The following is a 104,455-nucleotide window of genomic DNA, read 5'->3' as shown; positions in this document are numbered from 1 at the left end:
CGGCATCTCCCAGATGCACGTCAGCCGCCTGCTCACCAAGGCCCTCACCAAGCTGCGCACCCAGCTCGACACCGCGCACTGAAACCCCTCCGGCCCGCCGCCCCCCACCTGACGGGGGCGGCGCCGTCATGTCCACGGCCTTCGATCGCGGGCGCCACGAATATGGGTGGCCCGGCGCGCGGATCTCCTGTCATCATCGGCGCGCTCAGGCGAGAAGAGGAGACGATCATGCGCGCAGCTTCCACGTTCCGGACCCTTGACCGTCCTACCGTGGAGTCGCGCGTTGGCATTGTTGAACCTCGGAGTCGTCGCACACGTTGACGCCGGAAAGACCAGCCTGACCGAGCGCCTGCTGTTCGAGGCGGGTGTCGTCGCCGAACCCGGCCGCGTCGACGCCGGCACCACCCGGACCGACGCGATGGAGCTGGAGCGCCGGCGCGGCATCACCATCCGGGCGGCGGTCACCTCCTTCGCGATCGGCGACCTGACCGTCAACCTGCTCGACACCCCGGGCCATCCCGACTTCATCGCGGAGGTCGAGCGGTCCCTCGCCGTGCTCGACGCCGCGGTACTCGTGGTCTCCGGCGTCGAGGGGGTGCAGCCGCAGACCGTCGTGATCTGGCGGGCGCTGCGCCGCATCGGGGTACCGACCGTGCTGTTCCTCAACAAGGTGGACCGGTCCGGGGCGGACGTGGGCCGGGTCCTGGCGCAGGCGCGTCACCGGCTCGGCCCGCACCTGGTCCTGCTCACCGAAGTGACCGGCGAGGGCCGGCGCGAGGCGCGGGTGCGGCCACTGGACTGGGGCACGGAGTCCGTCGTCGAGGCGGTCGCCGAGGTCGACGACGGCGTCCTGGCCGGGTGGCTCGCGGGTGAACCGGTGCGCCGCGGCGATGTCCGGCGGGCGGTCCGGCGCGGCGTACGCCGCGGCACGCTCACCCCGGTCGTCTGCGGCTCGGCGCTGACCGGCACCGGGATACCGCAGTTGTGCCGGGTCCTGGTCGACGTGCTGCCCCGCGCGGGACGCGACGGCGGGCCGGTGGCGGGGACCGTCTTCGCCGTCGACCGCGACGAGCACGGCCGGCGCGCCTGGGTCCGGCTGTGGTCGGGTGAGCTGCGGGTCCGCGACCGGGTCAGCTTCGGCACGGGCCGGCCGGAGCGGATCACGCAGGTCGCGGTCAGCGAGCCCGGCGGCGTCCTGGTACGCCCGGCGGCGCGTGCCGGGCAGATCGCCGCGCTCCGGGGGACGTCGGCGCGGATCGGCCAGAACGTCGGGGCGCCGCCCGAGCGGCGCTCGCACCGCTTCCCGCCCGCCACCGTGCAGGCGCTCGTCGAGCCCGTGGACCCGGCGCAGCGTACCGCGTTGTTCGCCGGCCTCGCCGAGCTCGCCGACGAGGACCCGCTGATCGACCTGCGCCTCGACGAGCGGGCGGGCGAGGCGGTGCTCAGCCTCCACGGCGAGGTACAGAAGGAGGTCCTCGGCGCGCTGCTGGCGGACCGGTACGGCGTCGAGGCACGCTTCAGCGGCACCACCGTCGCCTGCATCGAACGGGTCACCGGTGCCGGCGCGGCGCGGGACCGGATCGCCGAGCGCGGCAACCCGTACCTCGCCGGGCTCGGGCTGCGCGTCGACGCCGCACCCGTCGGGCACGGCATCGACTTCTCACCCGGCATCGAACGGGGCCGGCTTCCGGCGGCCTTCGTCGCCGCGACCGAGGAGGGTGTCCACGCGGGCCTGCGCCAGGGCCTGTCCGGCTGGCCGGTCACCGACTGCCGGGTGACCATGACGTCCTCGCAGTACTACCCGCGGCAGAGCAAACCGCACCAGAAGTTCGACAAGTCCATCTCCAGCGTCGCGGCGGACTTCCGCAACCTCGCCCCGGTCGTGGTGGCCGCGGCCCTCCGCCGCGCCGGCACCCGGGTCTGCCAGCCCGTGGACCGGTTCGAGCTGGACCTGCCGGGTGCCGCGCACGCTGCGGTGACCTCGCTGCTCGGCCGCCTGGGCGCACGGGTCCTCGACACCGCCACCGCCGGCGGGTACGCACGCCTCACCGGGCACCTCCCGTCCGCCCGGGTGGCGCGGCTCGCCGCGGCGCTACCCGACCTGACCGGCGGCGAGGGCATCCTGGTGACCCGCTTCGACCACCACGCCGCGGTCGACGCCCAGCGGCCGCCCCTCCAGCGGCGCCGCGGACCGGACCCCGCCGACCGGAAGGAGTGGTTCCGCGCCGTACCGCGCTGAGCGCTTCACGCCTGCGGAAACGGCCGGTTGGCCGGTCAGGGTTGCGGCGAGTTGATGTTGACCATCCAGTCGACGCCGAACCGGTCCTTGCACATGCCGAACTCGTCGCCCCACGCCTGCTTCTCCAGCGGCATGGTCACCGTGCCGCCGCCGGACAGCTTCTCCCAGTAGCCGCGCAGGTCGTCGGCGTCGTCGCCGCTGAGGCTGACCGAGATGCTGCTGCCGGCCACGTGCGGCATGCCCGGCGGCACGTCGGCGCCCATCAGGGTGAACCCGTTCGGCGCCTCCAGCATGGCGTGCATGATCTTGTCCGCCGCGGCCGGGTCGGGCGCGCCGAAGTCGCCGAAGGTGCTGATGCGCAGCTCGCCGCCGAAGACGTCGCGGTAGAACTCCATCGCGGCGCGGGCGGTGCCGTCGGGGAACGAGATGTACGGGTTGAGGCGACTAGTCATGGCCGAGGCTCCTTTGCCGTGGCAGGCGAACCGTGCTGCACGAGCACCATAGCCCTGGCCGGGCCCGGAGCGCCCTCGATCGCGCCGAGCCTGTGGACAACCACCCGTGACGGGTGCGCCGTCCGTCAGCGCGGCGGCGTCCACTCGGCGGCGAGCAGGCCGAAGAGCAGGTCGTCGGTCCACTCGTTCTTGATCCAGGTGTGCTGGCGCCGGAGGCCCTCGCGGGTGAAGCCGACGCGCTCCAGCAGCCGCGCCGACGCGGTGTTGCGGGCGTCGCACTCCGCCGACACCCGGCGCAGCCCCCGCACGGTGAAGAGGTGGCCGAGGACGCCGCGGACCGCCTCCGAGGCGTAACCGCGGCCCTGCCAGCGCGGGTCGAGGGTGTAGCCGATCTCGGCCTGCATCAGGTTGTCGGCCAGGTTGACGCCGACGTCGCCGATCAGCGCCGCCTCACCCGGCAGCTCCACCGCGTACTGGAACCAGCCCGGCTGGCCCGGATCGGCCGCGACCATCGTCTGGACCGCGTAGCGGGCCTTGTCGAGCGAGTAGGGCGAGCGCCACGACTGATAGCGGGCGACCTCGGGATCGGAGCGGTACCCGGCGAGCGCCGGCACGTCCTCGATCCGGAACCGGCGCAGCACCAGCCGCTCGGTGGTGAGCAGCACCCACCGATCCTAGTCTCCGGCCGGCTCCAGATCGGCGACGATGACCGTCACGTTGTCCGGCGCGCCCGCCTCCAGGGTGCGCGCGATCAGCTCCGCCGCGCAGACCTGCCGATCCGGGTACGCCCGCAGCGTCGTCGCGATGACCTCGTCCTCGACGTAGTCGCTGAGCCCGTCGCTGCACAGCAGGAACCGGTCGCCGACCCGCACCGGCACCATCCGCCCGGCCGGCCGGAACGGCCCGCCCTGCACCGCCTGGGTGACCAGCGCGCGCTGCGGGTGCCGCCGGGCGTCGTCCGGCGTCAGCACCCCCTGGTCCACCAGCGCCTGCACGTAGGTGTCGTCGCGGGTGATCTGCGTCAGGGCTCCCTCGCGCATCAGGTAGCACCGGGAGTCACCGACGTTGAGGGCCGCGACCCGGTCGCCGGCCAGCAGCAACGCCGTCACCGTGGTACCCATGCCGTCGCGGGCGTCGTCGTCCGCGACCGCGGCCTCGATCCGCTCGTTCGCCGTGCCGAGCGCGGCGATCAGGTCCTGCAGGGGCTCCCCCGTGTCGGGCATGTCGTCGACGACGGCGACCGACTTCACCAGGATGTCGCTGGCGAGTTCGCCGGCGGGCAGGCCGCCCATGCCGTCCGCCACGACCAGCAGCCGCTCCCCCACGAAGACCGCGTCCTCGTTGTTCGACCGGACCAGCCCCTGATCGGAGGCGGCGACCGCGCGTAGCACCAAGCTCATGCTCCCAGACTGCCAAAGGGCGGAGAGCATGTCTGTAGTACGTACTACGTAGTGTTGGGTGGTGATGCCGGTACCGATGGTGGGCCGGGCGGCCGAGCTCGACGAGTTGCGGCACGCCTGGGAACGCGTGCGCGGCGGCGGCCGGTGTGTGCCCGCCGTCCTCACCGGGTTGCCCGGGACCGGCAAGAGCACCCTGGCCGCGGCGGCGGTGCAGGTCGCGGCCCCCGAGGTGGTGCTCGCCGGCTCGGCGCGGCTGCACTCCCCCGCGCCGTACGACTGGCTCGCGGCGGTGCTGGCCGCCCACGCGCCACGCCCCGATCTGCCGGTGCCGCCGGACGCGCTGGCGTGGCTCGCCCAGGACCCGGATGTCCCCCGGGAGCGGTACGCGCCCGACGCGCTGCTGCGGCTGGCGGTGACCGCCGTCCGCGCGCTGATCGGCGGTCGGCCGGCCGTCCTGCTGGTCGAGGACCTGCACGCGCTGGACCCGGCGAGCCTGAGCCTGATCACCGAGCTGGCCGGGGCGGACCTGCCCGCCCTGCTCGTGGTGACCTCCCGGCCGCCGGACGCCGCGGCCGAACCGGCGCTGGCGGTGCGGGCCCTGGAGCGGCTGGCCGGCGCCCCCGGGGCCGTGCGCCGGCACCTCGGCCCGCTCACCGCCGCGCATGTCGCCCAGATCCTCGGCCACGCGTACGGCGGCGACCGGCCGGCGCGCGATCTCTGCGAGGCGGTGTGGCGCCGCACGGGCGGCAATCCGTACCGGCTGACCGAGCTGCTGGCCGTGGCGGGCGGCCCGGCCGAGCTCGCCGAGCAGCTCCGCGAGCCGGTGGAGTTGACGGCGCGCGAGCGCGAGGTGCTGGGCTGCCTGGCCGAGGGCATGAGCAACAAGCAGATCGCCGGTGCGCTCGGCATCTCGGTGCGGACGGTCACCGTGCACGTCTCCAACCTGCTGCGCAAGACCGGCGCGGCGTCGCGGACGGAGGCGGCGCTCTGGGCCGTGCAGCGCGACGCCGGCGCCCGGACCGGGTGATCATCCCGCCGGGCCTCGCGGGGCGCCGCGACAACCGTCGTACCCCTCGGTCACAATCGACCGCGTGACGACAGCCATCCATCAGCGCATCGCCCAGGAGCTCGGGGTCCGCGAGGGCCAGGTCGCCGCGGCCGTCGAGCTGCTCGACGGCGGCGCCACCGTGCCGTTCATCGCCCGGTACCGCAAGGAGGTCACCGGCACGCTCGACGACCAGCAGCTGCGCGTGCTGGAGGAGCGGCTCGGCTACCTGCGCGAGCTCGAGGAGCGGCGCGCGGCCGTGCTCGACTCGATCCGGTCGCAGGGCAAGCTCGACGACGCGCTCGAGGCCCAGATCATGGGGGCCGAGTCCAAGGCCCGGCTCGAAGACATCTACCTGCCGTTCAAGCCCAAGCGCCGCACCCGCGCCCAGATCGCCCGCGAGGCGGGCCTCGAGCCGCTGGCCGACCTGCTGCTCGGCGACCCCGCGCGCGACCCGCGCGCCGAGGCCGAGGGCTACGTGGATGCGGACAAGGGCGTCGCCGACCCGGCCGCCGCCCTGGACGGCGCCCGGGCGATCCTCGTCGAGCGCTTCGCCGAGGACGCCGACCTCATCGGCGCGCTGCGCGAGCGGATGTGGACCCGGGGCCGGCTGGTGGCGAAGGTCCGCGAGGGCAAGGAGACCGAGGGCGCGAAGTTCGCCGACTACTTCGACTTCGCCGAGCCGTACACGAAGCTGCCCTCGCACCGGATCCTCGCCATGTTCCGCGGCGAGAAGGAGGAGGTCCTCGACCTCACGATGGAGCCCACGGCCGACGAGGCCGACCTGCCGTCGTTCGAGGCGGCCGTCGCCGCCCGCTTCGGCGTCGCGGACCACGGCCGTCCCGGCGACCGGTGGCTGCTCGACACGGTCCGCTGGGCCTGGCGCACCCGCATCCTCATCCACCTCGGCGCCGACCTTCGGGTGCGGTTGTGGCAGGCGGCCGAGGACGAGGCCGTCCGGGTCTTCGCGGCCAACCTGCGCGACCTGCTCCTGGCCGCGCCCGCCGGCACGCGCACGACCATGGGCCTCGACCCCGGATTCCGTACGGGTGTGAAGGTGGCCGTCGTCGACCCCACCGGCAAGTGCGTCGCCACGTCGACGATCTACCCGCACGTCCCGCAGAACAAGTGGGACGCGTCCATCCAGACCCTGGCCGAGCTGGCGCAGCGGCACGGGGTGGACCTCGTCGCCATCGGCAACGGCACGGCGTCGCGCGAGACGGACAAGCTGGCGGCCGACCTGATCAAGCGGCATCCGGAGCTGAAGCTCACCAAGGTGATGGTCTCCGAGGCCGGTGCGTCGGTCTACTCGGCCTCGGCGTACGCGTCGCAGGAGCTGCCCGGTCTGGACGTCTCGCTGCGCGGCGCGGTCTCCATCGCCCGCCGCCTGCAGGACCCGCTCGCCGAGCTGGTCAAGATCGATCCTCGCTCGATCGGCGTCGGGCAGTACCAGCACGACCTGTCCGAGGTGAAGCTGTCGCGCTCGCTCGACGCCGTGGTCGAGGACTGCGTCAACGCGGTCGGCGTCGACGTCAACACGGCGTCGGCCCCCCTGCTGACCCGGGTCTCCGGCATCGGCGCCGGCCTGGCGGAGAACATCGTGCTGCACCGCGACGCCAACGGCCCGTTCCGCAGCCGCAAGGACATCAAGAAGGTCGCCCGGCTCGGCCCGAAGGCGTTCGAGCAGTGCGCCGGCTTCCTGCGCATCCCCGACGGCGACGACCCCCTCGACGCCTCCAGCGTGCACCCGGAGTCCTATCCGGTGGTCCGCACGATCCTCGCCGCGGCGGGCACCGACCTGCGCACCGCCATGGGCAACAGCCCGATCCTGCGCGCCCTGAAGCCGGAGCAGTTCGTCACCGACACCGTGGGCCTGCCCACGATCACCGACATCCTCCGCGAGCTGGAGAAGCCGGGCCGCGACCCCCGCCCGGCCTTCACCACGGCCACCTTCGCCGAGGGCGTCGAGAAGATCGCCGACCTGCAGCCGGGCATGGTCCTGGAGGGCGTGGTGACCAACGTGGCGGCGTTCGGCGCGTTCGTCGACGTCGGCGTCCACCAGGACGGCCTGGTCCACGTGTCGGCGCTGTCGAACACCTTCGTCAAGGACCCGCGCGAGGTCGTGAAGTCCGGCGACGTGGTCAAGGTCCGCGTGGTCGACGTGGACGAGGCCCGCAAGCGCATCTCGCTGACGATGCGCCTGACCGACGAGCCCCGCCAGGGCGGCGGCGACCGCCGCGGTCCCGGCGGCGACCGCCCGCGGCAGGGCGGCCGCGACGGCCGCCCGGCCGGGCCCCGCGAGGCCGGCGAGGGCCGCGACGCCCGGCCCGGCGGCGACGGCAGGCGGGGCGACGGCAGGCAGGGCGGCCGCGGCGGCCAGCAGGGTGGCCGAGACGGTCAGCGCGCCGGCCGCGACGGCGGGCAGCCCCGGCAGGGCGGGGGCCAGCGCCCTGGCGCCGGTCAGCAGCGCCGCGGCGGCCAGGGCTCCGGCCACGGCTCCGGCGGCACGAGCTTCAACGGCGGCGCGATGGCCGACGCCCTGCGCCGCGCGGGCCTCGCCAAGGACTGATCCCGGGCCGCGGACGGGCACACCCGTGCCCGTCCGCGACGTCCGCCACGGCGACGCCCGCGCCGACGACGGCCGGCGCTATTCGGCGGGGACGCGGGGGCGGCGGCGCAGCGGGGAGCTGGGCTTGGAGACCGCCAGCGGGTCCCAGTCCGGACCGATCGGGCTGAGCCGGGCCGGGTCGGCGATCACCGCGCCCGCCTTGACCTCCGCGCTGAGCGGGCGGCGCAGGATCGCGCCGGCCGTGCCGAGCCCGCTGCTGACGGCGCCGACGATGCCGTTGCCCCAGGTGGTGCTGGCGCCGGTGAGCCACAGGCCGGCGATCTCGGTGCGCGGGCCCGGCCGGCGGGGGCCGATCTGGTCGGCGGCCATCTCGATGCCGTAGCAGGAGCCCAGGGTGGACAGCGTGAACCGCTCGTGGGTGGGCGGGCTGGACGCCTCCTGCCACACGATGTGGCGGCGCAGGTCGGGGATCACGGTGGCGGCGCGGTCGATCAGCCGCTCGGTGAGCTGGTCCTTCAGCGCGGCGTACCCCGGGTCCTGGCGGTAGCGGTCGCCGCCGGGCCAGAACGTGCCGTGCGGAGCGAGGCACATCACCTCGAGCGTGCTGTGGCCGGGCGGGGCCGCGTGCGGGTTGCCCGGGTCCTTGGTGGTGGCCGAGGTGAGGAAGATGGGCACCTCGTCCGGGATGCGACCGGAGTAGGCGTCGCGGTAGACCTTCTCCACGTCGGTGTGCGGGTAACACCAGTACGTGCTGTTCGGCAGGTGCTCGGTGAGGTCGATGTCGAGTCCGAGGTAGACGCTGAACAGCGGCAGCGCCATGCGGTAGCGCTCGACGCGCGCGACGGTGGCCGGCGTGAGGTGCTCGCGGCCCACGAGGTCGAGGTAGGTGCGCTTGAGGTCGGCGCCCGACACCACGACCGGGGCGTGGACGGTCTCGCCGCCGTCGAGCTCGACCCCGGCGGCGGCACCGTTCTCGACCAGGATGCGGGCGACCCGCGCCTTGGTGCGTACCCGTCCGCCGTGGGTCTGGATGACGTCGATGAGGTGGGCCGGGAGGACCTGGCCGCCGCCGCGGGGATACCAGGCGCCGCCGGTGAGGTAGTGGTCGAGGAAGCCGCCGTGCAGGGCGACCGAGGCCCGAGACGGCGGCGTGCCGTAGTCACCGCACTCGCCCACGATCACCGCCCGGGCGAGCGGGCTGAGCCGGCACGCGGTGAACAGCCAGGACAGCGGCAGTTGCCCGACGGCGGCGACGGTCGGCGCCGTACGGGCGAACCTCAGCAGGCTGCGCAGGGTGCGCCGGGGCAGCGCGGCGGTGCGCAGCTCGGCGCCGATCCGCCGCAGGACGCCGATGCAGAGGCGCAGGCCGCGACGCTGGTCGGGGAACGCCTCGATCAGCCGGGCCAGGTAGGTGTCCCAGTCGCTGGGCACCCGGAACGTCAGCCCGGGGAACACCAGGGTCGAGTGGCCGTCGGGGTCGAGCCGGCGGAACTGCACCCGGTCCTGCAGGCCGAGGCCGCGCAGGGCCGCGGTCATGCGCCCGCCGGGATGGCACTCGCCGATGTAGTGCATGCCCACGTCGAACTCGTACCGGTTGCCCTTGCGCCGGAAGACCTGGCTGCAGCCCCCGGCGACCTGGTTCTGCTCGAGCACCAGGGTGCGTTTCCCAGCGGCGGTCAGGTAGGCGGCACAGGTCAGGCCGCCGAGGCCGGAGCCGATGACGATCGCGTCCCACTCAGTCATGAAGGACACCTCCGCCCGCCACGTTAGCACCCGCTATATCAATTGCTATAGCACTAAGATCAGCGGGTGACCGAACGCCGTGCCAACCCCGCGGTGCGGGTACGCCTGCTGGAAGGCGCCGCGCGCGTGCTCGCCGAGGAGGGCCCCTCGGCGCTCACCCTGCGCCGGGTGGCCACCGAGGCCGACACCTCGACGATGGCCGTCTACACGCACTTCGGCTCCATGCCCGACCTCGCCGACGCCGTGGTCGCGGAGGGCTTCGCCCGGCTGGCCGCGCTGCTGGTGGAGGTCCCGGCCACGGACGACGCGATCACCGACCTGGCCAGCCTGGGCCGCGCCTACCTGGTCCACGCCCGGCAGAACCCCAACCTGTACGCCGTCATGTTCGGCACCGCCTCGCTGGGCTCGTACCGCCCGCAGACCGCGAGCGAGCGCGAGCGCGGCAGGTACACGTTCGACGAGATCGTGGCGGCCGCCCGCCGCGCCGTGGACCAGGGCCGGCTGCGCGCCGCCGATCCGCTGGAGATCGCCGGCCAGCTCTGGACGGCGATGCACGGCTACGTGATGCTCGAGGTCGGCGGCTACTTCGGTGACGACGGCGTCGAACGTGTCCTGGTGCCCATGTTCGCGAGCCTGCTCCACGGCCTCGGCGCCGACCGCGACGCCGCCCTCGCCTCGATCCGGACGCTGGCCACGGCCGGCGCCGTCACGCGCCGCCCCAGATCGCGACGTCCGTGAACGCCACCTCGTACGGGCCGGCCGACAGGGCCCACTCCTCCATGTAGATGCCCAGCACGAACCGCCCGCTCCCGATGTCCTTGTCGGCGAGCCGGACGCTGCCGACGGGCTCACCACCGCGGAGGATCTCGAGGGTGCCGCCGGACACGGTCAGCGTGATCGTGGTCGTGGGGCCGCCGACGGTGAGCGGGGTGCCGTCCAGCGGGAAGGTTCTGAGCACGTCGATGGTGGCCAGCTTGTGCGTGGCGACGTAGACGTTGCGTTCGCAGACCCGGACCTGGTAGCCCTGGTTGTCCCGGAAGCGCAGCCAGATGGCGGCGCAGCTGTCCGGCTTCAGGATCCGGACGCCGACCTCGGCCCGCAGGTCGTCGGGCAGGGCGTCGAGCGGGCCGCGGCAGCGGAAGGTGCCTTCCCGCTCGCGGCGCACGACGAGGCCGTCGCGGAAGGAGCAGGCGGCGCGCGCCTTGCTGTCGTCGGAGGCCTGCCACAGCCGCGGCTGCCGCAGCGGGTCCGCGAGCAGCGGCGGCTTTCCGGTTTCCTGGGGAGCCGGCGCCTGTCCGCTCTCGGTCACCGGGGCGGCGGACGCCGCGCCGCCGTCCGCCACACCGCCCCTCTCCGCGCCCTGCGGCCAGAACTTCACGGCGAGCCCGCCGGCCGCCAGGAGGGCGGCCAGCAGCAGGACCACGGCCACCGGCAGGACCCAGGGCCGCCGGGGGTGCGGGTCGTGGCCGAACGGGGTCGGTGGGACCACCGGCGACGGTGGCACCGGCTGGGTGACGATCGAGTCCTCGGTGTACCCGACCAGCTCGCGCTGCGGCGCGAGCGCGGTCAGCTGGCGGGCGCTGTGGTAGCCGGTGGCCGCCTGCGCCTCCTCCGCCGCGACGCGCAGGCCCGGCTGGTGGGCCAGCGCCGCCGCGGCGCTCGCCGGCTGGCGCGGGCCCGCGACGAGCAGGTCGAGCAGTTCGCGGGCGGTGGGCCGGTTGGCCGGGTCCTTCTCCAGGGCGTGCGCGACCAGGTCGCGCAGCGGCCCGCTCAGGCCGGTCAGGTCCGGCGGACGGGTCAGGATCCGGGCCGCGGTCGCGGCCGGCGAGTCGGCGCCGAAGGGCGTACGCCCGGTGCCCGCGTACGCGACGACCCCGCCCCACGCGAAGACGTCGGCGGCGGGGCCGATCAGCGTGGCGTCGTCGCCGAAGCGCTCGGGCGCCATGTAGGCGACCGTCCCGACCACCTCGCCGGTCTGGGTGTGCCCGCTGGTGGCCTCCATCGGCCGGGCGATGCCGAAGTCGATGACCTTGGGGCTGCCCGGGGCGAGCAGGACGTTGCGCGGCTTGAGGTCGCGGTGGATGACGCCGGCGCCGTGGATCGCGGTGAGCGCCGTGGCCACCCCGATCGCGACGCCGTGCAGGTTGGCGGCGGTCAGCGGGCCGCGGGTGTCCACCACGTCGGCGAGGTTGGGCCCGTCGACGTACTCGACGACGAGATAGGGCTGCTCGTGGTCGGGATCGGCGTCGAGGATCTCGGCGGTGCAGAACGGCGGCACCTGGCGTATCCGGTTGACCTCGCTGCGGAAGCGCCGCCGGAACGCGTCGTCGGACGCGAGGTCGGCGCGGACCATCTTCACCGCCACCCGCGTGCCCTCGGCCTGCGCCAGATAGACGGTGCCCATGCCGCCCTCGCCCAGCCGGCCGAGCAGCTCGTACCGCCCGAGCCGGCGCGGGTCACCCGGGCGCAGCGGGCTCGTCCGCTCGTCCGCCATGCTCGCCGCTCCTACCCCACCGGCGGCCCGATCGCCACCCTCCCCGCGCCGCGTGGACGCGGGGGATCACCCCGTCAGGAAGGCACCCTATCGGGCGCCGTCACTGCACGCGAAGGCCCGTGCGCCGGTTGCTGCGCAACCGACACTTGCGCTCATCCGGCGGCGGGGAGTGAGCGGATGTCGACGTCGGCGAAGGTGACCGCGTACGGCGGCCCGGCGGTTGGCTCCTCGGCGCTCAGACCCAGCCTGACCTGGCCGGTGTCCGGGCCGTCGCCGGGCAGCTCGAGCTCGCCGGCGAACTCGCCGCCCAGGAAGACCTGGACCGCTTCCGCGCGGACCACGAGGTGGACGCGGGTCGGCTCGCGCAGCGGTACGCGGTCCTCCAGGCGCGCGCTGTCCAGGACCGTACGGCCGGACGACGTCTCCGCGGCCACGGCGATCTCGTCCTCGCAGACGTCCAGGGCCTGACCGCCGGCCTCGTCGTCCCAGTGGAACCAGACGACGGCGCAGCTCCCGGCCGTCAGCAGGGTCGCGGTCACCTCGATCCCGGCGTCGTCCGGGACGTCCCCGGTGGGTCCGAGGCACTGGAAGGCGCCGGCGCCGGCGCCGGCCAGCTCGGCGCGCAGACCACCGCGGATGACACACCGGGCGTCCCCCGCGCGGGTCTGGCTGTCGAACCACTGCCCGGGCCGGTCGAGGGAGTCCTGGATGAGCGGCTCACCGCCGGTCGGCTCCTGCGGCTCGGATTCCTCCGGCGGGTCCGGATCCGCCGACGCCTGGGCTCCGGCCCCCGCGCCGCCGTCCGGGGCGGGCGACGTCACGACCGGCGTACGGCTCCGCGCGCCGGCGTTCAGCACGAAGGCGACCGTGCCGACGCCGGCGAGGACGAGCAGCACCGCCAGGGTGGCCAGCAGGGTGTGGCCGCGGGTACGCCCGCCGGGGGCCGGCGGCGCGCCGCCGCCCGGCGCCGCGACGAGCACCCGCCGGTCCTGCGCCACGAGGGTGCGCCGGTCCTGGGCCACGAGGGTGCGCCGGTCCTGGGCCTGCGGCCGCGGGGGTGCGGCGGCCGCGGGTTGCGGCCGGGCCTGCGGGCGGGCCACCGGACGGTCGCCCAGCAGCAGGTCCAGCAGTTCCCGGGCGCTCGGGCGCTGCCCGGGCTCCTTGGCCAGGGCGAGCGCGACGATGTCCCGCAGCGGCTCCGGCAGGCCCGCCAGGTAGGGCGGCTGGGTGAGGATCCGCCCGGCGGTCGACGTCGGCGAGTCGCCCTGGAACGGCGTCCGGCCGGTGCCGGCGTACGCCACCACGCAGCCCCACCCGAACACGTCCGCCGCCGCGGTCAGCGCCGTGCCCGGCGCGGAGGAGAACCGCTCCGGCGCCATGTACGCCACGGTCCCCACCATCTGGTCGGTGCGCGTGTGCTGGCTGGTCGCCTCGAACGCCCGGGCGATGCCGAAGTCGATGACCTTCGGGCTGCCCGGCGCGAGCAGCACGTTGTCCGGCTTGAGGTCGCGGTGGATGACGCCGGCGCCGTGGATCCCGGACAGCGCCGTGGCCACCCCGACGGCCAGCGAGTGCAGCGCGGCGGACCGCAGCGGGCCGCGCTCCTCCACCACGTCGGCCAGGCTCGGCCCGTCCACGTACTCGACCACCAGGTACGGCGGGTCGTGGTCGAGGTCGGCGTCGAGCACCTCGGCCGTGCAGAACGAGGGCACCTGCCGGGCCCGCTCGACCTCACTGCGGAAGCGGTGCCGGAACTCCGGGTCGTGCGACAGCGAGGAGTGGATGAGCTTGATCGCCACGAGCGTGTCGTCCCGGTCCTCGGCCAGGTAGACCACGCCCATGCCGCCCGCGCCGAGCCGGCCGAGCAGCCGGTAGTCGCCCAGCCACCCGGGGTCGCCCCGGCGCAGGGGGTCGGCGCGATCCGCGATGTCCACGACCATCAGCCTCCCGCCGGGGCGCGGCGGCGCGACAGCAGGAGCGCGGCCAGCACGAGGACGGCCAGCGCGAGCAGGAACCCGCCCGCGCCGAGCCGGCCGACCAGGTCGCTCAGCTGCCGCTGCAGGTCCGAGGCCAGGTTGACCACGGGATCGCGGCCGGAGGCGCGCCGGTCGCCGGCAAGGCGCAGCTCGTACCAGCCGTAGTAGGCCACGTACGCGCCGGCGGCCACGAGCACGGCGCCGCCGGCCCGCGGGACGTACGCCGCGACCCGCCGCAGCCGGGCCAGCGCGGAGACCCGGGCCAGGGCGACGGCGACCGCCGTGACCCCGATCACCAGGCCCATCCCCGCCGCGTAGCTGACGAACAGCGCCAGGCCCGCCCCGACCGATCCGGCGCGCAGGCTGGAGACCACCAGCGCGAGGAACGGCCCGATCGCGCAGCCGAGCGACGCCACCGCGTACGCCATGCCGAAGAGCACCATCGACGCCGCCGTGCCGGTCAGGCGCGGCGCCCGCATCCCCCGGCCCGGCACCGGCAGCGAGCGGCCCGCGAGCAGCCAGCCGCCGAGCAGCGCCAGGCCCAGCCCGAGGATCACGGTCAGCCACGGCAGGCGCGGCTGCAGCCACCCCGCCAGCGGCGTGAGGACCAGTCCGAAGCCCGCGAAGACCGTGACGTAGCCCAGGGTCAGCGCGGCCGTGCAGGCCAGGGCCCGGCGCAGGGCCGCGAGACCCGCGCGCGGCCGGTCCGGGCCGTCCTGCGAGGCCAGCAGGACCGACAGGTACGCGGGCAGCAACGCGAAGCCGCACGGGTTGACCGCACCGAGCATCCCGGCCGTGAGTGCGAGCAGCAGCGGCGCCTCCACAGCTCAGGCCACCAGCGCCTTGACCTTCGACGTCAGCTGCAGATCGTCGAGGTAGCCGGTGACCACGGTCCGGCCCGTGCGGTCGATGATCACGTACGTGCTCTGCTCGGTGATGCCGAACTTCTTCCAGAGCGTGCCGGCCTCGTCGTCCAGGTGAGGCACGGAACCCACCTCGAGGTCGGCGACGAACTCGTGCATCTCCTCGTTGCCGCCCATGCCGCCGATGCCCAGGATGTTGAGGCGGTCGCCGTACTCCTCGCGGACGTCGGCGATGGACATCGCCTGGCTGGCGCAGGTGGCGCACCACGGCGCCCAGAACCACAGGATCGTGGGCTTGCCCGCCAGCGTGGCGGCGTCGAAGGGCTTGCCGTCGAGGGTCCGGCCCGTGAACGTCAGCGACGCGGGCACCGTGCCGGCCCCGGCCCCGCCCGCCGGCCGCGACGCGGGCGGCTGCGCGCCGGACGCCCCGGCAGGCGGCTGCGCGCCGGACGCCCCGGCAGGCGGCTGCGCCGCGGGTGCCGCGGTGGTGCCGCAGCCGGCCGCCGCCAGCGCGGCGGCCGTCGCGAGCAGGACCCCGATCCTCACTTCTTGCCCGCCTCCGTGAGCCGCAGCGCCAGGGCCGGGCAGACGTTGACGGCCTTGCGCGCGCCGTTCTCCAGCCACGGCGGCAGCGGGGTCTGCGGGAACGCCGGGAAGCCGTTCGCGTCCAGCCGGATGATCTCGGGCGCGACCGCCGAGCAGAGCCCGTGCCCGTCGCACCGCGACCAGTCCAGCGCCAGCTTCCGCGCGCCCTGCTGCTGGTGGTACGGCAGCGGCAGGATGCCGCGTACCTGCTTGCCGCAGCCCTCGCCGTTGGCATGCAGCTCGACGTCGCGGGCGAAGACCTCGAGCGCCGAGAGGGCGAAGCGCGAGGTGCCGTCCGGGTGGCTGCAGGCACCACGGCCCTTGACCACGCCGGCGGCCTGGCGCACGTTCTCCAGCGCGCTGCCGCCGAGCGCCACCAGGGTCACCGCCCGCGCCAGGTCGGGCAGGCCGAGCCGGCACGGGCCGCACTGCCCGGCGGACTCGCCGGCGAGATACTGCACCACCTGGGCCACCTCGCCCAGCGGGCAGGTCTGCGAGCCGATCGGGATCAGCATGCCGGCGCCCAGCGTGCCGCCGACCTTGGCGAAGCCCTTGCGCGAGATGGTGACCGTCTTGGCCGCCTCGGCGCTGATCCACTTGCCGTGGTAGCCGCCGACCAGCAGGCCGGGTCCGATGTCCGCGCCGCACATCTCCAGCACCTCCATGAGCGGGGTGCCGGTGGGAGCCTCGACCACGGCGGGGGCGGTCGACGAGCCGCCGACGGTCAGCATGACCGTGCCCGGCTCCTCGGGGATGCCCACCGCGTTGTACTCCCACGGGCCCAGCCGGGCCGCGATGGCGAGCTGCGAGTACGTCTCCGCGTTGGACAGCAGGGTGGGCAGGCCCGCGACGCCGTTGTCGCTGGAGCGCACCTTGCGGCCGGGCGGGATGTGCGCCTCCCCGTTGATGCCGCGGACCAGGGCACCGCCCTCGCCGGAGATGAACCGGTGCGGCACGGTCACGATCCGGGTGGGCACCGGCATCCGGCGCTCGGCGAGGGCCGCGGCGAGCGAGTCCTGGCCGATGCCGTCGTCGGCCACGCCGATCACGATGTCCTCGGCGTCGAGCGCGGCCGCGGCCAGCGCGGCGCCGTCGAGGATCAGGTGCGGCGCCCGGGTGAGGATCGCCTTGTCCTTCCACGAGGGCGGCTCGCCCTCGGTGGCGTTGACGACGATGATCGGCGGCAGGTCCTGGCGGCGGCACGAGTCGAGTACCGCGCGCACCTTGCGGGCGAACGGGAAGCCCGCGCCACCGCGCCCGCGCAGCTCGATCCGGTCGGCCAGGCCGATCAGCTCCCCGCTGGAGAGGGCGGCGAACCCGCCGTGCACCTCCTGGTGTGCCAGGAGGTCGAGCCGCCCGTACTCGTCGAACCCCGCCGTGAGCCGCGGCGTGCCGATCGAGGTGACGGGCGGAACCTTGCTGCCGCTCACGCCGACGCCCCACTCCGCGCGGCGAGGCCGCGGCGTCCCTTACTGCATCCCCTGCGCTGCATCACTGTGCTTCTCCCCGCAGCTGCGCCCAGTACCGGTCGTCAGCCGTCTCATCGGTCGTACGGGAGCGGGATCCTCGGCGGGCCCCCCGGCCCGACCCCGTCCGCACGGGTTCCTGCTGTGTCGCCTTGCGGGCCCGCCGCTGCGCCATGTCCACGAGCGTCGGCGTCTCGTCGGGCTCCAGGTAGTTCGGGTCGTCGTAGGCCGCGGCCGGCTCCCCACCGGCCAGGTCCACGAACTCGCTGCGGCTGTGCCGCCCCGAGTCGGCGCGATCGATGTCCGCGCCCCGGTCGCGCCGGGCCCGGGGCGCATCGTCCTCGTCCTCGGCGTAGCGGGAGGACCGCGTCCCGCGGGACGGACGATCGTCGCCGTACCGGGGCGGACGTGCCGCCCGGGGCGGGTCGTCCTCGGCGTACCGGGCGGCGCGGCGGCGCGGGGCGTCGGCGTACCGGTCGTCGTCGGCGTACCGCTCGCCGGCGTACCGGTCGTCGTCGGCGTAGCGGCGTGGCGGCGCCGGCTCGTCGTCGGCGTAGCGCGAGCGCGGCGGGTCGTCGTCCGGCGCCCGGCGGCCCCGCGGGACCGGCACGGCGTCGTCCTCGGCGGCGGAGCGGCGGCCCCGGGAGCGCGGGGCCGGCTCGTCCTCGAGCTCGGTGTCGGCGTAGCGGCGCGCGCGGGGACGAGGAGTCTCCTCGTATGCCTCGCCGGCCCGGCGGCGCCCGGCCGGGGCCGGCATCTCCTCCTCGTCGGCGTAGCGGCGCGGCCTCTCCTCGAGGGCGCGGCGCGAGATCGCCCGGGTCGGCTCGTCGAACCGCTCGGCCGCGGCGGCGCGGCGCTGGCGCGGGGCGGGGGCGTCGTCGGCGTAGCGGGAGCGCGCCGCCGGCATGTCGTCCTCGTCCGCGAAGTCCCAACGCTGGGTGGGGGCGTCGACGTAGTCGCGGTGGCGCCGGGCACGCTCGTCCTCGTCGACCCGGCGGCGCGGGCGGCGCTCGGCGGACGGGGCGCCGGCCGGCGCGGCCGGGCTGACCGGCCGGGCGGCGGGCTCGGCGGGGGCGGCGGCCCGGGGCGGCGCGGCGGGCACCCATGCCTCGACGGCGCCGGCGCGGTCGGAGACGATCGGGTCGTCGCCGCGCGTCCGCGAGCCGCGGCCCTTGACGATGGGCCCGGTGGACGTCAGCTTGCCGACCGGCTTCATGCCGCCCGTACCGCCCGCCGTGCCGGCCTGCGAGGCGAAGTCCTTGCGCCGGTTGAGGCTGACCGCGATGCGGACCGCGAGGCCGATGAGCACGCCCAGCACGCAGACCACGTAGCTGACGTTGACCCAGGTGGCGGCGAGCCGGCCCGCGTTGAGCCCGTGCAGCAGGGCGATCGGCCACATCAGGTAGGAGACGCTGTGCACGGCGCGCCACATCCACGGCTTGCCGCGGCCGATGAACCGGGCCCGGGCGATGCCGGTCCACATCACCAGCACCATGATCCAGCCGGAGATGGTGCCGAACCCGACGTAGGCCCGGTTGATCCCCTGGTACAGGAACGGGATGAACACGTCGATCAGCTGGATGTGTTCCTCGGCGAACTTGGTCCAGACGTGCACGCCGAGGGCGGAGATGGCCATGACGCCGGTCGTCCGGTGGGCGGACTGCAGCAGCAGGCGCTGGCGGATCGAGAGCACCAGGCGGTCGGTGGAGACCAGACCGACCATGATCGTGATCGAGAGCGACACGAGCGACACGACGCCCATGTAGAACTCGAGGTAGTAGAAGATGTAGACCCACGCGACGCGTCCGGCCGGGATGAGCATCATCACGGCCCACAGCGCCGCGACGACCGACGTACCGAACAGGGCGACGGTGAGCTTGGACGGTGGGGTCCGGCCACCCGTGGATTCCATCTCCACGTCCACCCGAGTGGTGGATCGTTCTTTCGTCTTCGTCCGGGCCATGGCTCCTCGTTCTCCGCAGCGGTCAAGGCGTCCGTCGTGGGCGTTCGCAGACGCCGGCATCCGTGGGGGATGCCCCGCGCTCGTTACTGTCGGGCGGTCCGGTGGTCCTTCCTTTCCTCACGGTGCGTCGTCGCCGGTCCCTGCCCTCCCCCATCTACGTGTGGCGGGCCGGTTCGGATGAACGATCCGGAACTTTATTACCGACGAGTTTGCGCGACCCTGCTAACCCGTCCGCGTCGAAGGGCTCTGACCAGGGGAAACGCCGGCCCGGCCACCTTAAGGGCCGCGAAAGTGAATGTCTCGTCCGTAGTGATCCTCTTCTCCTGGTGAACCTTTCGCGCCGCTCCACCGAACTACCTCGTGATGCGGACCTTTCGATGACGTTCCGTGAGGAGATGATTGCTGTGCGGCATCGCGCTGCGCTGGCGGCGACCGCCTTGGCCGTGGCCGTGGCGACCCTCGCCCTTCCCGGCCGGGCCACCGCGGTGGAACCCGGCTTCGAGGTACGCGTCACCGAGCTGCCGCCGGCCTTCGGGGCCGGAGCCGAGAGCCGGACCCTCACCGTCGTGGCGTCCAGCGACCGCCGCCGCTGCCAGAAGGTGCGCTGGTCGCTGGTGATGCAGGTCGAGGGCCCCGACCTCGACGAGGTCGAGGTGGAGCGGGTGGAGGGCGACGACGACTTCCCCGTCCAGATCCAGCGCGAGGACGACACCGCGCGGATCACCGACGAGCAGCCCGACCCGGGCGAGCTCTGCCGCGGCCGTACGGTCACCGCCCGCTACCGGATCAGCGTCGACGACGACGCCGACAGCGGCCGGGTCCGCTTCGCCCCCCAGGCGTTCAGCGCGGGCGGCACGCTGTTGCAGGAGACGTCCGCGCAGACCGCCGTCGTCGGGCAGGAGGGCGCCGCGGCACCCAGCGAGTCGCCGTCGCCCGAGCCGGACGATCCGCAAGCGTCCGCCGGAGAGGACGAGGAGGCCACACCGCAGCCCGACCCGACGCGTGACTCCATTGCCGGAGTCCCGGCCTCGTCCAGCGGCGGCACGCCGTCGCTGTTGGGCCCGGGCCTCATCGTCGGGGCGGTGCTCGTCTTCCTCGGCGTCGGCCTCCTGCTGCGCCTGCGCCTGCGCAACCGGTCCACCCGGCACCCGGGCCTGCCCGCCCGTCTGCATCCCTGAACGGGCACCCGAGACCTTCACGAGGGGTAGATGCCGGTGCCCCGCCCACGCGGCGGGGCACCGGCGTCGTCGTCACTGACCGGCGTCGTGGGGGATCAGCGCGTCCAGCAGCGCGGTGCGGCCGGACGGGTCCGGGACCCGCTGCCACGGGCAGGCGATGTCCAGGACCGCGACCCGGCCGGTGGCGCGCAGCCGCTGCACCGCCGCGACCACCTCGGACGCCGGCGGGCCACCCGGGGCCGGGAAGAGCAGGCCCGGCAGCTCCGCCGGGTCGACCACGTCCAGGTCGACGTGCACGATCAGCGGGCCCTCCGGCGCGTCGGCGGCGCAGAGGCCGGTGACGGTCGTGCGGCGTACCCGGCTGGCGGCGAGGAACGACACCTCCGCCGGGTCGAGGTCGCGCGCGCCGACCAGCAGCACCCGGTCCTCGGCGACCGGGCGCAGCCCGAGGCGGTCCGCCAGCAGCGCCGGGTCGCCTCCCATGGCCAGCCGCAGGGAGAGCCCGCCGGGATAGCCCGACGTGGAGCTCGCCAGGGTGTGCACGTCGCCGTGCGCGTCGAACCACACCAGGGCCGGGTCCAGGCCGGCGCGCTGGGCGCCGGCGAGCGCGGCGACCGCCAGCAGGCAGTCGCCGGAGACGACCGTGACGGGGCCCGGCGCACTGCACACCGCGGTCGCGACCGCCTCGTCGAGGGCCGCCAGGCGGGTCCACAGGTCGCCCGGCGGCAGCGGCGGGTCGACGACCTGGACCGGTTCGCGGCCGGGCAGCGGCAGCAGGTCGCCGGGGAGCCGCTCGTCCTGGTGGTAGGGGACGACGATCACCATCCGGCGATCCTAAGGCCTACGGCGCCTGCGGCCCGTCCAGGCGCAGCACGGTCTCCTCGATCTCCCGGCCGCGCGCCGTGGCGTACGCGACCTCCTTGCCGACCACCCGGAAGCCCGCCTTGCGCAGCACCGCGAGCGAGCCGGCGTTGTCGCTGGCCGCCCGGGCCGTGATGGGCCGCACGGGAACGGTCGCCAGGAACATCCGGACCGCGGCGGTGGCGATGCCCCGGCCCCACCACTCGCGGCCCAGCCAATAGGTGATCTCGGTGTCGCTGCCGACGGCGAAGCTCGCGATCGTCCCGGCGAGCTCGTCGCCGACGGTGATCGCCCGCAGCCTGATGTCCGGAGCGGTCCGCAGCCGCACCAGGTGCGCGTCGAAGGCGGCCCGGTCGTCGGGGTCCTCGGCGGTGAAGGCGGCCATCCGGACCGCCTCGGGGTCGCGCATCTGCTCGTAGATGGCGTCCAGGTCGTCGTCGGCCACCAGGCGCAGACAGATCTCCGGCATGCTCGGCTCCCGTCGTCACGTCCGGCGTCCTCAGTGGCGGCAGCCTACCGAACGCCCGGGACTCACGGGGTGGTGGATGCCAGCCGTTCCCGCGCCGCCGCGGCCAGGGCCTCGGGATCGTCGGCGTGCAGCCGGATCGGGGTCACCGGGTCGGTCCCGGCCTTCTTCACGCCGACGGTCAGCGGCCGGGACAGCTCCCCGTCCAGGCTGGTCTGGCTGGCCACGGCCAGCGAGAGGATCCGCTGGTCGCCGGCCTGGTCGACCTGGACGCTGCCGCCCGGCGGCATCGAGCGGCGGCGCACCTCGACCCGCGCGACGCCGTCCCATCGGTAACTCGACGGCCGACAGTCCGATGAAGACGCCGAAGAGCCCGGTGGCCGCGCAGGCGTAGGGAAAGGCGTCGACGCCCGGGCCGCTGGAGCCGTTCGGCACTCGGGACGTATTGCCCGCATGGGAGCGCTCCCATACGCTGGAGCCGTCGCCGGTCAGTGACGGTCGTCGATCGCTGCGGTGACGTTCCCCGGCAGCGCCTGCCCCCGGGCGCCGCCCTGTCTCCCAGGAGCGCTCGCGCATGAGACCACATCCCCCCGGCGCAGCCCGCGGCCTGACCGCCGCGGCCGCCACCGTCGCCCTCGTCCTCACCTGCACCGACGCCGCCGTGGCCGACCCGCGGCCCGGCGTCGCCAACGCCCCGCAGCCCGGCGTCGCCGCCGGGGCGCCGTCGGACCCGCCGCCCGCCGGCCGGGTCGACAACCCGTATGCGGGCGCCGAGGGTTACGTCAACCCCGAATGGAAGGCCCTGGCCGAGGCGGAGCCCGGCGGCCACCGCGTCTCCGGCAACCCGACCGCGGTGTGGCTGGACCGGATCGCCGCGATCGAGGGCACCGCCACCCGCCGGGGCCTGCGGGCCCACCTCGACGCCGCCGTCGCCCAGGGCGCCGGCTACGCCCAGTTCGTCATCTACAACCTGCCCGGCCGCGACTGCTCGGCGCTGGCCTCCAACGGTGAGCTCGGCGTCGACGACCTGCCGCGCTACCGCACCGAGTACATCGACCCGATCGCCGCGATCCAGGCCGATCCGAAGTACCGCGGCCTGCGCATCGTCAACATCGTCGAGATCGACTCGCTGCCGAACCTGGTCACCAACACCAACGTCGCCACCTGCGCCACGATGAAGCAGAACGGCGGCTACGTGCAGGGCATCGGGTACGCGCTGCGCCGGCTCGGCGCCATCCCCAACGTCTACAACTATCTCGACGCCGCCCACCACGGCTGGATCGGCTGGGACTCGAACTTCGGCCCCAGCGCGGACGTCATGCTGGAGGCGGCGCGGGCCTCCGGCGACGTCCGTACCGTGCACGGCTTCATCACCAACACGGCCAACTACTCGGCGCTGACCGAGCCCTACTTCACCGTCACCACGACGGTGAACGGCACGTCGGTGCGCCAGTCCCGGTGGGTCGACTGGAACAACTACGTCGACGAGCTCTCGTTCGCCCAGGCGTTCCGCCGCAAGCTGGTCTCGGTCGGCTTCGACCCCGGCATCGGCATGCTGATCGACACGTCGCGCAACGGCTGGGGCGGGCCCGCCCGACCCACCGCGGCGAGCACCTCCACCGACGTCGGCACCTTCGTCGACCAGTCCCGCACCGACCGCCGGCTGCACACCGGCAACTGGTGCAACCAGGACGGCGCGGGCCTCGGCGAGCGCCCGAGGACGGCACCGGCGCCGGACGTCGACGCCTACGTCTGGGTGAAGCCGCCCGGCGAGTCCGACGGCTCCAGCACCGCGATCCCCAACGACGAGGGCAAGGGCTTCGACCGGATGTGCGACCCGGCGTACCAGGGCAACGACCGCAACGGCCACCACCCGACGGGCGCGCTGAGCGGCGCGCCGATCTCGGGCGCCTGGTTCCCCGCCCAGTTCCGCCAGCTGATGGCCAACGCCTACCCGCCGCTGCCCTGAGCGGCCGCGGGCGGCCCGCGCCTCTGCGGCCGGGCCGCCCGCGCCTCTGCGGCCGGGCCGCCCGCGCCGGCTCCTCAGGCCTCAGCTCACCGGCCGGTCGCCGAGAGGTAGCGGTAGCCGAGCCTGGTGAGCCGGGCCGGGTCCAGCACGTGCCGGCCGTCCAGCAGCACCGGCGTCCGCATCAGCGACGCGAGCTTGCCCCAGTCCAGATCCAGGTACTGCGACCACTCGGTGACCAGGACGACCGCGTCGCTGTCGTCGAACACCTCGGCCACGTCGTCGGCGAGGTGCCCGGCGAGGTCCGGCTGCTCGCGCCGGAACCGCTCCCCCGCGACCGGGTCGTGCACCCGGATGCGGGCACCCCGGTCGAGGAGCATGCGGGCGATGTCCAGGGCCGGCGCGTCGCGCATGTCGTCGGTGTTGGGCTTGAAGGCCAGGCCGAGCAGGCCGATGCGCCGGCCCTTGAGGATGCGCAGCTCGTCCAGGAGCCGGTCCACCACCAGGCGGCGCTGGTGCTGGTTGACCTCGCGCGCCGCCGACACGATCGGCATCTCGTGGTGGTACTCGGCGCCGGTCGCGATCAGCGCCGCGGTGTCCTTGCCGAAGCAGGAGCCGCCCCAGCCGATGCCCGGCTGCAGGAACCGCGGCCCGATCCGGGTGTCCAGGCCGATGCCGCGGGTGACCTGGGTGATGTCCGCGCCGACCCGGCCGGCGAGCTGCCCGATCTCGTTGGCGAAGCTGATCTTGAGCGCCAGGAACGCGTTGGCCGCGTACTTGATCAGCTCGGCCGAGGCCAGGTCGGTGGAGACCATCGGCACGGCGCCCAGGTCGTTGGGGCGCGGCAGGTACGTGGGCGGAGTGAACGTCTGGTTCAGGATGGTGCGGTAGAGGCGGTTGAGCACATCGAGGCTGCGCGGGTTGTCGGAGCCGACGACCACCCGATCGGGGTACAGGGTGTCCTGGATCGCGGCGCCCTGACGGAGGAACTCGGGGTTCGAGGCCACCGAGAACTCCCCGTCGCTGCGCCTCTCCCGGGTGCGCTCGAAGGACTCCCGCAGGATCGAGTCGACCCAGTTGCTGCTCCCGATCGGCACGGTCGACTTGTTGACCACCACCGTGAACTCCCCGCCGATGTGCTCGCCCACGCTCTCCGCGGCCGCCCGCAGGTACTGCAGGTCCGGGTTGCCGTCCGGCAGCGAGGGGGTCTGCACGGCGATGAACACCACCTCCGCGTCCGGCACCGCCTCGCGGTAGTCGGTCGTGAAGCTCAGCCGCTCGGCCGAGTCGGACAGCAGCGCGTCCATGTGCGGCTCGTAGATCGGCGAGCGACCCGCCCTGAGCAGGTCGACCTTGGCCTGGTCAAGATCGACACAGGTGACGTCGTGACCGAGAAACGCCAGGCTGACGCCGGTGGTGAGCCCCACGTAGCCGGTTCCGACGACGCACACCTTCATGTCCGTACTTCCTCTCGTGTCACGTCCGGGCGCAGCGAGCCCGACGGTGAAACGGTAATCCTTGGTGGCGCGTACCACGTCATCGCGGGATGCTCAGGCGCGTCCTCCGGCTGCCGATTCATGGGTCCGTGACCCTCAGCAGCGCGACGCGTTCCTCCGGTGGCGGCCTCGTCACCGGTACGCTGCTGCCCGAGCTCGACGGCCAGTCCCAGCTGCTCGCCGACCTCGTGGAGGTCATGACCCGCGACATCCCGTCGCTGGACCACATCCTCGCGCTCGTCGACCGCCGGCTGAGCGAGCCGTGCGGGATGACCGCGGCCACCGTGTTCACGCTGGACCCGGACGACGGCAGCCTGCGCGCCGCCGCCACGATCGGCCCCGCGGCCCTCGACGACCTGCGGGTCGCCGGCCGGGTGTTCCGCGTCTCGGCCGGGGCGCCCCCGGTACGCGTCGGCGACCGTACGGCGATCCGCCTGCGTATCGGCGGCCAGACCGTCGGCGTGCTCGTGCTGACCGGCACCGACCTCGACCAGCTCCGCCCGGACGTGGCCGCGGGGACCGCCCTGCAGGTCGCCGCCACCCTGCAGGTGCTCGCCGCCGAGGTGCACCGGCAGTACACCGAGCACGCCACCAGCACCATCCGCAAGCTCTTCGAGGAGGGCGCCACGGCGACCTCCGTCGAGGCGGCCGGGCAGCTGCTCGCCAAGGCCACCGGCGAGGCGTTCCGCACCGAGCGGGCGGCCGTGCACCTGGTCGGCCCGGACGGCGTGATCCGCTACGCCGTCGGCGTGGGCCTCACCCAGGAGATGAGCGACCAGCTGCGCCGCAACCTGGTCGGCCGGCGCGCGGCCGACTCGCCGGTCTGGCAGCTCATGCAGAAGATCAACGGCCCGGTCCTGATCTCCGACACCGAGCGCACCGACATCAGCACGGGCGGCTTCGTGCACACCATGAAGCTGCGCTCGTTCCTCGCCATGCCGCTGATGTCGGCGTCCGGCCCGGTCGGCGTCGTGATGTGCGGCGACACCACGGTCCGCGACTGGTCCGGCCGCGACCACAACCTCGCCCGCCAGGTCGCGATGGAGGGCGCGCTCATCATCGACGGCGCCCGGATGCGCCAGGCCGAGCAGCAGCACATGGCCGAGCTCACCCGGCAGGCGTACCACGACGCCCTGACCGGCCTGCCGAACCGCTCGCACCTGATGGACCGCGCCGGGCGCGAGGTCGAGCTGGCGACGGCGAACGGCGGCCGGCTGGCGCTGCTCCTGCTCGACCTCGACGGCTTCAAGCGGGTCAACGACACGGTGGGTCACCACGCCGGGGACGCGCTGCTGCAGGCGGTGGGCCAGCGCCTGCAGCAGGCGGTCCGCGACCACGACGTCGTCGCCCGCCTCGGCGGGGACGAGTTCGCCATCCTGCTGACCCGCAACCCGGACGCCGACTCGGCCGCGACGATCGCCGGCCGCATCCACGACCGGCTCGTCGAGCCGTACGAGATCGAGGGCCTGGACGTGGCGGTCGGCGCCAGCATCGGCATCGCCCTGTTCCCCTCCGACGCCGGCGACATGGCCGCGCTGATGCGCGGCGCCGACGCCGCGATGTACCGCGCCAAGCGCAGCGGCGGCGGCGTCCGCTCGGCCGCCGTACCCGCCGGCCCGGACGCGATCCAGCCGGCCGCCTGACGGGCGTCAGGCCGGGGCGAGGGCCAGGTCCCGGGCCAGGACGCCGATGTCCGGCTGGTCGGTGAAGAAACCGTCGATTCCCGTACGCAGGAACGTGACCTGCTCGTCGAGCGCCCGTCCGTACGCGGCCGGATCCGTGCCGGACCGCAGCTCCGCGGGCAGGAACTGGTTCTCCGCGCGGAACGTGTACGGCATGACCCGCAACCCCGCGGCGTGCGCGTCGGCGACCAGGCCGGTCGGCGTGCCGAGGGTGCCGTCGGCCTTGCGCGGGATGACCTGGCCCTTCTCCGGTCCGATGCCGTCGGTGTAGCGGGCGAGCTCGCGCAGCCCGGCCGGCGTCAGGTACTCGGCGTAGCTCTGCGGATCGCCGTACGGGCCGCCGGTCGCGCTGGTCAGGAAGATCAGCGGCACGCGGAGCCGGAAGTCGTCGTGCAGGCTCCGCAGGTTGGCCGCCTCGAAGGACTGCACGAGGACCGGGGCGTCGCGGCGGTTCAGCCCCCGCCGGCGCAACGCCTGGACCAGCGGCGTCTCCAGGTCCAGGCCCAGCCGCCGGAAGTAGGTGGGGTGCTTGGTCTCGGGATACACGCCGATCTCGCGGCCCAGCTCCCGGCAGAGCCGCTCGCGCAGCCGCAGCACCTCCTGGAACGTCGGCACCGGGAACAGCCCGTCGTACAGGGTGTTGTGCTGGCGTACCGCGGGGATCCGCTCGGTCGCGCGCAGCGTCTTCAGCTCGGCGAGAGTGAAGTCGTGCGTGAACCAGCCGGTGACCGGCACCCCGTCGATCTCGACCGTACGCCGGCGCGACGCGAACTCGGGCCGCGAGGCGACGTCGGTGGTGCCGCCGATCTCCGGCTCGTGCCGCGCCACCAGCACGTGGTCCTTCGTCGCGACGAGGTCCGGCTCGATGAAGTCGGCACCCATCCGGGCGGCCAGCTCGTACGACGCGAGGGTGTGCTCGGGCCGGTATCCGGACGCCCCCCGATGCCCGATGACCAGCGCCGGCCGGCGGGGTGGCCGGGGTGGCGCCGCCGCGGCCGGAGCCCCGGCGGCGGTCAGCACCGCGGGCGCCCCCGCGGCGAGCGCACCCAGACGCAGCACCTGTCGGCGATCTGCCACGACTTCCTCCCGACGTCGCCGCCCGGCGACGGTCGCCGGGCGTTCCGCGGAGCAGTCCAGCAGATCATGACGACGCACCGACGACATTGTTGTGACCAGCGGAGGAACACGACGCAAGCGCGTCGCAGCCCGGCGCGGGGCGGAGACGGCCGGTTACGGCCGGCGGGCCACGGGAATGACACAATGGTGCAGGTTCCACGTCGTGAGGTGCCATCATGGGATTTCTCGAGCGCCGCGCCCGGGCGGACGACCGGTACGGGTCCAAGCCCGGCCCCCGCTCGCTCGGCTCCAACGAGCCGCTCTACAGCCCGGCGCCGGCACACCGGTCGTCCGCGGACCGTGCGGACCCGCCCGCGCCGGTCTCCCCGGCGGCATCGGACCCCATGCCCGCACCGGCGCCGCCGTCCTCGCCCGAGAAGAGCCGCGGCGACCTGGCCCGGCTGCTGGGCCACAGCGTGCTCGAGGCCGGCGTGCAGGAGATCTGCCGGAAGTACGGCCTCATCCCCCACTCCGGCGCGTCGATGAGCTCGGCCCTGTCCCGCTCCTACCTCGCCCGGGAGTCCGGTGTGGAGCTCGCCGCCGACGCCCACGGCGTGGTGACCACCGTGTTCCTGCACTTCCACGGCGACGACGGGTTCCGCTCCTACCGCGGCGAGATCCCCGGTGGAGCGGGCACCGACCCGCGACGCACGGCCCTCTGGGAGCGGCTCGGCCGCCCGGTCGAGATGGGCGATCCCTACCACGACCGCTTCCTGGGCGACTACGGGCCGTGGGACCGGTGGACGCTGCCGGGCTTCCACCTGCACGCCCAGTTCGCCCCGGACGGCGAGACCCTGGCCCGCATCACCCTCACCCCGCCCGACCCTCCCCCGCACGACTGACCGCACGCGCCACGCCGCCCTGCCACCGGTCGCGTACCTCGCGTCGCCGGCCCCGCTCCGCCGATCCGCCGGGTGACCGGCGTCACCGCCGCCCGAGAACCGCCGCGGAGCGATGATCGTCTAGCCCGGTGTGAGACACAGTGCCGCTGTGCTGGACGTTCGTCCCGGCACCTCCCCCGGAACCCGCCCGTCTCGGCCGCCGGCTCCCCCGCGGCGATCACCGGTCCTCCCCACCGTCGTCACAGGCTGTATCGGCAGCGTCGTCATGGTCGCCGCCACCTCCGGCCGGTTCCTGCCCACGCCGGTGGCGGTGGCGGTGAGCCTGACCGGCATGGGCCTGGTCGTCGCCGCCTGGCTGCACCTGGGCCGGGCACACCGGCGCCTGCAGACCCGGGTCCTGCTCGCCGTCGCGGCGGCCTGGAGCCTCCCGCTCCTGGCAGCCACGCCCCTGTTCAGCGGCGACGTGTGGAGCTACCTCGCCCAGGGGGTCATCGCGGCGAGCGGGCAGGACCCGTACACCCTGGGCCCGTTGCCGGCGCTCGGGCCCGCCTCCCCGGTGACCCAGCACGTGAGCCCCTACTGGGTCGAGACGCCGGCGCCGTACGGCCCGGCCTGGATGGTCCTCTCCCGGACCGTCGCCCGGGCGACCGGCGAGCACCTGGTGGCGGGTGTCCTGCTGTACCGGCTGATCGCCCTGGCCGGCGTCGCGCTGATCGCCTGGGCGCTGCCGCGCCTCGCCCGCCGGGCCGGCGCCGAGCCGTCGTCCGCCCTGTGGCTGGGCCTGCTGAACCCGCTGGTGCTCTGGCACCTGGTGGCGGGCGCCCACAACGACGGCATCATGCTCGGCCTGATGCTGTGCGGCACGGAGCTCGCCCTGCACGGCGCGGACCGCGCCCGCACCGCCGCCACCCTGCGGATCGCCGCCGGACTGACGCTGGTCACGGTGGCCGCCACCATCAAGGTGGTGGGCTTCGCGGCGGTGTGCTGCCTGACCGCGGAACTGGCCCGCCGCCGCGGCAACCCCCTCGCCACGGCGCTGACCACGCTCGGCGCCGCCGCCACGCTCACCGCGGCGATCTCCCTCGGCTCCGGCCTCGGCTTCGGCTGGATCGGCGCGATCCGGTCGAGCACCGCCGTACACAGCTGGCTGGCACCGACCAACATGGCCGGATTCCTGGCAGGCGGCCTGGGCAGACTGACCGGATCGGAGATCACCGGCACCGCCATCACCATCTCGGTGACGATCGGCGCGGCCGTCTGCGCCGTCGTGGTCACCCGCCTGCTGTGGGCGATGTTCCAGGGCCGCGTCGGTCCGGTCCGCGGCCTCGGCCTGGTCTTCGCCACCATCGTCCTGTGCGGACCGGTCGTCCAGCCGTGGTACCTCCTGTGGGCGCTGCTCCCGCTCGCCGCAGCGGCCCGGAAACGCCGCGACCGGACGGTCGTCGCCGCGGCCGGCGCCCTGACCGCCGTGGCCCTGCCCCCGATCGGCCACGGCGCGGCCCTGCTCATCGGCGCCTACCTGGCCGCGGCCCTGCTGCTCGCCGCAACAGCCCTCCTGCTCCGCCACCGCGGCGCCGACCTCGCCCTTCCATCGCCGCGCGGATGCCGCCTCACCGGCGCCGTCGTCACAGCGTCATCCGCCTCGGGTCACCGCCCGTCACCGGTGCCGAGGCAGAGAACCGGAACACCGGCATGGTGAACCGGGCCAGCGGGGCGCCCGGCGCGCCGGCTGACCCGCGGGCAGAAGAGCCTGTTCGTCGCCGCGTGCTGGACCGCGCAGATCTACCTGCGGGTGCCGCTGATCCCGTCAGCGGGCGTCGAGGGACCCAGCCTCAGCTGCGGCCAGTCCAGCAGGCCGTCGCCCAGGTCCCGGACCGCGGCCAGGAGTCCCAGACGCGCCGCCCGCACGTCCGGGTCGTCGGCCATGACGAACACCTCGGCGAAGAAGCGTTCCACCGGCCCGGTGAGCGGTGCCGCCACCGCCGTGAAGCGACCGAGGTCCGGCGTGCCGTCCCACGCGTCGCGGACCGCGGTCACCGCCGCGTGCAGGGCCTGCTCGGCGGGCTCGGTGAGCCGGGCCGGGTCGAGCCCGGCCGGGGTACCGGCCGGGACGATGCGGCGGGATCGCTGGATCGCCTCCGCCAGCCTGCGGAAGTCCGGCTCCGCCACGAGCCGGCCGAGCTGGGCCAGCAGCCGGTCCGCGACCGACGGGCGGCCCGCGTGCGGCAGCACGGCGCGGACCCGGTCGACCGGGTGACCCTCCTCGGTGAGGACCTGCTCGAGGCGCCGGGCGAGGAACTCGCGGACGTCGGCGAGCACGGCCGGGGCGACGTCGACGGGTTGCCGCGCCGCCGCCCAGGCGAGCGCGTCGGTGAGGTCGATGGCGGACAGGTCCGGGTGGGCGCGGTGCACCGCGAGCACGCCGAGCACGGCGCGGCGGAGCGCGTACGGGTCGCTGCTGCCGGTGGGCAGGCCCACCGTGGCCGCGAGGCCCGCGATCAGGTCCAGGCGGTCGGCCAGCGACAGCAGGGCCCCGGGTACGGACGCGGGCAGGTCGTCGCCGGCGTGGCGGGGCAGCTCGGCCTCGTACAGCGCCTGTGCCACCTGCGGGGACTCGCCCGCGTGGGTGGCGTAGTCGCGGGCCAGCACTCCGGCGAGGCTGGTCATCTCGGTGACGAGCTGGGCGCCGAGGTCGAACTTGACCAGCTCGCCCGCCCGGTCGGCGACGGCGTCGTCCGCCTCGCTCACCCCGGCCGCCGAGGCGAGCACCCCGGTGAGCGCGTCGATGCGCGCCGCCCGGTCGGCCATCGAGCCGAGCTTGTCGGTGAACGTGAGGTGCCGTAGCCGCTCGCGCATCGCCGGGATTCCGGTGGCCCGGTCGGCGCGGTAGAAGAACGCCGCGTCCTCGTACCGGGCCCGCAGAACCGCCTCGTTGCCCGCCCGCACCAGGTCGGCGTCGACCGGGCCGTTGGCCACGGCGACGAACATGGGCAGCAGGGCGCCGTCGTCGTCGCGTACGGGAAGGTAGCGCTGGTGTCTGCGCATGACCGTGGTGAGCACGGCGCCGGGCAGCTCGAGGTGGCGTTCGGAGAACCGGCCGAGCAGCGGGGTGGGCTGTTCCACCAGGTAGGTGATCTGGTCGAGCAGGGCGCCCTCGGCGGCGACGTCCACCCGGCCCTCGCCGTACACGAGCTCCTGCGCGCCGGAGACGATCAGCTCGCGCCGGTCGTCGGGGTCGGCGACGATGCCGTGCACCGAGATGGTCTCCATGAAGGTCTCGGCCGACGCGATGCGCAGCCGGGGCGTCGCGGCCGTCCGCAGGATGCGGGTCTCGCGGCCCGCGCGCAGCGCACCGACCGCGACCGGCACGACGTCGTCGCCCCAGAGGGCGACCAGCCAGCGGATCGGCCGGGTGAAGGTCAGCCGCGGATCGTTCCAGCGCATGTTGCGCGCCGAGCGCAGTCCCGCGACGACCCTCGCGAGCACGCCGGCGAGGACGCCGGGCGCGGCGCCGCCGGGAACGTGCCGCCGCACGACCAGGTGGCCGTCGGCGGTCTCCAGCGCGTCCACGGGTACGCCCTGAGCGCGCGCGAAGCCCTCGCGCGCCTGCGCCGGTGCCGTGGTGCGCGGCCCCTTCACGGTGTGCGTGTGGTCGTCCTCGCGGGCCGCGACGGCGCCGACGACGGCGACGATCCGGCGCGGGGTGGCGTACACCCGCACGTCGCCGTGGCCGAGCCGGGTCGCGGCGAGCTGATCGGTGAGCTCGCGGCGCACCTGGTCGCGCGCGCTGCGGGCCTCGACGGGCGGCATCTCCTCGGTGCCGATCTCCAGCACCAGCATCCGGGCCCGGTCCGCCGCACCGGCGACGGCGACGGGCGCGGCCTCCTCGCTCGGCGGTGCGGCCACGCCCAGCGGGTGGCCGAGCTCCTCCCGGCGGTCCGTCCAGAGCCGGGCCACGTCGCCGGCGAGCCGCCGCATCCGGGCGAACTCCGCGGCCCGGTCCGCCGTGGACACCGCGCCGCGCGCGTCCAGCACGTTGAACGCCTGCGAGCATTTGAGCACGTACGTGTGGGCGGGCACCGGCAGGCCCGCGTCGACCATCCGCTGTGCCTCGCTCGCGTACAGCTCCAGCAGCTGACGCTGGCCCGCGACGTCCGCGTCGTCGAGGTAGTAGCGCGACATCTCGTACTCGGACTGGCCGAAGAGCTCGCCGTAGCTGACCCCGGGCGCGTACTCGATGTCCTGGACGTGGGTGACGCCCTGCAGGGCCATGAGGATGCGCTCGACGCCGTACGTGATCTCGACCGAGACGGGCGCCAGGTCGATCCCGCCGGCCTGCTGGAAGTAGGTGAACTGGGTGATCTCCAGCCCGTCGAGCCACACCTCCCAGCCCAGCCCCCAGGCGCCGAGCGCGGGCGACGCCCAGTTGTCCTCGACGAACCGCACGTCGTGGGCGGCGACGTCCACGCCGAGCGCGGTGAGGCTGCCGAGGTAGAGCTCCTGCGGGTTGCCGGGGTCCGGCTTGAGGACCACCTGGAGCTGGGTGTGGGTCTGCAGCCGGTTCGGGTTCTCGCCGTAGCGCGAGTCGTCGGGCCGCACGGACGGCTCGGGATAGACGACGCGCCACGGCTCCGGCCCCAGCACCCGCAGGAAGGTCGCCGGATTGAGCGTGCCCGCGCCCACCTCGGTGTTCATCGGCGGGACGACCAGACACCCCTGATCACGCCAGTACGCCGTGAGCCGGGCGAGCGCGCCCTGCATGGTGAGCATGGGGCCCGAGTCTAGTGCCGGGACCGCCCCGCCGATCCGGAGGCGGAACGGAGGCGGCCTTGAGAGCGGCTTGAGCGACCGGCCGATGGTTCCCCTCGTCAGCAGGAAGATCGGAAGGAACACCATGAAGATGTCCCGTCTCGTCGCCGTCCTCGGTGTGGCTGCCGCCGGTGCCACGCTGGTCGCTCCGCCGGCCGCGTCCGCCGCTACCGCCTCCGCGCCGGGCGCGCTGATGGGCATCGCCGCGACCCGGGGCGGTCTTCAGGGCGAGAAGACGACCGTGAGCTGGACCGCGCAGGCGGACGTGACCCAGTACCGGATCTCCGTCCTCGAGGGCACGAAGAAGACCGACTACGTCGTGCCCGCGACCGGCGCCGCCGGCACGCGGATGTTCAGCACCATCCCCACCGTCGACAAGTGCTCCTCGTTCGACATCTCGGTCGCCGCGGAGAACGCGCAGGGCGCCGGCAAGGCCCAGCGTTACTGGATCGGCTCGCTGATGCCCTCGATCGTCGTCAAGGCGAAGGCCACGCGCGGCGCCGACGGCACGAGCGCGACCTTCACGTACAGCCGGCCGCAGTGGCCGGGGTACGTGGGCACGCCGAAGACCGGCCCGGCGCGGCCCGACCCCTACCACTGGCCCGTCTCGGTGGGGATCAAGCCCACCCTCACCAAGATGGTCGGCAACCAGGTGGTCACGGCCACGCCGACGTACGGCGGCACCGCCATCAGCACCTCCCTCACCTACACCAACCTCGACCCCAAGCGCGCGTACGTGCTCAAGCTCAGCACCTCGAACACCTGGGGCACCTGCGCCCGCTCGGACGGCAAGATCCTGCTGAAGGCCGGCAGGTAACCGGGGCCGGGCCGCAACCCGGCGGCGGCAAGTTCTCAAGACGGCGGCGGGGCGGCCGATGGGCGGATATCGGCGGGTCACCACCGACCCGCGCCCGCCTCGCCGAACGGACTCGAGGGCGCCTGCCCATGACCGCTGCCCGCACCGCCAGGACGCCGACGCACCCGCCAGCACGGCAGGTGCGGGCGATCCGTGCCAGCGCGGTGCAGCAGGCGATGGGGCCGGCGCTGGCGGGGCTCTACCTGATCGGCACCCTGGGCGCACCACACCGGCCGGCGATGCTGGCGGTCGTCGGTGTCATGCTCGCCGTCACCGGCATCGGCTGGTCGGTCGCCGCCCGCCTGGCCGGCTCCCGGCTGCGGATCCCGGCCCAGCTCACCGGCGTGGCCGTCACCCTGGCCGGATCCGCCACGCTCACGCTGCTCGACGGCGGGGTGGCCAGGCCGCTCGGCGCCCTGGTGCCGTTCTCCCTGGTCCTGCTCGCGATCGTGCTGCCGCCCCGGATCTTCGCCGTCGTGGCGGCGGCGGGGGTGGCCGCGTACGCCGGCATCGCGCTGGTGGGCGACCCCGCACCGCCCGGCTATGCCGTCGTGCACGCCCTCGGGTTCGGCGCGGCGGCGTACCTGTGCCTGCGGCACTCGCGCGCGCTGGCCTCGCTCCGCCGCCGGCTCACCGACCTCTCCCGGGTGGATCCGCTGACCGGCTGCCTCAACCGGCGGGGTTTCGACGAGCGCCTGCATCAGGAGCTGGCCGAGAGCGCGCGCAGCGGCCACCCGCTCACCCTCGTGCTGGTCGACCTGGACCGGTTCAAGGAGATCAACGACCGCTACGGCCACCGCGTCGGCGACGAGCTGCTGACCTGGGCCGGCCGTACCCTGCGCGACGAGCTGGGTGACGGCGGCGCCGTCGGCCGCCTCGGCGGCGACGAGTTCGCCGTCCTGCTCGCCGGCACCGCGCCCGCCGAGGCCGCGCCCCTGGTGAACCGGCTGCGCGCGGCGCTCGCCGCGGCCGCCCCGGGCAGCCTGGGCCAGGCGAGCGCTCCCGCCGAGGCGGCCACCGCCGGAGAGCTCCGGGACCTGGCCGACCGGCTGCTGTACGACGACAAGGCCGCCCGGGACCGGAGCATCCCCGGCCCGGAGACCATCGCGGCCGCCTGCGGCCAGGTCGAGGAGCACACCCCGGCCACGGTGTCGCGCCGCGAGCGGCGGCGGCACTCCATCGCCGACGCCGGGTGGATCTCCGTGGCCAAGGGCCTGACCGGCCTCACGTACGCCGGCATCCTCGCCACCGCCCACCCCGACCGCGGCTGGATCGCCCTCGTCTCCGCGGCGGGCGGTCTGCTGGGTCTGGCCGTCCTGGCCGCCGCCGACTGGCTGAGCCGCTCGGCCCTGGCCCGTCCCACGATGCTGGCGGCGACGGCGGCCCTGTTCGGGTTCTCCGCGGTCGTCACCGTCGCCGACGGCGGCGTCACGGCGCCGACCGGCGTCGCCCTGCTGGTCGCCATGCCGCTGCTCGCCCTCGGCACCCGGCTCCGGGCGGTCCTGCCCGCGCTCGCCGCCGCCGCCCTGCTGTACCTCGGCATGGCCGCCGTCGTCGGGGCGCCCGACGGCTGGTACGTGGCGATCCACCTGGCCCAGGCCATCACGCTGTCCCTGATCTGCGCCCTGCAGGGGCGCACCGCCGCCCGTCAGCGCGCGCTGGTCACCCGGCTGTCGCGGGTCGACTCGCTCACCGGCTGCCTCAACCGCCGCGGCTTCGCCGAACGCTTCGCCACAGACCTCGGCAACGCCCGCCGCACCGACCGCCCGGCCACCCTGCTCGTCCTCGATCTCGACGGTTTCAAGCAGCTCAACGACACCCGGGGCCACGCCGCGGGCGACGAGCTGCTGACCTGGGTCGCCGCCACCATCGCCGCCACCCTCCGCCCGCACGACGCGGTCGGCCGCCTCGGCGGCGACGAGTTCGTCGCCTTCGTCGGCGACTGCGGCGAGGCCGACGCCGCCGCCGTCGCCGAACGGCTGCGGCACGCCCTGGGCGAACGCACCTCCGTCAGCATCGGCGCCGCCACCCTGGACCGGGACGGCGACGACTTCGACAGCCTGTACGCCCACGCCGACGCGGCCCTCTACAGCGAGAAGGCGCGACGCGCGGCTCCCGGGCGGGGTCCGGTCCAGGACCCCGGAATTGGCCATGATCGGATGCCGGCCGGCCGCCTAGCGTGAGGGCATGCATCCTCGACTCGCCGGCGACCTCGCGGCCTTCCCCGCCCTGTTGGAGTCCGTCCGCCGGCTGGCCGTCGACGTGCTCGACGCTCTGGACGACCGCCCCGCGGGCCGGTCCCCGGCCCCGCGTCCGGCCCTGCCGCTGCCGGCGGACGGCGCCGGGCTGGCCGGGGCCCTCGCGACCTTCACCGACCGGTGGGCACCCGGGTTCTCCGGCAGCGCCGGACCCCGGTACCTGGGGTTCGTCACCGGCGGCGCCACCCCGGCCGGCCTGGCCGGCGACTGGCTGACCGGCGTCTTCGACCAGAACGCGGGGCCCGGGATCGGCTCGTCCGCCGGCGACCTGGAGCGCGAGACGCTCGGCTGGCTGCGGGAGCTCTTCGGCCTGCCACCCGGGTACGGCGGCACCTTCGTCAGCGGCGCCACCATGTCCAACATGGTCGGTCTGGCCATCGGCCGGGAGTGGCTGGGCGAACGGCTCGGCGTGGACGTCTCCCAGCAGGGTGCCGCGGCACTCGGCGAGACGGCGGTGTTCTCCGGCGCGCCGCACTCCAGCATCTACAAGGCTCTGTCCATGCTGGGCCTCGGCCGCGGCGCGCTGCGGCAGCTGCCGCTGCTGCCGGACCGGGAGGCGGTCGACGTGCCGGCGCTGCGCGCCGCGCTGGCGGACCGCGCCGGGCGCCCGGCGATCGTGGTGGCCAACGCCGGCACGGTCGACACCGTCGACTACGACGACCTGCGGGCGATCGCCGAGCTCCGCCGGGAGTACCCGTTCTGGCTGCACGTCGACGCGGCCTTCGGCGCCTTCGCCGCACTGAGCCCCGCGCACGCGCCGCTGCTCGACGGCCTGGCCGAGGCCGACTCGATCTGCGTCGACCTGCACAAGTGGCTCAACGTCCCGTACGACTCGGCGGTGCAGTTCACCCGCCGTACGGACCTGCAGCTGAAGGTCTTCAGCAACGCCGCCGCGTACCTCGGCCCGCTGACCGAGCGACCGGACTTCCTGCACCACACGCCGGAGAACTCGCGCCGGCTCCGCGCGCTGGCCGCCTGGTTCTCGCTCGCGGCGTACGGCCGCGACGGGCACCGCGACATCGTCACCCGCAACATCGCCTCGGCCCAGCGGGTCGGGGCACGCCTCGCGGAGCTCCCCGGGGTGCGGCTGCTGGCCCCGGTCCGCCTGAACGTCGTCTGCCTGGCCCTCCCGGGCGACCAGGCCGAGGCGGCCCGGGCCGTCGCGGAATCGGGCGAGGCGTTCGTCACCCCCACGGTCTACGCCGGCACACCGGCGCTGCGGCTCGCCTTCTGCAACTGGCGCACCAGCGAGGCCGACGAGGACCGCATCGTCGCCGCGGTCCGCCGCGCGCTCCCGTGACCCCCCAGGCGCGGTGAGCTCCCGGCCATTCGGTCCCGCAGGCGGACATCGGGGACCGCGGAGCGCGCCCGCTCCCGTCGCACCCGGCGGGGAGCGGGCGGCTCCGGGTCTCTCAGCCGGCGTCGGTCGCTGGCGTGTCGAAGGTGACCGGGAGCCGCTGGAGGCCGCGGAGCACGCTGGGGCGCCACGGCAGCTCGGCCGGGTCGGTCGCCGCGGTCAGGCCGGGCAGCCGCCGGAGCAGCGCACCGATGCCTTCGACCGCCTCGACCCTGGCCAGGGCCGCGCCGAGGCAGAAGTGCGAACCGTGGCCGAACGCGACGTGGGGATTGTCGGCGCGGTCGAAGCGGACCTCGTCGGGGCGCTCGAAGCGTTCCGGGTCGCGGTTGGCGGCGCCGGTGGACAGGATGACGATCTGATCGGCCGGGATGGTGATGCCGGCGATCTCCACATCGGTCGTCGTGTACCGTGCCACGCCGGTCATCACGGGTCCGTCGTAGCGCAGGAACTCCTCGACCGCGGCGGGAAGCAACGCCGGATCGGCGCGCAGTGCGGCCAGTTGTTCCGGCCGCTGCAGCAGCAGCCACATGGCGGTACCGATCAGGTTGACCGTGGTCTCGTGGCCGGCGACCAGTAGCAGCAGTGCCATCGAGTTGAGTTCCTGGTCGGTGAGCCGCTGCTCCTCGGTGGCGGCCACGAGCTCGCTGATCAGGTCGTCGCCGCGATCCGCCCGTTTGTCCGCCACCAGGTCGGCGAGATAGTCACGCAGCCGGTCGCGGGCGGCCTCGGCGCGCGCCATCTCGGCCGCGTCCACCGGGGGGCGCAGCAGGTCGGAGCTCTGGCGGCTGAAGTAGGCGCGGTCGGCGAAGGGTACGCCGAGCAGTTCGCAGATCACCGCCACCGGCAGCGGGAAGGCGAACTCCGCGACGAGGTCGGCATGGCCGCGCGGGACGATCGCGTCGAGCAGGCCCGCGGCGATCTCGCGTACCCGCGGCCGCAGGGCCTCGACCCGCCGGGCGGTGAAGGCGCGTGACACCAGCCGGCGCAGCCTGGTGTGGTCGGGTGCGTCGGTGGTCAGCATGGAAGGCAACGCGTTCCCGGCGCTGAGGCGTACCGAGCGTTCCGGCTGCGAGGTGAGCCGGCGCGGGTCGCTGGAGAGCCGCGGGTCCCCGGCAGCGGCAAGGACGTCGCCGTGGCGGGTGACCATGTAGGCCTCGGTGCCGTCTCGCAGCCGGATCCGCTGCACCGGACCTTCGGTCCGCAGGCGGTTCAGCCAGGGGTACGGGTCGCAGCGCCGCTCCAGGTCGGCGGGAACGGGGTGCACGGGCAGCAGGGCGTGGTCGTCCATCGGGACTCCTTGCACGCGTCGTGGACGGGCATCTCTGTAACGAGCGTTCCAGACAGATCGAAGCGCGTCTACGTGTCTGCGGATGGTGACAACCGCGCACGCGGCCTATGGTCATTGCATGCAGGACACGGCGGCCGGCGAGCGTGCGACACCGTCGCGCGAGGCGATCCTGGCAGCGGCGACCAGGCTCATGTCCCGGCACGGGTACGCCGCCACGTCCATCTCCCGCATCTCGGTCGCCTGCGGACTGCCGGCCAGCTCCATCTACTGGCACTTCGGCAGCAAGGAGGGGATCTATCTCGCCGTGTTGCGGCAGGCCCGGCAGGCCCTGCTCGCCGGCCTTCCGCCCGCCACCGTCTCCGGCACCGGCGAGTCCCAGCGGCTCAGCCGGTTCCTGGAGTCGGTGGACGAGCTGTTCCAACGGCACCCGCACGACCTTCGCCTGCTCGTCGGCATCAGCATGCTCGAAGAGAGCGCCTGCACAGCGGCACGAGAGGAGCTCTCGCAGTATCGGCTGGCGCTGCGCCGGTGGCTGGCGGACTCGCTCGGATCCGTCTTCACCGTCCCGGGGACGTCGCCGATGGCCGAGGAGCTCGCCGGCTTCCTGCTCAGCATGGCCGGCGGCGCCTCGATCGCCCGGTGGTTCCAGGATCCGGACGCCTCGCTGCCGACGACCGGCCTGCACGTCGCGCTCACCGCCCTGGCCCGACACCACCGGGCCCCGAACTGACGTTGCCCGGCGTCTCGCCCCCGGCCGGGTACGGCCGCGCGGCTCCGGTGTGGCCTTTGCCGGACGGCGACGCGACGCTCCGCAATGGAGCGGTTACCGACGCTACGGGAAACTTCTTCCGATAGCCACCTTCGGCGGATGTTGAATCTGTCACCGGAATCGATGAATCGCGGGGGTTCCCCCCGCCGCCGCGACGCGCATAAGGTCGTCACCGTTGCAAGGCACCAGAGCCCGGTTGCCGCATCGAAGCACGCTCCGGGCGACGCAGGAATGTCGCGTCCCGCGTGCCACGCGCCGGTGCTGACCGGCTCACCGTCCCGAGGATGCCATGAATGCCGATTCGTTGATTCCGTTGACCGCCTACCAACGCGACATCTGGGCGGCGGGCGCGCAATTTCCGGAGTTCCCCCGCTTCAATGTCGCAGCGGCCGCTCGACTCGCCGGAAACGTGGACCTCGCGGTGCTGCAGGAATGTTGCGAACGCGCCATCACGCGCAATGACGCGTTCACACTCCGGTTCGGCGTACGCGACGGCGTCCCCGTTCAGTGGTGCCGGCCCGAGCCGGCCCGGATCGACGTCCACGACTTCTCCACCGCGGCGGATCCCGCGGCCGGATGCCGGTCCTGGATGGAGCGGGCGGCCCGCCGCCCGATCGATCTCACCGGCCCGCGGCTCTACGAGATGGCCCTGCTGCGGGAGAGCGACTCGGTCGTCCACCTGTACGGCACGGTGCACCACATCATCCTCGACGGATGGGGAGCCGACCAGCTCGTAGGGCAGATCCTCGCCGACTACGCGCACGCCACCCGGACGGGCCGGGCCCTGGAGATCACGCCGGGCTCCTACCTTTCGCACGTCGAGGAACACGCGCGCTATCAGGGATCCGAACGCTGGGAGCGGGACCGGGAGTTCTACCGGAGCACCTTCGCGGATGTCCGTCCGGCGCTGTTTCCGGCCCGCACCCCGGCCGCCGGGGAGAACGGCGCACGGCGCAGCGGCCGGCACACCTTCACGATCGAGCGTGAGCTGGTCGACCGGATCCGCGAGCGGCAGACGTCCGTGTTCTCCTTTCTCACCGCGGCGCTGGCCACCTACCTGGGGCGGGTGCACCGCACGGAGGAGGTGGTGCTCGGCATCCCCCATCTCAACCGGCACAATGTCCGGGAAAAGCGGACCGTCGGGCATTTCGCGAACATGCTTCCGCTGCGGGTGCCGGTGCGCGGCGCCATGTCGACGGCCGACATTGCGATGGAGATCGCCACGGCGACGATCGCCATGAAACGCCACGAGCGACTGTCGCTCGGCGACATCCTGCGTGCCCTGCCGACCTCGGCGGAAGGACCCCGCCGCCTGTTCGACGTCACCGTTTCTTATCTGCGGCTGTCCGCCTCCGACGAGGTCCCCGGATTGTCGGTGGAGAAGGCCGGGCTGCCGCACGGGCACGAGCAGGACGTCCTGACGGTGCATATCAGGGATTACCCCGACATCGGCGCGATCCGGATCGACCTGGACTACGCCCTCGACGTCTTCGACGAGGATTTTCCCATCGCGTCCGCGGCCCGGCACCTCGACACGCTGATCCGCCACGCGATCGGCGACCCGCAGGCGCCCGTGCGAGATCTGGCGATGCTTTCCGGCGACGAATACGACCACATCGTCCGGCGCAACAACGACACCCGGAGGCCGTACCGGGCGGACGTCACCCTCCATGCGCTGATCGCCGAGCAGGCCGCCCGGACGCCGGACCGCATCGCCGTCTCGGGCCACGGGATCGAGGACGGCCTCACCTACGCCGACCTCGATGCGCGCGCCACCGCGGTCGCGCGGGCGCTACGGGAGCGCGGCGTGCGGCCGGACGACCGGGTCGCCGTCCTCGTCGAGCGCGGCCCCGAACTCGTCGTCGCGCTGGTGGGTGTGCTGAAGGCGGGCGCGGCGTACGTGCCGGTCGACCCGGGCCATCCGCCGGACCGGATCGAGTTCCTGCTGGCCGACAGCGGGGCCACCACGGTCCTGACCGCACAGGATCCCGACCTGCACCGCGACGCCGGACCGGTGGCGCCGCTCGCCGAGGCCGCCTCGCCGGGCAACCTCGCCTACGTGATCTACACGTCCGGTTCGACCGGGCGGCCCAAGGGCGTCATGATCGAACACCACTCGGTGGTGAACCGCCTGGCGTGGATGCAGAGGCGCTACCCGATCGGCGCCGGCGACGTCGTGCTGCAGAAGACACCGAGCTCGTTCGACGTGTCGGTCTGGGAACTGTTCTGGTGGGCGGTCGAGGGCGCCCGGGTGGCCCTCCTGCCACCGGGCGCCGAGAAGGAACCGGACCGGATCCTGCGGGCCGTCGCCGAGCACGGCGTGACGGTGCTCCATTTCGTACCCTCGATGTTCGGTCCGTTCCTGGACCTGCTGGAGAACGCGCCCGAGCGGCGCGCGGAGGCGGCGTCGCTGCGCTACGTCTTCTGCAGCGGCGAGGCTCTCCCGCCGGCGCTGGTCGAGCGGTTCCACCGGGTCTTCGCCACCGCCGGGGCGCCGCGGCTGGTGAACCTCTACGGCCCGACCGAGGCGACCGTCGACGTCTCCTCGTTCGACTGCCCGGCGGACGCGACGCAGCCGGTCCGCCGGGTGCCGATCGGCCGGCCGATCGACAACCACCGGCTCTACGTGCTCGACCTCGACGACCGGCCGCAGCCCGTGGGTGTCGCCGGGGAGCTGTGCATCGCCGGCGCCGGGCTGGCTCGCGGCTACCTCGGCCGCCCGGAGCTGACCCGGCAGAAGTTCGTCGGCGACCCGTTCCACCCGGGTGAGCGCATGTACCGCACCGGCGACCTCGCCCGGTGGCTCGCCGACGGGACCCTCGAGTACCTGGGGCGCATGGACGACCAGGTGAAGATCCGCGGCAACCGGGTCGAGCTCGGCGAGGTGCAGAACGCCCTCGCGCGCTCGCCCGGGGTGACCGGTGCGGTGGTCGTCGACCGGCGCACCGCGGCCCGCGGCCTGCACCTCGTCGGGTACTACGCCGCCGCCGGCGAGATCGATCCGGTGCTGCTGCGCTCCCACCTGGCGACAACGCTGCCGGACTACATGATCCCGGCATTCTTCGTCCGGCTCGACCGCATCCCCCTGACACCGAACGGGAAGGCCGACCGGCGCGCCCTGCCGGCGCCGTCACCCGCCGGGGCCGCACCCGAGGAGCGCCCCCGCGGCGAGGTGGAGGCCACGCTCGCCGCGATCTGGTGCGACGTGCTGGAGAGGAGCACCGTCGGCGTCCACGAGAACTACTTCGGCCTCGGCGGCGACTCGATCCTCATGCTGCGCATCCGCGCCCAGGCGGCCCGCCGCGGGCTGCACTTCGCGCTGACCGACATCCTCGCCCACCCCACCGTCGCGGGGCTGGCCACGCGCGTCAGCGCCGCCGCGCCGGACCCCGGCGCACCCGCGGAGACCCCGTTCGCGCTGGTCGCGGGCGTCGACCGGGCCCGGCTCGCGGTCGCACAGGACGCCTGGCCGATGACCCGGCTCCAACTCGGGATGCTGTTCCACAGCCGCGAGCACGACGACTCCGACGTCTACCACGACGTCTTCCGGTACACGCTCGAGCTGACCTGGGACGAGGCGGCCTTCCGCCGGGCCTGGGCCGGCCTGGTGGCCCGCCACCCCGTCCTGCGCTCGTCCTTGCACCTGGCCGGCTTCTCGGAGCCGTTACAGGTCGTGCACCGCGACCCGGGGAACACGATGGACGTCGCCGACCTGCGCTCCCACACCGAGGCCGCGGCGCAGGCCGTGGTACGGGAGCACATCGGCGCACGCCGCCACCACAGGTACACGTTCGAGTCACCCGAGCTGTACCTGCTCCGGGCCCACGTGCGGCCCGGCCGCCTCGACATCGTGTTCAGCTTCCACCACGCGATTCTGGACGGCTGGAGCGTGGCGAACCTGATCGGCGAGCTGGTGCAGGACTACCTGCACGCGATCGGGGCGGACGTCGGGCCGGTCGCCGCGGCCGTCGCCGCGTCGCCGGCCGGCTACGTACGGGCCGAGCGGGAGGCGCTGTCCGACGAGGCGACCCGGCGGTACTGGCGGGACCGGCTGCACGGCGTCGCGCCCGCCCCGCTCGAGAGCTTCCGGGCCTACGAACCGCCCGGCGACGGCGCGCCCGTCACCCGTCGCGTCCCGCTGCCGGACCGGCTCCACCGGGCGGTCCACCGCTTCGCCCACGACCACGCCTTGGCCGTCAAGTCGGTGCTGTTCGCGGCGCACTGCCTCACGCTGCGGCTCTTGACGGGCGGAGCGGACGTCCTCACCGGGCTGGTCACCCACGGGCGGCCCGAGCAGCCGGACGCCGAGCGGCTGGCCGGGCTCTTCCTCAACACCGTGCCGGTCCGGCTCGATCCCACGCCCCGCAGCTGGCTCGACACGGCACGCGCGCTCTTCGACCAGGAACGCGACGGCTACCCGTACCGGCGGTATCCGCTCAGCGCCATCCAGGCCGAGCATGGCATCGAGGTGCAGACCGCCTTCAACTACGTCAACTTCCACCAGCTCACCCCGCTGGTGGCAACGGCCGGCGTCGAGGTGCGCGACGTCGAGATCTGGGAGCGCACCAACTTCGCGCTGCTGGTCAACGCGATCACCGACCCCCGGGACGGAAGCCTGCAGCTGCGCGTCGACGGCGACGGCCGTACCGTCACCGCGGCGCAGGCCGGCCTGTTCGCTCGCCACTACCTGGAGATCCTGCGCCGGATCGTCGACCACCCGCGCGAGACCGCGGACCTCGCGTTCCTCGCCGGCGGCGGCGCCGACGTGGTGCGCTGGTTCGCACGCCAGGCGCTGCTGAACCCCCGCGCGATCGCCGTGTCCTGCTCCGGCTCGCCCGCGCAGCAGTGGTCCTACGAGGAGCTGGACGAGGCCGCGGACCGGGTGGCGCACCGGCTCCTGGCGCTCGGGACGCCCCCGGGCGCACGGGTCGGCATCGCGATGGACCGCTCACCGGAGATGATCGCCGCCGTCCTCGGCATCGCGAAGGCGGGCGCCGCCTGCGTCCCGCTCGACGTCAGCTACCCGCCGCCGCGCATCGCCGCCATGGTCGGCGTGACCCGCCCGTACCGGATCATCGCGCACGCCCGGCACGCCCACCTGTTCGACGACCCGGACCTGCTGCTGAGCGCCGAAACGGCGACCGCGGCCGGCACCTGCGGCGAACGGCCCGCGCCGGTGCCGATCCCCCCGGACAGCGTCGCCTACGTCCTGTTCACCTCGGGTTCCACCGGCGTACCGAAGGGCGTGGCGATGCCGCACCGCGCGCTGGCCAACCTGGTCGCCTGGCAGAACCGCCGGGTCAGCGGCGCGGTCGGCGCGACCACGCTGCAGTTCGCGCCCCTCGGCTTCGACGTCGCTTTCCAGGAGATCTTCTCCACCCTGTGCGGCGGGGGAACCCTGCAACTGGTCCACGAGGACGAGCGGCACGACATGGCCGCGCTGCTCCGCCTGCTCGACCGTGAGCGGGTCGAGCGGGTCTTCCTGCCGTACGTCGCCCTCCAGCAGCTCGCCGAGACGGCACAAGCCCTGGACATCTACCCCGGGAAGCTGCGGGTGCTGATCTCCTCCGGTGAACAGCTCCGGGTCACGCCCGACATCCGCCGGCTGTGCCGCGCACTGCCCGGCTCGATCCTGGAGAACCAGTACGGCCCGACCGAGACGCACGTCGTGACCGCCTTCGCGATGAGCGGCGATCCGGACGGTTTCCCGGCACTGCCGCCGATCGGGCGGCCCATCGACGGGGCCGAGGTCCACCTTCTCGACGCCGGGCTGCGGCCGGTGCCCGAGGGGGCCCGGGGAGAGATCTACGTGGGTGGCGCCTGCCTCGCACACGGCTACGAGGGCCGCCCGGACCTGACCCGCGAACGCTTCGTCGCACACCCCACCGGCCGCCTGTACCGCACGGGAGACCTCGGCCGCCGGCTGCCGGGCGGTGACATCGTCTGCCTCGAACGGGTGGACACCCAGGTGAAGGTGCGCGGCTTCCGGGTGGAACCCGCCGAGGTCGAGCTGGCCATCCTCGGGCTCGCCGCCGAGCACCCCGGCATCCGGGAGGTGGCCGTGGTGGCGCGCCGCCGGGACAGCGAGGCATACCTGGCCGCGTTCCTGGTGGGCGACGAACCGCGGGTCGACGTGGAGGAGGTACGGCGGCGGCTGCGCGCGTCGCTGCCCGGGCACCTGGTTCCGGCGCGGTTCGCCTGGCTGCCCCGGCTGCCGCGTACCCCGAGCGGCAAGCGCGACGACGCCCGGCTGCGGGAGATGCCGCTGGCACCGGCCGCCGCCGGGGTGCCGCGCATGCCGCCGCGCGACGAGTACGAGCGCGCCGTGGCCGAGCTGGTCGCGGAGCTGCTCCGGGTGCCCACGCCGGGCGCGCACGACGACTTCTTCGCCCTCGGCGGCACCTCGCTGAGCGCCATGCGGATCGTCGTCATGATCGAGAAGCGGTACGGCATGAACGTCCCCCTGTCGACGTTCGTGCGCACCCCGACCATCGCCGAGCTGGCCGGCCGGCTGCGCGACGGCGGCACACCCGCGGCCTTCGACCCGCTCGTACCGATCCGCGCGGCCGGCAGCCGACCCCCGCTCTTCCTGGTCCACCCCATCGGCGGCAACGTGCTGTGTTACGTACGGCTGGCCCAGGCCCTGCCCGCCGACCAGCCGGTGTACGCGTTGCAGGCGGCCGGGACGGAACCGGGAACCGAGCCGCTGCGCGACCTGCCCGGCCTCGCGCGCAGCTACGTGGATGCGATCCGCCGGGTGCAGCCGGAGGGCCCCTACACCCTCGGCGGCTGGTCGTTCGGCGGGTTCGTGGCGTTCGAGATGGCCCGCCAGTTGCGGTGCGCGGACGCCGAGGTGGACAACCTCGTCCTGCTCGACACGATCGTCCCGACCGTGGACGGGCGTTCCTCGGTGCACCGGGACCTGCTGTTCGAATGGTTCCTGTGGGAGCTGCTGTGGCTGGAACGCGGCGGTGCCGCGGCGGCGGCACCACTTCCCCCGGGACTCGACGACGACGAGGCGTTCGAGGTCATCCTGCGGCACGCGGTCGACGCGGGTGTCCTGCCCGCCGGATGCTCGCCCGCCCACGTCCGCCGCCTGTTCGGCGTGTTCGAGGCCAACTGGCACGCGCTGCTCGGCTATCGGCCGGAACCGGTCGACCAGGACCTCACGTTGCTGCGGGCCAGCGGGCCGCTGCCGGAGGTGCTCGCGCCCGCGCACAGCGCGGTCGGCAGCATGCACCTCGACCCGGCGAACGGCTGGTCCACGTGGACGAAGGGCCGGGTCGACGTCGTGGACGTCCCCGGTGACCACCTGCAGATGATGGAGCCACCGCACATCACCTCGGTCGCCCGGCGGATCCGCGAACTGACCTGTGCCCAGCGGAGCGCGCGATGAGGCGGGACCGGCGGCCCAGGGTGATCATCGCCGGCGCCGGGATCGGCGGGCTGACGGCGGCGGTCACCCTGCGCCAGGTCGGCATCGACGTGGCGGTATACGAGCGGGCGCACGAGCTCCGTCCGGCCGGCACGGGTCTGTCCATCATGAGCAACGCGGTGTCCGCCCTGGGCACCCTCGGCATCGACCTGCATCTCGACAAGCACGGCCGGGCCATCGAGTCCTTCCAGGTGCTGTCCCACGACGGCCGTCCCATCCGGGCACTGCCGCTGAAGGACATCGGTGACCGGCTCGGCGCGCCGAGCGTCTCCATCGGCCGGGCCGACCTGCAACGGGCACTGCTCGACCGGCTCGACGGGCAGCCGGTCGAGCTGGGCGCCACCGTGACCGGCTTCGAGGCCACCGCGGACGGCGTCCGCGTCGGGTTCGCGGACGGCCGCGAGGCGCACGGCGACGTGCTCATCGGCGCCGACGGATTCCACTCGGTGATCCGCCGCCGGCTCGCCGGTCCGGCACGTCCCCGCGAGCCGGGATACGTGTGCTGGCTGGCCGTCGTGCCCATGCGTCACGAGCGGCTCCCCGACGGGGCGGTCCGCCACTACTGGGGAGCCGGGCAGCGGTTCGGGCTGATCGACATCGGCCACGGGCGGGTCTACTGGTGGGGCACGAGGAACATGCCGGCTCCGGCGGCCCGCAACTGGCGCGGCGGCAAGGACGAGATCGCGCGGGCGTACGCCGGCTGGGCCGACGAGGTGGGCGAGGCCATCCGGGTCACCCCGGCCGAGGCGATCGTCAGCGTTCCCGCGCAGGACCGGCCCTTCCTCGACCGGTGGGGTACCGGTCCGGTCACCCTGCTCGGCGACGCGGCACACCCCATGCTGACCAGCCTCGGCCAGGGCGCGGGCACCGCGATCGAGGACGCGGTCGTGCTGGCCGGCAGCCTCGCCGGGGCCACCGACCTGCCGCGGGCCCTGCGCAGCTTCGAGAACCGCCGCCGGGCACGGACCCGGCGGATGGTGCGGACGTCCCGCGCGCTCAGCCTGATCGAACAGCTCGAAAGTCCGCTGCCGAGGCGGTTGCGGGACGCGTACTTCCGATGGGTGCCCGCTCCCGTGCTGTACCGGCAGAACGAGTCCGTCCTGAGGTTCCCGGACCACGCCCGCTAGGAGGTGCCCGTTGGGACGGTACGTGGCGTTTCCCAAGGCCCGCAGCCACATCCACTACTTCATGCGCCACGCCCGGAAGGTGGCGCCGATCCAGCTGATCGCCACCGTCGACCTGACGCGGGTACGGCAGGCGCAGCGCCGGTACCGCGAGCAGGGCGTCCACGTGAGCGTCAGCGCGTTCGCCGTCAAGGCGGCGGCGCTGGCCGTCGGCAAGTACCCGGAGGTCAACATCACGGTCCGGCGGTCGCGGCGGCCGAGGGTCTACCGCCACGACGCGGTGCACTGCCTGATGTTGTTCGACAAGCAGGTCGACGGCGCCGCGGCGGTGGTGTCCGCGCGGATACCCGGTCCCGACCGGATGGATCTGCTGGCCATCCAGGAAATCGTCGACCACTACCGGGCGACACCGTACGAGGACAACGACGGCCTGCGCGAGCTGCGTACCCTGCACCGCCTGCCGTTCTGGCTGGGCCGGATCGTGTACCGGCTGGTCACCCGCCATCCCCGCCGGCGCGCCGAGGTGGAGGGCACCTTCAGCTTCACCCGGCTCCACCAGCCACGGGTGGTCGCCGCACTTCCACAGATCAACAACACCCTGGGTCTGGTCGGCTCGGCCGCGGTGGACACCCCGGTCGTCCGCGACGGTCAGGTGGTCGTCCGCCCGGTCATGCACCTCGTCCTGGCCTTCGACCACGACGCGATCGACGGGACGCTCGCCGCCACGTTCCTCGACGAGACCTGCCGCATTCTCGACGACTGGGATTCGCCATGACCGGTACTCTGCCCGCCACGCCCCACCGCGACCTCACCGCCGAGGAGCTGGAGACGCTGGACCACGACGGGGTGATCTGCGTACGGAAGGTGCTCGACGCGCGATGGGTCGCACACGTCCGGATCGCCCTCGAGGAGGCCGCCGCCCGGCCCACCCTGTCGGGCCGCTTCCTGTCGCGGCGCAGGAAGGGCCTCTACCACGACATGTTCGTCTGGTTGAAGCACGACAAGATTCGCGAGCTGTGGTTCCGGTCGCCGCTGGCCCGGTTCGCCGCGCAGGCGCTGCGCGCCGAGCGGGTCAACTTGTTCTACGAGGACATCTTCTGCAAGGAGCCGGGCAGCACGATGCCCACGCCCTGGCACCAGGACATGAGCGCATGGCCGATCGCCGGCCGGCAGGTCGTCAACGTGTGGGTTCCGGTCGACGAGGTCACCCGCGAGAACAGCGCGCTCGAGTTCGTCCGCGGTTCGCACCGCTGGGGCAAGGACTACCGGGTCGAGTCGGCCACCTCGGACGCGATCCTGCTCGCCAACCACGATCTGGAGTTCGCCCCGGACATCGAGGGCGACCGCGCCGCCTTCGACATCGCCCAGTGGGACATGCAGCCCGGCGACGCGCTGTTCTTCAGTCCCCGCATCCTGCACGGTTCCCGGGGGAACCCGTCACGCGGCAGGAGCCGCCGGGCGATCTCGTTGCGGTTCACCGGCGAGGACGTCCGCTACGACCCCCGGCCGCACACCATGCCCCTGCTGTTCAAGCACGGGCTGGCCAAGGGAGATCCGCTGGGCGGCCCGCTGTTCCCGGAGATCCTGCCCGGCCCGCCGGCGGACCCGGGACGGTCGAAGCCGTCGTACGACCTCGGCGCGCTGCTGGCCTACGCCGGCGACCACCTCCGGTCGGAGACGGCCCGTCTGCTCCGCCCCGGGCGGTTCCGGCGCTCCCCCGCGGCCATGCGATGAACACCTGCGTGGGACGACACGCCGGCCCGGAGGTCCGGCGGCCGCTGAGCCCGCTCGAACGGTGGTATTGGATCGCCGACCAGATCTCCCCGCTCCCCGTGATCGCCCGGGTCCGGCTGCACGGACGGTTCCCGGCGGAGCTGGCCCGGCGCGCGCTCGACGGGCTACAGGCCCGGCATCCGCTGCTGCGGGTCGCGATCACCACCGGCGCCGGCCGGGCGGCGGCCTTCGTGCCGTGCCCGGCCACGATTCCGCTGCGGCACGTCACCGCAACGGACGCGGACGCGCCGACGCGGTGGCAACAGGAGATCAACGACCGGGAGCTGGTCGACCGGCTCGACTGGCGCACCGGGCCGCTGCTGCGCGCAGTCGTCGTCGCCCGCGACGACGACGCCCACGACCTCATCCTGACCGCTGCGCACTGCATCGCCGACGGCACCACCGCGCTCTCGCTGCTCCAGCAGTGGATCCGGATCGCCGACGGATACCGGACGGGCGCCGGCGAACCGCCCCCGGCCCGGGTCCTGCCCGCCCCGGAAGACCTGTTCCCCCGCCGCCACCGCGGCACGAGCGGCGCCCTCGCCGTCGTCGGTGCTCAGCTGCGGGACCAGATCGCGCGGCTGCGCTGGCGGCCCCGGCGGGTCGCGGCCAGCACAGCGGTGCCGTTCGAGCGCCGGCGCACCGGGTTCCTCCACCGGTCGCTGTCTCCCGCGCAGGTCGGCGCGCTCGCCGCCGCGTGCCGGCGGGAGGGCGCGACCGTGCACGGAGCGCTCGCCGCGGCGATGGCGACCGCGGTGGCCGAGGACGCCGGCACCGGAGCGGGCCGGCGTGTCGTCGTGGGCTCGCCCGTCGACTTCCGCCGGGACCTGGATCCCCCGGTGGCGCCGGACGAGGTCGGCGCGTACGTGGCGACGGTACCGTCGTTCGTCACCCACCGGCCGGGCGCGTCGCTGTGGCCGGCGGCCCGCGCGGTCACCGCCGATCTCGCCCGACGGCGACGGCGCGGCGAGCACCTGTCCATGATCGGCCTGCTGGGCTGGGCGGGCCCGTCCGATCCGGCCGCGAGCGCCCGGTTCGTGCGCCAGGTGGAGCGGCAGGGGCCGGGCAACCTGTGCCTGTCCAACCTCGGCCGCCATGGGTTCCCGGACGAGATCGGCGCCTGGCGCCTGTCCGGCGCGCAGTTCGTCGCCGGCATCTCCGTCTCCGGCTACTTCGTGGCCACGGTTAACACCACCCACGGCCGCCTGTTCTGGAACTTCACGTACGTCGACGGCATCGTGCCCCGCACCCGTGCGGAGCGGCTGGCGGACGCGTGCGTCACCACACTGTTGTCCGCCGTGGCGGCGGACCCGCACCGAGGAGGGACCCCCGTTGTCTGAGCAGGTCGAAAAGGGCCGCGCGGTCCTCGTGTCGGGTGCGTCCACGGGACTGGGCCGCGCGTGCGCCCGCCACCTGGACCACCTCGGTTTCCAGGTCTTCGCCGGCGTCCGCCGCGAGGCCGACGCGGAGGCGCTGCGGGCCGCGTCGTCCCCGCGGCTGAGTCCCGTCCTGCTCGACGTGACCCGCGAGGAGTCCGTCGCGCAGGCCGTGGCGCTGGTGTCGGCGCAGGTCGGCGCCCATGGCCTCTGGGGGCTGGTCAACAACGCCGGCATCTGCGTCTCGGCGCCGCTGGAGTGCGTGTCCGCCGATCAGCTGCGCCACCAGCTGGAGACCAACCTGATCGGCCACCACGCGGTGATCCGGGCCAGCCTGCCCCTGGTGCGCATGGCCCACGGGCGGATCGTCAACGTCAGTTCCGGTCTCGGCCGGATCGCCAGTCCCTACCTGGGCGCCTACGCCGCCTCGCAGTTCGCCAAGGAGGGCTACAGCGACGCCCTCCGGCGTGAGCTGCGGCCCTTCGGCGTCGGCGTCTCGGTCGTGCAGCCGGGCGCCATCAGGACACCGATCTGGGAGAAGGTGTCCGAGGTGGGACACCGCACTCTGGACGGGGCACCGGCGGAGGTGGCCGAACTGTATCGCGCGTGCTTCCTGCGGTTCCTGGCAGCCAACGACCGGCGGGCCAGGGCGAGCGCCACCCGGCCGGAGGCCTTCGCCGACGCCGTCGCGCACGCGTTGACCGCCCGGCGCCCGAAGTCGCGGTACCGCGTCGGCCGCGACTCGCGACTGACCAGCGTGCTGTCCCGCGTCCTGCCCGACCGGGTGCTGGACGCGGCCTTCGCCACCATCGTCGGTGATCGACGTCTAGCGACTGGATCGTCTGGGTATCAGGGCGCGCATGTCTGAGCTGCTCGCGGGTGACCTCTACCGCTTCCAGGACCTGCTGACCCCCGAGGACGCCGAGGTGGTGAGGCGTGTCCGGGACTTCCTCGCCGCCGAGGTGGTCCCGGTGGCCAACGACCACTGGGCGCGGGCCGAGTTCCCCTTCCCGCTCGTCAAGGGTTTCGCCGATCTCGGCATCGCCGGGGCCAAGCACTCGAACCTGCTCTCCGGATGGATCGCGTTGGAGATGGCCCACGCGGACGCGTCGATGGCCACGTTCTTCGGCGTGCATTCGGGGCTGGCCATGGGCAGCATCGAGACCTGCGGCTCGGCGGAGCAGCGGGAGCGCTGGCTGCCGCGGATGCGGACGTTCGAGAAGATCGGCGCCTTCGCTCTCACCGAGCCCACCGGCGGGTCGGATGTGGCCGCGGGCCTGCGTACCACCGCCCGGCGGGACGGCGACCGCTGGATCCTCGACGGCCGGAAGCGGTGGATCGGCAACGGGACGTTCGCCGACCTCGTCGTGGTCTGGGCCCGGGACGTCGCGGACGACCAGGTCAAGGGCTTCGTGGTGGACAAGGACAACCCGGGCTTCGCGGCGACCCGGATCGAGAACAAGATCGCGCTGCGGACCGTGCAGAATGCCGACATCACGCTGACCGGGTGCGAGGTGCCGGAGGCCGACCGGCTGCAGAACGCGCGCTCCTTCAAGGACACGGCCAAGGTGTTGCGCCAGACTCGCAGCGGTGTGGCGTGGGAGGCCGTCGGGGTGATGCTGGCCGCGTACGAGATCGCGCTGAAGTATGCGAAGGAGCGCGAGCAGTTCGGCCGCCCGATCGGCGGGTTCCAGCTCGTGCAGGACCTGCTGGTGCGCATGCTGGGCAACGTGACCGGCGCGATGGGCATGTGCGTGCGCCTGGCCCAGCTGCAGGACGCGGGCGAGTTCCGGGACGAGCACTCGGCGCTGGCGAAGGCGTACACGACGACGCGGATGCGGGAGGTGGTGGGCTGGGCGCGGGAGCTGCTCGCCGGCAACGGCATCGTGCTCGACTACGACATCGGCCGGTTCGTGGCGGACGCGGAGGCGCTCTACTCCTACGAGGGCACGCGCGAGATCAACACGATGATCGTGGGCCGGGCGGTCACGGGGCTGAGCGCCTTCGTCTGAGGGGGAAGAGAGCGGACGACGGGATTCGAACCCGCGACCCTCACCTTGGCAAGGTGATGCGCTACCAGCTGCGCTACGTCCGCACGCCGCCCGGTTGCCCGGCGACGGGGAAACCTTAGCAGTCCGGCTGGATCCAGTCGAAGGTGCGCTCGACGGCGCGCCGCCAGTTCGCGTACTCGGTGTCGCGCCGTCGCGGGTCCATCGCCGGGAGCCACTGTGCCGCACGGTGCCAGTTGCGCCGCAGGTCCTCCAGGTCCGGCCAGTGGCCCACGGCCAGGCCCGCCGCGTACGCCGCGCCGAGCGACACCGTCTCCGACGCGAGCGGGCGCACCACCGGCACGTCCAGGACATCCGCGATGTACTGCATGAGCAGGTTGTCCGCCGTCATCCCGCCGTCGACCTTCAGCGTCTTCAGCGTCAGCCCGGAGTCGGCGTTCATCGCGTCCACCACCTCGCGGGTCTGCCAGGCCGTCGCCTCCAGCACGGCCCGGGCCAGGTGACCCTTGGTGATGTACGAGGTCAGCCCGACGATCACGCCGCGCGCCTCCGAGCGCCAGTGCGGGGCGTACAGGCCGGAGAACGCCGGGACGATGTAGCAGCCGCCGTTGTCCGTGACCGTCCGCGCCAGCGTCTCGATCTCCGGAGCGCTGGTGATCAGCTCGAGCTGGTCGCGGAACCACTGCACCAGCGAGCCGGTGATGGCGATCGAGCCCTCCAGCGCGAAGTGGGCCGGCTCGCCGCCGATCTGGTACGCGACCGTGCTGAGCAGCCCGTTGTCCGAGCGCACCAGCTCCGTGCCGGTGTTCAGCAGCAGGAAGCTGCCGGTGCCGTACGTGCACTTGGCCTCTCCGGGCGTGAAGCAGGTCTGGCCGAACAGCGCCGCCTGCTGGTCGCCGAGCGCGGCGCCGATCCGTACCCCCGGAAAGGCCTCCGTCGCCGTGCCGAAGACCTCCACCGACGGCCTGACCTCGGGCAGCATGGCCCGCGGGATGCCGAAGAAGCGCAGCGCCTCGGGCGACCAGTCGAGGGTGTGCACGTCGAGCAGGTTGGTGCGGCTGGCGTTGGTCACGTCGGTGGCGTGCACCTCGCCGCCGGTCAGCTTCCAGATCAGCCAGGTCTCCATCGTGCCGAACAGGACCTCGCCGCGTTCCGCCCGCTCCTGCAGGCCCGGGGTGTGGTCCAGCATCCAGCGCAGCCGCGGCCCGGAGAAGTACGTGGCCAGCGGCAGCGCCGACCGCTGCTGCACCTGCTCGGCGCCCGGCTCGGCGAGCAGGCGGTGCACCAGCGAGTCGGTGCGGGTGTCCTGCCAGACCAGCGCGCGGCCGATCGGGGCGCCCGTACGCCGGTCCCAGAGCACCGTGGTCTCCCGCTGGTTGGCGATGCCGACCGCGGCGACCTGGTCCAGGGTGATGCCGGCGCGGCGCAGCGCGAGCGGGGCCAGGCGTTCCACGTTGCGCCAGATCTCCGCGGCGTCGTGCTCGACCCAGCCGGGCTTCGGGAAGAACTGCTTGTGCTCCTGCTGGGCGAGGGACACGAGCTGGCCGCGCCGGTCGAACACGATGCACCGCGTCGACGTGGTTCCCTGGTCGATCGCGACCACGAAGCGCTCGGTCACGAGGCCCTCCCTCTGCTGCTCAGTGCCGGGCGGCTCCCAGGTCGCGGGAGACCGCCCGGGCGGCGTCGCGGACGTATCCGACCAGTTTCGGCCGTGGCCGGTACCTGCTGTCGCAGATCCGCTCGACCAGGCCCGAGACGCCGATGGCGCCGACGACCAGGCCGCCGTATCCGCGGATCGGCGCGGCGACGGCCGCCTCGCCGACGGTGTACTCCTCGATGTCGGCGGCCCACCCCGCCTCGCGTACTTTGTCCAGCTCCGCGGCGAGCTCCCGGGGTGCCACGACCGTGCGGTGCGTGAAGCGCTCGGGCGACTCCGGTGGGCGGGCCGCCCGGTACGCCAGCAGCACCTTGCCGAGCGCGGTCGCGTGCAGCGGCAGGAGTGAGCCGATGTCCAGGGTCTGGAACGTGTCGTCGGGACGGAACACGTGGTGCACGACCAGCACGCGTCCCTCCAGGACCGTGCCGATCCGGACGGCCTCGCCGGAGCGTGCCGCCAGCGGGTCCGCCCAGTTGATGGAGCGGGACCGCAGCTCGTTGATGTCCAGATAGCTCGTGCCCAGGTGCAGCAGCGCGGCACCGAGCTGGTAGTGGCCCGACGCCCGGTCCTGCTCCACGAAGCCGACGTGCTGCAACGTGCGCAGGATCCCGTGCACCGTACCCTTCGCCAGATCGAGCGAGCGGGCTATCTCACCGAGCCCGAGCCGCCCCGAGCCGCCGGCGAGCATCCGCAGGATCGCGGCAGCTCGCTCGATCGACTGGACCGTTCCGGGCACGTTACGGACTCTATGCCACGACGTAACCCGGGCTCATCGGTTCCCGTTCGACAATGCCGAACGACGTTCATTGCCGCGCTGTGACGCCCTTCATAGCTTCTTCGGCATGGCAGCACGCTTGAAGATTCCGGGTCTCGCCGGCGAACTTGCCGCAGAGTTCGCCGGAACGATGATCCTCATTCTCTTCGGGGTCGGTGTCGTCGCGCAGGTCGTGGGCGGCGGCATCGGCGATCATGACAGCATCGCCTGGGCCTGGGGCCTGGGCGTGATGCTCGGCGTCTATGTCGCCGGACGCATCAGCGGCGCACACCTCAACCCCGCCGTCACCATCGCGCTCGCGGCCTTCAAGGGCTTCGAGTGGCGCAAGGTGGCTCCCTACTGCCTCGCCCAGACCCTCGGCGCGTTCGTCGCCGCGCTGCTGGTGCGATGGAACTACACCGAGGTCCTGCACCAGGCGGACCCCGACCTGACCATCAAGACGCAGGGCGTCTTTTCCACCCTGCCGGGAAACGGGACACTTCCCGTCGATGAGTGGGGCGCCTTCCGGGACCAGATCATCGGTACGGCCATCCTGCTGTTCCTGATCCTGGCGATCACCGACGCGGCCGGCACTCCCCCGGCGGCGAACCTCGCACCGTTCGTCATCGGCCTGCTCGTGGTCGCCATCGGCATGGCCTGGGGCACCAACGCCGGCTACGCCATCAACCCCGCCCGCGACTTCGGCCCGCGCCTGGCGAGCTTCTTCACCGGGTACGGCGGGGCGTTCCGCGACCAGACCGGCTACCTGTATTTCTGGATACCGATCGTGGCACCGATTCTGGGCGGTCTGCTCGGCGCCGGGCTCTACAAGGCGCTGGTCGGACGGTTCCTGCCCAAGGAAGACGCCCCCGAACCGGGCCGCCTACCCGACACCCCCGAGACCGTGGAGGCACGACGTGGCTGACTTCGTCGGCGCAGTGGACCAGGGCACGACCAGCACCCGTTTCATGATCTTCGATCACGGCGGCAACGAGGTGGCCCGCCACCAGCTGGAGCACGAGCAGATCCTGCCGCAGGCCGGATGGGTCGAGCACAACCCGATCGAGATCTGGGACCGTACGGCGTCGGTGATCCGCACCGCGATGCAGAAGGCCAACCTGCACGCGAGCGACCTGGCCGCGCTGGGCGTCACCAACCAGCGCGAGACCACGGTGGTGTGGGACCGGCGCACCGGGCGGCCGTACTACAACGCCATCGTCTGGCAGGACACGCGCACCGACCGGATCGCCTCGGCGCTGGACCGCGACGGGCGCGGCGACGTCATCCGGCGCAAGGCCGGCCTGCCCCCGGCGACGTACTTCTCCGGCGGCAAGATCCAGTGGATCCTGGAGAACGTCGACGGGGTCCGCGAGGCCGCCGAGCGCGGCGACGCCCTCTTCGGCAACACCGACAGCTGGCTGCTCTGGCACCTGACCGGCGGCGTCGACGGCGGCAACCACGTCACCGACGTCACCAACGCCAGCCGCACCATGCTGATGAACCTCGAGACCCTCGACTGGGACGACGAGCTGCTCGGCTTCTTCGGCATCCCGCGGCAGATGCTGCCGGAGATCCGGCCGTCGTCGGACCCGAACACCTACGGCGTCGCCCGCTTCCCGGGCTCGCTGGGCGGGGAGGTGCCGCTCACCGGCGACCTCGGCGACCAGCAGGCCGCCACGGTCGGCCAGGTCTGCTTCAACGTCGGCGAGGCCAAGAACACCTACGGTACGGGCAACTTCATGCTGCTCAACACCGGCACGGACCTCGTACGGTCGGAGCACGGCCTGCTCACCACGGTCTGCTACAAGTTCGGCGACGCCCCGGCGGTCTACGCCCTGGAGGGCTCGATCGCGGTCACCGGCTCGGCCGTGCAGTGGCTGCGCGACCAGCTGCACGTGATCAACTCCGCGGCGGAGAGCGAGACGCTGGCGTCGCAGGTCCCGGACACCGGGGGCGTCTACTTCGTCCCGGCGTTCTCCGGCCTGTTCGCGCCGTACTGGCGCTCCGACGCCCGCGGCGCCATCGTGGGCCTGTCGCGCTTCAACACCGACGCGCACCTGGCCCGGGCCACCCTCGAGTCGATCTGCTACCAGACCCGCGACGTGGTCGAGGCGATGGCGCAGGACTCCGGCGTGACCCTGGACGTGCTCAGGGTCGACGGCGGCATCACCGTCAACAACCTGTGCATGCAGATCCAGGCCGACGTGCTCGGCGTCGCGGTGAGCCGCCCGGTGGTGGCGGAGACGACCGCGCTCGGCGCCGCGTACGCGGCCGGTCTCGCGGTCGGCTTCTGGAAGTCGACCGACGAGCTGCGCGAGAACTGGAACGAATCACAGCGCTGGCAGCCGCAGTGGTCCCCCGAGCAACGCGAAGACGGGTACGGCCGCTGGAAGAAGGCGGTCCAGCGCACTCTCGATTGGGTAGACATTGACTGACAACACAGCTCTCTCCCCCGCCGGCCGTGAGGCGGCCCTGACCGCCATGGCCGAGGGCGAGCTGGACGTCCTGGTCGTGGGTGGCGGCGTGACGGGCGCGGGTTGCGCGCTCGACGCCGCCACCCGCGGCCTGTCCGTCGGGCTCGTCGAGGCGCGCGACTTCGCGTCGGGCACCTCCAGCCGCTCCAGCAAGCTCATCCACGGTGGACTGCGCTACCTGGAGATGCTCGACTTCGCGCTGGTCCGCGAGGCGCTGCGGGAGCGCGGCCTGATCCTGCAACGGCTGGCGCCGCACCTGACCCGCCCGGTGCCGTTCCTCTACCCGCTGCAACACCGGGTCTGGGAACGGCTGTACGCGGGCACCGGCGTGCAGCTCTACGACCTGATGGCCACCGCCAGCGGCGGGCTGCCCCGGCACCGCAACCTGTCGCGCCGCGGCGCGCTGCGGGCCGCCCCGGCCCTGAAGAAGGACTCCCTGGTCGGTGCGCTGCAGTATTACGACGCCCAGATCGACGACGCCCGGCACACCATGTTCCTGGCCCGCACGGCGGCGTCGTACGGTGCCCACGTGGCGTCGCGCGCGGAGGTGGTGGGTTTCCTGCGCGAGGGCGAGCGCGTCACCGGCGTCCGCGTGCACGACCTGGAGCACGACCGCACCTTCGAGATCCGCGCCCAGCAGGTCGTCAACGCCACCGGCGTGTGGACGGACGACACCCAGGCGCTGGTCGGCGAGCGCGGCCAGTTCCACGTCCGCGCGAGCAAGGGCATCCACCTGGTGGTGCCGCGCGACCGGATCCAGTCGTCGACGGGCCTGATCACCCGTACGCCGACCAGCGTGCTCTTCGTCATCCCGTGGGGCCGGCACTGGATCATCGGCACCACGGACACCGACTGGGCCCTGGACAAGTCCCACCCGGCGGCGTCCAGCACCGACATCGACTACCTGCTGAACCAGGTGAACCAGGTGCTGGCCACCCCGCTGGACCGCAGCGACGTCCAGGGCGTCTACGCCGGCCTGCGCCCGCTGCTGTCCGGCGAGTCGGAGTCGACCTCGAAGCTGTCGCGCGAGCACACGGTCGCCAGCCCGGTCCCGGGTCTCGTCGTGGTGGCGGGCGGCAAGTACACCACGTACCGCGTGATGGCCCGGGACGCGATCGACGCGGCGGTCCACGGCCTCGGCCGCTCGGTGCCCCGCTCGTGCACCGAACGCGTACCCCTGCTCGGCGCGGAGGGCTACACGGCACTGTGGAACCGCCGCCGGGTGCTGGCCGAGGAGTCGGGCCTGCACGTGGCCCGCGTCGAGCATCTGCTCAAGAGGTACGGCTCCCTGGTGCACGAGCTGCTGGACCTGATCCGCGAGAACCCGTCGCTCGGCCGGCCCCTGGACGGCGCCGACGACCACCTGCGGGCGGAGATCACGTACGCCGCCGGCCACGAGGGCGCCCGCCACCTGGAGGACGTGCTCACCCGGCGTACCCGCATCTCCATCGAGACCTTCGACCGCGGCGTGGCCGCGGCCCCGATGGCCGCCGACCTGATGGGCGACGTGCTGGGCTGGACGAAGGAACAACGGGACCGGGAGGTGGAGAACTACCGCCTGCGCGTGGAGGCGGAACGCGCATCCCAGGAACAACCCGACGACGAAACGGCGGACGCCGCCCGCCTCGGCGCCCCCGACGTCGTCCCGCTGCAGCTGCAGTGACCCGCCGGGCCGGCCGGGAGGTCCCGTCCCGGCCGGCCGGGAGGTCGGCTACCGTCGCCCACGCCGCATCCGGTGCAGGTCCACGAGCGCCAGTGTGACCAGCAGGGCGAGCGGAACGACGAAGCAGGCGTTCAAGCCGATCGCCGCGGCGGTCTGGTTCGCATAGGGTTCGCCGTTCTCGTCCCGGAGGCCACCGCCCCGGAGCGTGTCCACGAGGGCCACGACCTCGATCGCCGCGAGCAGGACGATGGACAGCCACATCAGCGGACGGCCGATCCATCGGAACACGGCCCGGCGATTGGCCCGGCCGCGGGCCGCCTGGAGATCCGCGATGGTGGTCGTCGCCGGGACCGGGGGCAGCCGGGGATCCTGCGGGGGCTGGGCCAGCCACCGCAGCAGTGTCTCGCGATCGGCGGGCATGAGGCCGGAGTGCGCCGCGCCGTGCCAGGTCCGGCGCAGGCCCTCCCGGAAGCCGCCGAGATACTCCGGCGACGGCTGAAAGTGCGCGTCCGGATGGCCCGGCGGGGCCGCGTACTCGCCGAGGCACCGCGTGAGGCCCGGCAGCCAGGGCGGCGGTTCCCGCCCCGCGGCCCACTGCTCGCGCCAGGGCGCGAGCCACCGCACGACGTCGAAGTCGCAGGACACCACACCGTCCACCGCGACCATGGGCAGGCGCAGCATGGCCTCGGCGCCGGCGCGCTCGCCCGCCTGCGCCTGCGCCCGGGGTTCGGCGGCGACCTCGGCCTGCCTCCCGGCGGTCTGTGTGCCGCCGGGAGTCCCGGTGGGCGACGCGGGGCCGGCAGGCCGGTCGCCGGACACCGCCGAGTGCACCGCCATCCCGGCCTCCGCCTCGGCGGCGGGCCGGACACCCCGCCCCACGTCGATGGCCGCCTGCACCGCGGCGCAGAGCCGCTCGACGTCCGCGTTGGCCTTGTGGGCGAACGAGATGGAGGCGAAGTCCTCCATCGGCGGCCGGCCGGCGTGCGCGCCGAAGCGGGCGACGGGCGCGGGCTCCACCCCCTCGACGAGGACCTGGAGGAAGCCGTGGGTGAGGCGGGTCGCCGGCCGGCTCGCGACGCCGATGAGCCGTCCGACGTGGAACCGGCGCTCGCCCTTGTGCGCCTGGCCGACGCCGTCCTTGCCGATCACCACCCACTGCCCGTCGAACGACGCGTAGCCGAGCACCCCCTGGACCCGGAGAACGGCCGGCTGCCGCGCCGGGGCCGAAGCCGGATGCGGCTCGCGGACCGGCGGCGCCGGGGCCGGACGGGCCGCGGGCTCCGCCGTGGACGGCTCGGGTGCCGGCCCGGAAGATGCCTGCTCCCGCGCCGGCAGACCGTCGGCGACGACGAGGGCACCCTCGCCCAGGCCGAGCCGGCGCGGGCGCTGCGGCGAGGGACCGGTGAGGATCCGGTCGTAGACGTACTCGTAGAGCTCGTCCACGGTGATCCGGCCGTCGCCGTTGAGGTCGGCGGCGCCGGAGGACAGGCCGGCGATGATCGCCTCGGTGAAGTACGACGGGCGGACCTCGGCCGACGCGGCGTCCTCCAGGCTGACCTCCGAGTCCCCGGAGGCGGTCAGGACCGCCAGGCGGCGCCCCTGCGGAATCCCGGTCACCAGGGACTCGACGTTCACGGCGGCGCCCGACCGGGCCTGCATGCCGTCGATGAAGGCGCCACTGAAGCAGCAGTCGATCAGCATCAGCGTCGACTTCGACCGGCTCGCGTCGACCCGGTCACGCACCCAGTCGGCCGACACCGACGTGGAGCTCAGATACTCCTTCTCCGTGTCCGCGAACGCGAAGTGCAGCCGCCCCCGGTCGTCCTGGATCCCGTGACAGGACAGATAGAGGATGTTGATGCCGTCGGTGGTCCGGGCCCGTGCCAGGAAGCCCTCGATCGCCCGCTGGGCGGTGCGGCTCGTGCAGTCCAGTTCGGTGCTGACGTCGTAGCCGCAGGAGCGCGAGTGCCTCAGCACCTGTTCCAGGTCCTCGACGTCGCGGCGCGGCGACCGCAACGACGCCAGGGTGGGGTCGGCGAAGGTGGTGCATCCCAGCAGCAGTGCCCGGCGGGGAGGGGAACCGCTCATCGCCCGGCGTCGAGCCGCCGCAGATAGGCCGCCACCAGTTCGTCGCGTTGCGCCTTCGTCACGTGGCCGCGGAAGCGCTGCCCGTCGATCTCCAGCTCGATGTCGTCCGGCTGCCGGCTGAGCCACGAGGCGACGACACCCATCAGCGACTCCAGCACCACCGGCGCGAGCGTCACCGCGAGCGCGCCGACGGCGAGCACCTCGCCCGACTTGGCGCCCGCGGGAGCCGGTCCCCCGCTCGCCGGTCGCGCCTCGTCGACGTCCGTGGCGAGGATCGCCGTCCGGAGCTGGCGTGCGCGTTCCCCGGCACGCTCGGCGTCGCGATCGGTACTGATCACCCGCATGTCGAGTGTCAACGTGTCCATGTCCATCATTCCGCCTCGGCCGGGATCAGCATGGATGACATCGACCCTAACGACCGAACCACGGGTTGCGTCGCTTCCCCGGGGGATTTGCCCCCGGCGCGCCGCCGCTGACGCCACCGCCGGGCGGGTGAAGCGGATTGCGCGCGCCGAGGCGGTGCCCGGAACGGGCACCGCCTCGGCGGGACGCTCAGCCGCGCAGGCTGCAGGGGGCGAAGCGCTCGAGCCCCTCGGGCTTGGCCGCGTGCCGGCCGATCGCCGTCTCGATGCGGTTCAGGGTCGCGACCCGCTTGTCCTCCAGCGGGCCCAGGATGGCGTTGCGGACGAAGTTCGGGCCGCCCTGGCCGACACTGGTCGCCAGGCGCCGGTTCGCCTCGGCGATCTGGGTGTCGAGCAGCGCCAGGTTGCGCGACACCTCGTCGCGGGCCTGGGCCGGGACGGAGGGCAGCCCGCTCACCGCCGGGCAGTCGACGGTGGGGGCGGCACCGGAGCTGCCCGCGCCCGCCTGGGGCGGGGCGGTCCTGACGGCGGTGGCCTCCGGTGCGGGAGCGGGCGCGCCGCCACCGTTCAGCGTGCAGGCGGCGAGCTTCTGGACGTCGAGGTCCGGCTTCGGCGCGGTGCGGCCGATCGCGGTGGCCATCCGGTTGATGGCGGCGACGCGCTTGTCCCTCAGCGGGCCGAGGATCGCGTTCTGGACGAAGTTCGGGCCGCCCTCGCCGGCGCTGGTGGCCAGGCGCCGGTTCGCCTCGGCGATCTGGGTGTCGAGCTGCGCGAGATTGCGCTCGATCTCCGCCCGGGCGGCGGCGGGAACGGCGCCCAGCTTGCCGGCGACCGCGGGGCAGGACACCGTGGGTGCGGCACCGCGTACCGCGGCCTTGTCGCCGGCCGCGGCCACGCCGAGCCCGGCGCCGGTCAGTGCCACGGCGACCGCGACGACGCCGGCGACCTGCCAGCGGCGGGTCGAACTACGGGAGAGTTGCATCTTCGCCTGAGCCTTCCTTGTCAGAGGACCTCGGCAAGCAGTACGGGAGCGCTCCCATCGCAGATCAAGGCCTCCCCCGGGCTAAGAAAGACTTAAGCCGGCCGGCACCCGTGCCGCAACCGCCGGCGGTGAAAACCGGTGATGACTCGCGCCGGGCCTCAACCGGCCGGCGGCGGAGACCGATGAACGCGGGCGACACCGTCGCCCGAAAGACCGGAGCCGAGATGCGATCGCTCACCGTGCGCCCCACCGGGGTGGAACGTACCTTCGACGAGGGACGGCTGATCGTCACCAAGACGGACCGCAAGGGCGTCATCCAGTACGCCAACGCGTTGTTCCTGGAGCTCTCGGCCTATCCGGAGGAGCAGGTGATCGGCCAGCCGCACAACGTGATCCGGCACCCCGACATGCCCCGGGTGATCTTCAAGCTGATGTGGGACCGGCTGCTCACCGGACAGGAGATCTTCGCCTACGTCGTGAACCTGGCCGGGGACGGCGCCCACTACTGGGTCCTCGCGCACGTCACGCCGTCCGTCGACGGCCAGGGTCAGGTCATCGGCTTCCACTCCAACCGGCGCTCGCCGGACCGGTCCGCGGTGGCCGCCGCGGCGGACCTCTACGCCCGGCTGCGCGCCGAGGAGCAGCGCCACACCCGCCCCGCCGACGCCGTGGAGGCGTCCGGCCGCCTGTTCGACGCCCTCCTCGCCGAGCGGGGCCAGAACTACGACGAGTTCGTATGGTCCCTGACCGCCGGCACGACGACCGTGGGAGCCGACCGATGAAGCTGCTGAGCTCCCGCCCGGCCCCGGCGGAGACGGACTCCGAGCTGGCCGCGTACCGGGCAGCCGTCGGCGCCCTGCTCGCCACGCTGGCGCGCCTGCAGGCCGGCGACCTCGAGGCCCGGGTGCCGCAGCTGGACGGCCCCGCCGAGCTGCGACAGCTGCGCGACGCGTTCAACGATGTCATCGACGTCAACGACGCCTTCGTGCGCGAGTCCGCCGCGTCGCTGGCGGCCGCGAGCCGCGGCGAGTACCACCGGCAGTTCCTCTCCCGGGGCCTGCACGGCGCCTACCGCGACGCGGCGAACGGCATCAACGACGCCCGCGGGCACATGGCCCGAACCGCGGCGATGGTCGCGCAGAGCGACACGGACCGGATGGCCCTGGCCGAGCGCGTCCAGCACGTCGCCGAGCAGGTGGCGGCCGCCTCCACGGAGCTGGGTGCCTCGTCGGAGGCGCTGGCCACCTCCGCCCGGCATGCGGTGCGGCGCGCCGAGGGCGCCGTGGTGACCATGGAGACCCTGGAGCGCTCCTCCCAGCAGATCTCCGAGGCGGTCTCGCTGATCAAGCGCATCGCGGCCCAGACCCGGCTGCTCGCGCTCAACGCGACCATCGAGGCCGCCCGGGCCGCCGAGGCCGGGCGCGGCTTCGCGGTGGTGGCGAGCGAGGTGAAGACGCTGGCCGACGAGGTGAACCGCTCGTCGGACGACATCTCCGCCCAGGTCGACAGCGCCCAGCGCGCCGCCGCGGACGCGCTCGTGGCCATCCACGACGTCGCGGGCGTGATCGCCGAGATGGACCAGCAGGTCGCCGGCGTGGCGGCGGCCGCGAGCGGCGGCACGGACAGCCGGCAGCAGGGCCTGTCCGACATGGCCGAGACGCTGCGTGCCGAGATCCAGCGCCTGACGGGCGACGGCTGAGCCGGGCATCAGTCCGCGGCGAGGATCTTCCCGTCGAGTTTGCGGAAGCCGTCGGCGACCAGGGCGCGCAGCACGTCCGGGTCGATGTCCGCCAGGCGCTTCAGGTAGAGGCAGGACTTGCCGGTGCGGTGCGGGCCCAGCCTGGCGAGCAGCTCCTGGTCGAAGCCGGCCGGGAGATAGACGGTCAGCGCGGTCTTGCGCGGGGACAGGCCGACCGGAGGCCAGTCGCCCTGCCGGCCGGTGGCGTACCGGTAGCGGTAGCAGCCGAAGCCGACGATGTTGTCCCCCCACATCTCGGGGACGGCACCGGTCGCCTCCGCCATGAGGGCACAGAGCGTCTGTGCGTCGGCCCGCCGCTTCGGATCCGGTACGGCGGCGAGGAAGTCCCCGACGCTCGCACCGGTCCGCGCGGTCTTCAGTTCTGCCACGTTCGACCCGCCATCCCGGTGACCGCTCGTGTCGCCATGACCACGCGACTGTAACCCGGCGGCGGTGAACGCCGCCACAGGCACGCGAGACCCGCTCACCTTCCCCCGGCGTCGGTCCGGCGGATCGCCTCGACCAGGATGGCCAGGCCCTCCCGGGCCTCGTCCTCGGTCAGGGTGAGCGCCGGACCCATGCGCAGCACGTTGCCGTAGAGGCCGCCCTTGCCGACCAGCAGCCCGCCCCGGCGGCACTCGTCGACGACGCGGACCGTCGCGGCCGGGTCCGGCTCGGTGGTGCCCGGGCGGACGAACTCGACGGCGAGCATCAGGCCGCGGCCGCGGATCTCGCCGACGATGCCGGCCTCGCCGGCGCCGGCGCGCAGGCCGTCGAGCAGGATCTTGCCGACGGTCTTGGCCTGGTGCTGCAGGTCGTGCGCCAGCACGTAGTCGAGGACGGCGTTGCCGGCCGCCGTGGAGACCGGGTTGCCGCCGAAGGTGGAGAAGCTGGTCGCCGGGACCGCGTCGACCAGCTCCGAGCGGCCGACCACGCCGGCGAGCGCGAAGCCGTTGCCGATGCCCTTGGCGAAGGTGATCAGGTCGGGCTGCACGTCGTGGGCCTGGTACCCCCAGAAGTGGTCGCCGGTGCGGCCCCAGCCGGTCTGCACCTCGTCGGCGATGAACAGGATGCCGTGCTCGTCGAGCTCCTTCTTCCACGCGCCGAACAGGCCGTCCGGGGCGTGCACGAAGCCGCCGACGCCCTGGATCGGCTCGGCGATGAGCGCGGCCACCTCGCCGGCGGTCGTGGTGGCGAGGACCTCGCGCAGGTCCTCGACGGCCGCGTCGATGTGCTCGGCGTCGGACAGCCCCGCCAGCCGGCCGCGCAGCCGGTCGCCGGAGTGCAGCCAGCTCACCGACAGCGGGCTCAGGCCGCTCGCCGACCAGCTGCGGTGCCCGGTGATCGCCATCGCGCCGAAGGAGCGGCCGTGGTAGCTGTTGCGGACCGCCAGGATCTGGTTGCTGCGGCGGTAGTTGGTGGCGAACAGCAGCGCCGCCTCGTTGGCCTCGGTGCCGGAGGTGGTGAAGAAGACCCGCGCGTCCGGGATGCCGGAGAGCGCGGCGATCTTCTCGGCCAGCTCGACCTGCTGCCGGATCAGGTACAGCGTGGAGCTGTGCACCATGCCGGTGGCGAGCTGCCGCTCGACCGCCTCGCGCACCTCGGCGACGTCGTGGCCGAGCATCGTGGTCAGCACGCCGCCGAAGAAGTCCAGATAGGATCGGCCGGCGCTGTCGGTGACGCGGCGCCCGGAGCCTGCGACCAGCTCGATCGCCTCGTCGCCGTAGTACGTCGCCACCCACGAGGGCATGACGGCCCGGTGCCGGGCGAGCAGATCGTCGGTCATGGGGTCTCCAAGAGTCGGGGGTGGGATCGGAAGCCTGCGGCTATCGCCAGCCGCGCGGGTGGGGCCGGCTGCGGACCCCGCCGCCGGATCCGGCCGCGGCGGCGGCGAAGATGTCGGCGAGAGCGGCGTGGTCGTCGCGGATGAGGCCGGCGGTGATGCGGACGTGGTGCTCGTCGAGGGGTGTGACGGCGAAGGGTGAGCCGGGTGCCACGGCGATGCCGTGCGCCGCGAGGGAGAGCAGCGCCGCCTGCTCGTCCGCGACGGTCATCCAGAGGTTGATCCCGTCGGCCGCGGTGGCGCGCACGCCGCGCTCCGCGAGCTCGCGGAGCAGCACCGCACGCCGCTGGGCGTACGTGTCGCGCGCGGCCTCGATCTGCGCCGCGGCCTCCGGCGAGGTCAGCAGGTCCAGGAGCACGGCCTGCAGCAGGCGGCTGGACCAGCCGGGGCCCAGCAGGCGCCGGTCGGCGACCGCGGTGATCACCGCGGCCGGCCCGCCGAGCGCCGCGAGCCGCAGGTCGGGGCCGTGGCTCTTGGAGAAGCCGGCGATGTGCACGGTCCGGTCCGGGAGCTGGGTGCCGAGGCTCACCGGCGGCGCGGAGGCGATGGCCCCGGCGTGGTCGTCCTCGACGATCGTCACCTGCGGGTAGGCGGCCAGCTCGGCGGCGAGCTCGGCGACCCGGCGGGCGGAGAGGCCGGCCCCGGTGGGATTGTGTGCCCGCGGCTGCAGGAAGACGGCGACCGGCTCGTACGCCGTCAGCGCGGCGCCCAGCGCGTCCGGCCGCATGCCGTGCTCGTCCATCGGCACGCCCACCACCGTGGCGCCGGCCGCCTCCAGCAGGTCCAGCACCGGCGGGAAGGTGGGGTTCTCGACGAGCACGTGGTCGCCGAAGCGCACCACGGCCGCGATCACCCGGTCCAGGGCGTCGAGCGCGCCGTCGACCACGGTCAGCCGTTCCGGCGGGTACGGCCAGCGCTGCCGCAGCACCGTCTCCAGTGGAGGTAGCACGGCGGCCTCCAGGTAGCTCGTGGTGAGCTGCGCGTCGCCGATGCGCGCGAGCGAGCCGGTGAGGCTCGGCAGCAGGTCGTAGTCGGGCACCCCGGTGGAGAAGTCGCGGGTGACGTTGCCCAGCCCGCTCGCGAGGCGGGTGTAGCGCATCCGTCCGCGCGGCAGCACCGGGGCGGCGACGAACGAACCGGACCGGCCGCGGGTCCGGATCGCCCCGGCCTGGGCCAGGCTCTGCCATGCCTCGCTCACGGTGGTCGGGCTGACGCCCAGCGCCCTCGCGACGTCGCGCACGGTGGGCAGCCGCGCGCCGGTCGGCAGGTCTCCGGCGCTGACCAGACGGCTGACCGCGGCGGCGATGCCCCGGGCACTGCGGTCGTCGACCGCGTCCGCGATGAGCCCGAGCATGCCGTCTCCCGAACATTTGGTAACACGCGAACCATTGTCCGCCTGGCGCTGTGTCATTAGTGTCCTACGACATCGGCCCCCGATGTCAAGCAGGGCACAGGGACCATGACGGCAGGTGAAGTAGATCACCATCGAGCCGTGACCCAGGCCACCGCCGTCGACAGGACCTACGGAGAGGGAAGCCAGTATGAGCAGGGTGGTCCGCGCCGCCCTCGTCCAGACGACCTGGACGGGCGACAAGGAATCGATGATCAAGGCGCACGAGGACTATGCTCGGCAAGCCGCCGCCCAGGGCGCGAAGGTGATCTGTTTCCAGGAGCTGTTCTACGGCCCTTACTTCTGCCAGGTCCAGGACGCCGCCTACTACGAGTACGCGGAGTCGGTTCCCGGGCCCACCACCGAGCGCTTCCAGGCGCTGGCGGCCGAGCTGGGCATGGTGATGGTCCTGCCGATGTACGAGCAGGAGCAGCCCGGCGTCCTCTACAACACCGCGGCGGTGGTCGACGCCGACGGCTCGTACCTCGGCAAGTACCGCAAGCACCACATCCCGCAGGTGAACGGCTTCTGGGAGAAGTTCTACTTCCGCCCCGGCAACCTCGGCTTCCCGGTCTTCGACACCGCGGTCGGCAAGGTGGGCGTCTACATCTGCTACGACCGGCACTTCCCCGAGGGCTGGCGCGCGCTCGGCCTGAACGGCGCGGAGATCGTCTTCAACCCGTCGGCCACCAGCCGGGGCCTGTCGTCGTACCTGTGGCAGCTCGAGCAGCCGGCCAGCGCGGTGGCCAACGAGTACTTCGTCGGCGCGATCAACCGGGTCGGCGTCGAGTCGCTCGGCGACAACGACTTCTACGGCCAGTCGTACTTCGCGGACCCGGAGGGCAAGTTCGTCGGCGAGGTGGCCGACACGTACAAGCCGGAGCTGGTGGTCCGCGACCTCGACATGAGCCTGCTCAAGACGGTCCGCGACCGCTGGCAGTTCTACCGCGACCGCCGCCCGGACGCCTACGACGGGTTGGTCGCGCCGTGAGCATCCTGATCAAGGGAGGGACGGTCGTCGGGCCGACCGGCGGGGTCGCGGCCGACGTGCTGGTGGACGGGGAGACCATCGCGGCGATCTACGCGCCCGGGCGCGGCCCGGCGGAGGGCACCGAGGTCATCGACGCCACCGGGAAGTACGTGATCCCCGGCGCGGTGGACGCGCACACGCACATGGAGCTGCCGTTCGGCGGCACGCACGCGAGCGACACCTTCGACACCGGCACGAAGGCCGCGGCGATCGGCGGCACCACCACGATCGTCGACTTCGCGGTGCAGCGCTACGGCGAGGTGGTCCAGGACGGGCTGGCCGCGTGGCACGGCAAGGCCCAGGGCAACTGCCACGTCGACTACGCCTTCCACATGATCCTGGGCGGGGTGGACGACGAGTCGCTCAAGGCCATGGACCATCTGGTCGCCGACGAGGGCATCACGAGCTTCAAGCTGTTCATGGCGTACCCGGGGGTCTTCTACTCCGACGACGGCCAGATCCTGCGCGCGATGCAGAAGGCGCGGGACAACGGCGCCATGATCATGATGCACGCCGAGAACGGGCCCGCCATCGACGTCCTCGTCAAGCAGGCCCTGGAGCGCGGCGAGACCGACCCGGTCAACCATGGGCTGACCCGGCCGCAGGAACTGGAGGCCGAGGCGACCAGCCGGGCCATCTGGCTGGCGTCGGTGGCCGCCGACTGCCCGCTCTACATCGTGCACCTGAGTGCGTCCAAGGCCCTGGAGCAGGTACGCCACGCCCGCGACCTGGGCCGCAACGTCTTCGCCGAGACCTGCCCGCAGTACCTGTACCTCACGCTGGAGGACCAGCTCGGCGCGCCCGGTTTCGAGGGCGCCAAGTGGGTCTGCTCGACGCCGCTGCGCAGCAAGCACGAGAACCACCACGCCGACCTCTGGCAGGGCCTGCGCACCAACGACCTGTCGGTGGTGTCGACCGACCACTGCCCGTTCTGCTTCAAGGACCAGAAGGAGCTGGGCCGCGGCGACTTCTCCAAGATCCCGAACGGCATCGGCGGCGTCGAGCACCGCGTCGACCTGCTCTACCAGGGCGTGGTGGACGGCAAGCTGTCGCTGGCCCGCTGGGTGGAGACCATCGCGACCACGCCGGCGCGGATGTTCGGGCTCTATCCGCGCAAGGGCGTCATCGCGCCCGGCTCGGACGCCGACATCGTGCTCTACGACCCGAACGGGCGTACCCGGATCAGCGTCGAGACGCACCACATGAACATGGACCACTCCGCCTGGGAGGGCTGGGAGATCGACGGCAAGGTGGACACCGTCCTCTCCCGCGGCGAGGTGATCAGCTCCGGCGGCGAGTACACGGGCCGCGCCGGCCGGGGCCGCTACATCCCCCGCGGCCTGTCCGACTACCTGCTGTAGGAGACCCCGTGCACGAGATCAGACACTGGCTCGACGGTACCGCCGTCGAAGGCACGAGCGGCCGCCGGCTGCCCGTCTTCGACCCGGCGACGGGCGAGCAGCAGGCGTACGTGGTCGCCGCGACCGCCGAGGAGACGGCCCGCGCGGTGGCCTCGGCCCGCCGGGCGTACCCCGGCTGGCGGGCGGCGTCGCTGTCCCGCCGGGCCGAGGTCATGTTCCGCTTCCGTGAGCTGGTCGACGCCCACCGCAAGGAGCTCGCCGGGCTGATCAGCGCCGAGCACGGCAAGACGGTGGCCGACGCGGCCGGCGAGCTGGCCCGCGGCCTGGAGAACATCGAGTTCGCCGCGGGCGCGCCGCACCTGCTCAAGGGCGGCTACAGCGAGCAGGCCTCCACCGGCGTGGACGTCTACTCGATCCGCCAGCCGCTCGGCGTGGTCGCCGGCATCACGCCGTTCAACTTCCCCGCCATGGTGCCGCTCTGGATGCTCTGCAACGCCCTGGTCTGCGGCAACACGTTCGTGCTCAAGCCCAGCGAGAAGGACCCGTCGGCCTCGCTCATGCTGGCCGACCTGCTGCGCCAGGCCGGGCTGCCGGACGGCGCCCTCAACGTGGTGCAGGGCGACCGCGAGGCCGTCGAGACGCTCGTCGACCACCCGGACGTGCAGGCGCTGTCGTTCGTCGGGTCGACCCCCGTGGCGCGCGCCGTCTACGAGCGGGGCACCCGCGCCGGCAAGCGGGTGCAGGCGCTGGGCGGCGCCAAGAACCACATGGTGGTGCTGCCGGACGCGGACATCGGCGCGGCGGCCGACGCGGCGGTCAGCGCCGGGTACGGCTCCGCGGGCGAGCGCTGCATGGCGGTCTCCGTCGTCGTCGCCGTCGGCGCGAGCGCGGACCCGCTGGTCGAGGCGATCAAGGAGCGGGTCGGCCGGATCGCGGTCGGCCCGGCCACCGACCCGTCCGCCGAGATGGGACCGCTGATCAGCCGCGAACACCGGGACCGGGTCGCCGGCTACCTGGCCGAGCCCGGCCCGGCGGAGGTGGTCGTCGACGGGCGGTCGGCGCCGGTCTGCGACCTCCCCGGCTTCTTCCTCGGCGCCTCGCTGGTGGACCGGGTGCCGACCGACTCGCCGCTCTACACCGACGAGATCTTCGGCCCGGTGCTGGCGGTGGTGCGGGTGGACACCTACGAGGAGGCCCTCGCGCTCGTCAACGCCAACGAGTTCGGCAACGGCACCGCCATCTTCACCCGCGACGGCGGCGCCGCCCGACAGTTCCAGTACGACGTCGTGTGCGGCATGGTGGGCGTCAACGTGCCGGTACCCGTACCGGTGGCCTACTACAGCTTCGGCGGCTGGAAGTCCTCGCTCTTCGGCGACCTGCACATGTACGGGCCCGAGGGCCTGCAGTTCTACACCCGCGCCAAGGTCGTCACCGCACGCTGGCCCGACCCCGCCACGTCCGAGATCGACCTCGGCTTCCCGAAGGTACGGTGAGCGCGATGGACATCGGTGTCGTCCTGCAGTGCGACCCGCCGTCGAGCGAGGTCGTGACGCTGGCGAAGCGCGCCGAGGAGCTGGGCTTCAGCCACGTGTGGACGTTCGACTCGCACGTGCTGTGGCAGGAGCCGTTCGTCATCTACAGCAGGATCCTCGCGGAGACCTCCCGGGTCGTCGTCGGGCCGATGGTCACCAACCCGGGCACCCGGGACTGGACGGTCATCGCCTCGCAGTTCGCCACCCTCAACGAGATGTACGGCAACCGGACGATCTGCGGGATCGGCCGCGGCGACTCGGCGCTGCGGGTCCTGGGCCTCACCCCGAACACCCTCGGCCAACTGCGCGAGAGCGTCGGCGTGATCCGCGGGCTGGCCAGCGGCGAGACGGTGACCGTGCGCGACCGGGAGCTCCGGTTCGCCTGGGCCCCGCACAGCAGGCTGGACGTGTGGGTGGCCGCGTACGGTCCCCGGGCTCTGGCCCTGACCGGCGAGGTGGGCGACGGCTACATCCTGCAGCTCGCCGACCCGGACATCGCGGCCTGGATGATCACGGCGGTCCGGGCCGCGGCGCAGCGGGCGGGCCGCGACCCGGCCGCGGTCAAGTTCTGCGTGGCGGCACCGGCGTACGTCGGCGACGACCTCGCCCACCAGCGCGAGCAGACCCGCTGGTTCGGCGGCATGGTGGGCAACCACGTCGCGGACATCGTCGAGCGCTACGGCAGCGACGGCGCCGTGCCGCAGGTGCTGACGGACTACATCAAGGGCCGCCGCGGCTACGACTACGCCGAGCACGGCCGGGCGGGCAACTCGCACACCACCTTCGTGCCGGACGACGTCGTGGACCGCTTCTGCCTGCTGGGCCCGGTCGAGAACCACCTCGCCCGGCTGGCGGAGCTGCGCGAGCTCGGCGTCGACCAGTTCGCCCTCTACCTGCAGCACGACGACAAGGAGGGCACGCTCGAGGCGTACGGCAAGGACGTCATCCCGGCGCTGGCCTGAACCGCGCGGACACTACAGCGAGGTCAGCCGGGCGGCGAGGGCGACTGCGGCGAGGTCGCCCTCGCGCAGGCGCGACGCCGCCTCGGCCTCACCCAGGCTGGCCAGGCGCTCGGCCGCGGTGTCGAGGAGGCGGTCGTCGCCGCTGGTGAGCAGCTTGCGGGCGAGGTTGGCCTGGATCGGGCTCAGCTCCGCGTACGCGCACTGGTCGAGCGCCGTGACCGTCTCCTCGTCGAGGGTGCCGGCCAGGGCCCGCTCGGTGACGATGCGCAGCAGCCAGGACGGCCACCAGCTGTACCGGCCGAGCAGGTGGCCGGACCGTACCGCCTCGGCCGGGGACTGACCGCCCTCGAGCAGCCGCAGCGTCATCGGGATGTCGAAGCGTTCCAGGCGCAGCGCGGTGACGAACAGGCGGCGCAGCTTGGCGGTGCCGACCAGGCGCTCGGCGCGGGCCGCCGCCTCGCCGTAGTCGCCGCGCAGGGCGGCCAGCACGATCGCCGCCTCGTCGATGGCGATGGCGGCGCCGGTCGAGCGCTCCTCGATGCGCGTCAGCGTGTCCGCGAGCCGCTCGACGGCCTCCCGGGCCTGTTCCGCCCGTTCCTCGTTGGCCGGGCGTTCCAGGTGCCGCACCACCGCGTCCGCGGCGATGGCGACCTCCCGGCGCAGCAGCGGCGCCGCGATGTGCGGGCCGACCAGCTCGCTGAGGCCCTCGACCAGGTACGCCCGGTCGAAACGGTCCGACTGTTCCGGGAACTGCGCCCACCACGACGCCAGGTGCACCTCCACACCGACCAGGGTGGCGGAAACCGGGCCGGCGTGGGACCGAAACGCGGGGACTCACGCTCGCGGGCCCCGGCGCTCGGCGCGCCGGGGCCCGCTGCGGGCGGCTCCCGGACGGATCAGTCCTCGGGTGGGGTCAGGACGACCGTCGCCGAGCCGCTCTGGGGCGGGCTGCCGGAATCGGTGTATTCCGCTACGAAGACGGCGCTCAGGTTGTCCGAGCCCGCGTGGCCGCCGTCGATGAAGGTGGTGATCGAGCCGGAGCAGCCGGACGCCGTGGAGAGCGGATGGCCGTGCTGGTCGTGCCCCAGGATGTAGGTCACGGTGACCCGCGAGCAGTCGACCGGCTGGTCGTCGGCGACGGCGACCTGGAACGGGACCGTGTCGCCGAACTCGAAGGGCTGGCCCTCGGCCGGCGTCACGAAGCTGACCCTGGGCGCCAGGGTGCCGACCGGCAGGAGCACCTCGGCGGACGCCCAGCGCCCGGTCGGGTCGGTGACCTTGAGGACCGGCCGGTAGTTGCCGTTCTCGGTGAACGTGTGGACCGCGTGCGGCTGCCGCGAGTCGACGATGCCGTCGGCGTCGAAGTCCCAGGCGTAGCGCAGGGTGTCGCCGTCCGGGTCGGTGGTGCCGGCGCTAGAGAAGGTGACCGTCAGCGGCGCCTGCCCGGTGGCCGGGCTCGCCGTGATCCGCGGGACGGGAGTCCGGTTCCCGCGGACGTAGTCGATGCGCGCGAGCTGGGCCTCCGGGTTCTCCGAGAAGTAGCCGTCGCCGTACTCGAGGACGTAGAGCGCGCCGTCCGGCCCGAACTCCAGGTCCATCGGGTTGTCGAAGACGACGGACGGCAGCACCGGGGCGATCGCGGTGACCTCGTGGCCGGCGCCGAGGGTGAACTCCTTGACATAGTCGCGGGTCCACTCGTAGAAGAGCGGCTTGCCGTCGTAGTGCTCCGGCCACTTGGTCGCCGACGGGTTGTTCTCCTCGTAGCGGTACGCCGGGCCGCCCATCGGGCCGATCCCGCCGACGCCCAGCTCGGGGAAGCGCGGGCTGGGTCCGTACCCGTAGCTGACCTCGGCCTTCTCCACCGGCGGCAGCGTGCGCAGGCCGGTGTTGCGCGGCGAGTCGTTCACCGGGGCCGCGCAGTTGAACGGCGCCCCGGAGGTGTGGGTGGCGAAGTCGTAGTCGACGTAGGGCAGGTCCGGTGCCACGCAGTAGGGCCAGCCGTAGTTGGCGGGCCGGTCGACGGCCATCCAGCGGCCCTGCCCGGACGGTCCCCGCGCGGGGTTCGGCAGCTGGGCGTCCGGCGAGTAGTCGCCCAGGTAGATCACGCCGGTGGCCTTGTCGACCGCAAAGCGGAACGGGTTGCGCAGGCCCATCGCGTAGATCTCCGGCCGGGTGTACGCCGTACCCGGCGGGAAGAGGTTCCCCCTCGGGATGCGGTAGGCGCCGGTGGGGGTGACCGTGATCCGCAGGAGCTTGCCCCGCAGGTCGTTGGTGTTGGCCGCGGAGCGCTGCGCGTCGAAGGCCGGGTTACGGTTCGCCCGCTCGTCCAGGGGCGCGTAGCCGTCGGAGGCGAACGGGTTGGTGTCGTCGCCGGTGGACAGGTAGAGGTTGCCGGCCGCGTCGAAGTCGATCTTCCCGCCGACGTGGCAGCAGATGCCGCGGTCGGTGGGCACCTCGAGGATCTTCTGCTCGGTGCCCAGCGCGAGCCTGGTGCCGTCGAGCTTGAAGCGCGACAGCCGCATCACGCCCTTGAAGGGCGCGAAGTCCTCGGCGGTGCCCTCCTCCGGCGCGTCGCCCTCGTTGACCGCCGGCGTCGCCGGGTCGTCGGTGGGGGTGTTCAGCCGCGGCGAGTAGTAGACGTAGACCCACTTGTTCGCCGCGAAGCCGGGGTCGATCGCGATGCCCTGCACGCCTTCCTCGTCGTGCTGGTAGACGGGGATGGTCGCGGCGAGGACGTTGCGGCCGGTCCTCGGGTCGTTGATGCGCACCTCGCCCTTGCGGGCGGTGTGCAGGACGCGTTTGTCCGGCAGCACGGCGAGGGCGATGGGTTCGCCCGGGAAGTCGTCGAGCGTGACCTTCTGGAACTGCGAGTCGGGCGGCGCGGCGGCCGCGGGCGCGGCCGAGACCGCGGTCGTGGGGGCCGTCAGCGCGGTCACGACGAGCGCGAGCGCGGGTACGGCGGCGAGCGGACGCTTCATCGGCGCTCCCCCTAGAACCGCAGGGTGGCGAGGTAGTCGTAGCCGACCTCAGCGGTGACCAGAGCGTCCGCGGGCGTCCGCGGCGGGCTGCCGGCGTCGTCGCGCTCCACGATGTACTCCGCCAGGCCGGCCTCCCGGGAGTGCTCGAAGATGCGCGCGAAGTCGATGAGCCCGGCGCCGGGATCGGCGAAGCCGCCGGTGTGCGCGAGGTCCTTGACGTGCACCTGGCGGATCCGCCCCCGGTTCTCGGCGATCAGGTCGACCGGGTCGCGGGCGCCCCGGAAGGCCCAGAAGAGGTCGACCTCGAGGTGGACCAGCTCCGGGTCCGTCTCGCGGGTCAGGATGTCGTAGCCGGTGGTGGTGCCGCCGTCCTGGCGGGCGAACTCGTTCTGGTGGTTGTGGTATCCGAAGCTGAGGCCGTACTCGCGGGCGAGCGCGCCGGCCTTGTCGAGGTCGCGGGCGAAGGCCCGGTAGACGGCGCCCTCGCGGATCGGCGAGCCGTCGGGGCGCGCGCCGAAGTACGGATGGACGATGTACTTGGTGCCGACCACGAGCGCGTCCCTCAGCGTCTTCTCCCAGGCGGCGGCGTCGAACGGCTGAGGTATGCCGGCGTGCCCGGACGTGGCCCGCAGGCCGGCGCGGTCGAGGGCGGCCCGGAACTCGGCCGCCGTCCGCCCGGCGAAGCCGGCGTGCTCGACCCGGGTGTAGCCGATCTCGGCGAGGGCGGCGAGGGTGCCGTCCAGGTCGAGGACGAGCAGCTGGCGCAGCGTGTAGAGCTGGACGCTGATCCGGTCGAGCGGGACGCGCGACGGGCGCGAGCCGGTGGCGGCCCCGGCGGGCGCGGCGCCGGGCGCGGTGGTGCCGAGGGCGGCCGCGCCGGCCGCGGCGGCGCACAGGATCCGGCGGCGACTGACGGTGGACTCGTTCTGCATCGCTTGCACTGCCTCCCGGTCGGTGGGGCGGGATGGACGTGGGCACGCGGAAACGGCCGATCTGGCCACGGCCGGGGGCCGGGTGCCACGACGGGACGGATGGTGCATCGAGATTCTTCGAAGACTGATGTAATCACACGTTTCCGCACCGCGACGGAAAGAATCTTCGGAATATGCAAAAGTTTTGCCGGCGGGATACCTAAGTCCCCGTCAAACGGGGCAATTGGGCGGGTCAGCCCGCGGCGACCGCCCGGCGCTGCGCCGTCAGCAGCTCGCTCATCGCGCCGGCCGACATCGGCCTCGCCAGGTGGTAGCCCTGGCCGTAGACGTACCCGAGGGCGCGCAGCTGCTCCGCCTGCGCCTCGTTCTCGATGCCCTCGGCGACCGCCTCCAGGCTCAGCGCCCCGGCGAGCTGGATCACCGCACGGGCGACCGCCTGGCGCGCGTCCCGGCAGGCGGCGTCCACCTCGTCGAACTCGAGGCCGTCCACGAACGACTTGTCGAGCTTCACGATCGCCGCCGGGAACGCCCGCAGCAGGCTGAGCGACGACTCGCCCGTGCCGAAGTCGTCGAGCGCCAGCCGGACGCCGGCCCGGTCCAGCTCGTGCAGCGCCCGGGAGACCTGGTTGCCGCGCAGCACAGCCGACTCGGTCAGCTCCAGCACCAGGTGGTCCGAGGTCAGCCCGGTGTCGCGGAGCGCGTCGCGGACGTCCGTGACGAAGTCCGGGTCGTGCAGCTGCCGGGCCGAGACGTTGACGGCCACGTGCCGCGGCGCGTCCGGGCCGAAGGCGGCCAGCCACTGCGCCGTCTGCCGGCACGCCTCGCGCAGCACGTAGCGGCCCAGCTCCATGATCAGCCCGGTGCGCTCGGCGGCCGGGATGAACTCGGCGGGCGACACGAGGCCGCGCTCCGGATGGTTCCAGCGGACCAGCGCCTCGGTGCCGACGAGCTTGTTCGTGCCCAGATCCATGATCGGCTGGTAGAACACCTCGAACTCGCCGCGCTCCAGCGCCCGGCGCAGCTCCCCGCCGAGGCGCATGTGCGCCGTGACGGGCTGGGCCATGCCGGGCACGTAGCGCACGTACGCCGCCTTGCCGCGCTGCTTGGCGGCGTACATGGCGACGTCCGCCTCGCGCAGCAGGCTGTCGACCGAGGCGCCGGGCTCGGCCGTCGCGATGCCGATGCTGGCCTGCACGAGCAGCCGGTGCTCGCTGATCGGCTCGGTCAGGGCGTCCAGGATCCGCTGCGCGACCGTCTCGCCCAGGGTCGTGCCGCCGACGAGCAGCACGGCGAACTCGTCGCCGCCGATGCGCACCGGCAGGCCGTCCGCGGCGGCCCGGTCGCGCAGCATCGCGGCCAGCGACACCAGCAGGTGGTCGCCGACGTCGTGGCCGAGCGAGTCGTTGACGGTCTTGAAGTCGTCGAGGTCGACCAGGAGCACGGTGACGCTGTCCCCGCGCTCGAGCGCCTCCTGCATCCGGGCGCGGAACATGGCGCGGTTGGCCAGGCCGGTCAGCCCGTCGTGGCTGACCTCGTGCTGCAGCCGCTCCTCGTGGGCGCGGATGTTGCGCAGCAGCACGGCGTTGTCGCGGAAGGCCAGGAACTGGCGGACGATCACGAGCACGCTGACCGCGACCGCCGCGGCCAGGGCGAGCCGCCCGGGCCACCGCAGCTCCCCCACCGCGACCGCCACCACCGGCAGGTCCACCGCGGCGACCGCCAGGTACGGCAGCAGCTGCGAGGAGCGCCGCGACGTGCGGCGGCGGCCGACCGCCGCGTTCCACTGCGCCCGCACCGCCAGCACCAGCAGCATCGGCCCCAGCGGCAGCACGACGGCCTGCGAGGGCGGGCCGCCGGCGTCGCCGTACGTGGTGGCCAGCACCGCCACCCCGGCCGCGGTGAGACCGATGGCCGCGACCAGGCGCAGGGCCGTACGGTCGACCGACCCGTCGCTGAGGTACGCCACCTTCGTCATGCCGGCGACCGACAGCAGGAAGGCGAGGCCGATGAGGCCAAGGGTGTGGTTGCTCCACCGCTCCTCCGCGGTGATCATCGGCGCCAGGCCGAAGTGCCAGAGCGGCGTCGCGCAGCCGAGGAAGGCGATCGTCCGGTCGAGGTTCATCCGCCGCCGCTCGGCGCCGCCCGCGGTGTCCACCGGCACCCGGCCGACGGCCCACATGGCCGAGGTGAAGCCGAGCGCCACGCACGCCGCGGAGAGCAGCGTCATGTCCGGCGGATCGTCACCCTCCGAGTACAGGAACGCGTTGACGGCCATGAGCAGGTAGCCCACGGTCATGAACACGGCGCCGATCAGCAGCATCCGGCAGAACCGGCGGGCGTGCGGGTCGTCGCGCACCACCCGCCACAGCCGGCACAGCGCGACGAGCGCGACCATCCCGCCGAGCGGCACGCCGAGATAGCCGATGGCGACCGGCCCCGCGCCGGAGGTCCGCCAGACAGCGAACCACACCCAGCTGGCGAGCACGAGGCCGGCGACGATCCACACATAGCGCAGCGGTGCGCGCTCGTCCTCGGCCATGCCGCCCTCGATCGGCCACCCGGCCGGACGCGTTAGGAAAACGCCCGCCGGCGACCCGCCGGCGGGTCGGCCGAAAGGCAGAGGGTGGTGGCGCAAGGCCGGTCCCGGGCCAGATGTGCCGCGGGTACGGCCTTGGCGATGCTGACCGGGCCGTGCCGGCCGAGCAAACCAGGGGGAAACATGACGTCCGGGCCGTACTCTTCCGACACCGCGCCGCTGGCGCACACCGACGTACTGGTCCTCGACTACCTTGCGGCGCTCTGGGCCGCCGGGGAGGATCTCGATCCGGACCTGCGCGACGAGCTGATGACGACCGTCGCCGACTACATCGCGATGCGCCGCTCGGCCGGGGGCGAACCGGCCGACGACCCCTCCTGGATCCTGCGGCGGCTCGGGTCGCCGGAGTCGCTGGTCGCCGCGGCCCGGCGCGGGCGGATGCCGGCCCACCTGAGGCGGCCGGTCGCCGCTCCGGCCGGGCCCGCGCCGGCGCCGCCGACCTCGGCGGGCGGGGAGTACGCGGGCCTGGCCCTGCTCGCGGGCGGCAGCGTGCTGATGCCGGTGGTCGCGCCGCTGGCCGGGCTGCTGCTGATCTCCGGCTCGCCGCGGTGGAGCGCCGCACAGAAGACGGCGGCGTGGGTGCTGGCCACCGGGCCGGCGCTGCTGGGGTTCGCGCTGGTCGTACTGGCCGCGATGTTCGGCGGCGGACCGGAGGCACTGGTCGTCGCCTACCTGATGACGATCGGCGGGGCGTTCGTGGCCGCCCTGTCCCTGCTGCCCGGCATCACCGCCCGCCGCAGCTACCCCCGCGGCCAGTGAGGCGGTGACCGGCGAGGTCACTGCGCCGTCAGGGCGTGGAGGGGGTCGTTCAGCAGGCTGCCGAAGGCGAGTTCCGCCGCGCCGATCAGCGGGGCGTCCGCCCCCAGGGAGCCGGCGCGCAGCTGGAGGTGCTCGCGGGAGGCCGGCAGCGCCATCGAGTCGAGGCGGCGGCGTACGGTGCCCGCGCCCGCGGCGTAGACCTCGCGCAGCGTCCCGCCGAAGACCACGAGGTCGGGGTTGAAGACGTTGACCAGGTTGGCGACGCCGAAGCCCAGCCACTCCGCGACCCCGTGCAGGGCGTCGCGGGCGACGGCGTCGCCGAGCGCGGCCGCGCGCAGCACGGCGAGCGGGCTGGTGCCCGGCGCCGCCCCGGCACGCCGCAGGAGGGCGTCCGTGCCGGCCTCGGTCTCCCAGCAGCCGCGGGACCCGCAGCCGCAGCGCCGGCCGCCCGGGTCGACCACCATGTGCCCGACCTTGCCGCTGCGCCCGCCGTGCCCGACGACCAGCCGGCCGCCGGTGACGATGCCGGCGCTCAGGCCGCGGTCGCCGTGCAGGTAGAGCAGGTCGTCGACGCCGGCCGCGACGCCGCGGGTGTGCTCGGCCAGCGCGGCGATGTCGGCGAGGTCGCCCGCCACGAAGCCGGGCCGGCCCGGCCGGGCGTCGCCCAGCTCGGCGTCGAGCGCCGCCACGAGGGCGTCGTCCGCGCCGGCCACCCGGACCGTCCCGTCCGGGTCGCGGATGGTGTCGGCGACCGCGACGGCGCCGCCGGCGTAGCGGATGCCGTCCTCCCCCGCCATCCCGCGGACCAGATCGGCGAGCGGGGCGACGGCGTCGAGCGGGGAGGAGCCGTACGGGCGGGGCGTCTCCCGCTGGTCGAGGATGCGGCCGCCGAGGCCGATGCGGGCCGCGCGCAGGCGCCTCGGCTCGATGCTCAGCGCGGTGGCGCAGACCCGGGTGGCGCAGGGGCTCACCACCAGCGAGGGCCGGCCCGCGCGCCGCGCGGTGGTCGGCACCTCCTCGGTGACCAGCCCGGCCGCGGCGAGGTCCCCGGCCAGGGCCCCGATCGTGCTGCGGTTGAGCCCGAGCCGGCCGGTCAGCTCGGCGCGGGAGGTGGGCCCGTGCAGGTGGACGTAGCGCAGGACGGCGCCGAGGTTCTGGCGGCGGATCTCCTCCTGCCCGGCGGCGGGCGCGGGCGGCGAGGGCTGCTGCTCGGGAGCGGGCGCGTCGGGGCCGGCTCGGCGCAGCCCACGCCGCAGCGGTATGGCCACGAGGAGCTCCCTGGAAGGACACGGACGCGGGTGGGGCACGGCAAAGGGTCCCCGGAGACGGACTCCGGGGACCCCAAGGGCCGTCAGCTGGTGCCTGGCGGACTCTACTGCTTGGTGAGCGGCGCGAGCTTCGGGTCGTTCGCGTACGCCTCGGCCGCGTTGTCCTTCGTCACGGCGACCGGCGGGAGCAGGTACGTCGGGACGATCTTGGTGCCGTTGTTGTACGACTTGGTGTCGTTGATCTGCGGCTCGGTGCCGGCCTGGAGGGCCTTGACCATGTTGATGGTCTCCTTCACCAGGTTCCGGGTGTCCTTGTTGATCGTCATGTACTGCTCGTCGTTCATGATCGACTTGATCGACTCGACCTCGGAGTCCTGACCGGTGACGACCGGGACCTTCTTGCCGGCGCTCTTGATCGACTGGATGATCGCGCGGGCCAGGGTGTCGTTCGGCGACAGGACGCCGTCGAGCTCCTTGCTGCCGTACGTCGAGGTCAGCAGCTGGTCCATGCGGGCCTGCGCACCCTCGGCCTTCCAGCCTTGGATGGCGGTCTGCTTGACGTCGGTCTGCTTGGAGCCGACCACGACGTTGCCCTTGTCGATCTCCGGCTTGAGCACGTCCATCGCGCCGTTGAAGAACACGCCGGCGTTGTTGTCGTCCGGCGAGCCCGAGAACAGCTCGATGGTGTACGGGCCCTTCGGCTTCTTCTTCTTCATGCCGTCCAGCAGGGCCTGGCCCTGGAGCTGGCCGACCTTGAAGTTGTCGAACGCGACGTAGTAGTCCAGGTCCGGGGTGTTCAGGATCAGGCGGTCGTACGCGATGACCTTCACGCCGGCCTTCTTGGCGGCCGCGACCTGGGTCGACAGCTGCGCGGCGTCGGTCGCGCCGATGACGATGACCTTGGCGCCCTTGGTGGTCATGGCGGTGATCTGGGCCTGCTGGTCGGCGACCGTGGTGGACGCGCCGGCGTACTGCACGTCCGCCTGGAAGCCGGCCTCCTTCAGGCCGTTGGTGAACAGGTCACCGGCGAGGACCCAGTTCTCCGAGGTCTTCGCGGGCAGCGCGACACCGATCAGGGAGTTCGCCGCGAAGCCCTTGGCGTCGCCGCCGCTGCCGCTTCCGGTGTCACCTTCGCGGCCGGAGCCGCAGGCCGTGAGGGCCAGCATCGCGACGGCGCCGACGGCCACCGTCTTGCCGAGGAAATTGCGCATGGGAGGTGTTGCCCTTCTTCTCGTGGGGTGGTGCGGGGTGAGAGGGGGTCGGTGGGCCGTCAGCCGGCCACCGTCGTCTCGGCGGGCTGGCTGCCCGCTTCCGACGATGAAGCCGGTACGGCGATTGCCTCCCGGCGGAACGGGCGGGTGATGCTGCCGATGATCGAGAAGCGGCCCTGGCTCTTGTTGTAGACGTCCAGGGCTACGGCGAGCAGCAGGACGAGACCCTTGATGATCTGGACCCGGTCGGTGCCGACGCCGAGCAGTTGCAGGCCGTTGTTGAGCACGGCCATGACCAGACCTCCGACGATGGAGCCGGAGATCGTTCCGATGCCGCCGGAGACCGCCGCGCCGCCGATGAAGACGGCCGCGATCGCGTCGAGCTCCCAGTTCAGGCCGTCCTGCGGGCCCGAGGCGGCGGAGCGGGCCACGAAGATCATGCCGGCCAGCGCGGCCAGGATGGACATGTTCATCATGACGAAGAAGTTGACGCGCTTGAGCTTGACGCCGGAGAGCTCCGCGGCGCGCGAGTTGCCGCCGACCGCGTAGATGTGCCGGCCGCCCGCGGTGTTGCGGGTGTAGAAGCTGTACGCGATCACCAGCACCACCAGGATGAGTCCGGAGACCGGGAAGCTGGTGCCGACCCGGCCGCCCGCGAAGCGCAGCGTCACGAAGATCAGGACGCCGACCATGATCGCCATCCGGATGCCCGAGACCCACAGCGGGGTGGGCTCCGCGTTCATCTCCTTACGGGTACGCCGGCCCTGCAGCTCCCGCCAGACCACGGCGACGCAGGCGGCGAGGCCCAGCAGCAGCGTCAGGTTGTTGTAGCCGGTGTTCGGGCCGATCTCGGGCAGAAAGCCGCCGCCGATGTCCTGGAAGCCCTCGGGCACCGGGATCGTGTTCGCGTTGCCGACGTACTGGTTGGCGCCGCGGAACAGCAGCATGCCGGCCAGCGTGACGATGAACGCGGGGACGCCCCAGTACGCGACCCAGAAGCCGTGCCAGGCACCGATGACGGCGCCGAGGCCGAGGCCGAACAGGATCGCCACCGGCCAGGGCAGCGACCACTCCGCCATGGACTTGGCGACCATGATGCCGACGAAGGCGGCGACCGAGCCGACCGACAGGTCGATGTGGCCGGCCACGATCACCATCAGCATGCCGACGGCCAGGATGAGGATGTAGGAGTTCTGCTGGAAGAGCGCGATCAGGTTGTCCGACCGCAGGGTCAGGCCGTCGCCGAAGCCCACACCGAGGTTGTTGGCGGTGAGGAGCTGGAACAGCAGGACGATCGCCACCAGCGTGAAGATCATCCCGAACTGGCGGGCGTTGGAGGTCGTGCCTCCGAACAGGTTCTTCTGAAGGTCCTTGAATCGGCTCATCGGCTCTGCATCTTCTTCGTCGAGGTCATCTGCTTCATGAGGGTCTCCGGGTCCGCGTCCTCGCGGGCGATGTCGCCCGTGATCTGGCCTTCGAACACGGTGTAGATGCGGTCGCAGAGCCCGATCAGCTCGGGCAGCTCCGAGGAGATGACGATGACGCCCTTACCCTGGTCGGCGAGCCGCTGGATGATGCCGTAGATCTCGTACTTCGCACCCACGTCGATGCCGCGGGTGGGCTCGTCGAGGATCAGCAGGTCGGGGTCCGTGAACATCCACTTCGCCAGGACGACCTTCTGCTGGTTGCCGCCGGACAGCTTCGCCACGCCCTCGTCCACCGTGGGCGCCTTGGTGCGCAGGTCCTTGCGGTAGGCCTCCGCGGCCCGGTACTCGGCCACCTGGTCGAGCACGCCGCGCTTGGTGATCTTGGAGAGCTTGGCGGCCACCGTCGACGTCTTGATGTCGTCGAGCAGGTTCAGGCCGATCGCCTTGCGGTCCTCGCTGACGTACGCCAGGCCGTGGTGGATCGCGTCGGCCACCGACTTGAGCTGGATCTCCTTGCCGTCCTTGACGATCCGCCCGCCGAGGTAGACGCCGTACGAGCGGCCGAAGATGCTCATCGCCAGCTCGGTGCGCCCGGCGCCCATGAGGCCGGCGAAGCCGACGATCTCGCCGCGGCGCACGTGGAAGCTCGAACCCTTGCAGACGAGCCGCTCGGCGGAGATCGGGTGCCGGACGGTCCAGTCGCTGACCTCGAAGAAGACCTCACCGATCGACGGCGTGTGGTCCGGGAACCGGCTGCCGAGCTCGCGGCCGACCATGCCCCGCACGATCCGGTCCTCGTCGACGCCGTCCCGCTTGATGTTGAGCGTCTCGACCGTCCTGCCGTCGCGCAGGATGGTGATCTCGTCGGCGATCGCCTCGATCTCGTTGAGCTTGTGCGAGATCATGATCGAGGTGATGCCGCGCTCGCGGAACCCGCGCAGCAGGTCCAGCAGGTGCTGCGAGTCGTGCTCGTTGAGCGCCGCGGTGGGCTCGTCGAGGATGAGCAGCTTGACGTCCTTGGCGAACGCCTTGGCGATCTCCACGAGCTGCTGCTTGCCGACGCCGATGTCCTTGATCAGGGTGTCCGGGTCCTCGTCGAGACCGACCCGGGCCATCAGCTCGAGCGCCCGCCGCTGGGCGGCCTTCCAGTCGATCGCGCCGCGCTTGCGCGGCTCGTTGCCGAGGAAGATGTTCTCGGTGATCGACATGTCGGGGATGAGCGCGAGCTCCTGGTGGATGATCACGATGCCGGCGCGCTCGCTCGCCCGGATGTCCGAGAACCGCGCCTCGGCACCCTGGTAAACGATGTCACCCGCGTAGGTGCCGTACGGGTAGACGCCGCTGAGCACCTTCATGAGCGTCGACTTGCCGGCGCCGTTCTCCCCGCAGATGGCGTGGATCTCGCCGGCCCGGACCACCAGGTTCACGTCGGAGAGCGCCTTGACGCCGGGGAACTCCTTGGTGATGGAACGCATCTCCAGGAGGATGGGGGCGGTAGTCATCGCACGCACCACCTCGCGATCGTCATGATGCCTCCGGAGGGGGAGTCGGGGTCGTTCCGATGTTTTGTTGCCGACGGCAACCTATTCCGCAGTGTGACGGCTCCGCAAGCGGCGAGATCCACGCTCAGGTAACGATCCGGCAATGAAAAGAGCGGGCTGCCGTAACGGCAACCCGCTCTCGTTCGGTACAAACCGTCATCCAACGGCGACCGGCACCCGGTCGGATGCCTGGTCAAGCTCCTTTCGGAGCTTTTCTCCCTCGATGTCGACGTTCGGCAGCAGGCGGTTCAGCCAGCCCGGCAACCACCACGCGGAGCGACCGAGCAGGGAGATCACGGCGGGCACGATCGTCATCCGCACGAGGAACGCGTCGATCGCCACGCCGACCGCCAGCGCGAAGCCCATGGACTTGATGACCGGGTCCTCCAGCAGCACGAAGCCGGCGAAGACCGAGATCATGATGAGCGCGGCGGCGGTGACCACCCGGGCGCCGTGGCCCATGCCGCTGATCGTCGCCTCCTGTGGCGTCTCCCCGTGCACGAAGTCCTCGCGCATCCGCGAGACCAGGAAGACCTCGTAGTCCATCGCCAGGCCGAAGAGGATGCCGATGAGCAGGATCGGCAGGAAGCTGATCAGCGGGCCGGGCACCGACAGGCCCACCAGGTCGGCCAGATGTCCCTCCTGGAACACCAGCACGGTGACGCCGAAGGTCGCCCCCACGGTGAGCAGGAAGCCGAGCGCGGCCTTGAGCGGCACCAGGATCGACCGGAACACCAGCATGAGCAGGAGCACCGACAGGCCGACGACGAGCAGGAGGTAGACCGGCAGGGCGTCGGAGAGCTTCTCGGACACGTCGATGCCGATCGCGGTCTGCCCGGTGAGCGAGACGTCCGCGCCGCCGAGCCCGCGGGTGCGCTCGCGCACCTCGTGCACCAGCGTCTCGGTGGCCTCCTCGGTCGGCCCGGTCGTCGGGATGACCGCCAGCAGCGCGGTGCGCTGGTCCCGGCTCAGGTTGGGCGGGGTGACGGCCAGCAGGTCCGGCGTGCCCTGCAGGGCCTTGGTCACCTCGCCGACGGCGGCCCTGGTCCGCTCCGGCGAGTCGGTGGAGACCACCAGCGCGAGGCGGCCGTTGAAGCCCTTGCCGAAGCCCTCGGTGATCAGGTCGGCGGCCTTGCGGGCGGCGGTGCCCTCGGGGCTCGCGCTCGCGTCCGGCAGCGCGACCCGCATGTCGGCGGCCGGCAGCGCCAGCGCGCCGAGGCCGAGGATGCCGACCAGGATCACGGGTACGCGCAGCTTGGTCACCAGGCGCGCCCAGCGGAAGCCGAAGCCCTCCCCGGCGGCACCCGCGGTGGGCGTCCCGCGCAGCCGGCGGGGCAGCACCCGGGCACCGGCGAAACCGAGCAGCGCGGGCAGCAGGGTGACCGCCACCAGGACCGCCACCGCGACCGTGCCGGCGGCGGCCAGGCCCATGACGGTGAGGAACGGGATGTCGACCACCGCGAGGCCGGCCAGCGCGATGATCACGGTGATGCCGGCGAAGACCACCGCGGAGCCCGCGGTGCCCACCGCCCGGCCCGCGGCCTCCTCCGGGGCCATGCCCTCGGTCAGGTGCTGGCGGTGCCGGGAGGTGATGAACAGCGAGTAGTCGATGCCGACGGCCAGCCCCAGCATGAGCGCGAGGACCGGCGCGGTGCTGGTCAGCGAGACGACGCTGCTCAGCGCGTACAGCCCGGCCATGCCGGCGCCGACGCCGATGAGCGCGTTGAGCATGGTCATTCCCGCCGCGACCAGCGAGCCGAACGTGAGCACCAGCACGACCAGCGCGATGACCACGCCGATGGCCTCGGTGCCGCCGACCTCCGGCTCGGCGTTCATCACCTCGCCGCCGTGCTCGACCCGCAGGCCCTTGCCCTCGGCGGCGGCGCCGCTGCGCTCGTACGCCTCGCGCTGCTCGTGCGTGACCCCGTCGGCGCGCTCGGCGAACTGGACCTGGACCAGGGCGTGGCGGGCGTCCTGCGACAGCGCCTTCACCTGGTAGGGGTCCACGGCCCCGACCACGCCCGGCAGCGCGGACGCCTCCTTGACCAGGCCCTGCACCGCCTGTTGGAGCTCCGGCTCCATCAGCGTGCGGCCCTGCGGAGCGGCCACCACGATGGTGCCGGTGGCGCCGCTGGCCTCGGGGAACTCGTGCCGCAGGGCGTCGATCGCGCGCTGCGACTCGGTGCCCGGCATGGTGAAGTCGCTCGCGGTCGGTCCCTTGAAGGCCAGCGCCGCTCCGCCGAGGGCGGCCAGCAGCACCAGCCAGACGATGACCACCAGCCCGCGGCGGCGGAACGAGAACCGGCCGAGCCGGTACAGCAGGGTTGCCATGTCAGTCCTTGTCGTGAGGGTGGATCAGGGCACGCCGGGCCACGCCCACCAGGGCGGCCCGCAGCTCGGTGGGGTCCCGCTCCTCGTCGACGACCACGGTGACGATGCCGGAGAGGACCACCTCCGCGGCGACGCAGGCACCCGGGTCGGTGGACCGGGCGGCGAACGCGGCGCAGAGCGCGTCGGTGAGCGGAAGCAGGCCGGCGAACGCCGGTTCCTGGAGGAACTGCGGGATGCCGCCGTAGATGAGCGTGGCCTCCCGGCGGTGGCGCAGGACCAGGTCGACGAAGCCGTCGATGGCGGCCGCCTGGGCGGCGGTGTCGCCGAGCGGCTCCAGGCTCGCGACCAGCTCGCCCAGCTCGCGCGCGGCGGCCTCGACGAGCTCGGCGAGGATCGCGTCCTTGCTGGCGAAGTGGTAGAGCAACGTCGCCTTCGAGCACCCGACCCCGGCGGCGATGTCCTGCAGGGAGGTGCCCTTGTACCCGAAGTGGGCGAACCGCTCGGCGGCGACGCGGAGGATCTCCTCCCGGGTGCTGACGCGAACCATGATCCCAGCATGCCTGACCGATCGGTCAGAGACTGGCCGATCGGTCAGGAAAGTGGGGCAGGTTACACGGCGGCGCCCACCGGCTCCGCGGGACGCACCCCGTCGCCGGAGTCGTCCGGGCCGGTCACGGCCTGTTTCGGCACGCGCCCCGCGACGTCGCCCGGGGTGCCGGCGGGGGCCGTGCGGCGCCGCAGGCCCGCTGCTGTCAGCATGCCAGCGGCGATGACCGCCACGCCGGCGATCGCGTCGAGTACCCAGTGGTTGGCGGTGCCGACCACGACCACCGCGGTGATCGCGGCGTAGAGCCCGCCGAGCACCCGGGGCAGCAGGCCGGGCACCGCCCACGCGACCCAGAACGCCCAGCCCACGTGGAGCGACGGCATCGCGGCGAGCTCGTTGGTGAGGTGGCCCAGCCCGGCGGGCGCCGACGCGTGGCTCGACCACCAGCCCAGGTCGGCCGTGCTCGCGAGGGTGTCGGCGTACCCCGTGGGCATGAGCCGGGGCGGCGCGGTGGGCAGCAGTACGTAGCAGACCAGGCCGAGCGCGGAACCGATGATCAGGCCGTTGCGGGCCACCGGATAGCGCTCCGGGCGCCGCCGGTAGAGCCACACCAGCACCAGCGGGGTCACGAGGTAGTGCAGTGCGGCGTACCAGAACGACATCGCGGCGGCCGCCCACGGCGTGCCGGTCACGGCCCGGTTGAGCCAGGCCTCGACGTCCAGGCGCAGCAGCCGCTCCACATCGAGCACGCCGGCGGCGGTGGCACGCGCCCCGGCGAGATCGGGATCCGCCAGCATCCGCGCCCCGCTGTACGCCGCGAACGCCCCCAGCAACAGGACGATCTCCCGCCATCCTCGTCGTGACATCCCGTACCTCCCCCGTCGATCGATCGAGGGAAGCGTGGCGTAACGACAGTCTGGACGGAATCTGGCGCCCGGCTGAATGGGATCTAGCTCACCTCCTCCTTTCGGCCGGGTGCCGGCAGGCGGCTACTTCGGCGCGTCCGGCCCGGTGGACACCCTGCCGCGCGCGAACGGGTCGCCGTACTCGCGGACCGCGGCCCGGGCGTACGCCTGCTGGAAGGTCGCCACCCGCTCGGCGCGGCCCCGGCCGAGGAAGCTGACGAACCAGTGCAGCACGGCCGTCACCCGGTTCTTGAAGCCGACCAGGTAGAGCAGGTGGACGGCGAGCCACATCAGCCAGCCCACGAAGCCGGAGACGTGCACCTTGCCGATGCTGGCCACCGCGTGGAAGCGCGAGATGGTCGCCATGCTGCCCTTGTCGAAGTAGGTGAACTTCTGGCCGGTCTCCCGGCCGGCGAGGCGGCGCTTGATCTGGTCGGCGGCGTGCCGTCCGCTCTGGATGGCCACCTGGGCGACGCCGGGCAGGTTGTCGAGGGCCATCATGTCGCCGACCGCGAAGATCTCCGGGTGCCCGGGCAGGGTGCAGTCCGGCTCGACCAGGATCCGGCCGGCCCGGTCGGTCTTCACCCCGGCGGCCGCGGCGAGCTTGCCGGCCAGCGGCGGTGCGGCGACGCCGGCGGCCCACATCTTCGTCATCGACGAGATGCGCTCGCGCCCGCGCGGGGTGTCGACGTCGATGCCGGTGGCGTCCACGCCCACGACCTTGGTCTCCAGCTCCACCTCGACGCCGAGCAGGTGCAGCTGGCGCAGCGCCCGCGTGGACAGGCGGTCGCCGAAGGTCTTCAGCACCGCGTCCACGGCGTCGATGAGGATCACCCGGGCCCGCCGCGGGTCGATGTGCTTGTACTGCCCGGGCAGGTTGCGGTGGGCCAGCTCGGCGATCTGCCCGGCCATCTCGACGCCGGTCGGGCCCGCGCCGACCACGACGAAGGTCATCCACCGTTCCCGCTCGGCCGGGTCCTCGTGCAGGTCGGCGAGCTCGAAGGCGCCGAAGATCCGGGCGCGCAGCTCGAGCGCGTCGTCGATGCTCTTCATGCCGGGCGCATGGTCGGCGAAGCCGTCGTTGCCGAAGTAGGACTGGCTGGCGCCCGCGCCGACGACGAGCGTGTCGTACTCGACCGTGTAGTCGATGCCGGGCGCCGAGACGAGCACCTTCTTCGCCGCGACGTCGACGTCGGTGACCCAGCCCAGCTTGACGTCCACGTTCCGCTGGCGCTTGAGGATCTCGCGGATCGGCGGTGCGATCTCACCCTCGGAGAGGATCCCGGTCGCGACCTGGTAGAGCAACGGCTGGAAGAGGTGGTACGCGGTGCCGTTGATCAGCGTGATGTCGACGTCGGCCCGGCGCAGCGCCTTGGCGGCGAAGAGGCCCCCGAACCCGGCTCCGACGATCACCACACGATGCCGTCGAGCAGTTCCTTGCGCCATCTGGGCCTCCGGTGTTCGTGGTTCTCCCCCGCGTACGGTACCAACGCGGGGACGGGCGATCGGCTGGTCGCGCCCACCCTGTACCCGAGGTCGCGGCATGGGCACATCTTCGTGAGGACAGTCACCCGGTTCGCCGTCAGGAGCAGCTGTGCTCCCAGTGCCAGCCGATGAAGGCGTGGCGCAGCTGCACGCTCTGGCGGCACGTGGCCGTGCCGTCCGCCGCGACCGTGACGGAGGTCTCGTGGGTGTTGTGGTACCAGCGGCCGGTCGGGTCGAAGATGCCGCGATAGCCGAACTCGGCGCGGGTGGTGACCGTGGAGCCGGTGGTCCGGGCGACGTCCTGCACCGTCCACCCGGCGTTCCAGGGCTCCCGGTTGACGTGCGTGTCGTAGGTGGACGACGTCGCATCGGTCCGGGTGGTCAGCGAGGTCATCAGAATGTTGCAACAGTCGTACATGTCGGAGGAGGTGCGGTAGGCCCGCGGCCCGGCCTTGGTCCCGGCCACCGCGGCAACCTCCACGCGCCCGTACGCGACCTGGCAGTTGCCGTCCACGACGGCGGTGCGCCGCACCCGCCGGCCCTCCGCGGGCAGGGGAAGGGAGTCGTCGATCCGCAGCCGGCCGCACTCGCGCCGGGCGGGCTCGGCCGCGGGCGCCGGGGAGGCGGGCGCGGTCAGCAGTCCTGCCAGGGCGAGAGCCGCCGCACCGAGGGCCGGGATCGATCGCCGCATCTGGTTCTCCTCACACGAGCCGTCTTCGGGTCCGGCGAGGATTCGATCACACTCCCCGCCGGGCCGCAGTGCGGCCGGGGTCCGGGCGGGCACGCTCGGTTAGAGTTCCGGGCATGAGCCTGCCGCCACTGTCCATCCTGGAGGTCGCGCCGGCGGAGCGGGGCCGCACCGCGTCGGAGGCCCTGGCCGCCACGGCCACGGCCGTCCGGGCGGCCGACGAGCTCGGCCTGCGCCGCGCCTGGTTCGCCGAGCACCACGGCGCCCCGCTCATCGGCAGCGTGGCCCCGCCCGTGCTGATCGCGCACGCGGCGGCGACCACGTCCCGGCTCCGGGTCGGCTCGGGCGGGGTGCTGCTGCCGAACCACGCGCCGCGGGCGGTCGCCGAGCAGTTCGCCACGCTGGACGCGCTGCATCCCGGCCGGATCGACCTGGGGATCGGCCGCGGCCCCGGCACCTTCGACGCCTCGGTCGTCGCCGCGCTGCGCCGCGGTGCGCCGCCGGCCACCGCCGACGACTACCGCGCGGGGATCGTCGAGCTGCTCGGCTACCTGTCCGGCGACGGCGGGCCAGCGCTGCTGCCCGGCTATCGGGCCGCCGTGCAGCCGTGGTTGCTGTCCTCCAGCACGGCGGGGGCGTCGCTCGCCGGCGAGCTGGGTCTGCCGGTCGCGTTCGCGCACCACATCCGCCCGCAGAACACCGCGGAGGCGCTGGACCGCTACCGCGAGGCCTTCCGGCCGTCGCGCTGGCTCGACCGGCCGTACGTGATGATCGCCGTGGAGACGGTCTGCGCCGACACCGACGCGGAGGCGGACGCGCTCGGCCGCCCGCTGGACCTCGTCAAGGCCGACCTGTTCGCCGGGCGGGCCGACCGGCCCCTGCTGCCGCCCGCCGAGGCGGCCGAGGTCACCCTGCCCGCGGAGGTGCAGGAGCGGCTGCGCGACTACCGTGCGCAGCAGGCACACGGCTCACCCGCGACCGTGGCCGCGCGGCTGGCGGCGCTGGCCGCCGCGACCGGGGCCGACGAGATCATGCTGTCGACCACGGTCTACGACGCGGCGGCCCGCCGGCGCTCGCTCGAGCTGGTGGCGAAGACCACCGCCTGAGCCTCAGCTGCGCACGAACACCGCCACGGATCTCGCCGGGACGGTGAAGGTGCCGGTCGCGGCGGCGAAGGACGCGGTGCGCACGGCGGGATCCGCCGCGGCCCGCTGGACCGGGTGCAGCTCGACGTGCGCGCCGCGCAGCGCGGGGACGGCCTGGGTGGCGGTCGCCGGGGTCGCGTTGAAGACCACCGTGAGCGACGTCCAGTGCGGGTCGAGGCCGCGCGCGTCGAGGGTCATGGTGATGACGCCCGGTGTCTCGGCGGTGCCGGACAGCGGGAACGACAGCCGCTTCTGCACCTCGGCGGCGTCCGGCAGGGCGAACACCGGCGACGAGCGGCGGATGCTCAGCAGCTCACGGTAGGTGGCGTCGGCCAGGCCGATCGCCGCGCAGTCCGGCGTCAGCGCCGGGTCGGCCAGCAGCGGCTTCGCGTACGGCCACTTCGCCTCGTTGTCCGCGGCCGGGGGCAGGCCGCGGCCGAAGCCGTTGCCCCGGGCGCAGTCCCACTCGATGCGGTTGAACCAGTCCCCGGAGTTGTACGAGTTGCGGTCCAGCGACTTCGACCGCAGCCGCTCGCTGCCGGTGGCGGCGAAGCCCGTCCCCTGTCCCAGCACGGTGGTGGCCAGCGCCAGCGACTGCATGCGGGCCCGGTCGGTCGCCGACGTGCGCTGCGGCAGCTTGAAGGCGAGCGCGTCGTACAGGATCTCGTTGTCGTGGGCGTCCACATAGGTGACCGCCTCGGCCGGCGCGGCGGCGTACCCGGCCGGCGAGCCGTTGTAGTCGATCTGCGCGCCGGTCTTCACCGTGCCGTCGGAGGCGGTGAACGAGTACGCCGCGAGGTTGCCGCTCAAACCGACCTTGACGAGGTCCTGGTAGTGCCGCAGCCGGGCCCGCTGCTCCTCGGCCGTCCCGTTGACCGGGTCGCCGTTGGGGTCGGTGAACAGGCCGGTGCCGAAGCCCTGCACCCTCGGGTTCTCGTCGAACGGGCCACCGCCGCGGACGGCGTCGCGCAGCCGGTCGTTGAAGGTGCCGATGCCCGTACCGGCCAGGTTCGCCTGGGTCGCCTGCTCGAAGCGCGCGTCGCCGGCCACCTCGCCGAAGTCCCAGCCTTCGCCGTACAGCAGGATGTTCTTGCCGTCCACACCGTCGCGGGCGAGGGTCAGCCGGTCGAGGGCGGCCCGCACGGCCAGGATGTTCGCCTTGGGGTGGTGGCCCATCAGGTCGAACCGGAAGCCGTCCACCTTGTACGCCCGCGCCCAGGTGACCACGGAGTCGACCACGAGCTTGCCCATCATGGCGTGCTCGGGAGCGGTGTTGGCGCAACACGTGGAGTTCGCGACGGAGCCGTCGGCGAGCAGCCGCTGGTAGTAGCCGGGGACGATCTGGTCCAGCACCGAATGGGGATCGGTGCCGGCCGCCGAGGTGTGGTTGTACACCACGTCCATGACCACGCGCAGGCCGGTGCCGTTGAGCGCGGCCACCATCCGCCGGAACTCCTTGGTCCGCGCCGCACCCTCGGGATCCGGGGCGTAGCCGCCCTCCGGCGTCGTGTAGTGCAGCGGGTCGTATCCCCAGTTGTAGCCGTCGGTGTCCGCCACCGCCGCGACGCACTTCTGCTGCTCGGCGGAGTCCGGTGGCAGCGCCGCGAGGTCGCAGGCGGGCTGCTTCTGGTCGGCACCCCGCTCCGGGATGGTGGCGAAGTCGAACACGGGCAGCAGGTGCACGTGGGTGGTGCCGGCCTGCGCGAGCCGCCGGAGGTGCTGCATGCCGGCGGAGCCCGGGTCGGTGAACGCCGCGTAGGTGCCCTGCTCGGAGAAGTCGCGCACGGACAGCTCGGTGATCTGGGCCCGGCCGGGCGGCGCGGGCTTGCGGAGCCGGTGCCAGCCCGCCGGGGCCAGGGCCGGATCGGTCAGGTCGGCGATCTGGCTGTGGGTCGAGTTCGCCGACAGCGCCAGCGAGTACGGGTCGGTGACGCTCGCCGTGACGACCGTGCGGGCGGCGGGCTGCCAGGCGGTCACCCGGTACCGGTAGTACCTGCCCTTCCAGTCCCGGGCGCCGGTGACCGACCAGACGCCGGTCCGGGCGTCGCGGGTCATCGGCACGACCCGGACCGCCGAGCCCGGGGTGTCGGAGAGCTCCAGCTGCACCGACGTCGCGGTCGGCGCCCACACGGCGAGCCGGGGACGGCCGCCGTCGAACACCGGGCCGAGCCGCGCGCCCGTGGCGGCGGAGTAGACGTCGTCGAGCACACCGGCGATCTGCACGCCGGTCGCGGCGAGCAGCTTGCCCTGCGCGTCGCGCTCGGTGACCGCGACCTGCCCCTTGACGATCTCGCGGACGTCGGTGCGGCGCGGGAGCGTGAAGGCGCCGTACTGCCACAGGTGCGGGAACTTACGCCGCTGCGCCTCGGTGAGGCCGTTGCGCTGGGCCTTCAGCCGCAGGCTGTGCTCGGGTTTCGCCGGGTCGAGGCCGCCTCCCGGGGCCCAGATCAGGTCGTAGACGCGGCCGTCCGTGCCCGCGCCGACCGGTTCCAGGCTGCCGCCGGTGCCGGTCTTCCACGCGATGGTCGCGCGGTCCAGCCAGACGGCGGCGGACTTGGCGAGGTCCACCTCTCCCCCGCCGCCGGCCTTGCGGACCGGGGGCACCAGCCGGTCGGGGACGCCGGAGAGCAGCCACACCTCCCGCCCGGCGGAGGCGAGGTCCAGCCGCTGATCCCCGGGCAGGTCCTTGAGATCTCCCTTGTGGATGATGTAGTTCAGCCCGGTGGCCCCGGCGGCGAGCGGCACCCGGAAGGTCACCCCGAAGGAGTCGGAACCGGCGGGCGGCAGCGGCGCCGACCAGTCCGTCGGGTCCGCGGCGCCGTCCCACACGTGCAGGCCCCAGCCGGTGTAGTCGCCGTCGGCGCGGCGGTAGTGGATGATCGCCGTGTTCTCGTCCTGCACCACCGGCGGCGGCTCGGTGCCGATCGCCGGATCGCCCTGCTTCAGCCAGATCTCGGGATGGACCGCCGGGTCGAGGAAGCGATCCGCGGCGACGTCCTTGGTGCCGTTCTTGTCGACCACGACGAAGCCCACGTTGCGCGCGCCGGGCTTGAGCTTGACCCAGGCGAAGCGGCCGTACGCGTCGACGCCGGCGAACGGCTGCCCCTGCGGCCACGGGGTCTGCGCGGACTGGTCGACGTCGCCGAAGGCGTACAGGCTCCAGTCGTCGTAGTCGCCGTCCGGCCGCTGGTAGTGCACGACCGCGTAGTCGGGGCCGGACTGGACGACGGGGGTGCCTACCTTGATCGCGCTGGTCGTCACGGCCGTACGCCCCCTGCTGTCGCGGACCGTGGCCCGGTAGGCGACCGGGGTGGCGCCGGCGAGCCCGGTCAGGTCGTGGAAGACGCGGTAGGGCGCGGTGTCCGCGGTGCCGAGGGTCCGCCAGCGGCCGTCGCCGGTCTTCGCCTCGAAGCGGACGGTGGCGAGCGGGTCGCCGGTGACCGCGGCCGTCAGCTCCGTGCGCGCGGGCACGTACGCCCCGGGCTCCGGCGCGGTGATCCGCACGGTGGGAGCGGCGGTGGGTGCGGCGACCGTCCTGCCGGCCCGGTAGGCGACGGCCGACAGGGCCGGGACGGTGAAGGTGAGCTTGCCGTCGGCACCGGTGGCCGCGGCGCCCGCGCCGCCGTAGACACCCTGGAACGACGTGCCGCGGGTCCACGTGTCGATGGTGACCGTCTGCGCGGTGGTGGCGTTGTTGACGGCGATCACGTACTCGCGCCGCTGGGCCCGGTCCAGGCGGGAGGCCGCGAAGACGCCGGGACCGGTGGCGGCGTGCCGGGTCACCTGCAGGCCGTCGCGCAGGGCGGGGTGGGCCTTGCGCAGCGCGCCGAGCGCCGCGATGGTCCGGTAGACGGGGTGCGAGGTCTCGTAGTTGGCCTGGGCATGGGTGCGGTCCGTGCCGAGCAGGTCGTCGTCGAGGTAGTCGGGCGTCCGGCTGGCGAACATGTCCTGCCGGGCGTCCTTGTCCCCGCCCGGCCCGGTGAAGCCCTGCTCGTCGCCGGAGTAGATCACCGGCTGGCCGCGGGTGAGGAACATCAGCTCGTGCGCGAGCTGGTCGCGGCGCAGGTGGGTGGCCGGGTCGGTGCCGCCCGCCGCGACGAAGGAGCCGATCCGGCCCATGTCGTGGTTGCCGAGGAAGGTGGGCAGCCGGTCCGCCGTGGTGTCGTCGGTGGTGTAGAGGTCGTCCTTGGCGTACAGCGCGGCCAGGGCCTCGGCGGAGCCGCCGTCGGCGGTGTAGGTCCGCGCCGCGGCCTGGAAGGAGAAGTCGAGGGTGGCGGGCAGGCCGCCGCGGCGCACGTACGTGGACTCGATCTCCTGGTCGGCGCTGTAGACCTCGCCGAACATGAAGAAGCCGGGCTTGCCCGCCTGCCTCGCGGCGGCCTCGATGCCCGCCGAGAACTGCGGCCAGAAGTCCAGGTTGGAGTGCTTGACGGTGTCCAGCCGGTAGCCGTCGATGCCGGTGTTCCTGATCCAGTCGGCGTAGATCTTCGTCATGCCGCGGACCACCTCGGGACGCTCGGTGAAGAGGTCGTCGAGGCCGAAGAAGTCGCCGTACTCGCTGTCCTCGCCGACGAAGGTGGTGTCGCCGCGGTTGTGGTACATCCGCGGGTCGTTGAGCCACCCGGGGACCTTCACGTTCCGGTCCTCGGCGGCGATCACCGGCGTGTACGGGAACGACCCCGCGTTCACGGGCGGGAAAGCGCGGGTGCCGTCGGCGTAGTTGCGGTCCTCGAAGGTGCGCCCCTGCGCGTCGCGGTACGGCTTGGTCGCCTTGTCGACGTAGCCGTACTTGTTCTCGGCGTACTTGATGACGTCGGCGGTGTGGTTGACGATGATGTCCAGGTAGATCTTCATGCCACGCCGGTGCGCGAGCTCGACCAGGCGCGTGAGGTCGGCGTTGCTGCCGAAGTGCGGATCGACCTGGGTGAAGTCGGTGATCCAGTAGCCGTGGTACCCGGCCGAGACGTCGGCGCCGTTCACCTGCACGGGTCGGTTCTTGAAGACCGGCGCCAGCCAGATCGCGGTCGTGCCGAGCCCCTGGATGTAGTCGAGGCGGTCGATCACGCCCTGCAGGTCTCCGCCGTGGTAGAAGCCCTTGTCCGCCGGGTCGTACCCGGTGGCGAGCCGGTCGCCGGGGAGGCCGCCGCGGTCGTTGCCGGTGTCGCCGTTGGCGAAACGGTCCGGCAGGACGAAGTAGAACTGCTCGTTGGCGGCGGTGCCGCGGGCCGCCGGTGCGGGCTGGACCTGGGCCGCCGCCGGAGCGGAAACCGGAACCTGCACGCCGAGCACGAGAAGCACGGCGAGCAGCAACGCGCTCGCCCGCGAGGTCTTCACATCGAGGCCTTCCTATCCAGCGGGACGACGCACGCTAACTCCCGCCGGACCCCCATGCAAGGATTTGCAAGGCCTGACTTGTCGTTTCATCGCATCGTGCGGGAAGGCACGCACGGTCCTATGCGGCCTGTTCCGCCTCGACCTGCCGGTTCCACTCGCGCTTGGCCGACTGCCAGCCGTCCTCGTTCAGGCCCCGCCGCCAGTAGCCGGAGATCGACAAGCGGTCCATCGGCACCTGCTTCTCGACGCGCAGCAGCCGCCGCAGCTCCTTGACGAAGGTCGCCTCGCCGTGCACGAAGGCCTGCACGTCCCCGTCCGGCCAGGCGAGGCCGCGCACCGCCGCCACCAGCGCCTCGCCGACCGGGCGGGCGCCGCGGTGCAGCCAGGTGACCTCCGCCTTGGCGGCCGTCTCCAGGGCCTGCTCGTCGGCCGGGCCGGCGACCTCGACGAAGGCGTGCACGCGCGCCCCCGCGGGCATGGCCTCCAGCGCGGCGGCGATCGCGGGCAGCGCGCTCTCGTCGCCGGCGAGCAGATGCCAGCCTGCGGCCGGATCGGGGGCGTACCCGCCGCCCGGCCCCAGGAACCGCACCGGGTCGCCCACCCGGGCGGCGGCCGCCCACGGCCCCGCGACGCCCTCGTCGCCGTGCACCACGAAGTCGAGCCACAGCTCGGGAACCTCCGGAAGCCAGCGCCGGACCGTGTACGTCCGCACGACCGGCCAGCTCTCCCGGGGCATGGTGGCGCGGATCAGCCCGAGGTCGAACGGCTCGGGATAGGCCACCCCCGGGCGCGGGAACTGCAGCTTGACGTAGTGGTCGCTGCACGCGCCCGCCGCGAGCCCGCGCAGCCCGGGCCCGCCGAGCACGAGGCGCACCATGTGCGGGCTGAGCCATTCGACGCGGGTCACGACACCGGTCCGGCCCACCGGAGAGGCAATGTTCGACATGGGCAGACTTCTTCCAGGCTCGACGAGATCGAGGTAAGGCTACCCTTATCACGCCGACCTATCCGGGCCGGCCGCGCACCGGACATGGGATGTGGGTCACGCCCAGGAAAGGTCACGCCGTCGCCGAAGGCGGCCGGCCTCGGGCCGGCATCGACAGGGCCACCGTGAGCATGTGCAGCCACTGGGGATCGCGGAGGCGGTCGCCGTAGAGCTCGCGGAGCCGGGACATGCGGTAGCGGACCGTCTGCGGGTGGACGAACAGCTCCGCCGCCACGTCCTCGCGACGGCCCTGGTGCAGCAGCCAGCTCCGCAGGGTCTCCACGAGCTTGACCGCCGTCGCGGCGCGCTCGCCGGAGAGCGGGGCCAGCACCCGGTCGCGCAGGTCGGCCAGGGCCTGCGGGTCCGCCGTCACCACCAGGGCGAGCAGGTGGTCCTCCGTGTCCACGGCGCCGCCGACGGGAGGGCGCACCTCCAGGCGGGAGACGCGGATCGCCCGGGTGAGCGAGTCGCGGGCGCGCAGCCAGGGCCGGGCCGGGCCGACGATGGCGCCGCGCCCGGCGAGGAGCCGGATGAGGTGCGCCCGGGACGGGCCCTGGGCGTCGGGGACCAGCAGCACCGCGGTCTCCGGCAGCTCCGGGACCGCCTCGGACACCTGCAGGGTGCGGGCGTCGAACAGGTCGGCCATCGCGCGGGCGGCGCGCTCGGGCACCAGGACGGCGGTCAGGGTCTGCGGCGGGGCCCACTCGGCGCGTTCCGCCGCGGCGACCACCACCTCCGGCGGGTCGCCCGCGACCAGGGCCTGGGCCAGCAGCTCCAGCCGCCGGCGGCGGGCGCGGCCGGAGGAGGCCAGTTCGTCGGCGTGCCCGGCCACGCTGGCCGCGGACAGCTCGTCGATGTAGGCGAACACCAGCTCGGCGAAGCGGGCGATGGTCGGCGCGGGCTGGCCGGTGCTGACGCTGATGGCGGCGAACTGGCGCCAGGCGACGCGGGCGCCGATCCGGTACGCCCCGAGCAGCGCGTCCAGGCTGCGTCCGGAGCGGGCCTCGCCGCGGCCCAGGGCGTACGCGGCCTCGATCGCCGGGGCCAGCGGCGAGCCCGGGTCCGGGCCGGCCGCGCGGGAGACCAGGTTGAGGAACGTGCCGAGCGCCGCCCGGACCGCCTTCTCGATCTTGGCGCCGAGCTCTCCCGTGAAGGCCTCGGCGTACGCCGGGACGGTCGCGGTGATCGCGCCGATCGTCTGGACCGCCACCTCGGGCAGCCGCTCCCGCAGCGGGGCGACGATGTCCTCGGCGAGGCGGAAGTCGCGTACGTCGGGCAGCGTCTCGTCCATGGTCTCTCCGCGTTTCACCGTGCAGTGTTGTGCTGGACGAACAATATCCGGCGCACGATTCACTTCGTGAGGTCATGCATTCGTTCCCCGGTCACAGCAGGCTGGGGTGATGGCTCTCACGCGCACCCTGCGGTCCGGGGCCTGGCGGGTCGTTGGACTGATCACGACCCCGCTCGTCCCGGCCGACTACCTCGACGCGGTCGTCCCGCTGCGCAATCCCGACGTGCTGCGCGGGAAGATCGTCGGCGTCCGTCCCGAGACGGCGCACAGCGTGACTCTGACGCTACGCCCCGGCATCGGCTGGCGGCCACCCACGCCCGGTCAGTACGTGCGGCTCGGCGTGGACGTGGACGGCGTCCGGCTCTGGCGCTCGTACTCGGTCACCAGCGCGCCCCGCGGCACCGCCCGCGGCGACGACCGGTTCACGGTCACCGTCAACGAGGTCCCCGGCGGCGCGGTGAGCACCCACCTGGTCCGGCGGGCGCGTACCGGCATGATCGTGCACCTCGACCTGCCCGCGGGCGAGTTCACCCTGCCCGCGGTCGCCCCGCGCAAGGCGCTGTTCGTCACGGCCGGCAGCGGCATCACCCCGGTCATGGGCATGCTGCGCAGCCGGGGGCACGAGCTGGCCGACGTGGTGGTGGTGCACTCCGCGCGTACCCGCGCCGACGTGGTGTTCGGCGACGACCTGCGGGCGCTGGCCGCCCGCGGCCGCATCCGCCTGGTGGAGCGGCACACCGGGACCGACGGCCGGATCAAGCCGGCCGACCTCGACGAGCTGGTGCCCGACCTGTTCGAGCGCGACGCCTGGGCCTGCGGGCCGAACGAGCTGCTCGACGACCTCGAGGAGCACTGGGAGCAGTCCGGCGCCCGCGCCCTGCTGCGCACCGAGCGGTTCCGTCCCACGGTGGTGGCCGACGGCGCCGGGGGCGGGGACGTGACGTTCACCCTGGCCGGGAGGACGGTCCCGGCGGGCGGCGGTCAGCCGCTGCTGGAGGCCGGCGAGGCCGGGGGGGTACTGATGCCGTCCGGCTGCCGCATGGGCATCTGCTTCAAGTGCGTGCTGCCGCTGCGCGAGGGCGCCGTGCGCGACCTGCGCGACGGCACCCTCACCGTGGCCGAGCCGGGCGACGCCATCCCCGTTCAGACCTGCATCAACGCGGCCGCCGGCCCGTGCCGCATCGAGCTGTAGAAGAGGATCACCATGACCACATTGCAGCGCAAGAAAGTCAACCCGATCGCGCACCTGACGCCCGAGGACATCGAGCAGATCGGCATCGAGCTCGACGCGATCCGCGACGAGGTCATCGAGAGCCGCGGCGAGAACGACGCGAAGTACATCCGCAGGATGATCTCCATCCAGCGCCGGCTGGAGCTGGGCAGCCGGGTGGTGCTGTTGTTCTCGATCTTCCCGCCGGCCTGGCTGGTGGGCACGGCGGGGCTGTCGATCGCCAAGATCCTCGACAACATGGAGGTCGGGCACAACATCCTGCACGGGCAGTGGGACTGGATGCGGGACCCGAAGATCCACTCCTCGACCTGGGAGTGGGACAGCGCGACGCCGGCCGAGCAGTGGAAGCACTCGCACAACCAGCTGCACCACACGTACACGAACGTGGTCGGCAAGGACAACGACCTCGGGTACGGCATCATGCGCGTCGACGAGGACCAGCCGTGGACCCCGGCCTACCTGGGCCAGCCGTTCTACAACCTGGTCAACGCGATCTTCTTCGAGTACGGCATCGCCGCGTACGACCTCGAGCTGGGCCGCAACCTCAAGACCAAGAAGCGCCGCCGCTCCGAGGAGTTCAAGACCCGGCTCAAGCAGGTCCGGCGCAAGATCGGCAGGCAGATGCTGAAGGACTACGTCGTGCACCCGGCGTTGTCCGGGCCGTCGTTCCTGCACACCATGGCGGCCAACTTCACCGCCAACATCGTCCGCAACCTGTGGACGCATTCGGTGATCATGTGTGGCCACTTCCCGAACGGCGTCGAGACCTTCGAGCGGACCTCGATCGAGGGCGAGACCCGCGGCGAGTGGTACCTGCGCCAGATGCTGGGCTCGGCCAACATCAGCGGCGGCAAGCTGATCCACATCATGACCGGCAACCTGTCGCACCAGATCGAGCACCACCTCTTCCCCGACCTGCCGAGCAACCGTTACCAGGAGATCGCGCCGAAGGTCCGGGCCCTCTTCGAGAAGTACGACCTGAAGTACGTGACCGGCCCGATGCCGAAGCAGGTGGCCTCGGCGTGGGCGAAGATCATCCGGCTGTCGCTGCCGAACCGCGGCCCGGCCTCGGTCCGCCCGCCGCGCAAGAAGCTGGACCCGGAGAACATGCCGGCGCCCCGCTGGCAGCGCGCACAGCCCAAGGCCGGCTGAGGTCAGCCGAGCAGGGCGTCCAGCCACGCGTTGCGGAAGACAGCGTCCGGGTCGTACTCGCGGGCCAGCGCCACGAAGTCGGCGAAGCGCGCGTACCGGCCGCGCACGGTGGCGGCATCGGTGGTGAAGATCTTGCCCCAGTGCGGCCGCGGGTCGAGCGGGGCCAGCGCCTCCTCGACGCGGGCCACCACCGGCAGGACCGCCCCGGCGTCGGCGATCCAGGTGAAGTGCAGCGCGAACGTGTCGCGGCGGTAGTTGGGGCTCAGCCACAGCTCGTCCGCCGCGACCGTCCGCAGCTCGCAGACCTGCAGCACCGGCGCGATCCGCGGGCCGACGGCCTGCACCGCGTCGATCGCCTCGAGGGCGCGGTCGCGGGGCACGTGGTATTCCGACTGGAGCTCCTCGCCACTGCTGGGCGTGAACTCCATCCGGAAGTGCGGCAGCCGGGTGTGCCACGGCCCGGGCTCGCCGGACTGGTCGGTGCTGTTGCGCGCCGGCATGCCCGGCACCGGGTGCCGGGGCGCGGTGGCCCGCCGGGCGCCGTGGAAGTCGCCGGCGGGCATGGGCTCGCGGCGCTTGAGCCAGACCGCGGCGATGTCCGGGGTGGACCAGGTGGTGAAGAGGCTGACGCTGTAGCCGTCGGCCAGGATCTCCGGCAGGTGCGCGGCCAGCGCGGCGCGGGGCAGGCCCTCGTAGACGTACTGGCGCAGCTCGTACGCGGGCACGACGTCCAGCGTCAGCGCGGTGACCACACCCAGCGCGCCGAGGTGCACGACCGCCCCGGCGAAGGCGTCGCCGTCGGCGTCGCGGCGCAGGGTGACCGCCGTCCCGTCGCCGCGGACGAGCTCGACGGCCGACACCGCGGTGGCGAGGTTGGCATGGCGGGCGCCCGAGCCGTGCGTCGCCGTCGCGACGGCACCGGCGACCGAGATGTGCGGCAGGGACGCCATGGTGTGCAGCGCCAGGCCCTCCGCGTGCAGCCGGGCGGCGAGCTCGCCGTAACGGATGCCGCCGTCGACCCGGACCGACCTGCGGTCCGCGGCGACCTCGGCGATCCGCGGCAGCCCGGCCAGCGACACCAGGTCCCCGCTGGTGTCGGCCATGCGGTTGAAGGAATGCCCGCTGCCCAGAACCTTGACCGGGCCGCCGGCCGCCACCAGTTCCTGCAGCTGCGCGACGGTGGCCGGCCGGTGGCACCGGCGCGCGCCGAAGACGATGTTGCCCGCCCAGTTGGTGACCCGTTCGCCGCTCACGTCCCGCAGCACATCACCTCGCGCCCGGCGGCGTCCAGGTCGCCGGGACGTGCCCGATGCGGACCCGCTGCGGGTGGTCGCCGACCGCGACGGTGGCGACCCGG

Annotated in this window: 76 protein-coding genes and 1 tRNA gene (1 of these 77 cut by a window edge); 33 read left to right on the top strand and 44 right to left on the bottom strand. The window is 73.2% G+C overall.

The annotated features are described in order from the left end of the window. Window positions 1-283 precede the first annotated feature (283 nt). A complete protein-coding gene (locus IEY99_RS29955) occupies window positions 284-2,239 on the top strand; it encodes an elongation factor G (protein ID WP_189207447.1) in 1,956 nt (651 codons plus the stop codon). A gap of 35 nt (window positions 2,240-2,274) precedes the next feature. Here IEY99_RS29955 and IEY99_RS29950 read toward each other — a convergent pair whose 3' ends face one another. The 3 genes from IEY99_RS29950 to IEY99_RS29940 form a co-directional block, all read right to left on the bottom strand. Then, entirely contained in the window at window positions 2,275-2,691 is a 417-nt protein-coding gene (locus IEY99_RS29950; RefSeq protein WP_189207446.1) for a VOC family protein, read from the bottom strand. Window positions 2,692-2,816: 125 nt separating this feature from the next. Then, window positions 2,817-3,356 carry a GNAT family N-acetyltransferase gene (locus IEY99_RS29945; RefSeq protein ID WP_189207445.1) on the bottom strand — a complete coding sequence of 180 codons (540 nt, stop codon included), beginning with the start codon at window positions 3,354-3,356 and terminating at the stop codon, window positions 2,817-2,819. Window positions 3,357-3,365: 9 nt separating this feature from the next. After that, on the bottom strand, window positions 3,366-4,091 hold the full coding sequence (locus IEY99_RS29940; RefSeq protein ID WP_189207444.1) for a PP2C family protein-serine/threonine phosphatase: 726 nt from the start codon (window positions 4,089-4,091) through the stop codon (window positions 3,366-3,368). A 64-nt stretch (window positions 4,092-4,155) separates the two neighbouring features. Between IEY99_RS29940 and IEY99_RS29935 the strand changes: the two genes are divergently transcribed. Continuing rightward, on the top strand, window positions 4,156-5,118 hold the full coding sequence (locus IEY99_RS29935; protein ID WP_229799373.1) for a helix-turn-helix domain-containing protein: 963 nt from the start codon (window positions 4,156-4,158) through the stop codon (window positions 5,116-5,118). A gap of 64 nt (window positions 5,119-5,182) precedes the next feature. After that, window positions 5,183-7,705 carry a Tex family protein gene (locus tag IEY99_RS29930; RefSeq protein ID WP_189207442.1) on the top strand — a complete coding sequence of 841 codons (2,523 nt, stop codon included), beginning with the start codon at window positions 5,183-5,185 and terminating at the stop codon, window positions 7,703-7,705. A gap of 78 nt (window positions 7,706-7,783) precedes the next feature. Here IEY99_RS29930 and IEY99_RS29925 read toward each other — a convergent pair whose 3' ends face one another. Further along, the gene (locus tag IEY99_RS29925) at window positions 7,784-9,448 is read right to left on the bottom strand and encodes a phytoene desaturase family protein (RefSeq protein ID WP_189207441.1); all 1,665 of its coding nucleotides are present in this window, start codon (window positions 9,446-9,448) and stop codon (window positions 7,784-7,786) included. 66 nt (window positions 9,449-9,514) lie between these two features. On the opposite strand from IEY99_RS29925, the gene IEY99_RS29920 reads away from it, so the two are divergent. After that, window positions 9,515-10,186 (top strand): TetR/AcrR family transcriptional regulator, encoded by a 672-nt coding sequence (locus tag IEY99_RS29920; RefSeq protein ID WP_189207440.1) that lies wholly within the window; start codon window positions 9,515-9,517, stop codon window positions 10,184-10,186. Here IEY99_RS29920 and IEY99_RS29915 read toward each other — a convergent pair. The 6 genes from IEY99_RS29915 to IEY99_RS35020 all read right to left on the bottom strand — a co-directional run bounded on the left by IEY99_RS29915 (window position 10,155) and on the right by IEY99_RS35020 (window position 18,744). After that, on the bottom strand, window positions 10,155-11,942 hold the full coding sequence (locus IEY99_RS29915) for a serine/threonine-protein kinase (protein ID WP_189207439.1): 1,788 nt from the start codon (window positions 11,940-11,942) through the stop codon (window positions 10,155-10,157). The genes IEY99_RS29920 and IEY99_RS29915 overlap by 32 nt on opposite strands. 152 nt (window positions 11,943-12,094) lie before the next feature. Continuing rightward, the gene (locus IEY99_RS29910; protein ID WP_373293464.1) at window positions 12,095-13,876 is read right to left on the bottom strand and encodes a serine/threonine-protein kinase; all 1,782 of its coding nucleotides are present in this window, start codon (window positions 13,874-13,876) and stop codon (window positions 12,095-12,097) included. Window positions 13,877-13,881: 5 nt separating this feature from the next. Then, entirely contained in the window at window positions 13,882-14,742 is an 861-nt protein-coding gene (locus IEY99_RS29905; protein WP_189207437.1) for a cytochrome c biogenesis CcdA family protein, read from the bottom strand. Between the two features lie 3 nt (window positions 14,743-14,745). Continuing rightward, entirely contained in the window at window positions 14,746-15,327 is a 582-nt protein-coding gene (locus IEY99_RS29900; protein ID WP_229799369.1) for a TlpA family protein disulfide reductase, read from the bottom strand. Next, the gene (locus IEY99_RS29895; protein WP_189207436.1) at window positions 15,324-16,796 is read right to left on the bottom strand and encodes an NADH-quinone oxidoreductase subunit NuoF family protein; all 1,473 of its coding nucleotides are present in this window, start codon (window positions 16,794-16,796) and stop codon (window positions 15,324-15,326) included. Before IEY99_RS29895 ends, IEY99_RS29900 begins: the two co-directional genes overlap by 4 nt. A 61-nt stretch (window positions 16,797-16,857) precedes the next feature. Further along, window positions 16,858-18,744, bottom strand: a complete 1,887-nt coding sequence (locus IEY99_RS35020) for a translation initiation factor III (RefSeq protein ID WP_268245156.1) — start codon at window positions 18,742-18,744, stop codon at window positions 16,858-16,860. 455 nt (window positions 18,745-19,199) lie between these two features. On the opposite strand from IEY99_RS35020, the gene IEY99_RS29885 reads away from it, so the two are divergent. Beyond that, complete coding sequence (locus IEY99_RS29885; RefSeq protein WP_189207434.1) at window positions 19,200-19,973, top strand: hypothetical protein; 774 nt, start codon at window positions 19,200-19,202, stop codon at window positions 19,971-19,973. A 72-nt stretch (window positions 19,974-20,045) separates the two neighbouring features. On the opposite strand, the gene IEY99_RS29880 is transcribed toward IEY99_RS29885, so the two are convergent. The 3 genes from IEY99_RS29880 to IEY99_RS29870 form a co-directional block, all read right to left on the bottom strand. After that, on the bottom strand, window positions 20,046-20,798 hold the full coding sequence (locus IEY99_RS29880; RefSeq protein WP_189207433.1) for an arginase family protein: 753 nt from the start codon (window positions 20,796-20,798) through the stop codon (window positions 20,046-20,048). 16 nt (window positions 20,799-20,814) lie between these two features. Further along, window positions 20,815-21,303: a GNAT family N-acetyltransferase gene (locus IEY99_RS29875; protein WP_189207432.1), complete on the bottom strand. Its 489-nt coding sequence runs from the start codon at window positions 21,301-21,303 to the stop codon at window positions 20,815-20,817. A 62-nt stretch (window positions 21,304-21,365) separates the two neighbouring features. Further along, entirely contained in the window at window positions 21,366-21,605 is a 240-nt protein-coding gene (locus IEY99_RS29870) for a hypothetical protein (RefSeq protein WP_189207431.1), read from the bottom strand. Window positions 21,606-21,874: 269 nt separating this feature from the next. Between IEY99_RS29870 and IEY99_RS29865 the strand changes: the two genes are divergently transcribed. After that, entirely contained in the window at window positions 21,875-23,269 is a 1,395-nt protein-coding gene (locus IEY99_RS29865; protein ID WP_189207430.1) for a glycoside hydrolase family 6 protein, read from the top strand. A gap of 86 nt (window positions 23,270-23,355) precedes the next feature. Here IEY99_RS29865 and IEY99_RS29860 read toward each other — a convergent pair whose 3' ends face one another. Next, entirely contained in the window at window positions 23,356-24,723 is a 1,368-nt protein-coding gene (locus IEY99_RS29860; protein ID WP_189207429.1) for a UDP-glucose dehydrogenase family protein, read from the bottom strand. A gap of 128 nt (window positions 24,724-24,851) precedes the next feature. Here IEY99_RS29860 and IEY99_RS29855 point away from each other — a divergent pair, with 128 nt between their 5' ends. Next, window positions 24,852-26,405: a sensor domain-containing diguanylate cyclase gene (locus IEY99_RS29855; protein ID WP_229799368.1), complete on the top strand. Its 1,554-nt coding sequence runs from the start codon at window positions 24,852-24,854 to the stop codon at window positions 26,403-26,405. A 6-nt stretch (window positions 26,406-26,411) separates the two neighbouring features. Here the strand turns inward: IEY99_RS29855 and IEY99_RS29850 are convergent, their stop codons facing one another. Next, entirely contained in the window at window positions 26,412-27,521 is a 1,110-nt protein-coding gene (locus IEY99_RS29850; protein ID WP_229799367.1) for a glycerophosphodiester phosphodiesterase, read from the bottom strand. Between the two features lie 215 nt (window positions 27,522-27,736). Between IEY99_RS29850 and IEY99_RS29845 the strand changes: the two genes are divergently transcribed. Both IEY99_RS29845 and mptB read left to right on the top strand, forming a co-directional pair. Continuing rightward, window positions 27,737-28,402 (top strand): DUF6392 family protein, encoded by a 666-nt coding sequence (locus tag IEY99_RS29845; protein ID WP_189207427.1) that lies wholly within the window; start codon window positions 27,737-27,739, stop codon window positions 28,400-28,402. A gap of 265 nt (window positions 28,403-28,667) precedes the next feature. Then, a complete protein-coding gene (gene mptB / locus IEY99_RS29840; RefSeq protein ID WP_189207426.1) occupies window positions 28,668-30,101 on the top strand; it encodes a polyprenol phosphomannose-dependent alpha 1,6 mannosyltransferase MptB in 1,434 nt (477 codons plus the stop codon). A gap of 83 nt (window positions 30,102-30,184) precedes the next feature. Here the strand turns inward: mptB and IEY99_RS29835 are convergent, their stop codons facing one another. Continuing rightward, on the bottom strand, window positions 30,185-33,172 hold the full coding sequence (locus tag IEY99_RS29835; RefSeq protein WP_189207425.1) for a glycine--tRNA ligase: 2,988 nt from the start codon (window positions 33,170-33,172) through the stop codon (window positions 30,185-30,187). A 124-nt stretch (window positions 33,173-33,296) separates the two neighbouring features. On the opposite strand from IEY99_RS29835, the gene IEY99_RS29830 reads away from it, so the two are divergent. The 3 genes from IEY99_RS29830 (at window position 33,297) to IEY99_RS29820 (ending at window position 37,625) form a co-directional block, all read left to right on the top strand. After that, complete coding sequence (locus IEY99_RS29830; RefSeq protein WP_189207424.1) at window positions 33,297-34,028, top strand: hypothetical protein; 732 nt, start codon at window positions 33,297-33,299, stop codon at window positions 34,026-34,028. 128 nt (window positions 34,029-34,156) lie between these two features. Next, entirely contained in the window at window positions 34,157-36,250 is a 2,094-nt protein-coding gene (locus tag IEY99_RS29825) for a GGDEF domain-containing protein (protein WP_189207423.1), read from the top strand. A 4-nt stretch (window positions 36,251-36,254) separates the two neighbouring features. Beyond that, the gene (locus IEY99_RS29820) at window positions 36,255-37,625 is read left to right on the top strand and encodes a pyridoxal phosphate-dependent decarboxylase family protein (protein ID WP_189207422.1); all 1,371 of its coding nucleotides are present in this window, start codon (window positions 36,255-36,257) and stop codon (window positions 37,623-37,625) included. A 112-nt stretch (window positions 37,626-37,737) separates the two neighbouring features. Here the strand turns inward: IEY99_RS29820 and IEY99_RS29815 are convergent, their stop codons facing one another. Continuing rightward, window positions 37,738-38,970, bottom strand: coding sequence for a cytochrome P450 family protein (locus IEY99_RS29815; protein WP_189207421.1), 1,233 nt, complete (start codon window positions 38,968-38,970; stop codon window positions 37,738-37,740). Window positions 38,971-39,088: 118 nt separating this feature from the next. Between IEY99_RS29815 and IEY99_RS29810 the strand changes: the two genes are divergently transcribed. The 8 genes from IEY99_RS29810 to IEY99_RS29775 all read left to right on the top strand — a co-directional run bounded on the left by IEY99_RS29810 (window position 39,089) and on the right by IEY99_RS29775 (window position 53,459). After that, entirely contained in the window at window positions 39,089-39,700 is a 612-nt protein-coding gene (locus IEY99_RS29810) for a TetR/AcrR family transcriptional regulator (RefSeq protein ID WP_189207420.1), read from the top strand. A gap of 352 nt (window positions 39,701-40,052) precedes the next feature. Further along, window positions 40,053-47,135, top strand: a complete 7,083-nt coding sequence (locus tag IEY99_RS29805; RefSeq protein WP_268245155.1) for a non-ribosomal peptide synthetase — start codon at window positions 40,053-40,055, stop codon at window positions 47,133-47,135. Continuing rightward, the gene (locus tag IEY99_RS29800) at window positions 47,132-48,301 is read left to right on the top strand and encodes an FAD-dependent monooxygenase (protein ID WP_189207418.1); all 1,170 of its coding nucleotides are present in this window, start codon (window positions 47,132-47,134) and stop codon (window positions 48,299-48,301) included. Before IEY99_RS29805 ends, IEY99_RS29800 begins: the two co-directional genes overlap by 4 nt. Before the next feature lie 22 nt (window positions 48,302-48,323). After that, window positions 48,324-49,073 (top strand): 2-oxo acid dehydrogenase subunit E2, encoded by a 750-nt coding sequence (locus IEY99_RS29795; protein WP_189207417.1) that lies wholly within the window; start codon window positions 48,324-48,326, stop codon window positions 49,071-49,073. Continuing rightward, window positions 49,070-50,032 carry a phytanoyl-CoA dioxygenase family protein gene (locus tag IEY99_RS29790; protein ID WP_189207416.1) on the top strand — a complete coding sequence of 321 codons (963 nt, stop codon included), beginning with the start codon at window positions 49,070-49,072 and terminating at the stop codon, window positions 50,030-50,032. The genes IEY99_RS29795 and IEY99_RS29790 overlap by 4 nt, the downstream gene beginning before the upstream one ends. A gap of 8 nt (window positions 50,033-50,040) precedes the next feature. Then, complete coding sequence (locus IEY99_RS29785) at window positions 50,041-51,411, top strand: phthiocerol/phthiodiolone dimycocerosyl transferase family protein (RefSeq protein WP_229799366.1); 1,371 nt, start codon at window positions 50,041-50,043, stop codon at window positions 51,409-51,411. After that, window positions 51,404-52,315: an SDR family NAD(P)-dependent oxidoreductase gene (locus IEY99_RS29780; protein WP_189207414.1), complete on the top strand. Its 912-nt coding sequence runs from the start codon at window positions 51,404-51,406 to the stop codon at window positions 52,313-52,315. The genes IEY99_RS29785 and IEY99_RS29780 overlap by 8 nt, the downstream gene beginning before the upstream one ends. After that, the gene (locus tag IEY99_RS29775) at window positions 52,308-53,459 is read left to right on the top strand and encodes an acyl-CoA dehydrogenase family protein (RefSeq protein ID WP_189207413.1); all 1,152 of its coding nucleotides are present in this window, start codon (window positions 52,308-52,310) and stop codon (window positions 53,457-53,459) included. The genes IEY99_RS29780 and IEY99_RS29775 overlap by 8 nt, the downstream gene beginning before the upstream one ends. Window positions 53,460-53,469: 10 nt before the next feature. Here IEY99_RS29775 and IEY99_RS29770 read toward each other — a convergent pair. From IEY99_RS29770 to IEY99_RS29760, 3 genes are all read right to left on the bottom strand, one after another. After that, window positions 53,470-53,542, bottom strand: a tRNA-Gly gene (locus IEY99_RS29770). Between the two features lie 32 nt (window positions 53,543-53,574). Then, entirely contained in the window at window positions 53,575-55,074 is a 1,500-nt protein-coding gene (gene glpK / locus IEY99_RS29765; RefSeq protein WP_189207412.1) for a glycerol kinase GlpK, read from the bottom strand. A gap of 19 nt (window positions 55,075-55,093) precedes the next feature. Further along, entirely contained in the window at window positions 55,094-55,849 is a 756-nt protein-coding gene (locus IEY99_RS29760; protein ID WP_189207411.1) for an IclR family transcriptional regulator, read from the bottom strand. A gap of 106 nt (window positions 55,850-55,955) precedes the next feature. Here IEY99_RS29760 and IEY99_RS29755 point away from each other — a divergent pair, with 106 nt between their 5' ends. The 3 genes from IEY99_RS29755 to IEY99_RS29745 are packed head-to-tail and all read left to right on the top strand — an operon-like array spanning window position 55,956 to window position 60,004. Then, window positions 55,956-56,792 (top strand): MIP/aquaporin family protein, encoded by an 837-nt coding sequence (locus IEY99_RS29755; RefSeq protein WP_189207410.1) that lies wholly within the window; start codon window positions 55,956-55,958, stop codon window positions 56,790-56,792. Then, entirely contained in the window at window positions 56,785-58,302 is a 1,518-nt protein-coding gene (gene glpK / locus IEY99_RS29750) for a glycerol kinase GlpK (RefSeq protein WP_189207409.1), read from the top strand. Before IEY99_RS29755 ends, glpK (IEY99_RS29750) begins: the two co-directional genes overlap by 8 nt. A gap of 46 nt (window positions 58,303-58,348) precedes the next feature. Further along, a complete protein-coding gene (locus IEY99_RS29745) occupies window positions 58,349-60,004 on the top strand; it encodes a glycerol-3-phosphate dehydrogenase/oxidase (RefSeq protein WP_189207464.1) in 1,656 nt (551 codons plus the stop codon). Window positions 60,005-60,052: 48 nt separating this feature from the next. Here IEY99_RS29745 and IEY99_RS29740 read toward each other — a convergent pair whose 3' ends face one another. The 3 genes from IEY99_RS29740 to IEY99_RS29730 all read right to left on the bottom strand — a co-directional run bounded on the left by IEY99_RS29740 (window position 60,053) and on the right by IEY99_RS29730 (window position 63,436). Continuing rightward, window positions 60,053-62,092 carry a caspase, EACC1-associated type gene (locus tag IEY99_RS29740; protein WP_189207408.1) on the bottom strand — a complete coding sequence of 680 codons (2,040 nt, stop codon included), beginning with the start codon at window positions 62,090-62,092 and terminating at the stop codon, window positions 60,053-60,055. Next, window positions 62,089-62,457, bottom strand: a complete 369-nt coding sequence (locus IEY99_RS29735; protein WP_229799365.1) for a hypothetical protein — start codon at window positions 62,455-62,457, stop codon at window positions 62,089-62,091. The genes IEY99_RS29740 and IEY99_RS29735 overlap by 4 nt, the downstream gene beginning before the upstream one ends. A gap of 187 nt (window positions 62,458-62,644) precedes the next feature. Next, the gene (locus IEY99_RS29730) at window positions 62,645-63,436 is read right to left on the bottom strand and encodes a hypothetical protein (protein WP_189207407.1); all 792 of its coding nucleotides are present in this window, start codon (window positions 63,434-63,436) and stop codon (window positions 62,645-62,647) included. Between the two features lie 224 nt (window positions 63,437-63,660). Between IEY99_RS29730 and IEY99_RS29725 the strand changes: the two genes are divergently transcribed. After that, window positions 63,661-64,218 (top strand): PAS domain-containing protein, encoded by a 558-nt coding sequence (locus IEY99_RS29725; RefSeq protein ID WP_189207406.1) that lies wholly within the window; start codon window positions 63,661-63,663, stop codon window positions 64,216-64,218. Next, window positions 64,215-65,135 carry a methyl-accepting chemotaxis protein gene (locus IEY99_RS29720; RefSeq protein WP_189207405.1) on the top strand — a complete coding sequence of 307 codons (921 nt, stop codon included), beginning with the start codon at window positions 64,215-64,217 and terminating at the stop codon, window positions 65,133-65,135. Before IEY99_RS29725 ends, IEY99_RS29720 begins: the two co-directional genes overlap by 4 nt. Window positions 65,136-65,143: 8 nt before the next feature. On the opposite strand, the gene IEY99_RS29715 is transcribed toward IEY99_RS29720, so the two are convergent. From IEY99_RS29715 to IEY99_RS29705, 3 genes are all read right to left on the bottom strand, one after another. After that, window positions 65,144-65,563 (bottom strand): DUF1801 domain-containing protein, encoded by a 420-nt coding sequence (locus tag IEY99_RS29715; RefSeq protein ID WP_189207404.1) that lies wholly within the window; start codon window positions 65,561-65,563, stop codon window positions 65,144-65,146. A 95-nt stretch (window positions 65,564-65,658) separates the two neighbouring features. Further along, a complete protein-coding gene (locus tag IEY99_RS29710; protein WP_189207403.1) occupies window positions 65,659-66,960 on the bottom strand; it encodes an aspartate aminotransferase family protein in 1,302 nt (433 codons plus the stop codon). 40 nt (window positions 66,961-67,000) lie between these two features. Next, a complete protein-coding gene (locus IEY99_RS29705; RefSeq protein WP_189207402.1) occupies window positions 67,001-68,371 on the bottom strand; it encodes an aminotransferase-like domain-containing protein in 1,371 nt (456 codons plus the stop codon). Between the two features lie 187 nt (window positions 68,372-68,558). Here IEY99_RS29705 and IEY99_RS29700 point away from each other — a divergent pair, with 187 nt between their 5' ends. Genes IEY99_RS29700 through IEY99_RS29685 form a run of 4 tightly spaced genes read left to right on the top strand, consistent with a single transcriptional unit; the run spans window position 68,559 to window position 73,292 of the window. Beyond that, window positions 68,559-69,398: a nitrilase-related carbon-nitrogen hydrolase gene (locus IEY99_RS29700; protein ID WP_189207401.1), complete on the top strand. Its 840-nt coding sequence runs from the start codon at window positions 68,559-68,561 to the stop codon at window positions 69,396-69,398. Continuing rightward, window positions 69,395-70,798, top strand: a complete 1,404-nt coding sequence (gene hydA, locus IEY99_RS29695) for a dihydropyrimidinase (protein ID WP_189207400.1) — start codon at window positions 69,395-69,397, stop codon at window positions 70,796-70,798. The genes IEY99_RS29700 and hydA overlap by 4 nt, the downstream gene beginning before the upstream one ends. Window positions 70,799-70,806: 8 nt before the next feature. Beyond that, window positions 70,807-72,291, top strand: coding sequence for a CoA-acylating methylmalonate-semialdehyde dehydrogenase (locus tag IEY99_RS29690; protein WP_189207399.1), 1,485 nt, complete (start codon window positions 70,807-70,809; stop codon window positions 72,289-72,291). 5 nt (window positions 72,292-72,296) lie between these two features. Then, on the top strand, window positions 72,297-73,292 hold the full coding sequence (locus tag IEY99_RS29685; RefSeq protein ID WP_189207398.1) for a TIGR03842 family LLM class F420-dependent oxidoreductase: 996 nt from the start codon (window positions 72,297-72,299) through the stop codon (window positions 73,290-73,292). Between the two features lie 12 nt (window positions 73,293-73,304). Here the strand turns inward: IEY99_RS29685 and IEY99_RS29680 are convergent, their stop codons facing one another. The 4 genes from IEY99_RS29680 to IEY99_RS29665 form a co-directional block, all read right to left on the bottom strand. Then, on the bottom strand, window positions 73,305-74,075 hold the full coding sequence (locus tag IEY99_RS29680) for a hypothetical protein (RefSeq protein WP_229799364.1): 771 nt from the start codon (window positions 74,073-74,075) through the stop codon (window positions 73,305-73,307). Window positions 74,076-74,188: 113 nt separating this feature from the next. Further along, window positions 74,189-76,270, bottom strand: a complete 2,082-nt coding sequence (locus IEY99_RS29675; protein WP_189207397.1) for a PQQ-dependent sugar dehydrogenase — start codon at window positions 76,268-76,270, stop codon at window positions 74,189-74,191. Between the two features lie 11 nt (window positions 76,271-76,281). Continuing rightward, the gene (locus IEY99_RS29670; RefSeq protein ID WP_189207396.1) at window positions 76,282-77,202 is read right to left on the bottom strand and encodes a sugar phosphate isomerase/epimerase family protein; all 921 of its coding nucleotides are present in this window, start codon (window positions 77,200-77,202) and stop codon (window positions 76,282-76,284) included. Between the two features lie 232 nt (window positions 77,203-77,434). Then, window positions 77,435-79,741, bottom strand: coding sequence for a putative bifunctional diguanylate cyclase/phosphodiesterase (locus IEY99_RS29665; RefSeq protein WP_189207395.1), 2,307 nt, complete (start codon window positions 79,739-79,741; stop codon window positions 77,435-77,437). A gap of 180 nt (window positions 79,742-79,921) precedes the next feature. Here IEY99_RS29665 and IEY99_RS29660 point away from each other — a divergent pair, with 180 nt between their 5' ends. Next, window positions 79,922-80,557 carry a hypothetical protein gene (locus IEY99_RS29660; protein WP_189207394.1) on the top strand — a complete coding sequence of 212 codons (636 nt, stop codon included), beginning with the start codon at window positions 79,922-79,924 and terminating at the stop codon, window positions 80,555-80,557. Window positions 80,558-80,574: 17 nt separating this feature from the next. On the opposite strand, the gene IEY99_RS29655 is transcribed toward IEY99_RS29660, so the two are convergent. The 9 genes from IEY99_RS29655 to IEY99_RS29615 form a co-directional block, all read right to left on the bottom strand. Then, window positions 80,575-81,825 (bottom strand): ROK family protein, encoded by a 1,251-nt coding sequence (locus IEY99_RS29655; protein ID WP_189207393.1) that lies wholly within the window; start codon window positions 81,823-81,825, stop codon window positions 80,575-80,577. A gap of 104 nt (window positions 81,826-81,929) precedes the next feature. Further along, complete coding sequence (locus IEY99_RS29650) at window positions 81,930-83,036, bottom strand: substrate-binding domain-containing protein (protein ID WP_189207392.1); 1,107 nt, start codon at window positions 83,034-83,036, stop codon at window positions 81,930-81,932. Window positions 83,037-83,095: 59 nt separating this feature from the next. Further along, on the bottom strand, window positions 83,096-84,421 hold the full coding sequence (gene mmsB, locus IEY99_RS29645) for a multiple monosaccharide ABC transporter permease (RefSeq protein WP_189207391.1): 1,326 nt from the start codon (window positions 84,419-84,421) through the stop codon (window positions 83,096-83,098). Continuing rightward, window positions 84,418-85,965 carry a multiple monosaccharide ABC transporter ATP-binding protein gene (mmsA, locus tag IEY99_RS29640; protein WP_189207390.1) on the bottom strand — a complete coding sequence of 516 codons (1,548 nt, stop codon included), beginning with the start codon at window positions 85,963-85,965 and terminating at the stop codon, window positions 84,418-84,420. The genes mmsB and mmsA overlap by 4 nt, the downstream gene beginning before the upstream one ends. A 195-nt stretch (window positions 85,966-86,160) precedes the next feature. Next, the gene (locus tag IEY99_RS29635) at window positions 86,161-88,335 is read right to left on the bottom strand and encodes an MMPL family transporter (protein ID WP_189207389.1); all 2,175 of its coding nucleotides are present in this window, start codon (window positions 88,333-88,335) and stop codon (window positions 86,161-86,163) included. 1 nt (window position 88,336) lies between these two features. Then, a complete protein-coding gene (locus IEY99_RS29630) occupies window positions 88,337-88,882 on the bottom strand; it encodes a TetR/AcrR family transcriptional regulator (RefSeq protein ID WP_189207388.1) in 546 nt (181 codons plus the stop codon). 62 nt (window positions 88,883-88,944) lie between these two features. Continuing rightward, complete coding sequence (locus IEY99_RS29625; RefSeq protein WP_189207387.1) at window positions 88,945-89,748, bottom strand: phosphatase PAP2 family protein; 804 nt, start codon at window positions 89,746-89,748, stop codon at window positions 88,945-88,947. A gap of 123 nt (window positions 89,749-89,871) precedes the next feature. Further along, a complete protein-coding gene (locus tag IEY99_RS29620) occupies window positions 89,872-91,233 on the bottom strand; it encodes an NAD(P)/FAD-dependent oxidoreductase (protein ID WP_189207386.1) in 1,362 nt (453 codons plus the stop codon). A gap of 136 nt (window positions 91,234-91,369) precedes the next feature. Further along, entirely contained in the window at window positions 91,370-91,963 is a 594-nt protein-coding gene (locus IEY99_RS29615; RefSeq protein WP_189207385.1) for a hypothetical protein, read from the bottom strand. A 113-nt stretch (window positions 91,964-92,076) separates the two neighbouring features. On the opposite strand from IEY99_RS29615, the gene IEY99_RS29610 reads away from it, so the two are divergent. Beyond that, window positions 92,077-93,066 (top strand): MsnO8 family LLM class oxidoreductase, encoded by a 990-nt coding sequence (locus IEY99_RS29610; protein ID WP_189207384.1) that lies wholly within the window; start codon window positions 92,077-92,079, stop codon window positions 93,064-93,066. Between the two features lie 3 nt (window positions 93,067-93,069). On the opposite strand, the gene pulA is transcribed toward IEY99_RS29610, so the two are convergent. From pulA to IEY99_RS29595, 3 genes are all read right to left on the bottom strand, one after another. Further along, window positions 93,070-98,403 carry a pullulanase-type alpha-1,6-glucosidase gene (pulA, locus tag IEY99_RS29605; protein WP_373293465.1) on the bottom strand — a complete coding sequence of 1,778 codons (5,334 nt, stop codon included), beginning with the start codon at window positions 98,401-98,403 and terminating at the stop codon, window positions 93,070-93,072. Between the two features lie 154 nt (window positions 98,404-98,557). Next, window positions 98,558-99,385, bottom strand: a complete 828-nt coding sequence (locus IEY99_RS29600; RefSeq protein WP_189207382.1) for a siderophore-interacting protein — start codon at window positions 99,383-99,385, stop codon at window positions 98,558-98,560. 112 nt (window positions 99,386-99,497) lie between these two features. Then, window positions 99,498-100,715 carry a PucR family transcriptional regulator gene (locus IEY99_RS29595; protein WP_189207381.1) on the bottom strand — a complete coding sequence of 406 codons (1,218 nt, stop codon included), beginning with the start codon at window positions 100,713-100,715 and terminating at the stop codon, window positions 99,498-99,500. Window positions 100,716-100,824: 109 nt separating this feature from the next. Between IEY99_RS29595 and IEY99_RS29590 the strand changes: the two genes are divergently transcribed. Continuing rightward, the gene (locus IEY99_RS29590; RefSeq protein WP_189207380.1) at window positions 100,825-101,907 is read left to right on the top strand and encodes a ferredoxin reductase; all 1,083 of its coding nucleotides are present in this window, start codon (window positions 100,825-100,827) and stop codon (window positions 101,905-101,907) included. A 12-nt stretch (window positions 101,908-101,919) separates the two neighbouring features. Further along, window positions 101,920-103,098 carry a fatty acid desaturase family protein gene (locus tag IEY99_RS29585; protein ID WP_189207379.1) on the top strand — a complete coding sequence of 393 codons (1,179 nt, stop codon included), beginning with the start codon at window positions 101,920-101,922 and terminating at the stop codon, window positions 103,096-103,098. A gap of 2 nt (window positions 103,099-103,100) precedes the next feature. On the opposite strand, the gene IEY99_RS29580 is transcribed toward IEY99_RS29585, so the two are convergent. Together IEY99_RS29580 and IEY99_RS29575 are read right to left on the bottom strand one after the other, a co-directional pair. Next, window positions 103,101-104,351 carry an FAD-binding protein gene (locus IEY99_RS29580; RefSeq protein WP_189207378.1) on the bottom strand — a complete coding sequence of 417 codons (1,251 nt, stop codon included), beginning with the start codon at window positions 104,349-104,351 and terminating at the stop codon, window positions 103,101-103,103. Window positions 104,352-104,364: 13 nt separating this feature from the next. Beyond that, window positions 104,365-104,455: the end of a YncE family protein gene (locus IEY99_RS29575; protein WP_189207377.1), read on the bottom strand. The gene runs 1,163 nt beyond the window's last position; the window shows 91 of its 1,254 coding nt (coding positions 1,164-1,254); its start codon lies off the right edge, out of view — the gene reads right to left on this strand; it ends in the stop codon at window positions 104,365-104,367.

This window comes from Couchioplanes azureus, assembly GCF_014648355.1.
In the GTDB taxonomy this organism is placed as follows: Bacteria; Actinomycetota; Actinomycetes; order Mycobacteriales; family Micromonosporaceae; genus Actinoplanes; species Actinoplanes azureus.
The sequence above is the reverse complement of the archived record's forward strand: the minus strand, read 5'-3'. Positions and strand labels throughout refer to the sequence as shown.

Coding starts and splice junctions, on each gene's coding strand:
- IEY99_RS29745 (WP_189207464.1), top strand. CDS start 58,349: ATGGCCGAGGGCGAGCTGGACGTCCTGGTCGTGGGTGGCGGCGTGACG.
- IEY99_RS29665 (WP_189207395.1), bottom strand. CDS start 79,741: ATGGCCGAGGACGAGCGCGCACCGCTGCGCTATGTGTGGATCGTCGCC.
- mmsA (WP_189207390.1), bottom strand. CDS start 85,965: ATGACTACCGCCCCCATCCTCCTGGAGATGCGTTCCATCACCAAGGAG.
- IEY99_RS29585 (WP_189207379.1), top strand. CDS start 101,920: ATGACCACATTGCAGCGCAAGAAAGTCAACCCGATCGCGCACCTGACG.
- IEY99_RS29800 (WP_189207418.1), top strand. CDS start 47,132: ATGAGGCGGGACCGGCGGCCCAGGGTGATCATCGCCGGCGCCGGGATC.
- mmsB (WP_189207391.1), bottom strand. CDS start 84,421: ATGAGCCGATTCAAGGACCTTCAGAAGAACCTGTTCGGAGGCACGACC.
- IEY99_RS29925 (WP_189207441.1), bottom strand. CDS start 9,448: ATGACTGAGTGGGACGCGATCGTCATCGGCTCCGGCCTCGGCGGCCTG.
- IEY99_RS29630 (WP_189207388.1), bottom strand. CDS start 88,882: ATGGTTCGCGTCAGCACCCGGGAGGAGATCCTCCGCGTCGCCGCCGAG.
- IEY99_RS29710 (WP_189207403.1), bottom strand. CDS start 66,960: ATGACCGACGATCTGCTCGCCCGGCACCGGGCCGTCATGCCCTCGTGG.
- IEY99_RS29830 (WP_189207424.1), top strand. CDS start 33,297: ATGAAGATGTCCCGTCTCGTCGCCGTCCTCGGTGTGGCTGCCGCCGGT.
- IEY99_RS29615 (WP_189207385.1), bottom strand. CDS start 91,963: ATGCGGCGATCGATCCCGGCCCTCGGTGCGGCGGCTCTCGCCCTGGCA.
- IEY99_RS29860 (WP_189207429.1), bottom strand. CDS start 24,723: ATGAAGGTGTGCGTCGTCGGAACCGGCTACGTGGGGCTCACCACCGGC.
- IEY99_RS29845 (WP_189207427.1), top strand. CDS start 27,737: ATGGGATTTCTCGAGCGCCGCGCCCGGGCGGACGACCGGTACGGGTCC.
- IEY99_RS29755 (WP_189207410.1), top strand. CDS start 55,956: ATGGCAGCACGCTTGAAGATTCCGGGTCTCGCCGGCGAACTTGCCGCA.
- IEY99_RS29660 (WP_189207394.1), top strand. CDS start 79,922: ATGACGTCCGGGCCGTACTCTTCCGACACCGCGCCGCTGGCGCACACC.
- IEY99_RS29775 (WP_189207413.1), top strand. CDS start 52,308: ATGTCTGAGCTGCTCGCGGGTGACCTCTACCGCTTCCAGGACCTGCTG.
- IEY99_RS29815 (WP_189207421.1), bottom strand. CDS start 38,970: ATGGACGACCACGCCCTGCTGCCCGTGCACCCCGTTCCCGCCGACCTG.
- IEY99_RS29725 (WP_189207406.1), top strand. CDS start 63,661: ATGCGATCGCTCACCGTGCGCCCCACCGGGGTGGAACGTACCTTCGAC.
- IEY99_RS29880 (WP_189207433.1), bottom strand. CDS start 20,798: ATGGTGATCGTCGTCCCCTACCACCAGGACGAGCGGCTCCCCGGCGAC.
- IEY99_RS29610 (WP_189207384.1), top strand. CDS start 92,077: ATGAGCCTGCCGCCACTGTCCATCCTGGAGGTCGCGCCGGCGGAGCGG.
- IEY99_RS29670 (WP_189207396.1), bottom strand. CDS start 77,202: ATGCAGAACGAGTCCACCGTCAGTCGCCGCCGGATCCTGTGCGCCGCC.
- IEY99_RS29865 (WP_189207430.1), top strand. CDS start 21,875: ATGAGACCACATCCCCCCGGCGCAGCCCGCGGCCTGACCGCCGCGGCC.
- IEY99_RS29875 (WP_189207432.1), bottom strand. CDS start 21,303: ATGCCGGAGATCTGTCTGCGCCTGGTGGCCGACGACGACCTGGACGCC.
- IEY99_RS29620 (WP_189207386.1), bottom strand. CDS start 91,233: ATGGCGCAAGGAACTGCTCGACGGCATCGTGTGGTGATCGTCGGAGCC.
- IEY99_RS29835 (WP_189207425.1), bottom strand. CDS start 33,172: ATGCTCACCATGCAGGGCGCGCTCGCCCGGCTCACGGCGTACTGGCGT.
- IEY99_RS29825 (WP_189207423.1), top strand. CDS start 34,157: ATGACCGCTGCCCGCACCGCCAGGACGCCGACGCACCCGCCAGCACGG.
- IEY99_RS29595 (WP_189207381.1), bottom strand. CDS start 100,715: ATGGACGAGACGCTGCCCGACGTACGCGACTTCCGCCTCGCCGAGGAC.
- IEY99_RS29820 (WP_189207422.1), top strand. CDS start 36,255: ATGCATCCTCGACTCGCCGGCGACCTCGCGGCCTTCCCCGCCCTGTTG.
- IEY99_RS29650 (WP_189207392.1), bottom strand. CDS start 83,036: ATGCGCAATTTCCTCGGCAAGACGGTGGCCGTCGGCGCCGTCGCGATG.
- IEY99_RS29940 (WP_189207444.1), bottom strand. CDS start 4,091: ATGAGCTTGGTGCTACGCGCGGTCGCCGCCTCCGATCAGGGGCTGGTC.
- IEY99_RS29935 (WP_229799373.1), top strand. CDS start 4,156: ATGCCGGTACCGATGGTGGGCCGGGCGGCCGAGCTCGACGAGTTGCGG.
- IEY99_RS29625 (WP_189207387.1), bottom strand. CDS start 89,748: ATGTCACGACGAGGATGGCGGGAGATCGTCCTGTTGCTGGGGGCGTTC.
- IEY99_RS29700 (WP_189207401.1), top strand. CDS start 68,559: ATGAGCAGGGTGGTCCGCGCCGCCCTCGTCCAGACGACCTGGACGGGC.
- mptB (WP_189207426.1), top strand. CDS start 28,668: ATGGTCGCCGCCACCTCCGGCCGGTTCCTGCCCACGCCGGTGGCGGTG.
- IEY99_RS29915 (WP_189207439.1), bottom strand. CDS start 11,942: ATGGCGGACGAGCGGACGAGCCCGCTGCGCCCGGGTGACCCGCGCCGG.
- IEY99_RS29735 (WP_229799365.1), bottom strand. CDS start 62,457: ATGGACACGTTGACACTCGACATGCGGGTGATCAGTACCGATCGCGAC.
- IEY99_RS35020 (WP_268245156.1), bottom strand. CDS start 18,744: ATGGAATCCACGGGTGGCCGGACCCCACCGTCCAAGCTCACCGTCGCC.
- IEY99_RS29720 (WP_189207405.1), top strand. CDS start 64,215: ATGAAGCTGCTGAGCTCCCGCCCGGCCCCGGCGGAGACGGACTCCGAG.
- IEY99_RS29600 (WP_189207382.1), bottom strand. CDS start 99,385: ATGTCGAACATTGCCTCTCCGGTGGGCCGGACCGGTGTCGTGACCCGC.
- IEY99_RS29705 (WP_189207402.1), bottom strand. CDS start 68,371: ATGCTCGGGCTCATCGCGGACGCGGTCGACGACCGCAGTGCCCGGGGC.
- IEY99_RS29790 (WP_189207416.1), top strand. CDS start 49,070: ATGACCGGTACTCTGCCCGCCACGCCCCACCGCGACCTCACCGCCGAG.
- IEY99_RS29950 (WP_189207446.1), bottom strand. CDS start 2,691: ATGACTAGTCGCCTCAACCCGTACATCTCGTTCCCCGACGGCACCGCC.
- IEY99_RS29685 (WP_189207398.1), top strand. CDS start 72,297: ATGGACATCGGTGTCGTCCTGCAGTGCGACCCGCCGTCGAGCGAGGTC.
- IEY99_RS29675 (WP_189207397.1), bottom strand. CDS start 76,270: ATGAAGCGTCCGCTCGCCGCCGTACCCGCGCTCGCGCTCGTCGTGACC.
- IEY99_RS29635 (WP_189207389.1), bottom strand. CDS start 88,335: ATGGCAACCCTGCTGTACCGGCTCGGCCGGTTCTCGTTCCGCCGCCGC.
- IEY99_RS29810 (WP_189207420.1), top strand. CDS start 39,089: ATGCAGGACACGGCGGCCGGCGAGCGTGCGACACCGTCGCGCGAGGCG.
- IEY99_RS29590 (WP_189207380.1), top strand. CDS start 100,825: ATGGCTCTCACGCGCACCCTGCGGTCCGGGGCCTGGCGGGTCGTTGGA.
- IEY99_RS29730 (WP_189207407.1), bottom strand. CDS start 63,436: ATGCAACTCTCCCGTAGTTCGACCCGCCGCTGGCAGGTCGCCGGCGTC.
- IEY99_RS29740 (WP_189207408.1), bottom strand. CDS start 62,092: ATGAGCGGTTCCCCTCCCCGCCGGGCACTGCTGCTGGGATGCACCACC.